General features: G+C 55.4%; 81 protein-coding genes and 5 pseudogenes (1 of these 86 only partly in view). 30 read left to right on the top strand and 56 right to left on the bottom strand.

Annotated elements, in window-relative coordinates; genetic code table 11:
* The first annotated feature begins 108 nt into the window (after window positions 1-108).
* The 4 genes from RBB82_RS23905 (at window position 109) to RBB82_RS23890 (ending at window position 9340) form a co-directional block, all read left to right on the top strand.
* Window positions 109-273, top strand: a complete 165-nt coding sequence (locus RBB82_RS23905; protein ID WP_433975611.1) for a helix-turn-helix domain-containing protein — start codon at window positions 109-111, stop codon at window positions 271-273.
* Window positions 274-2088: 1815 nt separating this feature from the next.
* Window positions 2089-2502, top strand: a complete 414-nt coding sequence (locus RBB82_RS23900) for a phospholipase D-like domain-containing protein (protein ID WP_433975610.1) — start codon at window positions 2089-2091, stop codon at window positions 2500-2502.
* 451 nt (window positions 2503-2953) lie between these two features.
* The gene (locus RBB82_RS23895; protein WP_433975609.1) at window positions 2954-7486 is read left to right on the top strand and encodes a malectin domain-containing carbohydrate-binding protein; all 4533 of its coding nucleotides are present in this window, start codon (window positions 2954-2956) and stop codon (window positions 7484-7486) included.
* Between the two features lie 258 nt (window positions 7487-7744).
* Window positions 7745-9340: a WD40 repeat domain-containing protein gene (locus RBB82_RS23890; protein ID WP_433975608.1), complete on the top strand. Its 1596-nt coding sequence runs from the start codon at window positions 7745-7747 to the stop codon at window positions 9338-9340.
* A gap of 143 nt (window positions 9341-9483) precedes the next feature.
* Here RBB82_RS23890 and RBB82_RS23885 read toward each other — a convergent pair whose 3' ends face one another.
* The 3 genes from RBB82_RS23885 to RBB82_RS23875 form a co-directional block, all read right to left on the bottom strand.
* Window positions 9484-9711, bottom strand: coding sequence for a hypothetical protein (locus tag RBB82_RS23885; protein WP_433975607.1), 228 nt, complete (start codon window positions 9709-9711; stop codon window positions 9484-9486).
* Between the two features lie 623 nt (window positions 9712-10334).
* Window positions 10335-11285 carry a S1/P1 nuclease gene (locus RBB82_RS23880; protein ID WP_433975606.1) on the bottom strand — a complete coding sequence of 317 codons (951 nt, stop codon included), beginning with the start codon at window positions 11283-11285 and terminating at the stop codon, window positions 10335-10337.
* Window positions 11286-11398: 113 nt separating this feature from the next.
* A complete protein-coding gene (locus RBB82_RS23875; RefSeq protein WP_433975605.1) occupies window positions 11399-12151 on the bottom strand; it encodes an IS6 family transposase in 753 nt (250 codons plus the stop codon).
* A gap of 222 nt (window positions 12152-12373) precedes the next feature.
* On the opposite strand from RBB82_RS23875, the gene RBB82_RS23870 reads away from it, so the two are divergent.
* Window positions 12374-13408, top strand: a complete 1035-nt coding sequence (locus RBB82_RS23870; RefSeq protein ID WP_433975604.1) for a ThuA domain-containing protein — start codon at window positions 12374-12376, stop codon at window positions 13406-13408.
* A 293-nt stretch (window positions 13409-13701) separates the two neighbouring features.
* Window positions 13702-14244 (top strand): annotated as a pseudogene (locus RBB82_RS23865) (transposase); the annotation flags it as partial.
* Window positions 14245-14314: 70 nt separating this feature from the next.
* On the opposite strand, the gene RBB82_RS23860 reads toward RBB82_RS23865, so the two are convergent.
* Entirely contained in the window at window positions 14315-14668 is a 354-nt protein-coding gene (locus tag RBB82_RS23860) for a site-specific integrase (protein WP_433975603.1), read from the bottom strand.
* A 189-nt stretch (window positions 14669-14857) separates the two neighbouring features.
* Here RBB82_RS23860 and RBB82_RS23855 point away from each other — a divergent pair, with 189 nt between their 5' ends.
* A complete protein-coding gene (locus RBB82_RS23855) occupies window positions 14858-15463 on the top strand; it encodes a Uma2 family endonuclease (RefSeq protein WP_433975602.1) in 606 nt (201 codons plus the stop codon).
* Window positions 15464-15578: 115 nt separating this feature from the next.
* Here RBB82_RS23855 and RBB82_RS23850 read toward each other — a convergent pair.
* Window positions 15579-16013: pseudogene (locus RBB82_RS23850) on the bottom strand (IS6 family transposase); the annotation flags it as partial.
* Between the two features lie 89 nt (window positions 16014-16102).
* On the opposite strand from RBB82_RS23850, the gene RBB82_RS23845 reads away from it, so the two are divergent.
* Window positions 16103-16732, top strand: a complete 630-nt coding sequence (locus RBB82_RS23845) for a hypothetical protein (protein WP_433975601.1) — start codon at window positions 16103-16105, stop codon at window positions 16730-16732.
* 256 nt (window positions 16733-16988) lie between these two features.
* On the opposite strand, the gene RBB82_RS23840 is transcribed toward RBB82_RS23845, so the two are convergent.
* The 4 genes from RBB82_RS23840 to RBB82_RS23825 all read right to left on the bottom strand — a co-directional run bounded on the left by RBB82_RS23840 (window position 16989) and on the right by RBB82_RS23825 (window position 22159).
* A complete protein-coding gene (locus RBB82_RS23840; RefSeq protein ID WP_433975600.1) occupies window positions 16989-18575 on the bottom strand; it encodes an acido-empty-quinoprotein group A in 1587 nt (528 codons plus the stop codon).
* Window positions 18576-18639: 64 nt separating this feature from the next.
* Complete coding sequence (locus RBB82_RS23835; RefSeq protein ID WP_433976008.1) at window positions 18640-19662, bottom strand: c-type cytochrome; 1023 nt, start codon at window positions 19660-19662, stop codon at window positions 18640-18642.
* 132 nt (window positions 19663-19794) lie between these two features.
* Entirely contained in the window at window positions 19795-21165 is a 1371-nt protein-coding gene (locus tag RBB82_RS23830; protein ID WP_433975599.1) for a multicopper oxidase family protein, read from the bottom strand.
* Window positions 21166-21334: 169 nt separating this feature from the next.
* A complete protein-coding gene (locus RBB82_RS23825; RefSeq protein ID WP_433975598.1) occupies window positions 21335-22159 on the bottom strand; it encodes an FG-GAP repeat domain-containing protein in 825 nt (274 codons plus the stop codon).
* 1279 nt (window positions 22160-23438) lie between these two features.
* Here RBB82_RS23825 and RBB82_RS23820 point away from each other — a divergent pair.
* From RBB82_RS23820 to RBB82_RS23810, 3 genes are all read left to right on the top strand, one after another.
* Entirely contained in the window at window positions 23439-25064 is a 1626-nt protein-coding gene (locus RBB82_RS23820) for a multicopper oxidase family protein (protein WP_433976007.1), read from the top strand.
* Window positions 25065-25302: 238 nt separating this feature from the next.
* Window positions 25303-27246 carry an alkaline phosphatase family protein gene (locus RBB82_RS23815; protein ID WP_433975597.1) on the top strand — a complete coding sequence of 648 codons (1944 nt, stop codon included), beginning with the start codon at window positions 25303-25305 and terminating at the stop codon, window positions 27244-27246.
* Between the two features lie 76 nt (window positions 27247-27322).
* Window positions 27323-28408, top strand: coding sequence for a YncE family protein (locus RBB82_RS23810; protein WP_433975596.1), 1086 nt, complete (start codon window positions 27323-27325; stop codon window positions 28406-28408).
* 108 nt (window positions 28409-28516) lie between these two features.
* Here the strand turns inward: RBB82_RS23810 and RBB82_RS23805 are convergent, their stop codons facing one another.
* Complete coding sequence (locus RBB82_RS23805; RefSeq protein ID WP_433975595.1) at window positions 28517-28681, bottom strand: hypothetical protein; 165 nt, start codon at window positions 28679-28681, stop codon at window positions 28517-28519.
* 174 nt (window positions 28682-28855) lie between these two features.
* Between RBB82_RS23805 and parS the strand changes: the two genes are divergently transcribed.
* The 3 genes and pseudogenes from parS to RBB82_RS23790 all read left to right on the top strand — a co-directional run.
* A complete protein-coding gene (gene parS, locus RBB82_RS23800; RefSeq protein WP_433975594.1) occupies window positions 28856-29326 on the top strand; it encodes a type II RES/Xre toxin-antitoxin system antitoxin in 471 nt (156 codons plus the stop codon).
* Window positions 29323-29790, top strand: a complete 468-nt coding sequence (locus RBB82_RS23795; RefSeq protein WP_433975593.1) for an RES family NAD+ phosphorylase — start codon at window positions 29323-29325, stop codon at window positions 29788-29790. The genes parS and RBB82_RS23795 overlap by 4 nt, the downstream gene beginning before the upstream one ends.
* A 237-nt stretch (window positions 29791-30027) precedes the next feature.
* A pseudogene (locus tag RBB82_RS23790) lies at window positions 30028-30240 on the top strand (IS6 family transposase); the annotation flags it as partial.
* Between the two features lie 129 nt (window positions 30241-30369).
* Here RBB82_RS23790 and RBB82_RS23785 read toward each other — a convergent pair.
* Complete coding sequence (locus tag RBB82_RS23785; protein WP_433975592.1) at window positions 30370-32784, bottom strand: hypothetical protein; 2415 nt, start codon at window positions 32782-32784, stop codon at window positions 30370-30372.
* Window positions 32785-33265: 481 nt separating this feature from the next.
* On the opposite strand from RBB82_RS23785, the gene RBB82_RS23780 reads away from it, so the two are divergent.
* From RBB82_RS23780 to RBB82_RS23760, 5 genes and pseudogenes are all read left to right on the top strand, one after another.
* Complete coding sequence (locus RBB82_RS23780; RefSeq protein ID WP_433975591.1) at window positions 33266-33544, top strand: hypothetical protein; 279 nt, start codon at window positions 33266-33268, stop codon at window positions 33542-33544.
* A gap of 507 nt (window positions 33545-34051) precedes the next feature.
* Window positions 34052-34273: pseudogene (locus tag RBB82_RS23775) on the top strand (hypothetical protein); the annotation flags it as partial.
* A 141-nt stretch (window positions 34274-34414) separates the two neighbouring features.
* Window positions 34415-34819, top strand: a complete 405-nt coding sequence (locus RBB82_RS23770) for a hypothetical protein (RefSeq protein ID WP_433976006.1) — start codon at window positions 34415-34417, stop codon at window positions 34817-34819.
* A gap of 49 nt (window positions 34820-34868) precedes the next feature.
* Window positions 34869-36947 carry a M13 family metallopeptidase gene (locus RBB82_RS23765; RefSeq protein WP_433975590.1) on the top strand — a complete coding sequence of 693 codons (2079 nt, stop codon included), beginning with the start codon at window positions 34869-34871 and terminating at the stop codon, window positions 36945-36947.
* Between the two features lie 713 nt (window positions 36948-37660).
* Window positions 37661-37798, top strand: coding sequence for a hypothetical protein (locus RBB82_RS23760; protein ID WP_433975589.1), 138 nt, complete (start codon window positions 37661-37663; stop codon window positions 37796-37798).
* Window positions 37799-37965: 167 nt separating this feature from the next.
* Here RBB82_RS23760 and RBB82_RS23755 read toward each other — a convergent pair whose 3' ends face one another.
* The 11 genes from RBB82_RS23755 to RBB82_RS23705 form a co-directional block, all read right to left on the bottom strand.
* Window positions 37966-39090 carry a hypothetical protein gene (locus tag RBB82_RS23755; RefSeq protein ID WP_433975588.1) on the bottom strand — a complete coding sequence of 375 codons (1125 nt, stop codon included), beginning with the start codon at window positions 39088-39090 and terminating at the stop codon, window positions 37966-37968.
* A 2031-nt stretch (window positions 39091-41121) separates the two neighbouring features.
* A complete protein-coding gene (locus RBB82_RS23750; protein ID WP_433975587.1) occupies window positions 41122-41298 on the bottom strand; it encodes a hypothetical protein in 177 nt (58 codons plus the stop codon).
* The gene (locus RBB82_RS23745; protein WP_433975586.1) at window positions 41298-41561 is read right to left on the bottom strand and encodes a helix-turn-helix domain-containing protein; all 264 of its coding nucleotides are present in this window, start codon (window positions 41559-41561) and stop codon (window positions 41298-41300) included. Before RBB82_RS23745 ends, RBB82_RS23750 begins: the two co-directional genes overlap by 1 nt.
* Window positions 41536-41763: a type II toxin-antitoxin system HigB family toxin gene (locus tag RBB82_RS23740; RefSeq protein WP_433975585.1), complete on the bottom strand. Its 228-nt coding sequence runs from the start codon at window positions 41761-41763 to the stop codon at window positions 41536-41538. Before RBB82_RS23740 ends, RBB82_RS23745 begins: the two co-directional genes overlap by 26 nt.
* 332 nt (window positions 41764-42095) lie before the next feature.
* Window positions 42096-42938 carry an outer membrane beta-barrel protein gene (locus tag RBB82_RS23735; RefSeq protein WP_433975584.1) on the bottom strand — a complete coding sequence of 281 codons (843 nt, stop codon included), beginning with the start codon at window positions 42936-42938 and terminating at the stop codon, window positions 42096-42098.
* Between the two features lie 1333 nt (window positions 42939-44271).
* Window positions 44272-44883 carry a PEP-CTERM sorting domain-containing protein gene (locus tag RBB82_RS23730; protein ID WP_433975583.1) on the bottom strand — a complete coding sequence of 204 codons (612 nt, stop codon included), beginning with the start codon at window positions 44881-44883 and terminating at the stop codon, window positions 44272-44274.
* A gap of 56 nt (window positions 44884-44939) precedes the next feature.
* Window positions 44940-45950 carry a LacI family DNA-binding transcriptional regulator gene (locus tag RBB82_RS23725; protein WP_433976005.1) on the bottom strand — a complete coding sequence of 337 codons (1011 nt, stop codon included), beginning with the start codon at window positions 45948-45950 and terminating at the stop codon, window positions 44940-44942.
* Window positions 45951-46043: 93 nt separating this feature from the next.
* Window positions 46044-47594 (bottom strand): sialate O-acetylesterase, encoded by a 1551-nt coding sequence (locus tag RBB82_RS23720; RefSeq protein WP_433975582.1) that lies wholly within the window; start codon window positions 47592-47594, stop codon window positions 46044-46046.
* Between the two features lie 226 nt (window positions 47595-47820).
* Window positions 47821-51111, bottom strand: coding sequence for a carboxypeptidase regulatory-like domain-containing protein (locus RBB82_RS23715; RefSeq protein WP_433975581.1), 3291 nt, complete (start codon window positions 51109-51111; stop codon window positions 47821-47823).
* A 903-nt stretch (window positions 51112-52014) separates the two neighbouring features.
* Window positions 52015-53184, bottom strand: a complete 1170-nt coding sequence (locus RBB82_RS23710) for a glycoside hydrolase family 5 protein (protein ID WP_433975580.1) — start codon at window positions 53182-53184, stop codon at window positions 52015-52017.
* A 13-nt stretch (window positions 53185-53197) separates the two neighbouring features.
* Complete coding sequence (locus RBB82_RS23705) at window positions 53198-56752, bottom strand: glycosyl hydrolase 2 galactose-binding domain-containing protein (protein WP_433975579.1); 3555 nt, start codon at window positions 56750-56752, stop codon at window positions 53198-53200.
* Window positions 56753-57297: 545 nt separating this feature from the next.
* Here RBB82_RS23705 and RBB82_RS23700 point away from each other — a divergent pair.
* Window positions 57298-58356: an ROK family protein gene (locus tag RBB82_RS23700; RefSeq protein WP_433975578.1), complete on the top strand. Its 1059-nt coding sequence runs from the start codon at window positions 57298-57300 to the stop codon at window positions 58354-58356.
* A gap of 143 nt (window positions 58357-58499) precedes the next feature.
* Complete coding sequence (locus RBB82_RS23695) at window positions 58500-59522, top strand: LacI family DNA-binding transcriptional regulator (RefSeq protein ID WP_433975577.1); 1023 nt, start codon at window positions 58500-58502, stop codon at window positions 59520-59522.
* Window positions 59523-59525: 3 nt separating this feature from the next.
* On the opposite strand, the gene RBB82_RS23690 is transcribed toward RBB82_RS23695, so the two are convergent.
* The 7 genes and pseudogenes from RBB82_RS23690 to RBB82_RS23660 form a co-directional block, all read right to left on the bottom strand.
* A complete protein-coding gene (locus RBB82_RS23690) occupies window positions 59526-62471 on the bottom strand; it encodes a glycoside hydrolase family 44 protein (RefSeq protein ID WP_433975576.1) in 2946 nt (981 codons plus the stop codon).
* A gap of 86 nt (window positions 62472-62557) precedes the next feature.
* The gene (locus tag RBB82_RS23685; protein WP_433975575.1) at window positions 62558-66325 is read right to left on the bottom strand and encodes a hypothetical protein; all 3768 of its coding nucleotides are present in this window, start codon (window positions 66323-66325) and stop codon (window positions 62558-62560) included.
* 131 nt (window positions 66326-66456) lie between these two features.
* On the bottom strand, window positions 66457-70254 hold the full coding sequence (locus RBB82_RS23680; protein ID WP_433975574.1) for an Ig-like domain repeat protein: 3798 nt from the start codon (window positions 70252-70254) through the stop codon (window positions 66457-66459).
* Window positions 70255-70404: 150 nt separating this feature from the next.
* On the bottom strand, window positions 70405-74358 hold the full coding sequence (locus tag RBB82_RS23675) for a carboxypeptidase regulatory-like domain-containing protein (protein WP_433975573.1): 3954 nt from the start codon (window positions 74356-74358) through the stop codon (window positions 70405-70407).
* Window positions 74359-74794: 436 nt separating this feature from the next.
* A pseudogene (locus tag RBB82_RS23670) lies at window positions 74795-75052 on the bottom strand (hypothetical protein); the annotation flags it as partial.
* Window positions 75053-75103: 51 nt separating this feature from the next.
* Window positions 75104-75379: a hypothetical protein gene (locus RBB82_RS23665; protein ID WP_433975572.1), complete on the bottom strand. Its 276-nt coding sequence runs from the start codon at window positions 75377-75379 to the stop codon at window positions 75104-75106.
* Between the two features lie 1493 nt (window positions 75380-76872).
* Window positions 76873-77064 (bottom strand): hypothetical protein, encoded by a 192-nt coding sequence (locus tag RBB82_RS23660; RefSeq protein WP_433975571.1) that lies wholly within the window; start codon window positions 77062-77064, stop codon window positions 76873-76875.
* 876 nt (window positions 77065-77940) lie between these two features.
* On the opposite strand from RBB82_RS23660, the gene RBB82_RS23655 reads away from it, so the two are divergent.
* Together RBB82_RS23655 and RBB82_RS23650 are read left to right on the top strand one after the other, a co-directional pair.
* Complete coding sequence (locus tag RBB82_RS23655) at window positions 77941-78771, top strand: response regulator (protein ID WP_433975570.1); 831 nt, start codon at window positions 77941-77943, stop codon at window positions 78769-78771.
* A gap of 328 nt (window positions 78772-79099) precedes the next feature.
* Window positions 79100-79360 (top strand): hypothetical protein, encoded by a 261-nt coding sequence (locus RBB82_RS23650; RefSeq protein WP_433975569.1) that lies wholly within the window; start codon window positions 79100-79102, stop codon window positions 79358-79360.
* A gap of 672 nt (window positions 79361-80032) precedes the next feature.
* On the opposite strand, the gene RBB82_RS23645 is transcribed toward RBB82_RS23650, so the two are convergent.
* The 3 genes from RBB82_RS23645 to RBB82_RS23635 all read right to left on the bottom strand — a co-directional run bounded on the left by RBB82_RS23645 (window position 80033) and on the right by RBB82_RS23635 (window position 83749).
* Window positions 80033-82504: a protease pro-enzyme activation domain-containing protein gene (locus tag RBB82_RS23645; RefSeq protein ID WP_433975568.1), complete on the bottom strand. Its 2472-nt coding sequence runs from the start codon at window positions 82502-82504 to the stop codon at window positions 80033-80035.
* Between the two features lie 365 nt (window positions 82505-82869).
* Window positions 82870-83637, bottom strand: a complete 768-nt coding sequence (locus RBB82_RS23640) for a Crp/Fnr family transcriptional regulator (protein WP_433975567.1) — start codon at window positions 83635-83637, stop codon at window positions 82870-82872.
* Complete coding sequence (locus tag RBB82_RS23635; RefSeq protein ID WP_433976004.1) at window positions 83531-83749, bottom strand: BON domain-containing protein; 219 nt, start codon at window positions 83747-83749, stop codon at window positions 83531-83533. Before RBB82_RS23635 ends, RBB82_RS23640 begins: the two co-directional genes overlap by 107 nt.
* A 1268-nt stretch (window positions 83750-85017) precedes the next feature.
* On the opposite strand from RBB82_RS23635, the gene RBB82_RS23630 reads away from it, so the two are divergent.
* On the top strand, window positions 85018-85389 hold the full coding sequence (locus RBB82_RS23630; protein WP_433975566.1) for a hypothetical protein: 372 nt from the start codon (window positions 85018-85020) through the stop codon (window positions 85387-85389).
* Window positions 85390-85905: 516 nt separating this feature from the next.
* On the opposite strand, the gene RBB82_RS23625 is transcribed toward RBB82_RS23630, so the two are convergent.
* A complete protein-coding gene (locus RBB82_RS23625; RefSeq protein WP_433975565.1) occupies window positions 85906-88242 on the bottom strand; it encodes a winged helix-turn-helix domain-containing protein in 2337 nt (778 codons plus the stop codon).
* Between the two features lie 245 nt (window positions 88243-88487).
* Between RBB82_RS23625 and RBB82_RS23620 the strand changes: the two genes are divergently transcribed.
* The 3 genes from RBB82_RS23620 to RBB82_RS23610 all read left to right on the top strand — a co-directional run bounded on the left by RBB82_RS23620 (window position 88488) and on the right by RBB82_RS23610 (window position 90805).
* Window positions 88488-88757, top strand: coding sequence for a hypothetical protein (locus tag RBB82_RS23620; RefSeq protein WP_433975564.1), 270 nt, complete (start codon window positions 88488-88490; stop codon window positions 88755-88757).
* Window positions 88758-88797: 40 nt separating this feature from the next.
* Window positions 88798-90024 carry a hypothetical protein gene (locus RBB82_RS23615; RefSeq protein ID WP_433975563.1) on the top strand — a complete coding sequence of 409 codons (1227 nt, stop codon included), beginning with the start codon at window positions 88798-88800 and terminating at the stop codon, window positions 90022-90024.
* A gap of 232 nt (window positions 90025-90256) precedes the next feature.
* Window positions 90257-90805 carry an IS110 family transposase gene (locus RBB82_RS23610; protein WP_433975562.1) on the top strand — a complete coding sequence of 183 codons (549 nt, stop codon included), beginning with the start codon at window positions 90257-90259 and terminating at the stop codon, window positions 90803-90805.
* Between the two features lie 246 nt (window positions 90806-91051).
* On the opposite strand, the gene RBB82_RS23605 is transcribed toward RBB82_RS23610, so the two are convergent.
* The 3 genes from RBB82_RS23605 to RBB82_RS23595 form a co-directional block, all read right to left on the bottom strand.
* Window positions 91052-91840 (bottom strand): hypothetical protein, encoded by a 789-nt coding sequence (locus RBB82_RS23605; protein WP_433975561.1) that lies wholly within the window; start codon window positions 91838-91840, stop codon window positions 91052-91054.
* 153 nt (window positions 91841-91993) lie between these two features.
* Complete coding sequence (locus RBB82_RS23600; RefSeq protein ID WP_433975560.1) at window positions 91994-93349, bottom strand: MFS transporter; 1356 nt, start codon at window positions 93347-93349, stop codon at window positions 91994-91996.
* A 14-nt stretch (window positions 93350-93363) separates the two neighbouring features.
* Window positions 93364-94200: a methyltransferase domain-containing protein gene (locus RBB82_RS23595; RefSeq protein ID WP_433975559.1), complete on the bottom strand. Its 837-nt coding sequence runs from the start codon at window positions 94198-94200 to the stop codon at window positions 93364-93366.
* Window positions 94201-94408: 208 nt separating this feature from the next.
* Between RBB82_RS23595 and RBB82_RS23590 the strand changes: the two genes are divergently transcribed.
* Window positions 94409-94714, top strand: a complete 306-nt coding sequence (locus tag RBB82_RS23590) for a methyltransferase (RefSeq protein ID WP_433975558.1) — start codon at window positions 94409-94411, stop codon at window positions 94712-94714.
* Window positions 94715-94743: 29 nt separating this feature from the next.
* Here the strand turns inward: RBB82_RS23590 and RBB82_RS23585 are convergent, their stop codons facing one another.
* Both RBB82_RS23585 and RBB82_RS23580 read right to left on the bottom strand, forming a co-directional pair.
* The gene (locus RBB82_RS23585; protein ID WP_433975557.1) at window positions 94744-95349 is read right to left on the bottom strand and encodes a transposase; all 606 of its coding nucleotides are present in this window, start codon (window positions 95347-95349) and stop codon (window positions 94744-94746) included.
* A gap of 25 nt (window positions 95350-95374) precedes the next feature.
* Window positions 95375-96118 carry an IS110 family transposase gene (locus RBB82_RS23580; protein ID WP_433975556.1) on the bottom strand — a complete coding sequence of 248 codons (744 nt, stop codon included), beginning with the start codon at window positions 96116-96118 and terminating at the stop codon, window positions 95375-95377.
* A gap of 304 nt (window positions 96119-96422) precedes the next feature.
* On the opposite strand from RBB82_RS23580, the gene RBB82_RS23575 reads away from it, so the two are divergent.
* Entirely contained in the window at window positions 96423-96674 is a 252-nt protein-coding gene (locus RBB82_RS23575; protein ID WP_433975555.1) for a hypothetical protein, read from the top strand.
* A gap of 210 nt (window positions 96675-96884) precedes the next feature.
* The gene (locus RBB82_RS23570; RefSeq protein ID WP_433975554.1) at window positions 96885-97952 is read left to right on the top strand and encodes an IS110 family transposase; all 1068 of its coding nucleotides are present in this window, start codon (window positions 96885-96887) and stop codon (window positions 97950-97952) included.
* Window positions 97953-98545: 593 nt separating this feature from the next.
* On the opposite strand, the gene RBB82_RS23565 is transcribed toward RBB82_RS23570, so the two are convergent.
* From RBB82_RS23565 to RBB82_RS23480, 18 genes are all read right to left on the bottom strand, one after another.
* The gene (locus tag RBB82_RS23565) at window positions 98546-99289 is read right to left on the bottom strand and encodes a hypothetical protein (protein ID WP_433975553.1); all 744 of its coding nucleotides are present in this window, start codon (window positions 99287-99289) and stop codon (window positions 98546-98548) included.
* The gene (gene hypB / locus RBB82_RS23560; protein WP_433975552.1) at window positions 99286-99984 is read right to left on the bottom strand and encodes a hydrogenase nickel incorporation protein HypB; all 699 of its coding nucleotides are present in this window, start codon (window positions 99982-99984) and stop codon (window positions 99286-99288) included. The genes RBB82_RS23565 and hypB overlap by 4 nt, the downstream gene beginning before the upstream one ends.
* Window positions 99981-100328, bottom strand: coding sequence for a hydrogenase maturation nickel metallochaperone HypA (gene hypA / locus RBB82_RS23555; protein ID WP_433975551.1), 348 nt, complete (start codon window positions 100326-100328; stop codon window positions 99981-99983). The genes hypB and hypA overlap by 4 nt, the downstream gene beginning before the upstream one ends.
* Window positions 100329-100367: 39 nt before the next feature.
* Window positions 100368-100472, bottom strand: a complete 105-nt coding sequence (locus tag RBB82_RS23550; protein ID WP_433975550.1) for a DUF6893 family small protein — start codon at window positions 100470-100472, stop codon at window positions 100368-100370.
* Window positions 100469-101029, bottom strand: a complete 561-nt coding sequence (locus RBB82_RS23545) for a hydrogenase maturation protease (RefSeq protein WP_433975549.1) — start codon at window positions 101027-101029, stop codon at window positions 100469-100471. Before RBB82_RS23545 ends, RBB82_RS23550 begins: the two co-directional genes overlap by 4 nt.
* Window positions 101026-101388 (bottom strand): hypothetical protein, encoded by a 363-nt coding sequence (locus RBB82_RS23540; RefSeq protein WP_433975548.1) that lies wholly within the window; start codon window positions 101386-101388, stop codon window positions 101026-101028. Before RBB82_RS23540 ends, RBB82_RS23545 begins: the two co-directional genes overlap by 4 nt.
* Window positions 101385-102314 (bottom strand): hypothetical protein, encoded by a 930-nt coding sequence (locus tag RBB82_RS23535; RefSeq protein WP_433975547.1) that lies wholly within the window; start codon window positions 102312-102314, stop codon window positions 101385-101387. The genes RBB82_RS23540 and RBB82_RS23535 overlap by 4 nt, the downstream gene beginning before the upstream one ends.
* Window positions 102311-102979: a DUF6084 family protein gene (locus RBB82_RS23530; RefSeq protein WP_433975546.1), complete on the bottom strand. Its 669-nt coding sequence runs from the start codon at window positions 102977-102979 to the stop codon at window positions 102311-102313. Before RBB82_RS23530 ends, RBB82_RS23535 begins: the two co-directional genes overlap by 4 nt.
* A complete protein-coding gene (locus RBB82_RS23525; protein WP_433975545.1) occupies window positions 102972-103655 on the bottom strand; it encodes a DUF5947 family protein in 684 nt (227 codons plus the stop codon). The genes RBB82_RS23530 and RBB82_RS23525 overlap by 8 nt, the downstream gene beginning before the upstream one ends.
* 15 nt (window positions 103656-103670) lie before the next feature.
* Complete coding sequence (locus RBB82_RS23520) at window positions 103671-103853, bottom strand: hypothetical protein (RefSeq protein ID WP_433975544.1); 183 nt, start codon at window positions 103851-103853, stop codon at window positions 103671-103673.
* Between the two features lie 11 nt (window positions 103854-103864).
* Window positions 103865-104446 carry a NifU family protein gene (locus RBB82_RS23515; protein WP_433975543.1) on the bottom strand — a complete coding sequence of 194 codons (582 nt, stop codon included), beginning with the start codon at window positions 104444-104446 and terminating at the stop codon, window positions 103865-103867.
* Entirely contained in the window at window positions 104446-106248 is a 1803-nt protein-coding gene (locus RBB82_RS23510) for a nickel-dependent hydrogenase large subunit (protein WP_433975542.1), read from the bottom strand. Before RBB82_RS23510 ends, RBB82_RS23515 begins: the two co-directional genes overlap by 1 nt.
* 25 nt (window positions 106249-106273) lie before the next feature.
* A complete protein-coding gene (locus tag RBB82_RS23505) occupies window positions 106274-107332 on the bottom strand; it encodes a hydrogenase expression protein HypE (RefSeq protein ID WP_433975541.1) in 1059 nt (352 codons plus the stop codon).
* A 359-nt stretch (window positions 107333-107691) separates the two neighbouring features.
* Complete coding sequence (gene hypE / locus RBB82_RS23500; protein ID WP_433975540.1) at window positions 107692-108801, bottom strand: hydrogenase expression/formation protein HypE; 1110 nt, start codon at window positions 108799-108801, stop codon at window positions 107692-107694.
* A complete protein-coding gene (hypD, locus tag RBB82_RS23495; RefSeq protein ID WP_433975539.1) occupies window positions 108788-109981 on the bottom strand; it encodes a hydrogenase formation protein HypD in 1194 nt (397 codons plus the stop codon). The genes hypE and hypD overlap by 14 nt, the downstream gene beginning before the upstream one ends.
* On the bottom strand, window positions 109978-110295 hold the full coding sequence (locus RBB82_RS23490; protein ID WP_433975538.1) for a HypC/HybG/HupF family hydrogenase formation chaperone: 318 nt from the start codon (window positions 110293-110295) through the stop codon (window positions 109978-109980). Before RBB82_RS23490 ends, hypD begins: the two co-directional genes overlap by 4 nt.
* Before the next feature lies 1 nt (window position 110296).
* Complete coding sequence (gene hypF / locus RBB82_RS23485) at window positions 110297-112645, bottom strand: carbamoyltransferase HypF (RefSeq protein ID WP_433975537.1); 2349 nt, start codon at window positions 112643-112645, stop codon at window positions 110297-110299.
* A gap of 507 nt (window positions 112646-113152) precedes the next feature.
* On the bottom strand, window positions 113153-115343 hold the 3' portion of the coding sequence (locus RBB82_RS23480) for a carboxypeptidase regulatory-like domain-containing protein (protein WP_433975536.1). It continues 1271 nt past the right edge of the window; only the last 2191 of its 3462 coding nucleotides appear in the window; its start codon lies beyond the right edge, outside the window; the stop codon is at window positions 113153-113155.

Below are 115343 nucleotides of genomic sequence, written 5' to 3'. Positions count from 1 at the left end.
ACTGGGATCGAACGCTAGAATCGCACCATCGCTGTTAGTAACAGCACCTGACTGCTCGTTCACACAGCCCGTCCGCTAGAATGAACGTTCTAGAGGTGTGGCAGAAGGATGACTTCTTACAAGCGGACAGCGATGCGGGACCTCGTGGTGGAGCGGGGAGTTCCACGCGGCTCCGATGTCAACGCTGGCGAAGAAGTTAGGTGCCAGCGCGGGGTGATCTACCATTACTTTCCCAGCAAAGAAGACATCATCCACGCCTCCATGCAAAGGTGAAGTCCGAGAAACGCCACTTCATGCTGAAAGGGCTACTCGCAGGATCTGGATTCTGCTGTCGGTTTCCAAATGTGCGCCAGAAACGCCTGTATCAAGCGCCTGCATTCTGACTGATGTGCGTCACACTTAAGGGCAACATGCAGACCGGTCAAAATTGAGGCTGTGAATGCAAGAGCGGCGCTAATCACTTTCCCCTGGGGGAGTGAATTCCATAGAATGGAGAATCCGGCAGTCTGCCGAAAGAGCGACGCCACCGGCAACAGATATCCATCTCATTGGACTTAACCAGCGGGGACCATTGGCATCAGCCTTGAGCGCTGCTTCATCTCGCGCGTTCCGCGCTATCAGGTCAGCATTCTGCTGGATGACCTGACCCACATGCTCTTCTGTTTCTGCTGGATCTCCGGCGAACGCCGAGCCATGCACGGAACAGGTCGATGAGCCACGAGAGCCACGTCATGGCTGAAAATCCTATGAGTTAAGGTCTGCCTGAACGTCAGGAGCCGGAATCGCATCCTAGTCTGGGTATGCCAATACGTACGTAAAACGTAAAAAGAGGTGTGAAATGAGCGATACCAAGAAATGCGATAATCCGGCTTGTAGTTGCATTCCTGCCAAAGGCGATAAATTCTGTAGCCCTCACTGTGAAGCCACAAAGGGAAGTACGGAAATACTGTGCCAGTGCGGACACTCAGGCTGTGCAGGAGATGTAGTCACTCGTTAGATTGCTCAGTGGGGCGCTACATGCGCCCCATCAGTTTCAAGGTGCGCAATCATCATCGGCGTGAATATGCTACAGATGATGACGCCGAGCCCGACAGCGACAGAAGCGCTAAACAGGCCACGACCATGAGGAGGATACCTGGAGCTGCACGGAGCTTTTTCCATCACCTTGCGCGCGCCAGGAGCGGAGCTTCTCAGCAAGGTTTGGTCTCCTTGCTTTGCGCTAAGCGCAGGGAAGATGCTTTGGTTTAGTTTTGAGAATTGCGGGCGCGAAGGGCCTGCAGAGGTTGGGCAGGAAGACGGTCGGTCCATCACCGGCTGCAGGTCGGGAGAAGACCTCCTCCCGCTAATGAGAGAATTCAGGAAACGAATCTGCTACTCAGCCATGAAGAGACAAATCTGCTCTTACGACATGCTTGCCGTACCATCACATTGCTACACCGTCAGCGATGACATAGGGGAGATGTACTTCTGCAACTCTCGATGTCTCTGTCTGTGGTCCATGATGCTTGTGACTAAGCCGAACCTGCCAACGGACGATCGTGAGCAACGGGTCGTGATGACCTTGCTGGATGGTAGCCAGCGCTCTTTCGACACCCTCGGTTGAGCTTGCTCAATGGTCTGCCGCTAACGCGCTCGGAAAGCCTGAAAGCGAGTGGGTGAAGAACGGACGTAAAGTCTCATAGCAATCTTTCGTTGTGGTAAATCGCTCGCTACGCAAGTAAAGTAAGCTCAGTCGGCGTAGGAATCATGCTTCATCGGAAATCACCCATCCTTTTACCCTTTTTCCTCGTCGATATTCTTACCTGTGTCGCGACGAGGGAGTTTGGAACAGCGCGATGCCCGGGCGGAACACTCCAAAGTGGGACTAGAAAGCAAGGCCGATTTGCGAAACGATTCTCGAGGCTGCGCTTTCTTCGTAAACTTACAGGCATGCCTTCCCTCCATCTTTTCGCATCTTTGATGCTGCCTATAACGCTGTTCGTCAGCTCATCATCTGCTCAGGTTGAACAGGTTCCCGCGTGTCCTGCCAGACATGCGGCGGTTTTGTATGCATCGGAAACGAACCTGGAGCAAAGCGAGGAGGACAGCTTGCGCTCTGCGAAGCGGTCGATTGACGTGGCTATGTACAGTTTCACAGACCTGCGGCTAGCTGAGGAGTTGGTGAAGCTTGCTCGCGCCGGCGTGGCGGTTCGGGTCCATCGCGATGCCAAAGAGTATGAACAGGAGATGCGGCGTGGGCACTCGACCACAGAAGTCCTCGTACGGGGCGGGGTAGCTGTTCGGGTAAAGTCGTCGCAAGACCTGATGCACTTCAAGAGCTATGTCATCGGCGGCATGTTCCTGCGAACTGGCCCAGCAAACTGGTCACAATCGGGTCTACGAAGGCAGGATAACGATATTCACTACGAGTTAGGTCCGGCGGTTGCGGAATTATTTGAAGCCCGATTCTCTGCAATGTGGGAGAGACCGAACAATCTGATTGCCAGTCCGGAGAGAAAATAATTCCACCTAGCAACTCAGACGCTTGATGTTCAGCGTATTTTTCAGGCTCATGAGAGAACTGAGCCTGGCGAGGAGGATGCTGCAGGCAGTTACTTGATTTCTACTGCATTCACTAAAGCGCTGTTTTTGGTACTTACGAATTCGATGGTGATGACGCCGTTAGGATCGGCCACTATGGACCTTGACCGCAAATTACGTTGACTAACATTGTGGACGACTGTAGCGTTGTCCTGAGTTGTCAAGCCTCCGGCTGCAACCGATTCGCGTTGACATTGGATTACTCGACAACCATTGCGGTCATAGCATAGTTCTCAAGACTCCAACGTACATCGCCCAGATGGTTACTGATCCTGTGGTTGCCTGAAGATTCACGAGTTCCTCGCTCTCCCCGATCTTCTTTCGCTTCCAAACCGCCGCCACTAGAACTGTTGTTCCGAAAGGAAGCACCTCTGTGAATCAAGGAATAAGGAGTTTTGCGCTCCCGCTCTCCCTCGTGTGCTTACTTGCCGCCATCACGCCTGCGCACGCGCAAGATATTACGATGTGGAAGGCTGACCCACAACACACTGGCCTAAACTCCAACGAGACGGTTCTGACACCGGCCATTGTTAACGATTCGACCAAGTTTGCGCCGCTATTCTTCCAGAAGCTGGACGGCCAGGTGTATGGGGCTCCTTTGTTCATGAGCGCCGCGACGTTGAGCCGTCTTCCGGGCAGTTTTGCTGACAACAAAAGCCACAACGTGGTCTACGTAGTCACCCAACACGACAGCGTGTACGCGTTTGACGCGGATGCGGATCCTCTGGGCGCAAATACCTCGGGGAACGACTCGGCTCCTCTCTGGCATACGAGCCTTCTCGAACCGAATGCGCAGTTTGGCACACCCACCACCGTGCCTTCTTCCGATGCAGCGGGCAACGACATAAGCCCCGAGTTCGGCATCACCACCACGCCGGTCATCGATCCGGCATCCGGCACACTGTTCGTCGTCTCGCTCATTAAGTTTCCGGGCCAGTCGCTAAACAATCTATACCGCCAGGAACTGCACGCGCTCGATCTCAAGACAGGTAAAGACAAGGTCGCGCCGTTTGTTCTTGACGCCAACCTGACCTTCAAGGGTTTCGCGGTCTCCAACTCGAGCGCGAGCGACCACGATCCAGTGGTGGCTCCAACCGGCGAGATTCCTTTTGCTCCGCTGCATGAGCATCTGCGCGGTGCGATGACGTTCGACGCCAAGAACAATATCGTCTACCTGGTCTATGCCTCGCACAGCGACGAACAGCGCTACTACGGCATGGTGCTCGGCTTTGACGGCTCGACCCTGAATCTGACACATAGCTTCGTCACTACGCCCAACGGCGCCACCAAACTTGACCCATCAACCCATAATGGCCTGAACAATGGCGGCGGCGAGGGTGGCATCTGGCAAGGCGGCGCATCGGCCGCGCTCGACGAGAATCAGAACATTATCTTTGTCACCGGCAATGGCCCCTTTGATCAGGACCCGAGCAGCGGCTCGATGGACTGGGGGGAGACGGCGCTGAAGCTGCCGGCGGCCATGGCGGGTCAACAGCAATACCAGTTGGCGATGAGCGACACCAGCTCGTACTTTACCCCCTCCAACTGGTTCACGCTGAACTCCGGCGGAGGCTCTATACCTGGCGATTCGGACCTTGGCGCGGGCGGCCCCCTGCTACTGCCCGCACAACAAGGCGACCACCCCCACATGATGATGTTTGGCGGCAAGGCGGGTGTGTGGTACCTGATCGATCGTGATGTGCTGGGCGGCATCCTTCAGAACGATGCACAAGCACTGCAGGAGTTAGCCGAACCGCGCGCCCCGCAGCTGACCATTACTCCCAGCTACTTCAACGGCGCAGTTTATTACGCACCATCTGGCAGCCCGATGGTCAAACGACTGCTTGTGTATGACAACGTCAACAACGTGACCACGATCTCTACTACACCTATCGTTGGCACCGGCGGCAACGTCAATGCAAAGGGCTCCTCGCCGTTTATTACGTCGAGCGGCACCAGCAACGGCATTGTCTGGGGGCTCGATGGCAACGTTCATGCCTATGACGCCAACACCATGCAGCGGCTCGGCACGGCGTTTAACAACGACATCACTGCTCCCGATGGCAGCGGCCGTTGCCAGACCACTAAATTCAGCACCATGATCGTTGCCAACGCTCACGCTTACTATACGTGCTACTCAGGAACAACCGAAGGCTTTCTGGTCGTGGCTGGGCTCAAGAGCGCGGCAGCGGCCACACCTGCGGCACCCACCGGCCTTTCTGCGCAAACCATCTCGTCGACGGTTATCAATCTGAACTGGACCAACAACGCAGCGACCGACCCCTCGCTCGCCGGTTTCCACATCTTCCGCGCGACCAGCGGGAGCGGACCCTTCATCCAGCTCTCCCTCACAGCGCAGGGCAATTCTTTCTCTGACTCCACCGCTGTGCCGAATACCCAGTACTTCTACCGCGTGACGGCGTTCAACAGTGTGGGAGACTCCGGGCCGAGCAACACTGTGCAAGCCACCACTTACCCCACCTATGCGCAAAGCGGTCTGGTGGGTTACTGGCCGATGGAGGACGCCACTGGAAACACGGTGAGCGACGCAACTGGCAACGGCCATACCGGTTCGCTCGCGTCGGATGGGGAGGCGCTCTACACCCCGGCTGGTTACATCAATGGCGGGTGGAACTTTCATGGCACCAAGATCCCCGACAGCATCACTGTGCAGGATAGTCCGAGCCTCGACTTCACGGCGACACAAAGCTTCACGCTCGCAACCTGGGTTCAGGTTGACGCCGTGACCGGCATCGAGCAGCCCATTGTCCTGAAGTCTGCCAACAACGGGAACGTGTACGGCCTGCTGGTCAACGCCAACAACCACTTCGCCATGCGTGGACCTTCAGGCGATGTCGCCGGCCCGGTGGTCAACGCGGCGAAGTGGACTCATGTCGCCATGGTGCAGAATGGCCCCGCGGGTACGCGCACGCTCTACGTGAACGGGCAGGCCATCGTTCAGGGAGTGGCGCAGGCTGCCAATGGCGCCGGCGCCCTGGAATGGGGCGAGGAAGATCTGCCCGCTGGCAGCAACCAGGTCCAGTTCGGCTTCCAGGGCACGATCGATGAGACCCGACTGTACAACACGGCGCTCTCTGCATCGCAGATCGCCGACCTGCTGCCGGTAACGCTGCTTGATGCAAACTCATTGCTGTCCTCTGGCTCTCAAGATCAACTCGGCACAACGTTGTTCCCGATCACGGCCCCGGTCTCCGAGGCTCGTGTCAGTCAGACGCCAGGCAGTTACACTGTCGTCGCGCACTTCGCCAAGGCCGTGACCGGCTTCGCTGCGTCGCTGACACAGCAGAGCGGCGCGGCGGCAACGGGTACGGTCGGCGCAATCACCTACGATGGAACTCGGACCGTTGTGTCAATTGCGCTGAGCAATGTTGCCGATGGGCAGAAGCTGAATCTGCATCTGTCCGGCATCGTGGCAGCTGACAACTCCTCTGTTGTCCCGGGCTCGGCTGACGTCGCGCTGACTGTGCTTGAAGGCGATGTAACCGGCGACGGAGTAGTCAACGGCGCTGACGTTTCGCTGGAAAGCAGCAACATCACCAATGCCGCTGTGGCTCCGGGCAACGCGCGCTTTGACATCAACGGCGACGGAAGCTTAACCAGCGCCGACACGGCTCTGGTGTCCGGCCGCATTGTTGGAGGACAGACGCCGCCTGCTCCACCTACCCTGTCGCAGACAACCGGCTCATCCAGTGTTGCGTTGAGTTGGACAGCGAGCGCCACTGCAACCTCGTACACGGTCTTGCGGGGGACATCCTCTGGCGGTGAAACGCAGCTTATATCGAACCTGACGGGAACAAGCTATACGGATAACGGCGTTACCGCAGGCTCGACCTACTTCTATACAGTGGAGGCGGTCGCCGGATCCGTTGCGTCGAAAGCGTCTAACGAGGTGCAGGCTACTATCCCAGGTCAGGCGCCGACACAAACCGCCATTGTTCAGATCGACTCAGGCAGCACGGCTGCGGTGAATCCGTTTGCCGCCGATGAGTTCTTCCAGGGCGGCTCGGTGACGGGGACCGTCGGGGTGAGCATCGACATGTCGAAGGTGAAGAACGCAGCTCCGATGGCTGTCTATCAATCCAACCGGTACGGTAACTTCACTTACATCATTCCGAATCTCACCACGGGTACGGCTTATGCGGTTCGGCTGCACTTCGCAGAGACGTATTGGTCCGCGTCCAACTCGCGTGTCTTCGACGTGATCGCCAATCAAGGAATTAGTAGCCAACAGACCTTGCTGTCGAACTTCGATATCTATCAGACAGCCGGTGGCAAAGATGTAGCCTACTCGCAGGACTTCCTGGTAACGGCAACAAATGGCCAGATCGTGCTGACCTTCAAGACCGACAAGGACAACGCGCTGGTCAGCGGTATCGAAGTGTTGACCACTACCGCTGTGCCTCCTCCCCCCCCGACGACAGATGATCTGGTCGCGATCGACTCAGGCAGCACGGCCGCGGTGAATACGTTTGCCGCCGATGAGTTCTTCCAGGGCGGCTCAGTGACGGGAGTCGGTGTAAGCATCGACATGTCGAAGGTGAAGAACGCAGCTCCGATTGCTGTTTATCAATCCAACCGGCACGGTAACTTTACTTACACCATTCCCAATCTCACCACGGGCACGGCTTATACGGTTCGGCTGCACTTCGCAGAGACCTATTGGTCCGCGTTCAACTCGCGTATCTTCGACGTGATCGCCAATCAAGGGCTTAGTAGCCAACAGACCTTGCTGTCGAACTTCGATATCTATCAGACAGCAGGTGGCAAGGATGTAGCCTACTCGCAGGACTTTCTGGTGACGGCAACAAATGGCCAGATCGTGCTGACCTTCAAGACCGACAAGGACAACGCGCTGGTCAGCGGCATTGAAGTATTAAAGCCGTAAACGCTAGAGTCAGGCAGGGATCTGTAGGCTGCGTTCCCCTCTTGCAGGAAGGCGTGTGTTGTCCGGAAAATCTCTGATATGCGCGCCGATTTATTATCCGCAGAACGATACCAATCAAGGGAGCCGTCTTAGGACGGCCCCGCTAACCAGACCTCCAGGATCTTCGTGAAGCGACACCATCTCGCAGCTCCTTGTTCTTCGTGGCGACGTCTCTCTCTTCCAGCCATAGCGGCCCTTGGAGGGATCATTGGCGGAACAGTGCTTTCCTCGCAAGCACAACAGGCCCCACTCGCCGGTCCATCTACTGCTGACAGGCCAGGAGTGCCCACACCTCCCGTCGGCGCCTCTGGACTGGCGCCCGCGGCCTACATTCACTATCTGCTCGCACTCCAGTTCGCCAATGACGGCATCAAGCATGAGGCCCTGCGTGAGTTGGCCGAAAGCCTGCGCGTGCAAAGAGACGGCAACCCAGCAGCAGGGCTTGCCTTTCAGCTTATCGCGGAGCAACGTCAAGACATTCACATCACGTTGTGCTGCAACGTTGGGAACATCCTGATCGCAAGTTTTAGCCCGGATGGCTCGCGCATTCTGACGGTCTTTGACGACAAGACGGCGCGTATCTGGGATGCACATACCGGCCAACCGCTCTTAGGGCCACTGCGTCACAACGCGGATATACTAGCCGCTGCGTGGAGCCTTGACGGCCGCTACATCGCGACGAGCTCGCGTGATGAGATCGTGCATCTTTGGGATGCGTCCACTGGCACCGCGTCGAGGCCGCCCTTCCATGTTGAGCAAGCGCTGACGGTCCTTGCTCTCAGTCCTGAAGGTCAGCGCGTGCTGGGCAGCGCGGAAAATACGGCCTACCTTTGGAACGCGCTTACAGGTGAGCGACTCTCATCAAACCTCGAGTATCACGAAGATGTAAATGCTGCTGCCTTCAGCGCGGATGGCAAGTATGCTCTGCTTGGGACCAGCGACTCGGTAGCGGACCTTATCGATCCCCTCACCGGCAAGCGTGTGATGCGCCTGAAGCAAGACAATGCTATCTTCAGCGCGAAGTTCAGTCGCGACGGTCGTCTGGTGCTCACGGGCTCGGAGGACCACACTGCGCGGATATGGGATGCCAACACCGGAGTGCCACTCGGACCGCCCCTTGAGCATACGGCGCCTATTAGCGATGCGGAGTTCAGCGCGGATGCGGACCGTGTGCTCACTACATCGTACGATCACACGGCACGAGTATGGGATGCGCACACAGGACAACCGCTCACGCCGCTTCTGCAGCACAACGCTCCCTTGATCGAGGGCGGCTTCAGCCCGGATGCTTCGCTGGTATTTACCCACGGGCGGGATATGTCGATTCGTGTGTGGAGCGTGAGGACAGGCCAACTGATGCTCTTGCCGATCCTCTCCACCGCGCCGGTGAGAAGCGCTTGCTTCAGCCCCACGGATTCCAGGCTGCTTGTTATTCTAGGCCGCACTGCACAGGTCCTGGACATGCCTCCTGCGGAGACGCCACCGGTCTGGCTCGCTGATCTCGCAGAGTTTGCCGCAAGCCGCTCCCGATTCTCGCAGGCCCCAGTTCCGGACCGTGCCATTATCGAAAAGCTCCGAACGGAGATGCTTGCCTCCGCGGCTACCGACCCGTGGACCAAATTCGGAAAGTGGTACTTCATCAAATCCAGCGACCGGGCGGTGTCGCCCTGGAGCACCGTATCACTCGAACACTATGTCAACCAGCTGCTGAGTCTCAATACCATGCAGTCTCTCGACTACGCCAGGAAGATCGCCTTCGATCATCCTAACTGGATGCTCAAAATCGATGCGGCGCGGAAGGCTCTCTCACATTAACTCCTCAGGTTGAGAAAAATATCCATCGCCTAGAGGAAGACAACACAACGACTTATCCAGTACGTTCATCCGTGTAGTCCGCCAAGCAATTTCTTTCCCTTGAACATAAGTGACCCTACCATTGGGATTTCCGCAAGGACTCTCTAACGTCCAAACTCGTGGATGAAGGTGGCGAAGGTCGCTCTCCCACTTACCTCAGTGTGCGGCTCCCCGATCTGGACATAGCCTAGGTCAAAGCGTGCAGGTGGAAGTACATTCATGGCCCAGTCGACAAATGCCTCATCGACGGCATCGCCGGGTGAAAGAAAGGGGGTGAGAGGCTGTTGGCTTTGGCACCATGCAGCGTAGGTCTTGATGGTCTTCTCGCTCATAGGGTGTTCCTCCTGTGTTGGTTTGTTTCTTTGTGGCCGTGGCATGTGACATACACGCCGAACGCCTCCTGGCGACGGCGGGGCGGCAAGGCGCAAAGGGGAAGGGAATTGCCCACCTCTCGTCAGAGGGCGAAGCGAAGCGGCGGTCTGCACAAGCGAAGCGCGGAAGACTGAGGAGACTCCTTGTGCCGCGCCAGGGCGGAGACTTCAGGGAAGGTCTGGTTACCTTGCTTTGTGCGCATCAAGGCGCACCGGGATAGTTCTTACGTTCTTGCAACGTGCGAGGCGCCTCTTCTCACGCACGTTGTGTCACACCGCCTGGGTGACATCCGCCTCATCGAGCTGTCCGGCAATCCGTTATATCGGTCTTCGCGGCGGCTCGGCGCATCCGTCAAGTAATTCGTTCCCTGCGGTTTTGTCAGCCCAAATCTCCCGAGGCGGTAACCGGCGGGGCCTCGCTGGCCGCAAGGTCTGTCAGTTTGTAGCCAGCAAAGGTCTTGTCGGGCTTCCTCCAGCCACACGCGTCATGCGGCGGTTGAGGCCATTGCCCAGTATGTCACTTCAATTCGCAAGTAAGCCCGAGTGAACATATTGAATGGGTGATCTATGTCCCACACCAACTTCTACTTGAGCTTTGTATTGAGCAGGTTCGCCAGGCGGTATCCAGCCAGAATGACCTGTTCATTGGCGACCCGATTGGCCTGGGAACGGTAGGGCGCGTTCGGACGTGGAGAAAGCTTCACAGACGGATCGTTGTCCTGGCTGATAGGTGCGATGTAGACAGCAGACTTGGCAAAGTCGAAGCTGCCGGTGACCCATGCCTGAACATCGAGAGACTCGGTTCCGGCGGGCTTAGGATGGCGAAGCAGAGCTGTGGCGTTCTCTGAGATCTGCTCCTGGGTGGGCGTATCGCCGAATAATCCATCCCAGTAGGCGTGCAGCTCGTCGGTACACGGCAAGTTACAGAAGAAGACCAGGTTTCCGCCAGCGTCGCCCTGCGGATGGTCTATAGTGAAGCGCGACGTGGCGTGGAGCGGCTGGTGAATGTCTCCCACGAGATGCTCCAGCCAGACAACATCGTACGACTTGATGTCGTCGGACTCATCCGTGGCGATGGCGGCAGAAAGCTTCGCTATCTCGGTCAACGCATTGGGGGTCTTCGGCGGCTGGCCCGACGCTCCGGCCGAGTATGGCGTATCGACGAAATGCCAATACTGGTGCATGAGCTTGTCGGCATACCCTATGTTCTGATCGTCGGTGGGCTGGCCTGGAGGCGTGTTGCCGCCGTCGCTGGTGTAGCCCGGCTCGCAGCTCGCCTGTTTGATACAGTCCGGCCAGGTTGCGGCCATCATAAAGGCAAAGAGCGGTTTCCTGCTGTTTTCCACGTCTACAGTCCACCGCGCATACATGGGATTAAGCTTGAGTAGCCCGTCCACGCGCGCTCGCGTAGCAGGGTTGAGCCTCTGATAAGCGATGTAGGCGACGATCTCGTGCCCGCCATTAAACCAGGCGAAGGCAGGCTGCGACGCGACAAGACTGAGCATGACAACCACTGCCAAAATTCGTTGCTTCATTGCGGGAGTCTCCAGAATCGCGATTCATTTACACAAGCCAGTCCCGTCGGCGCAGTTGCAAAAATTTGAAGGGAAAATAAGAGTGAGAGAGTCTGGCATAGAGATGGCGGAATCTAAGCGAATGCGGTTTGCAACTGCAGCATGGCCTCAGTCATGATGGATGGCCCGAGTCCAAAGGCGCGCTCGACCAGGCGAACCTCTCCTCGTATTCCTGCCGATAGCATCCAGAGTTTTGCTTGTCCTTTACGCAAGGCATGCATCAGCTCAAATCCTTTGATGGTTGCGTAAGCCGTCTTCATCGACTTAAACCCAAGCGTGGGCTTGATCCGGCGTTTTAGTTTGCCGTGATCGGCCTCAATCACATTGTTGTGGTATTTGATCTGACGATGCTCTGTTTCGCCGGGAAGTTTGCCTTCGCGTTTGAGGGAAGCGATGGCCTTTCCGTAAGCGGGGGCTCTGTCGGTGTGGATCACAGAAGGTCTCTCCCATGCCGGAAAGCCCTTCAACGCCTTGCTGAGAAACCGGCTTGCTGCTTTTGTATTCCGTGTCTGGGAAAGATAGAAATCGATTGTTTGCCCGTGCTCATCCACAGCCCGATAGAGATAAACCCATCGGCCACGCACTTTGATATAGGTCTCGTCGACATGCCAACGACCTGTTGGGCGCCAAGCCCAGCGCAGGCGTTTCTCGATTTCAGGAGCGTAGCGTTGAACCCAGCGATACAGCGTGGTGTGATCCAGATCAACGCCACGCTCTTCCATCATCTCTTCCAGATCGCGATAGCTGACCCCGTATTTGCAATACCACCGCACCGCCCACAGGATAATCTCGCCCACAAAATGCCGCCATTTGAAATCACCGCTCATCCCGTTTGCCTCTCACCCGGAAATCCCTGCCCACCGACTCCATCATCGCATTTCATGTATCGTTTTTTGCAACAGCACCGCGGAATCTGCTCAAGAGGCAAACCGGTTGCCACGGTCGGTATACATGCAGCAATGTTCGAGTTCGGTCAGTCGGTGTTCGCCTAAGGCCCTTTCGCTTTTGCTCGCTTGCGCTCAATATTGACGTAGATGAATTGGGGGACTATGCAGATTATTGAACAGAACAAGAAACGCTTCGTTGCTTTCTCGATGGCAGCCTTCTGTCTTCTCAGCCTTCCCTGCTTGGCCCAAGGGACACCTTCCGCAACCTCGCCATCACGACCTGAACCCCTTCCCTACAGCGGCAACCGACCGCAGAGTATCAAGGATGGAGTACAGATCCAGACTGCCTATCGCGAGGACATGGTCGCGATGGAGGATGCAATTCCGACTAAGGCTACTGAAAAGCCGAAGCAGCCGCGCAAGGTTCTGGTGCTGTGCAAGGCGGCAGGATACGTCCACTCCTCAATTCCTTTGGCGGCGGAGACGGTCAAGGCCATGGGGGAGAAAACAGGGGCATATACGGCAACGATCAGTTACGACTCCGCCGACGTTACAGCGACGAACCTGGCACAATACGACGCGATCTTCCTGGATAGCACGACGCTTGCATTTCTGGATGACCCGAAAGATGCGGCTGCGACCGAGGCTCGCAAGAAGGCATTGATGGATTTTGTGCGTGGGGGAAAAGGCCTGGTCGGGATCCATGCTGCGGTGGATACGTACCACACGGCCGAGCATGCGACCGATGCGCCACCCACGGGAACCTGGCCGGAGTTCAATACGATGATCGGGGGATACTTCAAGTTTCACTGGATATATCCGCAGGTTTTGACGGTGAAGATTGACGATCCGAAGAGTCCGCTGACATCGATGTTCCACGGCCAGGAATTTCAGATTCACGACGAGACATACACGATGGCGCAGGACTCGTTTTCCAGGAAAAACGTGCATGTGCTAACCAGCATTGACTACACAAAGATGAGCGATGAGGACAAGGCGAAAGAAAAGTACAAGCGGACCGACGGAGACTATGCCCTGAGTTGGATTCGGCGGGAGGGCAAGGGCCGGGTCTTCGTTGAAGTCCTTGGGCATAGTGAACATATCTATTCGAATACGCCGATGATGGAACATGTATTGGCTGGGATCCAATATGCTTTGGGAGATTTGAAAGCCGATGATTCACCAAGTGTGAAATAGCCAAACTACTTCGCTCGTGCCTTTAGAAAATCTGAGTACTCGTTAACATCGTTTTATTCAAAAACGCTCTTCCTATTTGATAATTCTGCCGAACGGTCCGTCGGCCGCAGAGGCAAAGAAGGCTCTCAAACGTTTGCCGAGTCCATGAAGTTCCGGGCCATAGAAAAGAGGGCTGGAAGCGTCATCGATCGATGCGCAACCGCATCTCCATGAACTGCCCGAAAAAGTCAGGCGGTCTCAACCGGTCGGTGCAACACCATCTGATATGAATTCGATTTCAAAAGGTGGTGTTTATGGAACAAGGAAAACGGAACAGGCTTTCCACTGGGCAGAGGATCGAGATGTGGCGGCGCTGGAAGGCGGGCGAGTCGTTGCATGACATTGGGCGAGCCTTTGGTAAGGGGCATGGTTCCATTCGGTTCCTGTTGACGCAGCGCGGCGGGATAGTTCCTGCTGCTCGTCGGCGTTCACCGCGGACTCTGACGCTGGCCGAGCGGGAAGACATCTCACGAGGAATTGCTTCCGGTTTGTCGATCCGTGAGATAGCCAGCGGGTTGCAACGGCCTGTGTCGACAGTGAGCCGGGAGGTGGCGCGTCACGGTGGCCGTCCACTCTATCGAGCCAGTGAAGCCGATCGTCAGGCCTGGGAGTCAGCTCTGCGACCCAAGGTCTGTCTTCTTGCCAACCACGAGGAACTGCGGATGATCGTGGCCAGTAAACTGATCCTGGACTGGTCGCCGCAACAGGTTTCGAAACGGCTGAAGGTCCACTATCCCAGCAACGAGAGCATGCGTGTGTCCCACGAGACCATCTACCGCAGCTTATTCATCCAGGCCGTGGATCCTTCATAATGGACGATTGTACTAACTTCAACCCGCTCAAGGAATTCACTAGGAAGCTGTGGAATTAGAAAAGCTCAATATTTCCAACGTCACGATGTCTCCCGACCTTCTCGGCCTCTACCTTATCTGAAGATCGCGATCCAATCGCGCCTTGCAACTCGCTCTGACTGAAGCCTGTAATGTAGCGGCAAATGACCTGGCGGCTTGCATGTTCCAGCCTCTCGCCCGCATCGTGCAGCCAGGACAGGAAATGGGCCAAGCCGATGGCGTAGGTTCGCTGCGTGTAAACAGAACAATCTCGCAGCCTGAGGTGGAAAAGGAAATCGTCGCATGACGGAATCGACTTTCCGTCACCCTCGACAACGAGAAACCACACAGTGTTCGCGGCAGAAACTCTCTTCGCAGTGAAAATCGCCATAGCAGTTCAAGTGTCCATGATCTGCCGTGGCGCAGTACACCGGGGTTGCCCGGCTCACGTAGCGGATCCGGGCCGGGCGCAAATCACGAGATAAGATGTGAGCCAGACCGAAGGCGCACCGCTTCCAGACTTTACCGGGCAACGATGAAGATACTGCAATTTGACCCTGCCGAGCATAGAATGATGAACATGAGCACAGGTCTCGAAATTCCGAAGATGCCTAGCACGCTGGTCATCCGTCCGGTGTTGAGCGATGAGGATTTCGAGCAGCTGTGTGCCACTAACGCGGACGTTGCACTCGAACGAACCAGAGAAGGAGAGATCGTAGTGAACGCACCCGCAGGATTCGGTACAAGCGACGCAAACCGTGAGATCATCACGCAGTTGAGTGTCTGGTGGAAGACTCATCGGCGAGGAAGAGTCACCGAATCGAGCGCGGGTTTCTTCCTTCCTGACGGATCAGCTTTGAGTCCGGACGCAGCCTATATTACCGCAGAACAAGCGGGTGGTCTTACCCGAGACGACATCGACCATTTCCTTCGCTTCGCACCGGCTTTCGTCATTGAGCTGCGTTCAAAATCAGACGAGTTGAACAAAGTCTTCGAAAAGATGGAGCGTTGGCTAGCCAACGGCGTTCAACTCGCCTGGTTGGTTGATCCCTATACGCACACCGTTTACGTCTATGAAGCCGGCAACGAACCCCGTAAAGAGACTGGTGAAAGGATATCGGGCTCCGGTCCGGTGGAAGGCTTTGTGCTTGACCTCAACGAGGTTTGGTCTAGCTACAGCGTCTAAAACGGGCAGCTTTACCCACTCTTTATAGTTCAATTTTTACTCGTGCCCAAACGGGCCTTAAATCCGTTTGGGTTTTTTCTGCTTTAAATCGAACGAATGCTTCGCGCGATCCTTGATTGCTAGACCTTGATAAGTGTCGGCCCACACGGAACAGATTTCGGACGGCATCATGGAGGGAGAGAAAACGTTGTGGATGCTTGGCAGATTTGAATCGGCGCATTTGTCGTTCCCGTTGGCGCGTCGGCTGATGCGAGGTTTCGACGCGATTGTTAGAGTACCGCTCCACCCTGTGAGTCACGTTGCTGAAGATGCTTCGCATGGCAGCGGAGTAGCTTCTCAATTTGTCGGTAATGATCTGCAGTGGTTCGGAACTCTGGCCACGCAAGAGTTTTCGAAAAAAGCACTCTGCGGCGCGCTGATCACGATGCGGCTGGACCAGAATGTCGATTACGTCGCCGTCCTGATCCACGGCGCGCCATAAATATGGCTGTTGGCCGTTGATTCGAATGAAGACTTCATCCAAATGCCAGTGGTCGCCCATTTCGCTGCGTCAAAGCTCTGATCTGCTGTCATGACGAGGCTCTGCTATCTATTGTCTTCCAAACACGTGGAATGAGTCGCCCTGAGACGACGCCTGCCATGATCCGACGGCCGCAGACATTCCATGTTCGGTTCTTCGTGGGTCTGGCTACAGAGAAGGTTTTGAAGGAGAGGGTAAAGCCAACTCCGGGGGTCTATATTATGACGGCCCACCTCGACGCGACCTTTCTAAACGTGCTGGATCTCCCCCCGCTACCGGAGCGCTTTCGTAACCTGCCCCTCGTGATGCAAATCGAGAGCGCCACGGGAGCCAAGCAAGGCGGCAGCCACCCAATCCACATCTCCACCAATGAGGGCAACGTACTCGACACTGATTTGCTTGAACGGCATCGGAAAGTCGAGGATGAGGCTGAGGAACCACACTCACGAGACACTCTGGAATGGAGGCAGCAGTTCATGCGTTCCAATCCGTCCTGGACTTCCGCTCAAGTGGTCGCTGAGAGCACAAGCACGGCCAGAAACCGCGCCGCTATTGCGTCACGCTGGCTGCGAGAGAAAAAGATCTTCGCGATCCGTTACGAAGGGCAACAGTGTTTTCCTCGATTCCAGTTTCAGGACGGAGTTCCCTCGCCGGTGATTGCTCAGATCATAAAGATATTTCCTGAGCATGCGACCGGATGGACTTGGCGTATTTTCTTGCTACCCAAATCCGAATATTGGGGGGCGTAAGCCAATCGAGTTGTTGAAATCAAATCCAGCCCGTGTGGTATTTCCAGCTGGGACTTTTGCCCATCCTGCCGATGCCTTTTAGTTGCCCCGTTGCTCCCGCCGATCCCGATCCGTCGCTTGTCCTCCAGACGGCAACCGTATTTGCGGACACTGAATTGATCCGCTTCTATAGCAAGAGCAAGAAATACCCGGCAGATTCCTTCAATCCCAACACAGGCAAAAGAATCGGTGATTCGACATCATCGCCCCTCACTAGTTAACGGTGTTGGGGCGATGCTCCTTTTTGATGAAGCCCATCGGGAAGCTTCCATGCAAACAGTACGCTACCACCGCTAGTCACAAGATATTGCTTGCCATCCAGTTCGTATGTGATGGGAGAGCTGGCTATAGTCGCTCCCGAACCTGCATGCCAGAGTGTCTTGCCATTGGTCGTATCGAGCGCCAGAAAGTTTCCGTGCACGTCGCCGGTGAAGGTCAACCCGGAATCTGTCGTCAGGACTCCGGCGCCGGATCCGCCCTGGCCGAGTTCGTGGGTCCACCTGATTTTGCCTGTCTGGTAGTCGATGGCATCGATAACGCCCTTGCCCCATAGACCGTAATCCGCCCCCGCCCATCCATAGGTGCCATCTGCCGGCTTAGCAAAGTAGATGCTCCAGCTGGGATGGGCATCGACGATGAAGAGGCCAGTGCGAGGGTCAAAGCTTGGGGAGCGGAAGTTCGTCAGGCCGCTCTCGTCCGGTGCGATCAATCGGCCATCCGGTGCTGGCTCTTTCTCCGGATTAGGAATGGGGCGCCCATCCTTGTCAATGCCGAGCGTCCAATTCACTGGACCGAACGGGACGGTCAATAGATTCTTCCCGTTGGTTCGATCCAGTACAAAGAAGTAGCCGTTGCGAGAGGACTGCATCAACATCTTTCTCTGCTGGCCATGGAAGATTCCGTCCACCAATACGGGGGTTTCGACGGCGTCCCAGTCGTGCGTATCGTGTGGTGAAGGCTGAAAGGCCCAAACCAATTTACCCGTGTCAGGATTCAGCGCGACGATACAGCCGGTGTAGAGATTATCTCCGGGGCGGGTGGAGCCGTTGAGAACAGGCGTAGGATTGCCAGTTCCCCAGTAGATAAGGTTCAAGTCGGGATCATATGTTCCAGCCATCCAGGTTGTCCCTCCGGTGGCGGTATTTGGAGTGCCCGCAGGCGGAGTGACATCCCATTGCCATTGCGTCTTGCCAGTCTCCGGATCAACCGACCGGATGAAGGTGGCGAGATTGTCCAGGTCACCACCAACCCCAATGATGACGTGATTGCCCACCACGAGTGGTGCCATCGTCGCCCAATAGCCCTTCTCGACATCCGCGATTTGTACAATCCATCGCACAGTACCATCTTTAGCGTTTAGCGAAACGAGATGTGCGTCGGGCGAGGTAAAGAATATCCAATCTTTGTAGATGCCTACGCCTCGTTGGCCGATGTGATCGCCCTTATTCGGCGGATATGTATAGTGCCAGAGTTGTTGCCCCGAACGAGCATCCACTGCCCATACGTTGTCCGGGATGGTGAAGTACAACACACCATTTACTAACAATGGAGAGGATTTGATGGTAGCTGTATGCTGGGTTTGGAATGCCCAAGCAAGTGTCATTTCGTTCACGTTTTGCGGCGTGATCTGCGTCAAAGCGCTATGACGTCTCCCCGAATAGTCGCCATGATAGCCGGGCCAACTGTCAGCCGGCGGCTTGAGTAACATCGTCGAATCTACATTTTGCGCGACAAGCCAATTAGAAGAGCAAACCAGCGCCAATGCGCTTCCTACTACGACAATTGCAGTCTTCAGGAACTTCATATGGTTCGTGATCCTTCCAGAACGTTGAAATGGCATCGGGTATAGGCGCAATTCACGCAGCCAATCAACGCAGTGTTTGCAAATAAGCCATCAAATTGTGGATGTCGGCGTCGGTGTACTTGCTGAAGAGATCGACGTGTCCGTCAACCGGTGAATCAACCACATACTTCACGTTACCAACGGACCAGGAATGATAGACGCCATTACTGTCACGAAGGCCAACGACAAATTCATCGAGATATGCCAGTGTTCCCGTCATCTTTTGTGTGGAAGGGAGAGTAACGGTTACGTGGCTATTAACGCCGCGGGGGTATAGCATACGCTGCTCCAGTTGGAGTCCCTCGTAGCGCTTTGCGATGTCGCTCAAATCACCTGTGGCCGAGTGGCACTTCGTACAACCACCCGCGCCGTTAAAATATCGCTTCCCTGCCTCCGCGTTTCCGGTTTGCAGATCAGCGACATCAACGCCTCGGCGCCCTCCTTTTTGTGAGGTAGCCTTCTTTTCCTGTGCATGGATAAAGGCCGATAGACTGAGCAACTCCTGATCAGAAAAATTGAAGGCGGGCATCTTTTTTTCGGGGCGTCCATTACGCACAACTTCCGAAATCTTGTCTCCCTTCTCATCCGTCAGAACCAGCTTTGAGCGAGTCAGGTCAGGGCCGGTCTCTCCGCCCATCGTGTCTCTTCCATGACAGAAGGCGCAGTTCTGATGGAAGAGTCCATTTCCAGCGTCAACCATGCTCGAAGAACCAGCCCCTCCAGAACTATCAGTTGCGGCTGATGTCGTGGGTATTACCAAAGGTGGGCTGGCAAGATAGTTCAGTAGCGCCGTCAACTCATCGTTCCGCAATTTGGGAAACGCAGGCATACGCCCTTTCCCGGTGTGGATGAGTTGGGTGATCTGCTGATCGGTCATCTGACGTTTAATGCTGAGGAGAGGCGGAAATGAGGGCAAGATGCCTTCACGCTGTTCACCATGACATATCGCACAGTGATTCACGTAGGAACCGGCACCTTGCTGGTCTGACCCAGCTTCGTTGGATGACTGAATTGCATCAGATTCTGATGATGAATAGCCAGAAGCCACATAAGCGTGCGCCAGACGAGCTTGAAAAAGAAGTAACCCGACTCCTACCAGTAGGAGTATTGCATCCCTGATTCTTTGCATTCGTAAGGCTCTCATCAAAAAGTAAGTAGAGCGGAAGCTCTGTGAATTTAGCTAACTGGAGTACTTGATCAACTGCATGAAGCCATAATCCATATGCAGTTGCTGATGACAGTGCATCAAAGTGTCTCCCGGGTTATTGGCGATAAAATCGACCTCTACTGTTTCGAGTGGCATTACGTTGATAACATCCTTCATTAATCCGCTGAACTGTTTCTTGCCGATGCGGGCCACTTCAAATGTATGTCGATGGAGATGTATTGGATGTTGATCTCCACTGCCATTTCTGAAGACCAGTCTATATCTCTTGCCCGGCTGCACTATCAGCGGATCTACATCAGGCCAAGACTTATTGTTGATTGTCCAGGTATCGAACTTGGCTCCATGTTTCGGGCCGTTATCTCGAAAGGTGAGAACGAACGTTTCATCAGGCTTCACGGATGGTGCGGCCGCATTGGCAAATTGAGTGTAATCCCAGTCGATTGGCTCAGGGTCTCTCCATACGGGCGCGCCGCCCTTTCCCGCATATTCGACAACGATGCCGAGTCCCATCTCACGCTCTTTGGAAAGTACCGAACCAAGGACCCATACGCCTGGCGAGTTCATCTCTACGATTGCGTCCACACGCTCTGCCACTGCCAAGGAGAGTACTTCAACTGTTTTTGGGTTCGGAACTGGATTGCCATCCATTGCTACAACTTTGAACGTGTGGCCCGGCAATGCCAGAACCACGTTTTCTGTTGCGCTGGCATTCAATAGGCGCATCAGCACGCGTTGCCCACGTTTCACGCGGATAGGCTCACCTGCGCCCAACATATGTCCCTGGATCGTTGCGTACTTATATCCCACATCGGAGCCTGTCGTGAGGGGCATGTTCGATGACTGATCCCGCATCGTCTCGACCATGGGGACGAAGGACGGGCCCCAGTGATGAATGGCAAGGTTGATCTCCTGGTCATAACGAGCAGGTTGTTCCCTCCCATCAATCAACAAAAAACCAAATTGTCCGGTGTATGTTCCCTTCGAAAGGTCGTCGTAGGCGGTCGCGTGCGTGTGGTACCAACGGGTGCCTGAGGGCTTAGGCGTGAAGGCATAACGCTGGGTCTTACCAGCGGCGATCATTGGCGAACCTTCTTCCATGGCGCCGTCGTTCAAGGAATCGATGGCGAGTCCATGCCAGTGAACCAGGTCTGGACTTTCGCTGGCATTCGTCACATCGATAGTGGCCGGAACGCCTTCGCGCAGTCTTAGCAACGGCCCTGGAACCTGCCCATTGTACGCAAGTGTTTTGATCGTTACGCCTGGACCTATTTCTACGGTACACGGCTCGATATGTATCGTGTAGTCCGCGTTACCGGATGGAAGAACGTTTCTCGGTTTCAGCGAGGAAGGAAATGCGGCATCAAACGATTTACTCGCCAGCAAAGCACCGGCCGAGAAGAGGAGACTTCTACGATTCATTTAGGCCCCAATTACTTTGTAAAGGAAATTGTAACTGAGCATCGTGGGGAGTGACGGATGATGCGTTCAGAGAAACAAACAGCCCCACGTTTTCCTATTGCAAGAGATAGCCCGGCTGCTTTCAAACCCGCAGTTAGGTGGCGCAATGAGAGTTAGGGTCTCTGACAAAACTCAGCTCAGGCGAATAGGTGAACGTACCGTTGCCACTTCCCAGCATGACCTCGAACGTGCCACCTTTATCGTCCTCGTATACGACCGCCAGATCGAGAATGCCATCTCCGTTAAAGTCGGCGGCGGCGACGTGAGGAACGGTGCCCGGCATAAGCAATGGAGAAGACCACGCGTGGTGGAATAAACCATTGCCAGTGCCAAGAAACACTGTCACCAAACTCGCGCGCCAGTCTGTGACAGCTATGTCCAGAATATTGTCGTGGTTGAAATCAGCGACCACGATCGACACGACCGAGTCGAGGTGGGCTATGTCGCCGGCAGGAGCCATTCTGCCCGTCCCGTCGCCAAGGAACAACAGCAATGAACCGTCGTCGGCTCCGACGATCAGGTCGGGAAGCCTGTCTCCGTTGAAATCTCCAATGACGATTGATCGGGGGGCGTGGTTCAGCACCAGATTGGAAGGGACCTGCTTGAAGATGCCACTTGCTTGGCCGAGTAACACGGTTAGAACGGCAGGTCCGGAGCGGTTTCTGGCCGGCAAGATAGCCACTGCTTTATCGGCGATGCCGTCTCGGTTGAAGTCGCCCATCACCATAAGACTGAAATTTTCGTCGGGAGTCTCTTCGGACGATTCGCTTGATGTGGAGGTCCCCGATGCAATCACTTGCAAAGCACCAGGATCGGTAGCCCATGCGCGCCCAGCCGCAAAGGCAGCAATTGCAAAAAACGCGAATACTGGCACGAAGAAAGAAGACATTGAGTAGAGCCTGGAGGCAGCGCGGATCATTAGGTCCCTTCTTCAAGAAAGACTAACCCCAGGCCAGGAATCTTGCCATCTTTTCGCAAATCAGCAATGGAATGAGTTGCTAAATGTTCAGCACAGCGATGGCCGGGGTCGGCGGAAGGTCAGTTGGTAAAACCACGCTTCACAAGCTGTGCTAAGTTCGTTTCGAAGACCCGTGCGCTTGTGTCCGAGATTGAGGATAACCTCCAGCTTCTGATTCGCAAGAGTCCCGATATCGATGTTTCTTCCTTGCCGCTGCGCGCAAAATGCGGCACTTAAAGGTAACGCGAAGCTGATTCTTGTGTTCACACAGGAGCGCCTGCATCTACTAGCGAATGTTATTGGCGATGCGGTCGGAATTGATCTCCTATTGGAATCGTCGGTGCCGACTTTAGGTCATCCAAAGCCTTAGCTCCAAGTCCAAATCGCGAAAATGTCGACTGGGTTGCCCAAGTCCTCTCGCACATGAACGGGATCACGCCGGGCATGGCAAGGGCTGATCTTTTGAAAGTTTTTACTGTTGAGGGTGGTCTGTCGACAGGCCTGCAGCGCACCTTCGTGAGCCAGCAGTGCCCCTGTTTTAAAGTAGACGTAACTTTTTGAGCAGTCGGACGGCCTGAAAAGGACCAGGATGGTCGAGTCACACTGATCGAAGGATCCCGATGCGACCCAAGGCTTAATCACGTCCATTACCCTCAAGGCTTGAAGTGTAGCGTCTCTATAACCAGAAAACGGCCGTTCGCAGATCGCGATGCAGCCACACCTGGGAAGAGCGGGCTTGCTTCGAGTTGCCGTGCATGCGTGCAGCATAGGAAACAAATGCCAAAAGCAAAGAGGTTTGTACAATAACGACGTCTCATAGATGTTCTCGACCTGATCCTTAGACTCGCTCCAACTCTACGCGTACCGGATCGTAAGACTGATCGGCTTGTACTCTCTGAAACGACCGTTCAGTCGCCTATGCTGTTCCCTGCCCCTTTGGGTTATGAAACCAAAGGGCGACCCTGCTTCTGGGAACCGCTCTCCGTAAGCGCTTTCTTGCAGGATGGCCTGTTCATCCTCTATCGGAGCGCGCCGTCCTTCATGCTGCCGTAACAAACTCGAATTAGTCTTCTCTCTGCATAGACGTCGCACAATCAGGCTTAATGAATCCCCTCCCGGCAAAAATCAAATCCATACATAGCTGCGGCCAATGCTGACGAGACGTCGCCTTCTTCAACGCGGTCTCACCACCGCCGCAGGCCTCACGCTCAGCAAGTCTGTGCCTGCGATGCAGCAGGCCATGGCGTCCCCTGCGCAGGTACGAAGCGGCATCAAACTCACTCGCTACGTCGATCCTCTGCCCATCCCCCCAGTCATTCGCCCAACAGGGAATCCCGGCGAAGTCATTAACATCGAGATGCAACAGTTCCAGCAGAAGGTCCATCGCGACCTTCCTCCCACCACCGTCTGGGGCTATAACGGGACCTGGCCCGGCCCCACCATCGAAGCGCAAAGCGGCGAGCCGCTCTCCATCAACTGGATCAGCAAACTCCCCACAACCCATCTCCTCCCCATCGATCACTCCATCCACGGCGCCGAAGCCTCCCTCCCCGCCGTACGCAACGTCGCTCACCTTCACGGCGCCTGTGCCATGCCCGACGACGACGGCTACCCGGAAGCATGGTTCACCGCTCAAGGCGAGCACGGCCCCCACGGGCCAAAGTTCAACCCTTTGCCATCGTCTTATCCCAACTGCCAGCCCTCCACCTCGCTCTGGTATCACGACCACTGCCTCGGCATCACGCGTCTCAACGTCTACGCTGGCCTCTCAGGCTTCTATCTCATTCGCGACGAAGCAGAAAAATCCTTCAACCTCCCACAAGGCGAATACGAGATCCCCCTCATGCTGCAGGACCGTCTCTTCCACCACGACGGCTCCCTCTATTACCCCAAGGTCGTCAATGGCCCCAAAGAACATCCCATCTGGATTCAGGAGTTCTACGGCGACATGAACTGCGTCAACGGCAAGGTCACGCCGTTCCTCGAGGTAGAGCCGCGCAAATACCGTTTCCGCATCCTCAACGCGTGCAACTCACGCTTCTATCACCTGCGCCTCTTCAACTCCGACGCCACCGGAAAAGCCATCGACAACTCCTTCGATGTCCCGGCCTTCCAGCAGATCGGCACTGACGGCGGCTTCCTCCCTGCCCCCCTCGAACTCCGCTACCTTCTCATCGCCCCCGCCGAACGCTTCGACATCGTCATCGACTTCACCGGTTCCGAAGGCAAGTCATTTTCACTGAACAACGATGCACCCGCTCCCTACAACATGGGCGGCCAGTATGTCCCTGAAGACGTCATGCTCTTCAAGATCACCAAGTCTCTCTCCGGCAAAGACACCAGCACCCTGCCGGAGACGCTTGTCCCCTTCGAACCTCTGAACCCGACCTACACCACACGCGACCGCCAACTCCTCGTCTCGGAGAAAGAGCGCCCCTCCGACGGCTACGTCATTACTGGCCTCCTCGGCAACGCACGCTGGCACGAGCCCATCACCGAAGATCCAAAGGCCGGCAGCACAGAGATCTGGTCCTTCATTAATACCACCGCCGATGTCCATCCTCTGCACGTCCACCTCGTGCAGTTTCAAGTGTTGAATCGTCAGACCTTCGACGTCCAGACCTACCAACAGACCGGAAAACTCGTTCTCACCGGTCGCCCCATGGCACCCGAGAGCAACGAACGCCCCGCCCATAAAGACACCATCAAATCCTACCCCGGCATGGTCACCCGCATCATCGCCCGCTTCGATCTTCCCCACGGAGCGAAGGTCTCACCCGGCGATGAACTCCTCTATGTCTGGCACTGCCATATCCTCGAGCACGAAGACAACGAGATGATGCGCCCGTACAAAGTCATCGTCTAGTTACACAACGCATACGATTTCATCGCGCGCGGTCAGATGCTGAGACACATTCGAAAAGTTGTCCCAGTTACAAATATTTTTCCTGCGACGAAATTACCCCGATAACGTAATCGTAATTATTGATCATTTCATTTTCACGTGACACACCAGGTGAGCTTCTACAACTACGGTTATCGCAGTGAGGGTTACCCCCAACGGCCTAAGACCGCCCCTCAGTTTCCGGAGGATGCACTTGAAAATGAATCGTAAGGTCACTGCCCCTAACGGGACATTGAAGTGTGGCGCGATGATGATGATTGCGCTACAAGTGTTGGCGGGATTGCCTCAATCCGCTTACGCCCAAACAGCTCTGCCCGAAACAAAGACCCCCATCAAGCACGTCATCATCATCATCGGTGAGAACCGCACCTTCGATCACGTCTACGCCACCTACAAGCCCAAGGAAGGCGAGACCGTCTCCAACCTTCTCTCCAAGGGAATCGTCAAAGCCAACGGTAAGCCCGGCCCCAACTACTCCCTCTCCGCGCAGTTCTCAGCGCTCGACAACACCGCCTCCGGTGGAACCTTCTCCATCAGCCCCCAGTCCAAGAGCATCTACAGCACACTTCCTCCAGCGCTGGCCGGTGGCCCCGAAAAGCCAACCGTCGCCGGACCTGCTCCCTTCACCACTCTGAAAGTTGCCAAGCTCGCCGACACCAGTCTCGCCAAGGACTATGACCAGTTCCTCGTCACTGGCGCAACCGGCATCCCTGGCGGCCAGATCGATACTCGCATCGACAACGCAACCAACCTGCGCGAAGGCGTCTATCAGCTTAGCGGCAACAAGATGCCCTACGACGCCTACACCGCCAGCCCCGTGCACCGCTTCTTCCAGATGTGGCAGCAGACCGACTGCAACGTCGACTACGCCACCAAGGACAACCCCAGCGGCTGCTTGAACGATCTCTTCCCATTCGTCGAAACCTCAGTCGGCACCGGCAGCAACGGAGCTCCGCTTCCTGCGAACTTCAACGACACAACCACCGGTGAAGGCTCAGCTTCCATGGGCTTCTACAACATGGCGCAGGGCGACGCTCCCTACTTCAAGCAACTCGCCGATGAGTACACCATCAGCGACAACTTCCACCAGTCCGTCATGGGCGGCACCGGTGCAAACCACATCATGTTTGGCTTCGGCGACTCCATCTACTACACCAACGCCAAGGGCGCGCCCGCTGTTCCTCCAGTCAACGAGATTGAAAACCCCAACCCACAAGCCTCCACCAACAACTTCTACGACCAGGACGGCTACGGTGGTGGCAGCTACGTCAACTGCGGCGACATCAGCCAGCCCGGCGTTCCTGCGGTCACCAACTACCTCCAGTCGCTCAAGCGCCCAGTGAAGTCCAACTGCGTCAAGGGTGACTACTATCTCGTCAACAACTACAACCCTGGCTACGCCGGTGATGGTTCCCTCTATTCGGCGCTCTCGCCCTTCACCATTCCTCCCACGAGCCAGAAGAGCATCGGCGACGACCTCGTCGCTCACAACGTGCCCTTCAAGTACTTCGGCGAAGATTGGGATCTGTTCGTAACAGATCCCACCGAGTCGAACTCCTTCAACGAATACTGCAACATCTGCAACCCGTTCGAGTATCAGACGCAGTTCTTCGCGACTCAAGCGAACCGCGAAAAGTACAACGGTGACACAACAGAGCTGTATGAAGACATCGACACCGGCAACCTGCCGCCAGTCTCCATCGTCAAGCCCAGCGGCTTCAACGATGGTCACCCGGCATCTTCTAAACTCGATCTCTTTGAAGGCTTCGTCAAAAAGATTGTGAATGGTGTCAAAGCCAACCCAACTCTCTGGGCCGACACTGCGATCTTCGTCACCTGGGATGAAGGCGGCGGTTACTATGACTCCGGCTACATCCAGCCCGTCGACTTCTTCGGCGACGGTACCCGCATTCCCCTCATCGTTGTCTCGAAGTACTCCAAGGGTGGTCACGTATCGCACGAGTATGGCGATCACGTCTCCCTCATGAAGTTCATCGAAGCCAACTGGGGCCTGCCAACCATCTCCGACCGCAGCCGCGACAACCTGCCCAACCCGGTCCAGAAGGCCGGCAACCCCTACGTCCCGACGAACAGCCCAGCTATCGGCGATCTGACGGACGATTTCAACTTCTCAACCAAATAACCAGAAACATAACGGTAACTTCGACGGCCAGTCTCCCTGGCCGTCGAAGTACTTTTTTCAGAAGAAGAATTGAACGATGACAAAAGTAGAAAACTTCCTCAGACATCTCACAAAATCCACATCCACCGCCGCCCTCATCACCCTCATAGCAGCATGTGTCCTCACGGCCACATCTCTTGCGTCTACCCCAACGGCGCTCCCCCAATTCCACGTGCAAGACCAGTGGAACCTCGGCGGCAAAGGCGGCTGGGGCTTCCTCGTCCTCGATCCATCGACGCATCGTCTCTATATTCCGCGCACCAATCGAGTCATGGTCGTAGACACTCAAACTGGAAAGATCATTGGCGAAGTCAACGAGATGAAGAACATTCGCAACATTGCTCTCGACGACTCCGGCAAATACGGCTACGTCACCGATGTCACCGACGGCACTGTCAGCTTCGTTCGCGTCTTTGACCGAACCACCCTCAAGATCGTCACCTCAATTCCCACCGGTGCCGTCCCAGCAGCGATCGTCTTTGATCCTGCCTCAAAATCCGTCGTTACCTTCAACTCGCGCGACCGTAACGCAACTGTCATCGACAGCACCACCAACCAGGTCGTCGCGACCATCCCACTGGCTGGCCGTCCCAGCTCTGCCATCGGCGATGACAACGGCGCCATCTTCGTCGTTCTGCCTGCGCTCGGCGAGATTACACGCATCGATGCAGTTGCAAAGAAGGTCACTTCCTCCTGGCAGCTTGCGCCCTACTCCGGACCAAGCGGCCTCGCCATCGACACTACTCGTCATCAACTCTTTACCACCTGCGAAGATCAAAAACTCGTCGCTGTCAGCACAGACACCGGCCATGTCACAGCGATCGCGGACGCTCCTGCCAACGCTGGAGACATCGACTTCGACGCCAGACACAATCTGCTCTTCCTTGCCGACCCCGCTGGCTCACTGCTCATCTTTCGCCGCGAATCACCGCTGAAATACTCCAGACTTCAACAGGTGAAAACTCAAACCGGCGCTCGAACCATGGTCGTAAGTCAGAACGACTCCAAAGCCTACCTCGTCACTTCGAAGTTCGGCCAGAACACCGGCGCAACCTCCGAAGAACTGCAATATCGGCCAACCCCGATTCCCGGCACTTTCTCAGTCATCATCGTCGGGAGGTAAACGAAAAGCCTTTCCATCGGGTCCACTCTGAAGGAAAGGCTCACATTTCAAAACGAAGCCGAATTAGTGAGAAGCACTCCAGGGCGGCTGTCCAAGCGACACATGCCGTTACTCCGGCGTGAATCCAAGCTCCCTCGCATAGTTCAAAATCCGTTCAAAGCCGAGACTGATCGTCGCCCCAGCCTTCTGCGTCACCTCGTCTTCAATCGGCAAATCAAAATCAGCTGCGCCATAGTTCAACCCGACCAACGCCTGTTGATTGTGAGTGAGCACCGAAGTTCGAATCCGCGGAATACTGTCGAGATCGATTCGGCACAGAGCAAGATGCCTAAATATTCAGCGGTCGAGATCTAATCCGCGTGAAGTAAGGTTTGAACGCAGTCTACATTCTGCCATTTTGCCAATAACAATCTGCCATTGTGGCAGATTCCGGCATACACTATGAGTATGGCAGCCCCTAATACCAAATCCATCGCCAGGTTTGTCCCGTCAGCGACCCACATGCCGGCATCCCGCATCGGCAAAGCGCTCGGTCTGAAAAGCATGGAGACTCCTTCCCTCATGCAGACCGTCCAATCCGGCTTGAGTTGGAACGCTGTACGCAAGTTTCTCGATATCACTGGGCTCTCTCAGCAGGACCTCGCCAAGTATCTTGCCATCCCAGATCGAACCTTCGCCCGCCGCCGAGAGACCGGAACCTTCGACAGTAGAGAGTCCGAACAAGTGCTGCGCTTAGCCGAAATCTCTCAGGCCGCACTCGACCTGTTCGACGGCGATACCGCCGCCACCCGAACTTGGCTCACCTCTCCAGTCCGTGGACTCGGTAACGCACGCCCTATTGACTTCGCGCAAAGCGAGTTCGGTGCTCGCGAAGTGCGCGACCTGATTGGACGACTGGTCGATGGAGTCTTTTCTTGATCAAAGTCTGGCGAATCACTAAGACGACAGATATAAGGAAGGCGTTTTCAGGCGAGGGATCCAGGCTCTACGGTGGGCGATGGAATAGCAAAGGCACCGCCGTCGTTTACGCTGCCGCCACCCGCTCTCTGGCCATGCTCGAAATCCTTGTTCATATAAGGAACACTCAGCAAACGGTTCCTCCTATTCCATACATGTTGTTCCCCGCTTCGTTTGACGAACGCCTGATCGAAGAACTTCCGCCTTCGAGCCTGCCGTCGGACTGGGACCTCGAACCGCCCGCTAACTCAACCAAGTTCATTGGAGACGCTTGGGTCTCCGCAGGCAGCAGCCCGGTCCTCTCGGTGCATAGCGTCGTCGTTCCCGAGGAACGCAACTACATCCTTAATCCAGGCCACGACCTGTTCGCCCAGATTAAGTTCGGATTACCCACTCCGTGCAAGTTCGACCCGCGACTGCTCTGAATATCGCCGCGCCAGTTCTCACAGCAGAAGCTTTCGATGCTGCTTGCCCGCTGTCACTGTTTGGTTGCGCAAACGCATCTGAATTGAACCGACTCTTGTAGCTCGCAGCGACATCTCATCATATGAAACGACTTGCTATGCCACCAAGACAAAAACTGGATCCAGTCGGCGACCAGTTGGCCGACCCGGTACGCAGTAGAGCGCCGTCGATGACATAGCTCTTGAAGTGCATCAGGTCACGGCAAACTAAACCGCCGGATCAAGCCCACGATTGGATTTAAGTCGATGAAGACGGCGTACGCAACCCTCAAAGGATTTGAGCTGATGCATGCCTTGCGCAAAGGGCAAGCAAAACTCGGGATGCTATCGGCAGGAATACGAGGAGAGGTTCGCTTGGCCGAGCGCGCCTTTGGACTCGGGCCATCCATCATGACGGAGGCCATGCTGTAGTCGCAAGCCGCATTCGCTTAAATTCCGCCACCTCTATAGCGACTCTCTCACTCTCAGTCTCCCGTCAATTTTTCGCAACAGCGCCTGATACACCATGCGGAGGACGGACGACGTTCAGAAAAACATCGCTTAGTGGAACATCAGTACCGTGACACTCCACGGAGCCAACGTCGGTGTGTACATTCCGCTCCACGCAACATTAGTGGTGACGGTTGGATCGACCTCCCAGTTGCCGAGTCCCGACGGTCCCGTAGGTTGCGTTGGATCATATTGCGTTCCGCGGTTATAGCTGTAGACATCCACATGCCCCGAGGTGCGGTTCTTCAAGTACACGGGGACGTTACGGCTGTTGTTCGAATCACGGTTGATAAGAATGACAGCGTAGTTGACACCGTGAGTCGCCGCATAAGTCAGCAGCCAGGGAGCATTGACCGCGTCGGGCTGCGTGCGCAGCATCCTTTCGTTCTCTCTAACGAACCCGCTCTCGGAGAGCAACTGGAAGCCTCTCGCCGCCGGCATCAGATCACCGAGGTTGAAACCTACGTTGACAGTGTCCCCGGAAAACCCTTGGCCAACCTCATCGGTGTAGATCAGCGACGGACTGCCACAGCCATCCCACCAGTTATAGGCGGTCTCGCCGCCGGTATCGTAGAAGTCCTTGGTACAGAGGCCGGGCGGTGTTACCCCAAGCCACGTGGCATACGGAACGCCCGCCATCATATATTGTGCGAGTTGGGAGACGACGAAGATAGGCTCGGCCGCACCCAGCGTCTGCCTCGACCATTTCGCGCCAGATGGATCGCCGTCCCACTCGGTTACCCAAATGGCGCCGGCAGATTTGCCGAAATTGAGCATCGCCGTTTGCATCGTCTTCAACTGGCCAAGTGTACGAGTCAGGTTGGACGAAACATAATCGGGATAGAGCGTGTCGCCATCGGTAGTGGGATCATGGATGGGATAGTTGTGGTAAACGACAGCGTCGTATTGGGCTCCAGCCATAGCCGGAAGGGTAAACTTCTCGGCCCAGGCGGTGTCAGCCATGGAAATTGCCGCAGGTATGGCAATCTGGATAGGGGAATCTGGATTCGCTGCAGCCGCCGCCTTCATCCCGGTGTAGAACGCAGGCTCATTCGCCACATAGCTGGAACCGGTATTTGGATTAGGCGTATGAAGATCCAGCTCTGACCCGCCAGAGAATTGTTCATTCCCTATTTCCCAGTACTTGATATTGTACTTGTGCGTCACATTTGTATAAGTGACAAGCGCCGAGCCGTTGGCCGTCGGATCGCCTCCTCCATTACATGTTGGGGGATTTGAGCCGTAGTTCACGGTGAAACCAATATCCAGGTTGAGCGGTTGGGCAACATTCGGAAGGTAGTTGTCGATGTTGTTCGCATTGGCAATGTTGACTCCTGTCTTAGGGGTGCCCACGCCCTGCGATGAATAATCGCAATAATTCATGGGGTTTGTGGCGCTTGATTGCCATTTCTCTTGATCAGCCCCGATGCCGGCGTAACCATTGGCGTAACGCAAAGACGTAGCTCCCATCTTTGTGAGACTCGTCTTTAGAGTGTTGATCTTTGCGCTCGTCGAGATGTCCTCACCATTGTCCGCATAGCCGAGGACGTCTTTGTGAATCTTCCCCAATGTGGTCCAGTCAACATAAACACCGCCTGTTGGGATCGTCGCAAACGCACCGGGAGAGTAGTCGGTGCCTACCTCGGTCGACGTCCATGCAGCGTTCGCGATGAGCGACTTTGCCATGCTCATCGGAATCGGAAACGAGCTGCAGCATTCATCGAAAAGGATGTAGAAAAAATCAAACGAGTCCAGCGAACCGGTGTAAGTGCTTGAGCCAGTCACCGTCGCGGCTGCCCCATCGACGAAGAGCGCCAGGGTCCCGGCATTCCAGGTAAATACGACGCGATGCCAGGCACTTCCCGAGTAACAACTGCTTGTCTGAATCGTGTAAGACGTGCCCGTTGAATTTGCGAATGTTCCGTTGTAACAGATGCTGCTGCCGGCCCGGATGGCGCCAAGTTTAACTTTCGACAGGTGCAAACCATCGATATTCTGGATAGTCATTACGGTCGTCGTATATCCTGTCGGCAATGCCGTCGTTCCCGATGCACCGGCGTTGACCCAGGTCGCGAGTGATCCCGACCTCGTGTTCATGACGATACCCTGATTGACCAGGGCCGAGCCTTGATCGGCCACAGAGGCACCTGTCTCTCCGTCACTCACCGGACCTGTGGCTCCGCCCGAAACGCCTTTCGCGTATCTGGCGTATTCGTTACCAGGAAGATCGTAAGGCCCCACATAGTCGAACGCTTTATACGCCGCAGGGCTTCCACCCGGTTCACACAGCGCCCAGAATGCATAGACGCCGGGCTCATTCTCATAAAACTTATCCCACTGGGACTGACATTGGTTGGCAGCGGGAGGAGTGAAGCTGAAGCCCGACGGGCTCTGCGCGGTCGCGGAACGGAATGCAGCGAATAAAAGGCTTCCGAAAACCATCGCTCTGACGATTGCTTTATACATAAAGCTCTCCTTGAGACTGCGTGATTGTTGCACTGTCCGAACACCCTTGAATCGGCATGCATTCGGATCTAACGGCGCGGCCTGAAGAGCTGCGGTATAACTACCACGGTTTCAAAGAACTGAGATCTGTGCTGGAGCTGGCCGAGGTACATTCTCTCCAATCGTGCTCAGGTCCTTGGCATTTCGTTGCTGTCGTGGAGACCATGGAAGGAAGATGAGTTGGCTTCCCTGCGCGAGTTGGTCGGTAACCGCGGGAGTGGGTCAGACTCAATCCCAGGACACTCAGTACCTATATCGGGCGCCAGTATCTTCGATCACGCTTACCGGATCACTTGGTCTGGATATCGAGATTAGCCAGTCATGGGGAGTAAGAGCGATTGAGTTCGGAAGTGAGAACCTTCCGTATGGTTCCAATTCGTCTGTTTATCACACACTTACGGAACTGGACTTTTTATCGTTTTGGCCACTAGGCAGGAGCACCATGCGTAATGCTGTAGCTTCACTCGTCCTATTATTTGGTGCGACTGCAGTACCGTCGGCCTCCGCTCCAACTGATCGAAATGACAATTTCATTGATCGACTCATTGCCAATGAACATCAGACAATCAAGAGTCTTGCTAAGGACAAGCCTTTGGTCGAGACTTACCTTCAATTTGTTCCGGCAAGTATCACTCTCCTTTCTTCTTCTCGTTCTTCAAATCATCCCGAGACAGAAGCGCTTGCTGCTGGACTATACATAGGCTCAATATCAACTAAGTGATTAGGCCACTCTGCTAGTGCTGTTGATAGGTGGGATTCGAACTGACGCTGAGGTCCGTGTTTACCGCTTTTATTGTGGGCAGGTGACCCAGGTGTTGTGTTTGACGTGATGGAATTGCCCGTTCTCTGTTACGAATTTGGAATACTCGAACTCGCAGATGCGGGAAGCACCAAAACCTTTGCAGTTCCAGCTGTTGTGCATCGAGTCACCGTCGTAGGGATAGGCAACTGAAGAGGGGCAAGCGCCGTATGCGGCGATAGATAGAAACAGGAAGATCGCAATAAGTTTCATGCGTCAGACGCTACAGGGCTAGCTGCAGCAACTCAATACAACGTTTGGGCGGCTCCGTGAGAGGGCCGCCATTCACGTTAGCGTCTCAGCGGAACCTTCAGGAGCTAGACATCCGGCAGCCTCGAGCAGGCAACGCAGATCGGCCTGCGGGGAATCGTGAGGCGATGCAGATTGGGCGGTTACTTGTACTGAGTATTCAGGAGTGGACGCCACCAGTTAGTGGCAACCTGCACGCGGTGTCGCAGCCTCTCAGAAGCTGGACGCCTTCTCTTTCACAACTCAAGAAGCCGCAAGTCATCTCCGAATGACGCGGATCGTCTACGCAAATATCTGGCTAGGTTCGGTCTCGATTGGGGTTATGCCCAGCCCCGCTGCCAGACTGATGACTGCGACGCATCCACCTCGCGCCGTCAAGCCCATCCGCAATATAGTCTCTAAAAATGGCGCCAGGCGCGTAGAGATTGCCGCGTACCGCCCCGATAGCCCGATGACCACCCTATATCTCGGAATTTTCATCTATAACTGACCGAGCGGCCACCCAAGGGTGGCCATTACTATTTCCGCGGTCAGTACTAACCGATAAGTCGGAAGGAGGACTCTCTTGTCTCGAACTGTATTCTTGATAGTTCGTCCTTCGGATCAGGTAAAACGTCTTTGACCCAATCCATCGTTGATCGCGTTCCGCAACTCGCAAAAGGCATCACGGTCACAACCCGTGTTCCCCGCCACGGTGAAGTGTCAGGAAAGGACTACCACTTCGTTACGCCTCATAAGTTTTTGTTGAAGAAACAGGCTGGTGCGTTCCTTAAAACAGATGATGCTACAACGAGAGCTATAGCGTACCCCGCTCAGCTCTCGAGGTTGAGGGCGACAACCCGCTTTCTGCTTCAGGGCAGAAGGGAGACTTTAGCCGGCTGCATTTCGTCTTCAGAAAGTACAGCGGGATATTTGCGTTTCGCCGGAGCTGGAGTAGGGTTGTTCTGAATTTCCGAAAATCTACGCTTTCCAATTACAGGTTTTTCCATGGAGAATCATGAATCTGAAGCTACTTGCTAGTTGTTTTGTGCTGTCTTTGGGCGTATGTCTGGGGCAGTCGATCGTCAGATCGGATATGGCGCCTGGGCCGACATTGGAGCCGAAGCAGCCGATCATCTTCGACCTCTCCGCCATCGATAAGACGGCGGACCCATGCACGGACTTTTACAAATACGCCTGCGGCAACTGGGTGGCGAAGAATCCGGTTCCCGCTGACCAGGTCCGTTGGGGACGGTTCAATGAGCTCGCGGAACGAAACACCTGGCTGTTGTATTCGGAACTGAAGGCCGCGGCCGAAAGCCCGAAGACGCCGCTGCAGAAGAAGTATGGAGACTACTTTGCGGCATGCATGAATGTGGACCTCGCGGACCGGTTTGGTGCAAAGCCGGTGCAGCCAGTGATGGCCGCGATTGACGGCCTGAAGGACAAGAAGCAGCTTGGAGCTCTGGTGGCGGAGTTGCAGAAGAAGTATGCCGTAGGAGTGTTCTACGGATTGAGCGTGCAACAGGACCAGAAAGATTCGAGCCAGCAGATTGCTACCGTGATGCAGGGCGGATTATCCCTGCCTGATCGTTCGTACTATCTGGCCGATGATGCCCGGAGCGAGGAGCTGCGCGGCCAGTATGTGGATCACGTCACGAAGATGTTTGTGCTGCTTGGAGATTCACGGGAGAAGGCCGGGGCGGAAGCGCACAGCGTGATGACGATTGAGACGGCGCTGGCAAAGGGATCGACCGATCGGGTCGAACTCAGAGATCCGGCGAAGCGATATCACATCATGACAAAGGCCGAGTTGCAGGCTCTCTCTCCGGAGTATGACTGGAGGGCCTATCTGGCAGGGGTCGGGATTGGCGAATTCAGCACACTGAATGTGGCTACGCCGGACTACTACAAGGCGATGAATGCGGAGATCGACTCTTCGAGCCTGGATGCGATCAGGAGCTATCTGCGGTGGCACGCGCTGCGAACAGCCGCTCCGGCTTTGTCGAAGCCGTTTGTGGACGAGAACTTCAACTTCTTCTCGGCCACGCTGCAGGGACAGAAGGAGCAGACCCCGCGGTGGAAGCGATGCACGCGATCGACCGATATGGCGATGGGCGAAGCTGTGGGGCAGGACTGGGTGAAGCAGAACTTCCCACCCAACGCGAAGGCGAATATGGAGAAGCTGGTGGCAGCACTGGAGCGGGCGCTGGGGCAGGACATCCAGAGCCTGCCGTGGATGAGCGATGAGACGAAGGTGCAGGCCAAAGAGAAGCTGGACGCAATCCGAAACAAGATCGGCTACCCGGAGAACTGGCGCGACTACAGCGCGTTGACGGTAAAGCGCGATGACTATCTGGGGGACCTGGAGCGGAGTTCGGACTTTGAGCGTGCGCATACCTTCGACAAGCTGGGAAAGCCGGTGGATGAGAAAGAATGGGGCATGACTCCGCCGACAGTGAATGCTTATTACAGCCAGTCACAGAACGACATAAACTTTCCTGCCGGGATTCTTCAGCCTCCGTTCTTCGATAACAGCAAAGACCCGGCAGTGAACTTTGGCGGAATCGGCGCGGTCATCGGGCATGAGATGACGCACGGGTTCGACGACCAGGGATCGAAGTTCGATGCGAAAGGGAACCTGCGGCCGTGGTTCACGGCGGAAGACCGAGCGAAGTTTACCGAGCGAACAGACTGCGAGGTGAAAGAGTATGACGGCTTCCAGGTGGCGGAGGGGCAGAACCTGAACGGCAAACTGACGTTGGGGGAAAACACCGCGGATAATGGCGGCATTCGGATCGCGTTTCAGGCGCTCGAGGAGGTGCTCGCCAGTCAGGGAGCGGCAGCTGAACCTGTATATGTCGATGGGAAGCGCGATGGATATACGCCGCAACAGCGCTTCTTTATCTCATTCGGTCAACTGTGGTGCCAGAATCAGACAGAGCAGAGCGCCCGTGTTATGGTGAAGACGGACCCGCACAGTTCAGGCGAGTGGAGAGCGAAGGGAACCGTGCAGAACTTCGATGAGTTCGGCAAGGCCTTTGGCTGTAAAGCGGGCCAGCCGATGATGCCTGTGAACGCATGCCGCGTCTGGTAGACAGCTCAGAGGTTGTAAAGAGGTCCAGGCTGCGGCCTGGACCTCTGCGTCTGCATAGCCGCGGTTAGGCGACTGGCCATAGAGAGGGTAAACCCAAACATTGACACTGGTGGCGACTTCACGCCGGCAAAGAATCAAACTGGATACCTGGTCGATTTTCGGGTGAGGTACGAGGGTGTCTCCTATCTTGGCCAAGGCGTAGACGCAGAACACTAGTGAGAGCAGACAACCCGCCGTGAACAATCCTGTGTATCGACTGAGTTCAGTTAGATCGTGCATTGCGGGAGTTTACCAGCTCACTTCCGTAGCTTTCTTTTAACCCGACGGCGGCTCATTGTTCAGATAGTTATTGACAGTAATAGTGGGCGTTCTAAACACTCCTACTACTGTAGCCACTACTCCGATACAGGTCACAATCTCTATCACCGTGATTAGCCTCTCCTCAGGCTGCCGAGTACCCGCGAAGTCATCTGAGGACAAAGTCTAACTACTGTATGAACAAAACCAGAGTTCGCCCATCCTCAAGATATATAAGGCAGCGGCAGAGGAGGGTTTGCCTATCATGGCCAGAGCCCCAGAACCCAACAACAGTGTGGACTCCTAACCAGGGTAGTGCGTTTCTTCTCTTCAAAGCATGGCACACGCTGATGGACCACAACAAACTACTAGCTCTATGGAACACTGACGACTCTCTAACATGTGCAGAGGGCATCATGCTGGCAAAGGCACCTCTGAAGGAGTTAGTCGCTTTAGGCACTGAGGAATCCTTAGACCGCCTGAACGACATCAAAGCCCACTACATGGCCCTCGTCGAGCATGGTGAGGACTGCGATAAGTGCAACGAGGCTTGAGATGAAATTGACACGATGCAACCGTGATTGGCTAGCGAATTCAAACTGACGCACTTGGCAAAGCCGCTGCCGCTTTCGGAAAAAAGGAGCTCCAAGCTCTGTGAAGAGAATTACTTCAGAAGCCTCAGAGCTCCGTTGGTTTGAGCACTCAAAAAATCAGCTGAAGATTAGAAACGACTTGCAGCCTCAGCTTGATCGGCAAGAATCTCGAGCGTAGCGAAGAACCCATTGCTCTGCCCGGTAAACAGCCCAGAACCAGTCAAAGCAGCAACCGCAGCCCTTGGTCCGGCAAACTTGTCGGTCAAAGGTCGAATGGTCGCGCACTTGGGAAGGTTCGGGCTGATGAACTCGGCAGGCACCGGGAAGATCAGGTTCGGCTGAAATTCGGGAGTGCCTGGATTCGCGAACAAGTTAGGAAACGTCAGCCCATTGTCCGTCACAGGAGCAACCGTCGGTTGGCATCCATTGCCCGCGAAGTCGACCCACTCCAGAAAGTGCGCAATCTCATCGCCGCCAATGCCCAGCGTGATCTCCAGCACCTCTGCGCTCGAGACCTTCTGCGACATGCTCGCGTAGAGGCTCGAACCGCCGGCTTCGATCGAACCAAAGTGAAACGCCGCAATATTGGCGATCACCTGAATATGATTCGGATTGTTGAAGTCGGCATTCGTCACAGGAATCGCACTGCGGTTGGTGATCGTAACAGCCTGCGGAAACGTCGCACCGGCATCAGGGTTCGTCGTGCTCCGATAGCGCGTAAACCAGCTCGTGTCGACGTTCAGGTGCATCAGGTTCGTAAGCCGGCCGATGTTCTTCGCGCCTGTCGCCTTACTTCCCTGAAGCGTACGGAACTGATCGAGATTAACCGGATCCGCTCCCTTCGATACAAGATACGCATTCAAAAAGTCTGCGTGACTGACCTCATCCAGAGTGTTGCTGGTAATGTACTGCGGACCATCACTATCAAGCGCCATCAATGACCCCTGATAGGTATTCATCGGTGTGAAGTTTGGGGTGTCCTCTACGGGCTTCTGGCCTGGCGTTAGGCCGCCCAACTCCGCATACTGCGTCCAAAGATCCGATTCGATCAGCTCCGCGGCGGCCAGAAACCGAAGAATCGCTGCATCTCCTCTGCTGAGACCACGTCCATTGTTATAGTCCTGCGCCACAGCCTCTCTGCTGCTGCTCAATAATCCGGCGCCCACTACTGCTGCGCCCCCTGCCACCAGCCCGCCCCTCATAAACGAGCGGCGATCCAGCGGATTCGACATCATACTGCTCTGCTTTTTCATAACGGTGGTTCTCCTTGACGAGCCGACTTCAGCCCGCTGGAAAGCCACACTATCCCTTCGCATCACAACATTTGTCGCTTGTTTGTCGAAGTACTGTCTTCTTCCCGTCTCATAAATTGAGTTGCCTTCAACAGAACATTTTCACCATAATTTAGCGCTCGCACTCTGAAGCGTCCTCACCGTACATTGAACCGGAGTATCTGCCGGACCGGCGCATCTACCGCACCCCAGTTCGAAATATAAAGTGCTCCGTCCGGACCAAAGGTCATTCCGGTCAGCATGGACAGCCCGTGATCACATCCTCGGCCATGCCACCATCCTGGACGCCAATACCTTCGCCAGCGCAGGAACGAGCGTTCGGACTGTGCTGCTTACTGTCAATGCTCTAGACGCATAACCAGCAGAGCAAGGCCGGTTTTTTTGCCCGGCCTTTACTTTCTTCGGAAAATTTATGAAGGTAATAAAGCACACGTTTCAGGTGCGGCAATCGAGGCGGTTTCAGTGGCGAGCCGTGGTTTTGCGACGAATGTAAGACCCTTCACAAACACACCTGCTTTAGTAACGGCACTCTAGACGGACGCTCTCTCTGTGAACGCAGATACAAACCCGGAGACAGAAGCAAAGCCGCCCCTTATAACGGGCGCAAGGGTACATACACCTTCGGGTTTTCCCCCTGACCGCTTTTCCCGCGTAGCTTCATCGGGACCGCACGCTGGCAGGAGGCGTGGCCTCATCTTCAACTTTTCTTGGTATTGCACTACCTCTTCTTAAGAAGAGTGTGCGAACGGGGAAATAAGTCGACTTTGTCAATAGCTAATTAATTTTCTTGTATTATTTTTTAATTCATAAATATCGGTGAGTCAAATAGTACTTCAAGTACGTAATTAAACTCAGGTGGTCACGCGCAGAGCTGTAAGTCCTCCGTTAACCGGGGTCCGTGGCCACACTGGTTACTTTTGAAAAACCCTCACAGTTGAGGTCCGGCTATCGCCAGCTCGTATCTAGATTGAAACGTGACTCAGACTTTTCACCCATCGCATTAGCAACCACTCTGAGAGATCGCATGGTCCTCCTCTATCCCGGACACTCTCTCAATTTCATCTTGAGGTACGGAGAATCTAATCGTATACGCTCCGACGTTGTCAGGAATCACGGTTGCGGAGACGGAATCATGCACCATCATCTTGAGAAGCACAACCAATCTATCTACGATCTCTAAAGCATCAGTCATAGGGCACCTTGGGGGCTCCGTCAGACTGCTCATGGACGTGGAAGTTGTGATGATAAGGTTTTGCAGTTCTTCCTCAAACGCAAGAGGTCCTATCACTCAGTCGCCAGAGAGGTGGGAAGAGACTCGTTTGGCTCAAGGTCGCCGAGTGGTGAAGGCGAAGTGTGAACGGCATCCACGCTACAACTCGGAGAGAGAAGGACGCGGAGGGATCAAGCGTGGATGCTCCACTTGCTTCTTCCTCTTCGACCTGCTCAAGAGAGGCTTTCGCTTGACGTTGCACACCGGGAGTTTCTAAGAAGAGCAATGCCCTGGATGCGGATTCGTCAGCCCCTACTAACCCGCAGTCACAGCAGGTGCGCCACACATGCAAGATCCAACCGTCTGAGCCGGGTCTGTATTTACAGCCCTTCTTTTGGCGAAAAATTCGAGCAACGGTGTCAAAAAGCGCCCCTCTCATCTCGCTTAACTAGTTAGTAGATGCCAGGACTCGCCCACTCAAAGGCGAGCGGCGGGGCCAGTTCCCTGCCCTGCATCCCTCCTTCTTGGAAACCCCCAACGGGGACACGACGCCGGCAATGAAACCCGCCCTCGTCCTCTTCCCTGCCTTCGCCAGCAGGTCAGGCGCTTACGTCCGAATTCGTCGCATGGCTCAGACAGAGGGAATCGTCCAGTAACCCAAGATTTTCTTCTATCGCCCCTGAGGTAGGGTGCGATAGGACGAAGTCGTCCGGTTTAGCTCGCCCTGTCACCTGCACTCCTCAGCAGCGACGTTATCGCTTTGCACCAACAGGAATTTTGGGCTAAGCGATAGCCCGCTTCTTCATCCCTGAAGGCTTTGGATTTGCCTTCGCCTTGCCTCGGCGAGAGTTCGCCACCGCCCTGCTCTTCGAGGTGCTGATCCGAAGATCGGCGGAGATGCCGAGTTCGGATCGTACCCGACGGATCATCGCGACGGTGAGTGAACGCTTCCGTGTCATCACTCCGAGACACGAGCCCGGCTGCCAATGATCGGCTCAAGGCCTGCTCTCGTCATCCCTTGCTGCTCCATCCGGCATTCGATGGCCGCAATCGGATCGGGCGCATCGATCACGTGATGCTTCGATTCATACGCTTCGACCAACGTCGCAAGGATATCGAACTCCTCGCCCGCCTGAGTATCCGGCTCGGCGCCCATGAGTGCAGCGATACGGGCTACCGCCGCCGCGTGGTCGTCCTCATTTCGAATCGGCTGGATCTGCATATCGCTCCTTTTCATAGGTCACTTTCGCCACATCGATCTTGTCGTACTGGGCATGGGCACTCAGCCAAATGATGGGCAATACCCGGTAGTGATAGTTGATCGCCACCACCAACCGATAATCATTGCCCTTGATATTGAAGACAACCCGTTCAGCGGAGACGATGCTGGCCGACCGAAAGCGGAAGTACCCTCTCCTTCCCACCTCTATCTCCCGCTCCCCCAGAGAAGTGAGCACCCTCTGCACAGGGCGAAAGGGCGTAGCTCTGCAGTCGGATCATGTATAGCCATCGATACGAATGAGGAGGGCACCTGATCGAACTGAACGTACACTACTGCGAAGATCATCGTCGATGTTGTAGTACTGAAGAACCTTAGCGGTAAGTGGCACCGGAGCAGAATCCAACGTAAGCGCTACAGTTTGCACCAGATCATAGGAATATTGGTTCCCCGTTTTTTCACGCAAGGGATGAAGAAATCCATTTTCCCATCGTTCACAACATACAATCCAGTGAAAGTCTCCGCAGATGTCACCGATTAGCGCAAGACATAAGCGACGCCGAAGTTGTAGACAATCGGGGAAAGTCCATTTGGCGGAAAATTGGGCCACCTCTGAAACTCGACATCGAATGCACGAACGTTGATATGACGCGATGCTTGGAAGTCCAGTCCGCCACCAAGAGCAAACTGCCCGAAAGTAGAGGTAGAAGCAGACGGATGATAGCCTTGCTGTAATCCGAAGCGGCCGATACCAAAAAGTGCCTTGGCATACGGATGGAAACGCTTGTAGTGCCAGCTGTAGCGCGGTCCTAGGAGGTAGGAATTTTCGCTGATGTCGTCCGGAGTGATAAGCGCAAAATGTATATCACCTTCGATCCCGACGTTATGGAAAAAATCGTAGTCGCCGTATACCGAGAAGCCCTTCTGATTTTTACCATAGTCAGAGTTGATGAATGTTCCAGCGGCACCGATCTGTATCTCACTTGTACTGGAGGCTGTTGGGACTGCTTGAGCGTGCGACCAAGTTGCCAGACTGAGGACGCAGGCGACGCAACAGATGAAAGCATGCCGCTTCAACAGGGACCCTCCTAAAGAATTGGTTATGCCTAAGCTGTTCTGAGGCGGTATAACCCTGGGCAGCGGAAGAGGGTGGCCAGCTTCAAACCCGGTTCTTTCCCTTAGCTCTGTCTCGATTTCATCATGAGTCCAACCTTGCTCCATCCGATCCAAAGCAGTCTTATATGGATAGGTTCCGGTAACCATTCGTTTCTGAACTTTCGGCCAATCCAGTCCAGGCTCTTCAACTCGTTTAGCTTTTGTTTGGAAGCGGGTATTCAACTCAGCAATGTATTCGGCTGTGACGCTCTGGTGTTGTGCCATTTGATAAATCTCCGACTATCAGACTGTGAGCAGCAAAAAATGAGGATTGTAGGAATAGTGCATGATCCCTAGTCCTTTGGGCAAAGACCGCTTTCTTGTCTCTGCCGGGTTTGTGCCAGCTTTGTGAAACGCCAAGCCGAATTCATCGTCTTCCTGTAGAAAATCCCCGTTGTCTCGTAGATCGGGGAATCGGGCCTAGGCAATGTATTCGTTTACAACGGGGTGGACGTAACCTCCCTAATATCCTGAAGATTCACTCGCTTAAATTTTAGGCCAGCGAGCGATGCTGTCCGCTTGAGCCAGACAAAGTGTTAGTCTTCGGAAAAATCTGCTCAAATCTTTTGCATGAAGAAGACGCTTTTCTGTGGAGAGGATTATTGCCGTATTGCATAGGTAAAGCTGCAAGTGCCAGCATGGACAATAACGCGGATAATTGTCACTGCGAAGCGTAATTACTGCGCTCGATAAACCTCGATTCCACTCCGGTAACCAAGAGCCATCTGAAGTCAAATACGTGAGGGGAGACTAGCACACTACTTACATATGTTGCACTTATCGGTAAGAGAAATAACTTAGTTGTGGTTACTTTCGCTTATGAGTAGGTAAATAGCGTTAATCCAGCTATTCAGCACTTGAGACCTATTATTTGTAGACAATATACCTGCGACCTGTTTGAGCGGTTATGCCGGGCTTTAATGAATTAAAATAATTCCTTGCGTCGGCTAACTCACATTAGCATATACTGGCCCGCAGTTCGACCGAGGCGTTCTTAGAGCGCCTATTAGTGAAGATGCGATGGCCTCAATCAAGATTCTGCTGGTTGATGACGCTGAAATTACACGTCTAACCCATGAGTGCACTGTTGAAAGATCGTGGATTCGATGTAACAGATGTGCTTAGGTAAGCCACCAAAACACGGACGCAAACTTCAGCTTATGCGCAAATCCACTTTCTATTTGGTAACCGCAGCTCCGAGTCGCGACAAGGTTTTTGGCACTTGCGTATGACGACAAACGATATCCATAGTTGTCCACGCTCGGACCACTAGGAAAGACCGTCGCTGGAGCCTCATTTGATAACTCATATCCTCTTCGATACGCTCACTTCTTTTCGAGGCTTACGAATTGTCCCAATGACATCCTATCCACGATGATGCCGCGTGTTTCGGGTTTCATGAGTGCGTTTTAAAGTCGTTCGGTCAGAAAACGGACAATAGAGCACGCTAAGAATGGATTGAGGATGGAATCCATCTGTAAAGGGTCGGGACGGAGGTTCCTAAGTTCCCAGCAACATCGCGTGGCGGCACTCCGCTCGCCAGCAGCATACCGAAGTTCTATTGTTTTCGCACCCTGCCCGACCTTTGAGCACCTATGCTCACCATACCGAGGGCACCCGTAATGAATAATACAAGTGTGGATGGCTCGGGCGTATTGACGAACGTCTCAAAAATTGCTCCATCACTTCCGTCAACAATGAGAGAATCACCAACATCGTTAACAAACAAAATGTCTACATCATTGCCAGAGACCAGATCTCCCGAGGGGCTGGAGCCAGGATAAAACTCAAGTACTTCGCGAGTGGGGCCGAGAAGTCCCACGATTTGATAGCCTTGATTACATCTAGATTTAGTTACTGCAAACCCTGAAGGCTGAGAAAAGGGACATGGTGTTCCGTTGTCGGCGACAAACGAAGTTGGAAGCGTATCTGACCTTGATAACAGTTTCCCCTGACTGAATAGTTCGAAGCAATGCCCGCTGCCGCTAGGAACGCTACAGTTGCTGGTTGTATCAATTAAAACGTTGCCGAAGTCGTCGATGCCCACGGGTAAATAGCTATCGGTTGTGAGATTGTAAATCGTGTAAGTATCCGCGGAGGCGGGAACACCAGCGAGTAATGTGGTGAAGCAAATTGCCAAGGCGAATGGTCTAAGGAACGCTCTGATCATATAGCTCCATTGGATGCTGCGTTGGGAACCAATGATGATCTCAGCTAGATTGCATGTCAACGGGCAAATAAAGGTTTGTGAGGGTTACAACCGCACGACTGACGAACGACAAACTCGCACGCAAGAACGATCTGTTGCCCGACGAGGGATACGTTCTTATTTTCCAGCCTAGAAAATAATAGCTCCGCGGCGACGCGGCCTAGCTCCAGGGTAGGTTGTCGGACGACCGTGATCGATGGATTGAAAATGTCGGCCATCTCAAAATCGTCGAAGCCGACAACAGCTACATCTTTCGGAATTGTGATGTTCAGCTTGGAAAATGCATGCAACGCATTTCGCATCACCAGATTATTGCCTATAAAAACCGCGGTAGGGGGTCGACGATCGGAAAGTGCCTGTTCGATGAGAGCGCATGTCTCTTCTTCGGTGCTGCAGGTGAGGTGTTGATCAGGGCTAAGGCCGGCTTGCTGCATCGCCTTCTTATAACCCTCATACCGTTCGTTGAGTGTATAGAGCTTCTCGGAGAGACCTAGATAACAGATCCTTGTGTGCCCGTGCCATATAAGGTGCTTTACTGCTACATTCGCCCCCTCTCGATTTTCTACCAATACGCTGTTGAAGCGATGGCCGTGAATGGGCCGGTCGAGTGTGACGATATGCGTCGAATGAAACTCTGGGCGATCAAAGCGCGACTTGCCGAGAGCCGCAGGAATCACAGCCAATCCATCGACGTGATTGAGCACCATAAGATTGGCTTCCGTAAATTCGGCTCCAGCGTCCTCGTCCGAAGTGGTGACGCTGACGGAGTATTGGTGCTTCTTCGCTACCAGGCCGATGGCGTGGGCACAAGTGGCGAAAAAGGGATCATAAAAGTTGGGGACGATGATGCCGATGGAACGCGACCTCGCCTGCCGAAGCGAGCGGGCAACGGGATCGGGCGTGTAGTTCAACTGCCTGACCGCCTGATGTACGCGATTCCGGGTTTCTTCAGTGACCGGCGCGCTGCTGTTGAGAACGCGGGAGACCGTCATGGTTCCCACTCCTGCCAACTTTGCGACGTCTCGCATCCTTACTTTATGTGGCTTCAAATGCACCGTCCTCAGAGCAGACTAAGCATATCGCCTGTGCGACAGGACGTAGGTAAGAAAATGCAGTGCGTCTTACTCCGAGGTAAAGGTAGCGGCCGGCAGGTCGGACTGATTGTACAAACCGCCGCTCGATTCATTCTTCCAGGCGTAGCGGACATAACGTGGACTGCGCACTGCGGGACTGGTGACAAGTACTGTCTCGCCTTCCACCGTGGCATGAGCGGGAAAGAATTTGTGGTCGTCTCCCGCAAGTTCGAAGGCTGACTGGGAGTTGTTCGATGGAGCCGTACCCTCCGGTGACGGGCCACCGATGTGAAGTCCGCCTGAGGCGTCATCGAACCAAACTCGCATGCCTGCGGGCTCCGTTGTGGCTTGGCGGAAGAGCGGGCCCGCGTAGGTGGAGGCGTCGTGGTAGACCATTCCGTTCGCAGCCAGTGCTAGACGCGCCCCTACTGTCTGCTTATCCGGTGGATGCACATTGGCAGGATCGCCTACGTCGAGCGAGACGGCCATGGCTGTATTGGCAACGGCAAGCGTGCGTCGCTGGGCATCGCGGATCACGCCCCAGATCTCCCCATCCGAATGAAAACTAGAGATTTGAACGTAGAGAAAAGGTAGATTGCTCTGCTGCCATTGCTCGCGCCAGTCGGCGATCATTGCCGGAAACAGCCTAGCATAGAGTGGCGCCCGCTCGGGAGCGCTGTTAGTCTCACCTTGATACCAAAGGAATCCTTTGAGGGAGTAGGGCGTCAGTGGTGCGATCATGCCGTTATAGAGAGCCGCTGGCAACCACGAGCCTTCAAAGGGATGCCAAGGGTGTTTTGGTTTCGGTTGATGTGCCTGTAAAGCAGCTTCGTCCTCTCGTTTTTCGGCAGCTTCAACTTGCGCCAGACGGGCTTGTTCGTTGGCAAAGCGGGCGCGTGTCGCAAAGACGGGCATGAACGAGGCGTCGCTGCCAAAGGCATCGAGGCTCATCCAGGACTCGATCGGCGTACCGCCCCATGTGGAATCTATGAGTCCAATGGGGACGTGCTCCTTGCGGTTGATCTCTCGTCCGAAGAAATAGGCGACTGCGGAAAAGTCCGCTGCGGTCTGCGGCGTGCAAAGCGTCCAGTGGCTGCTGATGTCGTTGACTGGTGTGTCAGAGACCTTGTGCTCGACCCGCAGTAGCCGGATCTGCGGCTGATTCGCGGATGCTATCTCGGTGTCGGCGTTTTTGACGACAGCGGAGCCAGGAAAGCCACGCAGCGGCATCTCCATATTCGATTGACCAGACGCAAGCCACACGTCTCCTATGAGGATATCGGAGAAGCTGAGCGGATGATCGCTTGGCGCTGTGCCATTGACTGTAAGGGTGTAGGGGCCGCCGGCCGCCTCTGGCTGAAGCCACATGCTCCACTCGCCATAGATATTTGCATCGGCAGATTGCGATTGCGCATGAAGGGTTACGCTAACGCGCTCTTCAGGAGCTGCCCAGCCCCAGATGTGAATTGGAACCTGCCGCTGCAGCACGGCGTGTTCGCTGATGATTCGAGGCAGACGAACTTCTGCGGAGACTTGGCAAGCGCCACCGACTGCGAAGAACATCCACGCGAAGATGGAGGATCGAAAGTACTTGCCCATAGGAATGAATCCTCTCTTTCTGTCTGGCATTTCGCTTGAACCGGCACTCTTTCTATTGAACGGGAGTGACAGCGGACGCGCATTGGTGCTGTGCGTGCGCCACTAATGATGGTTGATGTGTCACGGGATTTCGCAAGTAACCTTATCAGGGATTGAAGGATCGCAACTCTGCACCCTTGCTCGCTGACAAGGGTGCAGAGTTGCAGTGCCGAGCGTAACCCGTTCTTTAGAACAGCAGCTTGAGGGCGAACTGTATCTCTCGAGGGGTGTAGTACGGTGCGTCGCCACTGATCGAACCTACGCCGTTCGTACCGAGAGCGGAGTTAGGGACGGAAAAACTAGCTGTGTTCGTTAGATTGAAGATCTCTGTTCGGAACTCGAGATGGAGATTTTCACGCACGGGAAACTGCTTGAATGCAGAGAAATCGAAGTGGCGGTAGTGTGGTCCATGTAACGGATTGCGCGGCGCGCTACCGGCAGTCCCGAACGCCTGTGGCTGGAAGGCCGCGACGTTGAAGTACTGCGTGTTGGTAGGGTGACTCAGTGTTGGATTACCTACCAGATTGGGCCGGTCATCCCCCGCACCAGTATTAATCTGCGGCACATTGTTTTGCACGGTGAAGGGCAGACCCGATTGCCAGACGAGAATACCGTTTGTGCTCCATCCGCCTGCAATCACCTTCTTATAGCCAGTCAGGCTCTTGCCGAAGGGTAGCTCGTAGTTGAATGAGCCAGCGAGACGGTTGCGTATATCTGCGTCGCTGTTGCCGTAGTCGTAGGTGGAGATCTGCGTGGGAATCAGGCCATAACCAGCCTGATTGTCCTGGTTCAGATCAGCGGCATTGTCCAGCATATGGGCGAGGGTGTAGTTCACATTGAAGGTAAGACCTCGGTTAATGCGGCGCTGAAAGGCGACCTCGGCGGCATTGTAATATGAGACGCCGTGGCTGTAGGTCTGCGTGATGCTGGTGATGTTAGGTAACGTGTTGTTGAAGGGGCGGACTGCCTGGAGTGTCGGCAGCGTGAGGCAGGCAGCGCTAGCCGCCGGAGCACAGTTATCCTGATACGCCTGCGCTGACGGTAGCGGCACGTCGATGTTTGGAATGAACTGCGCCAGATGGCGTCCGATATCGCTGACGTACGTTATGGTGAGCACATTCGAACCGATCTGCTGTTCGTATGTCAGACTGGTCTGGTACATGTAGGCATTGCGGAAGTTCGGGTCCATGGCATTTGCGATGGCGCCCTGCGGGTTTGTGATTTGTCCGTTGTCGAGGATCGGCACCGGCAGGCCCTGCGAGATGTTGTACTCGGGAGCTGGCTGAAAGTTATAGACGAAGGGCTGATTCTGCCGATCGCCCGAGGTGCCATAGTTGTCTGGAAAGAAGCTCATTCCGAAACCACCGCGCAGGACGGCCTTATGAGGCAGCGTAGCCGCAAAACCGAAACGAGGAGCTAGGTTGTTGTAGTCGGTTTCAACACCTGCTGCGTCGTTCACACCGTTTACGCCCGCCAGAATCAGCGTTCCTGTCACTGGATCAAGGTTGGAGAGCCTATTGTGCTTTTCTGTATAGGGCGTGAAGACATCGTAACGAACGCCCAGGTTGAGTGTCAGCCATGGCAGAGCATGCCAGTTGTCCTGAAAGTAAACGCTCGGCTCCCACGTGCGATAGGAGATGGGAAAGAGTTGGTTGCTTCGTTGAGCCGAAAAGGCTGTTCCTTCAAGCATCGAGATGAGGGTGCAGGTATCCGCCTGTTGATTGTTGCATGCACCTAATAGCCCCGCGCTAACCTGGTTCGCCGCAAAGTTATCGTTGAAGGTGAAAGCACCTGCAGCAAATGCGCTCTGAATGTTGGTCGCCTGGCGGCGGATCAGTGTAGCGCCCATTTTCATGCTGTGGTTGCCTTTGTTGACCGAGAGCGAACCGTTGTATTGGAAGGTGTTATCAAGATCCTGCAGCGGCAGATACTCGCCATCGCCCACTGATCCATATCCGCTCGGCACAAATGGCGTCAGGAAATGAGACGTCGGATCGGCGTAGTTTGCCCCGGTCAATCCGAACTGGGAAGAAACGGAGTTGCCAAAGTTCAGCGGCAACGATGCGTTGTTGATACGGGTGTAACCCGCCTTCAATTCGAGAAGAACAGACGGTGTAAAGACGTGCACATAGTTGAGGGCGACGTTCTGTTCCTGCTGGTTCGAGGTTCCGTCTTCGCCGTACACATTGCCGCCCGGTTGGATGCCATTGACAGCAGGAAAGGGTCCTGGGGTGTTAGTGTTGGTTCTGTTTATGGAGTAGCGAGCGAAAAAGAGATTGTTCTGATTGAAGTGTTCGTCGAAGCGCGCATCGGCGAGTTCCGCGTTTTGGGTGTTGTTGGGAGAGCTTACAAAGTTGTTTGAGAAACCTGCTTTACTCGGCGCCGGGTAGAGTTTGTAGTAGTTGAGCGCAATAGGATCAAGCTGGTCTGGCGTCAAGACCGGGCCACCTGCATCGGAAAAGTTTCCCGGATTTTGTTCTTCAAAGAGTGTGGGAACAGTCACAGTACTGGTAGTGCCCTGCACACGGCGCAGCCCTTCAAAGTCAGCGAAAAAGAAGCTCTTGTCGCGGATGATCGGGCCACCGATGGAGCCACCAAACTGGTTCTGACGAAACTCCGGCTTAGAACCTGTGGTGGCAAAGTAATCGCGCGCATCAAGCTTGTCGTTACGCAGGAATTCGTACACCGAGCCGTGGAAACTATTTGTGCCCGACTTTGTCAGAATATTGACGACTGCGGCGGCCGTGCGACCCACCTCGGCGGTGTACTGGTTCGTCTCGACGCGGAACTCTTGAATCGCGTCTATCGATGGCCGGATGCCAATGGTTCCGATGATGCGCTCATTGTTGTCGAGTCCGTCGATCTGCTCCGTGTTGACCATCGTGCTCTGGCCGTTCACGGAGACTGCAGAGGTTTCGCGCCGATCGTCAGGGCGCGAGCCGCTGGCGATGGAGTTAGCTGTACCCGAATTGGCACCCGGTACGAGCTGTGCGAGGTTGATAAAGTTGCGACCGTTTGTCGGCAGATTCTGAACAGCGTGCTCGCCGATGGTAGTGCCAATTGTTGAATCATCGGTCTGGAGCGCGGGTGGTGCGTCTGTTACGACGATGCGTTCATTCAAAGAGCCTAGCTGCAATTTTGCATCGATGCGTCTGCGATCTCCTGCCGAGACCGGTATGGGCGACTCGCTAAAGATGGAAAAGCCCGATGCCGAAACTCGTAGCGTGTAGGTACCAATCGGCAGCAGAGTGAAGGTATATTCACCCGTAGAGTTAGTAAGTGTCTTTCGCGTTTCGTGTGTCCCCAAATTTTCGATCGCGACTTCCGCATTTGGGACGATGGCACCAGTATTGTCCATGACCGTACCGAGAACGTCAGCGGTGATGTTCTGTGCCGTGGCTAGGCTAGGTTTTAGAAGAAGCAGAATGGCGATGAAGCTGAAAAGTGCGAAAAAGTTCCTTGATGGTATCGTTATCATTTCCGGGCCCCAATATCTCAAGATGCCATGCAAATTTGCTGGTATCTTCAGTTGTGATTTCGTTTTCTAAGTAGGCTAAAGAATACAAATGATCCACCCGAAGCGTTCAGCTAAGCCGAAAAGAATGGTGGCAATCGCGCGCCATCCGGTATTTGGATCAGAAGATGCACCATTGAAAATACGCGATTATCAAGTCTTCGTACGTTCGTTAAATCGAAGACGATAGCTCGTCAAAATCTGCTCCAACCGATCTCGACACGACATGTGGGCTACGACTTGAGCAATCGGGAACTGGAGTCGAGGGCTATATCGATGAGTGATCATGAATCTCTCGTTTCTCTGATTTTGCATTCAATACTTGTGATATCGATACCATGTCATCGATGACAATATAGATATGCAAAACAAGCGTTGTCAACTAAAGCCCTTTAGATTCGCATGCGGTAAGTGCGACTACGAGCAATTGATGGAAGCCGTCCGATACTGCGTCGATGAGTCCTGTTGCAAATAGCTAGGAGATTCCGTCGGATACTGTGGGCCTTTGCGATCGAGGACTGACGATAGACCGCCGAAAAACATTTGCGCCCATTACGATGGACGCACCATTCAACATTCCCAGCGTGAGATCTCTCTCGGCAATCCTTCCAAGAAGGCGCCCACGTCAGCCATGATTCGGCAGTTCAACTGCCCTGCGATAGGGATTGCGTCCGAGACCACAAGAGGGTTCGGGACATGGAGTCAGTGATCCCGGAGATGATGAGATCGAAGGGCGCGCGGCCTATGAAGCTCTGCCAACTATTGGCGGAGCTGTGGGCGAAAAACATATCTGTCTTCTCGTGGAATCCCACCCGCCGGACCGCCGCTCTAAAGCTGGAAGCGTGGCGAGAGGAGGTCATAGTGGCTTCAGGGTATTTTTAGCCCGAGCGCCTCCACGTTCTCACGATCGAGTGAAACAATGCCATTGCTGTGCGTGACGAGTCCGAAGTTGCCGCTCCAATCCCACATGGCCCAGCCGATCCCCTGCTGTTCCAGCCCAGTTCTCACATCGTGCAGGTAAAGTGTGCGTGAAGCCGGGGGTGTGGTATCGCGGAAGGCACCAAACTCGTTGCAAATGATGGGAACACCACGCTCGCGGCCCCAAGCCGCCGCAAATGCGAGCCGCTGCGAGATGCCTTTCGCATTCCAACCACCTTGCCCGTACAGATAAAGCTGGTAGCGAGCACTATCGCCAGGGATTGAGCCTTCGAGCGTCGCAATCTGCTCCGATGTCGCTGGATAGGGGATGTCCTTGTAGTAATTCCATTCCACTGAGCCCCATGGTGCGCCCTGATGGGTGAACGGATATGGCTCATAGAAATGGAAGGTGTAAATTACGTTCGCGTCTGGCAGCGGTTGGGTCTCGATCAGGTCAGGCAGGCTATCGTAATGAGCGCCGGAGGCCAGGATTGTATGCTGCGGAGCGATTCGCCGGATGGCTTGAGTGACGGCGCTTTGAACTCCGATCCAGCGATATGGGTCTTGAACCTCTGACTCGTTCATCAACTCGAAGAAGAAGCGGTCCGGGTCTCGTGAGACGAGATGTTTCGCGAGCACCTGCCAGAGTATGAGAAACTGGTCGACTCCATTCTGCGTGGCGAGTTGCTGCTTGTAATCGTCTCTGGGGAACACAACGAAGTCGACGGAGAGGCCGGCGTTCATGGCAAGATCCAAGGCGTCGTCGATGCGCTTCCAAAGCTCGTCTTTTTTTGGTGAGAGCAGGCCACCTTTGGTCAACAGTGTCGGGTCGAGGGGAAACCGCACGTAGCGGATACCCATCGTTTGCATCGCCGTAAAGTCGGCCGCCGTGATGTAGGTCGAGGTGTGTTCTTGAGAGTAATCACCCCATCCACCAAACCAGCCGGAGAGGTTGATTCCTCTGGTCAGTGTGGCCGCTCGACGGATGGCGGCACCGCGGCCCTGCTCTGGTGAAAGCGATGAGCCAGCGCCAGGAGTCTGGGCAGGACTCGAAATACCAGCAGTGACTAGAGTGGTGAAACACATGGCGAAGACGCTTGCTTTCATGCGACGATTCATAGGAGTGCTGTACTCATTTCTGGTCATTTCTGGTCAACGGGGTTGTCGTTATGTAGGCCACACTCTCGGGAACGTTCCATCCTCGCACGGCCACTGCAGGTGCAAGTTTTCTTGATCCGGCGCCGGCCGAAGGATAGCGGATGGTGAGATGCAGGGTCTCTCCGGGAAGGAGCGATACGTAGTTATCCGAATAGTAGGCCGGAAGAATACGCTCGTGCGTGGCCGCGTTTTGCAGAGTCAATTTTGTAGCGAGCGCAGGGACCGTTCCGCTGTTGCGAAGCACCACTTCGATAGCGGATTCACCTTCTATCTCGTGAGTACTCGCATTCAACGACAGCTGCGCGGTGGGCATCGAGGTGAGCTTACGGTAGTCGCTCTCCTTTCCAGCAAGCCAGTACACATTGCGCGAAATAACCACACCTGCGCTGTCAGTCATCTGCAGCCGAACCAGCACGGCTTGCTCCTGCATGAATAGCGGGCCAAGTGCAAGCGCAAAAAGCGGCATCGCTTTGTTAGGGGAAAGTTCGAGTGGCTCCTCGCGTAAGAATAGTTCTTTCCCGGACAAGTCGTAGACCGTTGCTTTCACATGCAGGCCATGCGCCGACTCGCCGGTCGTATTGACCGCGGTCACTGTATAGTCGGACAGATCGAGTTGAAGGTGCAGTGGCTCACAAGCCTTCTTTACGCCATAGAAAGAAGCTTGTGTGTCGTAATCGGAGCTGAAAATCTGCCAATTGTTGCTGGGCCACGCAGGTTGCGTCATCCAGAGCATGCGGCCACTGTTCGGCGAGAACAGATGCTGATTGAAGCCCTCAAATATGGCGCGGTGATCCACATAGTTGAACATCTGTGCCTTGCGTTCGAAGTCGGGAAGGCTCGTCGACCCGCCGAACTCCTGTTCCATGTGCTGCACCAACGAGTGGACGTCGCCGTTTCCCGACTGGTGCCAGTCGTGATAAGCCCAGGCATCACTGACTGGCCATTGATCCGGAGCCGCGATGGAGGCTTGCAAACTTTCCAGTGTCGACAGCGAAGCGATTCCAAGTTCGACCGAAAATCCCTTATCCAGAGTCGTGTAGTAAAGCGTCGGATCTTGATAGAGATACGGTCCACTATTGCGTAGATCGATCCGGTTAGAGCCTGGTGTGTAGTAGCGTGTGCCATCTTCTTCGCCGAGCATATCGATCAAACCTTCATTGAGTACTGGCTGCGGCACACCTTCATTGCGCCCGCACCAAATTACGATCGACGGGTGATTGCGAAAACGGCGAACGACATCACGCGCATTGGCAAGGAAGAGTTGAACATCCTGAGGTTCAACGTTATAGTCCTGCGTGGAAGCCCAGAAATCGTTCCAAACCATGAGGCCGTATTCGTCGGCAAGTTCATAAAAAGTCTCTTCCGTATTTTGACCCACCCAGTTGCGAATGATGTTGAGGTTAGCTTCACGATGCAATCTGAAGAAAGGTTCGAGATGTTCACGGCTCACGCGCTTACGAGAGTCGTCCATGCCCCAGTTGCCGCCGCGCGCTGCAATACGCACCCCGTTGACCTTGATCACGAGGTCCGTGAAGCCCGGCTCGTCGCTGACTGGAGTGACGGCGCTCGACCTCTCGCCCGCTGGGGTTAGCGACGGAGCCCAGTACTCCTCTGTCTGGCGCATCGCCTGGTGACGAACATCGACGACTTCTACTTTATTCTGTCTCGCGACAGTCGGAAACACTTCCTCCCGCCGCAGATGACCTGTGTCATCGAAGAGGCTGAGTTCATAGGTAATTTCGCGCACGCCGAAGGTGACATCCTTGTGATCGGATACCGTCGCTCCCTCGGTAAGCGAGAGCTTCAGATGATAGAGGTCCGGCCGACCATAGCCATTGGGCCACCAGAGACGTGGCTTCAGAAGGTGTAAGTTCGGGTACTCGGCGGGGCTGAGGCTCACCAGAGAATCACCCGGCGCAATGGTAAGTGATTTGTCGAGTGAGACGCCCTCGAAGGTCGCGTGGAGCTTTCCCTGTACCGGTTGCGTGGACGAGTTATGGATGGGAACGTCGATACTCACGTCGGCTGAAGAGGTCTCAGGCAGCGGCAGGTGTGTCACCACCCTGGCGTCACCCAGCTGCAATGCACCGTTGACTGACAGCAAGACGTCTTGCCAGATCCCGCTGTTTCGATCCCGAATGGCCGGAATCCAATCCCATCCTTCGGTCGCTACGAAGGTCGGCCCATCCAGGCACATGGCACCACCGTTCTCCCCGGGACCAGCCTTGATCGACTGCTCCATGGGTATGCCAGGATGCGGCGGAGGCGATATGCGCACGCCCAGAGCGTTCTTTCCTGCTCGCCGCAATAGATCCGTTACATCAAAGCTGCCGCGGATGAAGGCGCCCCGCACATTCCCGACACGCTTGCCATTCAACCAAACCTCGGCGGCGTAGTTGATCCCAAGGAAGGTAAGCACGACGCGATGTCCGGTCACCTCACGAGGCGTAGCGAATTCGATCCGATACCAGTAGTCCTGCTTGTTGAGCGATTCGGGAATGACAAGATTATTGATGCCAAAGTCGGGATCTGGATAGATGCCGCGATCCACCATGCTGGTCAGGACCGTACCCGGAACGGTCGCATGCATCCATAATCTGTCCTCGAATCCGACGGAGGAGATCTGGCTTCCATCAGCCGCCACGTCCGGGGCTGCCGTGAGCTTCCAATGTGAGCGGAGTGCCCACTGTTGCTGTCCGACAGGTTCGAGAGCTAGGGCGGTCGACGGGGGAAGCGGCTTTGCCGAAGGCTTTCCGAAAGGTGCCAAAGTCGTCGGCATCAGTGAGGGATCTTGTGGCGCAATATATCCTGCCTGCCCGCGGGTCTGCACCGGCCACGAAAGCGAGGCGTCCTGCCAATGGAGCAACAGCGAGTCGGGTGAATGACTGGCATTCTCGCTCAAGGCTTGTTGCGTTACGCTTTCCGGACGCAGCATGACCTGCGCAAGATTGCCTCCAAAGTGCATCACAGGAAGGTCGGTAATGACCGCCGTTGGAGCGATCACGAGGCGGGAAACTACGGCTCCGGAAAGCATGGAGCCCCGCGCGGCCTCCTTGCCGTCCACACTAAGCGAAACAGTTGTACCGTCTGACGTGGCAGCAAGGAAGTGCCACCCGCCTGAAGGCAGAGCAGAGTTAGCGACCAGCGTGTTTCCAACTCCGTAGCGCATCATCGGGCGTCCACTGTCAAGACCCAGGAAGCGCGAATTCTCGGCGAGAGGATCACCGAACCCTGCAAGAAGCACGTCGCGCGGTGTGTCGGAAGACAATTCCACCCATAGCGAAATGGTGTAAGCGCCTGTCGAGGTAAGGGCCCGGCTTGTCGGGGGAATAGGTTCGTTCAGAGCTGGGCCATCGGCAAGTACTCGAACATCGTAAGGTCCCACTACCCGTTCTTCGATCGCGGGTGCGGCGACCTCCGGTACCCGTCTCGCCTGCGCTAGAGCGCATACTGCTGACACAAAGACGAGAATCAAGAATAAGGCAAAAAAACTGAAGTGCTCACGACCGCGAGGTACAGCTGCGTTCATTCGGTTCCCTCTTCGAGCATAAGAAACGTCCGTATCGGTTGTAGTCGCGGATCCTTCGTGGGATACCGAAGAACGCAGTCAAAATAGAGCCGGTCCGGGTTAGTTATCGATAACAGAGATGCACTTGCCACTTTATACGAATAGCTCAAAAGCTTTGTCAATCCCGTTTCCTCAGGCAAGTCGTCGGGCGGATGTCCTTGCGCCAATAAATCTCAAATCCTACCTGTACCGCTTACTTCGGCTGATATTGACATTTAGTTGACAGACTTTGCCCCTCCTAACTATTAAAGCGTCCTAAATCATTTGTGATATCGTTCACAAGAAACGCACAAGACTGCCCAACGTTCACAATCCCAAATGAGTTCGCGATGACCTTTTATTTTCTTTCTCTTCCGATTGCATCCATAGCGTTGAGTTATGGACCTCTTCATGAGCAGGCAGTTCCAGCATCGTCATCGGCGGCTTCCCAGCAGTCGCGCTCGACTGCCGGAGACGCTTTCAGGCTCATGTCCACCCAGCCATGGGCAGGAACAGGACTGTAGCCTATGGTCGACCACCAGCAGTTGACGTTCGGCATCGATCTTGGGGGCACTAGCACTCGTGTAGGCCTGTATGACGCATCCATGCAGTTGATTGATTGCCGTTCCATGATCACGCGTGTGTCCGCAGGTCCACAGTCCTGCGTGGAAGAGATCGCCGAGGGCATCGATTCCATGAACCGCGAGTATTCCGCGGGAGGAGCTCCCATTGAGGTTCTTGGAATCGGCATCGGCAGCCCTGGGCCAATCAATTTGCGCACAGGTGTACTAGGTCTGCTCCCAAATCTCCCGGGCTGGAACAACTTCCCGCTCCGCGACGCACTCGCTACTGTGACCAAAATGCCTGTGCTGCTGGAATCGGACGCCAATGCCGCCGCGATCGCCGAATGGAAACTTGGTGCCGGGCAGTCGACCAATCTCGATTCCATGGCAATGATCACACTCGGCACCGGCGTCGGCAGTGGGCTCATCTTTGGCGGACGAGTCTGGCATGGCATGTTTGGCATGGGCGGCGAAGTCGGACATGCCACAGTAGTTCCAGAGGGACTCCTCTGCGGCTGCGGCAGCCGTGGATGCCTGGAGATGTACGCCTCAGCCAACGGTCTGCTGCGTCTAGCGGCCGCTGCTGCGGACTCCAACGATGCTACGCCCGAGCTAAAGGCCCTGGTAACACGATCCCAGGGCTTCACGTCGCTCGATGTTGCGGAACTGGCGTGGAACGATCCGTCAGCGCAGCGGGTATTCCATTGCCTCGGTCACTTTCTCGGTATCGGCATCGCCAACCTAATCAACATACTCGATCTGCCCTTGATTGTGGTGGGCGGCGGTATGGCCTGCAGTTGGAATCTGTTTGCACCTGCCATGTTCCGCGCCGTCCGCGACTACAGCCTCGTCTATCGTCTCGCAACGCCCACGCAAGTCGACGTCCGGGAACAAGACCGGACGTTTATCTGCCCTGCCGTGCTAGGACCTTCTGCGGGCCTGCTCGGTGCTGCGCTGCTGCCGCGCCTTGCAGTGTTGAACGTCCAATCTGTCAACGCCTCCCTCATACCGGAGATCATTTGATGTTTGTTTTTCTCGCGCTCACAGCGCATTCAGTCCGTACAAATGCGGCCTGTCTAGCCGCATCCGTCTTTAGTTTCGTGCGGAATCCAGTACACTAGGCCGCATGCAGCGATTGCTTCTACTGCCACAGGAGCTTCCATCCCATGGCTAAATCGGCACGAATGATCGATGTCGCGAAGTTGGCAGGCGTCAGCATTATGACGGTATCGCGTGTGCTCAATGGGAGTGCTAACGTCACCGACGGTCTTCGAGACAAGGTCTTCGCTGCCATCGAGCATCTGAGTTACCAGCGCAATGAAGTCGCCCGTTCCCTGCGTGAACAGCGCTCCCGCCAGATTGGCATCCTGGTTCCCTACCTCTTCGATCCGTTCTTCGCGAGCTGCGCCCATGTCATCAGCACGGTCGCAAGGCAGCACGCTTATTCCGTTGTTCTTTCCACCTCCAACGAAGATCCTCAGACGGAGTATGAAGAAGCCAGCCGCATGCTGCGTCGCAACGTTGAGGGACTGATCGTTATTCCGTCGCACCCCCAAACCGGCCAATCACCTTTGCTTGCAGATAAGTTCAAAAGCATGCCCATCGTGGCACTCGATAGGCCGATTGAAGGCAGCGGCTTTGATAGCCTGTTGGTGGAAAACCAGCGGGGGGCAGCGCTCGGAACCGAACATCTGCTCTCCCTTGGACACAAGCGCATCGCCTACATCGGTTTGTCCGACGATCTATATACCATGTGCATGCGTCACCGAGGATACAACCTGGCTATGGAGGCGGTGGGCCTCAAACCAGTCGCGGCGATCTGCTCAAGCGCGCTCGATGACGCACTCGTCAAAGTCCGCGAACTTCTTTCCTCGAAACGGAAACCCACAGCCCTGTTTTGCGCCAACAACCTCACCACCCGCCACGTGCTCCACAGCTTGCAAACTTTGGGCATCTACCCGCCGAACGGTGTCGCGTTGGTGGGCTTCGATGATTTCGAGACTGCCGACTTGTTGCGGCCGGGCATCACCGTCGTCAGACAACCGAGTGAGTTGCTGGGCCGTACTGCGGCGGACGTGCTCTTCAAGCGTCTGGGCGATTCCCGCAAAACTAAAACAGGCAAGTCCACCGTCCTTCCGGTGGAACTCATCGTTCGCGGTTCCTGCGGCGCCCGCATACGGCACAAGTAAGTGCTAAGTCGTCGGAATGACCAGCAGAGTGATGGACTGCGCTGGATACGTCATGGTCAGGGTGTCTGCAATTGCGCCTTGGCTTGGAGGCGTTAGAGGCTGCGCCGGCTGAACGACAATGCTGGCAAGGTTTGTGCTGCTGTAGAGGAACACCTGTGCTGTGCCGGTCGGCATGAGATTTGGAAGCGTGAGAGTGCTGGTGAGCGCGCCATAGGTCTTGTTGATTACGACAATAGTGACGGCGCCGTCAGAGGTGCGCTGCGCGCCGTAGACTGAGAGTTGGCCTTGATTCCCGCTCGTAGAAGTCAGCGCCATATTGCCGAAGCCCGAGTCAACGCCATCGTAGTTCCGGTAGATCTCGAACGCAATCGTGCCTGGCACCTGCGCGGAGTAGTTGGTCGTGGGCCAGAGCATCCCTTTATCCAGCCCGTACTTGCCGAAGATCCCTAGGATGTCCGCCTCAGCCAAGGCACCGTTGATCGATTCCATGCCGCCGAAGTTGTATTCATCGATGGAAGTCTTCGTTCCCGGGTAATCTTTCACGACCCAGGACTGCAGCGTGGGAATGAGCTGCGGCGCAAGTGCCGGCGGATTGCAACTTGTCGTGTAATTAGAATCCGTTGGATAGTTCGGTTGCGTATAGTTCGGATCGGTATAAGTTGGATCCCAGAAAACGCGGGTCGAGTTCAGCCGGACAATCTGCTCTGCCGTATCTCCGGCAGCAGTCAGGCCTGTCCCGCTACCGTTGTAATTCGCAGCGAAGTACGTATGGATATCCACGTAGTCCAGAAGACGCATGCCGTACGCGGTTTGGGCATGTTGCATCTGCTGCAGGTAGTACTCGATTAAGGGAATGCCCCCATGTGCCTCCCGGTCGACTGGGTTGCTCCACGGCTTATAGCAGGGCGCTGTACCGTATCCGCCGTTAACATCCTCGGTAGAGTAGAAGTAGTTATACCAACCTGAGATTACGGGTCCGCTGACCAGCGCGGTAGGATCAGCGGTTTTAATAGCCAGCGCGGTTCCGATCCCCCCGTTGGTCACCTCGTCATAGGTCATGGGCGAAGGATGCACATCACGGTGTACGGCGGACCAGTACTCCGGCTCGTTATCCAGATCCCAGTGTGCGACGCCTTTGCCGAGTCCAGTAGTGGGATTACCAAAACCAAATTCAGTCACAAGGCTGGTCACCCAGTTACCGACCCACGAAGAGCCAACCGAGGTCCCGGCAGCTGGTGCAGCAGGTGGCGGTTCCGGCATGCTGGTAATCGCGGCGATCGTGCTATTGCCCACCAGGTTTGTTCCATCGGTATCAATGCCATTACCGCAGGCGCCATTGTAACTCTGCTGGTTAGGGTATGTTGTCTTCTGGAAACTACACGCCGAGTTGTTGGTTGAGCTGTTGGTGATCCAACCGATCACGGGTGCGTTTCCTACCACCTCCGCGTTGGCGGCACTGCCGCTGGTCACCAGGTCTTTGAAGTTGCCGGTCGGCCATTGACCGCCAGCGCCGGTAAAGCTTTCAAAGTAGTAATCCGATGCAGAATTGGAGGTGTTCGCCAAGTAGTTGTATCGAGAAGTATCGTCGCCTCCCCAGCGAATAATACTTGGATTAGCGTTATTGACCGTGGTCGAATCAAGCGCGTAAGCATTCATGCCATAGATTTCTGGGCTGATCGGGCGAGTCTGACTCCCGGCGTCAACCATGAGTGCCGGTCCCGGCGTAGCCGCGGGCGGCGTGAGTGCCACAGTGATGCTCGCCGATTGCGCCGGTGTCGTAATGCTCGTGGCAGTGATGGTAACGCTCTCGGGAGCGGGGTAGGGGGTCGTGTAAAGACCGGCAGAAGTGATGTTGCCGACACTTGCGCTGAAACTAGCAGGGCCGGCCACTGACCACATGACGGCCGTGCTGAACTTGCCGGCACCCTTGACGGTTGATAGAAATTGAACCGTCGTGCCTACGACAACAGATCCAGGGTCAGGCGTGATGCTGACGCTCGTTACAGCGTTTCCGAGGTAGTTTGCGGTCACGGTAGTGTTAGCATCGATGTTCACCGTACAAATCAGCTGCGAGGTTGAGCTACATCCACTCCAGCTTGCGAACGCATTTGTGCCCGAAGTGGCCGGTGCTGTCAGCGTCACGCTCGTGCCGCTGTTGTACGTTCGAGTAAAGCTGCTGCTGCCCGCAGCACTGCCGTTGTCGTCGACCGGAGAAACTCCGATCGCGACACCACTTGCTGGATTGGTCGAGTTCACAGTAAGCGTATATGTGAGCGGGAGAGTAGTAGTGTAGTTCGCCGTGACTGTCGCGTTAGCACTCATCATGACAGTGCAGATGGTTCCCGTAGTTGAAGTGCATCCAGCCCAAGAGGAGAAAGTATTTGTGCCTGAAGTGGCCGGGGCTGTCAGCGTCACGCTCGTGCCGCTGTTGTACGTTCGAGTAAAGCTGCTGCTGCCCGCAGCACTGCCGTTGTCGTCGACCGGAGAAACTCCGATCGCGACACCACTTGCTGGATTGGTCGAGTTCACAGTAAGCGTATATGTGAGCGGGAGAGTAGTAGTGTAGTTCGCCGTGACTGTCGCGTTAGCACTCATCATGACAGTGCAGATGGTTCCCGTAGTTGAAGTGCATCCAGCCCAAGAGGAGAAAGTATTTGTGCCTGAAGTGGCCGGGGCTGTCAGCGTCACACTCGTGCCGCTGTTGTACGTTCGAGTAAAGCTGCTGCTGCCCGCAGCACTGCCGTTGTCGTCGACCGGAGAAACTCCGATCGCGACACCACTTGCTGGATTGGTCGAGCTCACGGTAAGCGTATAAACCAACGGAGATTGCTGCGGAGACGACGGCGGATTCGGACTCGATCTCGAGGAACCGCCACAACCAACCATCCATAGTACGAGGCAACCTGCACCCAAACGCATCGAGCGCCAGAGAAGAGAATCAGTTCTCATTCGAAATTCCTTCTGATATCGATATCAAATGGTGTCGCGCAATTTCCATCGTTATATAAACTCGACACGGTATGGAGTACCAATCCTTACTGGACTGTCACATTCATGGTGAAGGGAATCGACATCTGGTTCCCATTGCCGTACACCGGTAAAGGGGCTCCGCCTGTCGTGGGGTTGGGAACTGTTATGCTGCCCGTCTGCTTGGCCGTAACCGTAATGGTGTATGTTCCCTTTGGAGTTGTGAGGACGGGGTTAGGAGTAATGTTTGCGGTGCTGCAGGAGGAGAGGCAAACGACCGCTGCGCAGAAGAGCGGCAGACAAATGACTCTCGAGAGAGATGCCCGCAAGGTCCTCTTTCTCCCGAATGCTAATCCCAGCAAACTCAACCCGAACATCGCTGCGAATGCTGTTGGGCTCCGACGCAAGGCGGCAGTCGTTGTTCCTACTGGCACATTTGTGTTTATGGTCATGACGACCTGACCTGGCGCAGTTGGGGTGACATCAACTGAGTTTGCGTCCGACGGATCGGGGTTCGAATAACTGAAACTACACGTGGCATGTGCTGGCAGGGCGTCGCATCCCAACTCCACCGGGAGCGAGTAGTTGTTCAGGGTCCCGCTGATACCAGTAACTCCGTAGCCAAGCAGAGAAGTCAGCGTGAGTGTTGCTGTCGTGGCAGAACCAGCAGCGACGATGAGTGAGCTTGGGTTGGAGCTGATCATCACCGACGGATTACGGATCGCTATTACCGTGAAGGGAGTACCCATTACGGCGCCATAGTTCGGATCGGTGTTGCCAGTGTACATAGGTGTGATCGTGTAACTGGTGCTGACATTAGGTATCTGATTGTTGCTGGTATTGATATTCAAGCAGTTTGTTGGGAGCGGTGCGGTCCCATCGGCGTTCACGCTGATAACGGAACTGCTTCCCGTACACGCAACACCCCCTCCGGATACCTGGTAGGTAACATTTCCATAATCCGTGCCCGTTTGCACCTTGCCGTTGAATATGGGAACACCCAGCAAGGGAGCACCATTAGCTGTTTTTACCACGGCGGGGTAATTGTAGTAGTACGCCTGTTGGCTGCCATCGAACGGCGGTTGAGAACCTGTTCCACTCGAAAGAACATAGGGAGGCACAGAGGAAGCTGGAGGCTGGATAAGCACGACCGCACCGGCTCCAAGCGTTGCATTCGTAGAAGCAGTCGATGTCCCATACACGCTGTCTCCGCCATAACTTACCGTAAAGGTGTATGAGCCGGCGGAAATTGTAGTTTCATTGAACGCAACTGTACCGTTCACAAGCGGCTGTGTGAGCGTGACAGGTTTGATCCCATTGCCAGTCACCGTGACCGTCGCGTTGCCGGTAGGCACTGGCCCAGTACCAGAGGTCGAAACGACCTTGACGACCACAGGAACGTTCGTGACGGTCGGGGTTGTGACGGTGATGGTGGAAGTGGTAGCTGCTAGAGCTGCACCCGTTCCGATGACATTAACGCCAATCGGAGCGTTTGACGTATCGCTCTGGACGAGCAACTGGCCGGACAAGTTACCCTGATCGCCTGGTCCGGGACTAAATGTAACGATTGCGGAGCATTCGGCACCGACGGCTACCGGCGCGCCCACGCAGGTGCTGGATGCGGCGTTGAAATCAGCAGTGCTGGAAAAGCCCGTGATATTGAGCGACGCGTTCCCCTCGTTGAATATCGTGAAACTCCCGGTCGAGGTGACGGTGGCACTGGCTAGCGTCCCGAGGTTGAGGAAACCGTTTGCATTGATATAGTCCACATCCTCGGTCTTCGCATCCGTCACATAGACATTTCCCATTGAATCCACGGCTACGGACGTCGGCTGGGCCGCACTCATCGCAAGAGTGGTCTGGTTTGCCGTGTTCAGTGTGCCGCCCTGGTTCGGAATACGAACTGTTCCATTACTGGACGTGATGTAGACAGCGCCAGAGGCATCGACGGCCAAACCATTGGCCCCGGCCAAAGTGTTCAGGACGGTCGTCTGCACGCCAAAAGGTGAGGTCGCAATCAAATTCTGCCCATTCGCCGCGAACAGGTCACCACCGCCGTCTGCAGCGATTGCGGACAGCTGGTTGAAACCGCCAATATCGGTTTCTGTCACTCCAATGATTCCAAAAGATGGAATATTGCTGAGCTTCACAACACGTTGGTTATCGGGATCCGCGATAAACACATCGCCTGTCTCGTCGACGGAGAGTTTGAGATTAGTGCCCAGACCACTCTTGAGAAGGACTTGACCAGCCGCGTTCAAGCCACCCTGGCCATAGGGCACTTCAACGACTTTGCCGCTGTCGGCAATGAATACATCCCCCGTCCCATCCGCTGCCACACCGGTAGGCGCGGTCAAGCCTGTTCCGATGCTGACGGCTGACGTCGTTGACCCCGAACCCTTGGCATACACGAGAACCTTTCCAAGCCCGCTGTCTGCGACGTAGACGTTGCCTGAAACATCGGTCGCGACTTGGCTGGGATTTTGTAGCCCCGATCCGATCGCGGACTCAATACCCGGTGCTATGACGATAGACGATCCTTGGCCTACTCCATGGAGAATGGTTGTGGCGAGAACATTGCCTTTAGCATCCAGCATGGCCAGTGTCGCCGAGACATCCCCTACCGTGTGAGGGCCCAGATTTACATTCAATGTACAAGAGCTGTTGGCAACATAAGCGGTATCAGCTACGCAGGTACCGCCAGTGGTCACAGTGAAGTCGCCTGTCGATCCAGCTTCTTCAATCACGAAACTATGAGGAGTAGTTGTGCCGCTAAACGAGTAATAAACAGTTCCGGCTGTAGCGCTCGTGGCACCCACCGCCGCTGACCCCAGTTCTACACGGTTGAGGTAAATCTTGACGACGTCCATGAACCCGTTCCAACCCGCTGTGGGGACGTAGAGAATTCCTCGTGCCTGGTCCAGACTAGGCGTTCCTTGCGCCTGTGCCGGGGTAAGCAGGACCGAATGAGCCGGATTAGGTGTACCTGACTCGTTAGGAACGAGAAATACGCCTGCCGATTGGTCTGCGACGTAAACATTCCCTGTAGCATCGACGGTCACGCCCTGAATGTTGTTGAGGTTTGGATCGACGCGAATGAGCGCACTCTCACTTGTCAACCCAGTGGTGCCTGCAGGTATGCGCAGAACGCCCGGGGCGCCCCCATCTTCATAGAAGTAGATGTTGCCAGCAGCATCAACTGCAATGCTGCGCGCGCGTTTCTTCATCCCCGTAAGGACGTACTGAGGTGTCGTAAACTTGAGCGTCACGGGATCATAGGTAACGGTGAAAATACCAGTTGTGCCATCTTCGTCTCCGATGACTAAGGTCGTTGCGTTGGGAACGGCGGCAATGGCAGCGGATTGGAAGAAGCTTTGATTCACCGCATCTTCCGCCGTCTCCGTGTACGTCGAAAGATCCCATGTACCCGTTGCCTGGTCATATGGTGCGCTGAAGAGTCCCTCCTGGCTAAGATAGTTGGCGCCCGTAAAGATTCGATCGTTTTTGTCGATTCCGATTCCCAAGTCCCAGTAATTTCCGGTGCTCCCTGCAACCAACTGACCTGGCGCTGCTACAGTGATGGCCGGACCGCCATTCGCCGGAAACTCGTAGATGCCATAGTTCACCCAATCCAAAACAACAAAGTCGCCCTCGCTGTCGATTGCGCTATTCCATATCTGCCCCCATCCACTGGGGTGAGGCAAAGCTGCAGCGGAACTGGAGATCACCGACGGTGTCTGTGCAGCGACATCCGCGCATAGACAGACCGAGGAGAGCAGAAGAGTAAGCACATGCGCCGAGAGCCTGCGCAGCGATGTGAAAGACGTCGTGAACATGTCATTTCTCCCTAGAAATTTCAGACCCAGCTTGCCCGGTACCGGCAATAGGATCTGCATTTGTCTCGCGGCTTTCGGAGACTGTTTGCTTTGCTACCCGAAAGCCCCGTTTCTTCTGCGATTTCATGCGCCTATTTCACCGTGACCGACAGAGTGAAGGGCAACGTCTTGACTGAACCGTCGTGAGGATCCGTAGCGTAGATTCGAACGTTATAAGGACCGGCTGGCGTGACAACGTGAGGCGCAGGAGGTGTGGTGGTGTAGCCCGCATTGGTGCATCCGCTGATTCCCATGCATAGTCCGATAAGCATTAACATCAGGCACAACGTGTTAAGTGCTATGCGATGGAGGGTTGCCCTGCGGCGGAATGCAAATCCAAGGAAACCAAGCCCAAAGATGCCCGCAAAGGCAATCGGAGACGTCTTGCTTTGCGAGGTGGCGACATTCACCGGCAGGTTGGTGCTGAGCGTAAGGGTGCTTGTTCCGCTTCCACCTGCGGCGACTTGAATCTGAGGAATATCAAACGTACACTCCGAATACTTAGGCACTGTGGTGTTGTCGCAAGCGATAAACACGCCGCCGTACAGTGAGTTCTGGGCAGCGTACCCTACCAACGACTGCAGAGTGAATGTCGCTTGCACCGGGGTACCGGCTGTGACGGTAACGCTGGCAGGCTTGGCAGTTATGAGGACGCTTGGTGGGATCACCTGGAAGGTAATCACAGGAGACGTAACGGAAGAGAAGTTCTGATCACCGTTGTAGACCGCCGTCAGAGTGTAGGTCCCTGCCGTCAAATTCGCCGTGGAGAAGGTAGCGCTTCCATCCGCATCGAGCGTCACGGGATTCTGCTTTGAATCCGCAATCGCCGATCCGTTCATGAAAGTGAAGTTTCCTGTTGGTTCTCCCTTTGTCGAGGTGACCGAAGCATGCAGTGTGGTGTTCGATCCGACCGGCACATAATAGACACCCAAGATCGGTGTAATGTTGCTTGGCTCGCTGAGCATGATGGTTGGAGTTGCCTGGGCGACTGTCAGGGTCGTTGTAACAAGACCTCCGCTAAAATTCGCATCACCGTGGTATACGGCTTGGACCGTGTAGGTTCCTCCTAGTATCCCGGGCAGGTTGAAGGTAACAATCCCCGCGGAGAGCGTACCCGCCGGCAACACAGTAGTCTGGTGGAGTTTGGCGTTCTGGTTGATTAAGGTCAGAATCACCTGTCCTGTAGGCATCGTGGTGCTTACGGTAGGTGCAACTGTCACGGTTGCGGTTGTGGTGCCGGGATATGTCACGCCGGTTGACGGATTCACAGCGAGAGTAACCGTGGACCTTTCCAGGTTGTCCACTGCCGTACCGGCCAGAGACGCAGTCGCTGAAGGTGTATTGATTGCATTCGACGTAACGGTCATCGTTCCGCTGCGTATAGCTGGAGTCGAACTGGCAGCGGTAAGGACCACATCCACAATGCAGGAGGAGCCGGGAGCGACGGGGGTCGCTCCCGTCGTGTCGCAAGAATTCTGAATCGCCGGCGTCACGGAAAATTCGGCCGCGTTCGTACCGGCGAAGGTCGGGTCCGGCATAATGGACAGAGGCAGGTTTCCGATGTTGAAGGCGTCGACGTCAACCGGATTGCTTGGTACAAAGGGACTAACCTCTCCAAGGTCCACAGATGCATTTAAGCCCAGAAGTAACAGGTTTGGTTTGCCGCCGGTGAGGTCAGCGACATAAAGGTTTCCGGAGGAATCGATCGCCAAACCATTGGGCGCGGTCACAACTCCGCTGTCGATAGCAACGGCGCTATTCGCGTCGAGGATTCCACCTGTCGCTGGAATGCGAATGATGCCTCCGGTCTGGGCGACATCTGCCGACCCGGAGGGATCAATTGCAAGACCAGTCACGGGAGCGGACAGGCTTTTCGTAATGGCCACCGGTGGACCATCGAATGTCGCAGTGATCTCTGACAGAGTAGTGCCATCGGCGACGAAGATGTTTCCGGAGTTGTCAGTCGCGATCGCGGAGGGCTTGCTGAAACCCGAACCCACCGTGACAATGCCGTTCACCACGGAGGTGGTCAAGGCGTTCGAGATTTTGACGACGCGAGAGTTGTCCGGGTCAGTCACAAATGCATTCCCTACCCCGTCAACAGCGAGTCTGAGATTTTTACCCAGTCCCGTTTGGAGAGTTGTCTGGCCGGCGGCGTTCAACGCACCGTTTACGAACGGAACTTCGATGACCTTGCCGGAGTCGGCGATGTATACGTCGCCTGAGCCGTCAACCGCTACTCCCGTCGGAGCTGAGAGACCGGTTCCAATTGATACACCAGCCGAGGACGATGTAGATCCAGGAGTGAATTCCAGTACCTTCCCTAAGCTGGAATCCGCCACATATGAGTTGCCAGACGCGTCGGCAGCAACCTGCTGAGGCGAAACAAGACCGCTTCCTAACGCAGTCTGGCTCGTGGGAACCATCAGTGAAATATCCGGGCCCTGTCCAATTCCGCTTAGATATGTATTCGTTTGAGAGATGATCTTGTTGCTAGAATCCAGCATCATCAGTTCACCGGAGATAGCTCCCGGGAGACGTGGATTGAGCGACACCCAGTAAGGACAGGTGGTATATGCCGTATATTGTTTGCCACCCGTGCAGGGCAGCTGCGGCGTCGTCGCGCTGGAATCCGCGATGGGATTTGTCGGTGAAGCAATAAAATCAGACCCGGTGCCCGGCTGTGCGAAGACGATATTACCCGGGGTCACTGCCTGACTGAAATTGAAGAAGACAGTGCCGGGAGCGCCTGCGGTCCCGACCGGCGACGTACCCGCGTTGGCAGCTCCCATCTGCCACAGCACTATGTTGTCGGTTCCCGGGTATGCCAACGATCCTGGGGGCGTCCACCCGCTCGTACTTGTTGGAATCCAAAGATAGCCTCGAGGGTCAATCGCGAGGGGAGCACTGCTCTGGACAGGTGCCAGAAAGCTGGCCTGATTGAAATCGAAGCTGGTAGCGCTGACTCCGATGGGGCTCCCGCTCACATTGGGCACCATAAGGACGCCGTTGAAGGCGCCACCATTCGAATCGGATTGGCTTGTGAGGTAAATATTGCCGGCGGTATCAAGGGTGATTCCGTCAAACTGATCGTTGTTAGTCGTGGGATCTATACGCAAGATTTGGGCCTCGGCGGACCCATCTCCAGCTCCAGAAATATTGTTTGTGCCGACTGGAATAAAGAAGACTCCCGTGACGCGGGACGACGCGCCAACGGTTTCGTCTTCCAAAAAATAGATATTTCCATTCACATCCGCAGTAATCTGTACTGCTCTTGCCTTCAGGCCTTTAACGATGATCGTGGGCATGCCTGGGTTTCCCTGATTGTCAACCGGTACCGTCCAAATGGAAGGACTTGTCTCCGTGGAGACGACCAAGGTTCCACTCCCATCCATGGCACTGCTGTTCACAAAAGCTACGTCATAGGTATTCAAAGGGACGCTGCCGTTACCGATCGTGGCACCGTAGGCGTTGGCCGAAGTGAAATCCCAGGTCCCGTCTGCGGGATTGTAAGGAATACGGAAGAAGTGGGCTGTGCCATAACGATCCGCAATGTAGATGGTGTCTTTCGCATCCATGGTCATGCCTGAATTCCAGAAGGAGCCAGACGCTTCGAGAGGTGCACCGGAGGCGATCGTGGTGAACGTGCTGGCACCAGGCCGTAGCTGGTACAGGCCGCTGGTCGACCAATCCAGGAACACGATACTACCGTTTTTCGCGACCTGGACTTTCATGATCTGTCCCCATGTGGGGTGTGTCGTTGGGATGGGCGAGCCAGTGGTAATCGGCGTCTGCGCAATGGCGGAACCGCATCCTATCAACATCCCGATGAATCCCAATAAACCGGTGCGCACAAGCCGGCGGAAGTACACTGCAGACCCGATGGCCATAAAACTCCTCCAGAACGATCTCGATCTAAACCGCTGTGAGTGGCGTTTCAGCCGGCTCACAGTTAGCTGCCTGAGAACTGCAGCCCAATCTTTTTCTGCACAAACAAATCGCTCGCGCCACTTCGCGCGATAGACTGTCGAACAATTACTCTAAAACTGGAACTTGGCGCTCAACTCTAAAAGACGCGATCCATATTTGATATTGGCGGTTCCAAAGTTTTGGTGAGTTAGGTCGTTGACGGAGAGCGCCTTCCCCACAGTCGCACCCTGAAACGCAAGCTGTAGATTGCTTGTGTCATTGTTGTTGAATGAAGTAAGTGGTTGATTGAGGAAGTTGAACGCCGCCAACCGAAGTTGAAGGTTCTTCTTATCTCCGGTTTGAAAATTCTTCAAGACCGTCAAGTCGTGGCGGGCATAAGCAGGCCCATGGATGTAAGGCAAACGGTACTGCCCTTGACCGGTGGGATTGGACGACAGCGCTTCGGAACCAGTGGATGGGCCACCTGGCTGCGGAAGTCCAAAGCACGTTGGATTGATGAACTGTTTCTTTTTGAGCCCACTAGTCGGACTGCAGAGGACAGTCGGCATCAACTGGTAGTCAGGTGATCCCAGCCATACTGTTGGGTTCATGTTCGTGACACAGTAGTGGTTGCCATTCTTGTCGGGAGGGATCCCGTAAATTTGTTCGCACGACATCTCCGCCGTTTGCGACTCCTGCTGCGAAGTGGAAACCTGCACTGGTTGAATCTGACCAAATCCAAAGCCGAAATTTTCGCCTTGCAGCGAAGCAAGGGGCGGACCACTCTGGAGGCTTGAGATACCGGATATTTGCCATCCATTAATAGTCTGCGAAAGAAAATGGCTGTCGCCGTGATATCGCTTACCAAGATCGACCAAATAATGAATGTTGAAGACATGAGTACGGTCAAACGGTACAGGGTTATATTCATTCCGCAAGTTGAGCGGATCCGGAATCACATTGTTGTAAGAAGCAGCAGTGGCAAGATCCTTGGAAAACGTGTAGTTTGCCCCGAACTGAACAGGACCCCTCGTTCCGTTCCAACTCACTTGGAGGCTGTTGTAGCTAGAGTAGTAGTTGTGCTTCAAAGCGTAGACGTGTTGGTAGAAGGGATATGGCCGGAAGAAATCGTTCTGGGCGGTGGTCAGACTGGCGAGAGAATCAGGCTGAGGAGGGACCGCTGAAGGCCCGCTCGTGAGATTTTCGAGGTTTCCCGCAGGATTATTGAAGAAGAAGCCCGCAGGGATCAGGTTCATATCCGACGCGCCGTTATAGCCGCTCGCCTGATTGTTGTACGTGCTCAGGTTTCGGCTACTACTTCCGACGTATGCAATCTCAACGAGAGATTGCAGCTTAGAACGGGGGGAGTCTAGACGCTGGGAGATAGCCCCGTTGTACTCGTAATAGACCGGCCGCACAGTATCATTTGACGAAATAGTATAAACGCTGAAGTCGGAGGGATTGACCGGCGACTGCCTGTCGATAGCGTCGAAGCTCTCCTGTCCCTGCTGAAAAGTTGTCTTGTAGCCCTGTGCTGTGGCGGCCGCCAGAGCGTAGGGATTGAACTCCTCTTCGTGGCGATAGATGCCCCACCCGCCGCGAAGTACCGTATTACCTTTGCCGAAGATGTCCCAGGCCATGCCGACACGAGGCGAAACATACACGGTCGCGGGACTATTGGCGGAGTTCGCAACCGAACTATCGATCCCATGCCACGTGATCCCAGGATCGTTCTGACTTCCGCAGACACGGCCATTACACTGGCTGCCATACAGACTGGGAGAGAAGACCGCAAGGCCATTGTCATGACGATCGATCCAAGGACCAAGATGCTCGATACGAACTCCAAGCTGCAGGGTGAGGAGGTGGTGAACCTTCCATGAGTCGTTCACGAATCCGGCCAACGTCGTGTATTGCATGTCGACGATGGGCGAGAAATTCGTCTGGGTAAAAGTATCCGCATAACCCAGATACATGAGCGCGTTTGGATTCATGCAGGCACCGAGATAAGCGGCACCCGAGTTGCGGCCATTTCCTAACGGGTTTGGATTCTCGCAGCCGGTGAACTGGGCATTTTGGCCCACGGTAGGGCTGAAGTCGTAATAGTTGTTTTGCGGGTTGAAGGTGTACTCCCCTTGCGGAAAGGCGCCAGGGTCGGCAAGCCCATTGAAGATGCCCTTTTCGTAATAAACCCCAAACTTGAAGACGTGGGCCGCTTTCACCCAGGTAACTGCATCCTGGATGTCTGGGACTTCCTTCTTTATGTGTACCTCGTTGTTGTAGAAGCCGCCGGGCATCAAAAGGTTCGGATAACCGAGCTGGCTAAAGTCCGACAGAGCCGGCACTGAATAGTCACCCGCGTTCTTGAATTCGCCGAGATAGTTGAAGTTTCCGTTACCGCTGGAGCCGCAGCTTCCCGTGGCACGCAGACCTGCATCATTGCAATTGTAGCCATTCATACTGAAGCGGCTGACCGCGGCAGGATTGCCTTCGTTGCCTGGATCGCTGATCAGAGACAGTGCTACATTTGCCTCGTTGGTGAGGCTTGCACTGAAGATGTGAGTGTACGTAAGCGACACAATGTTGGAGATGTCGCCACTCGTCACCTGACCGGGAAAGAGTACAGAATTCTGTGGCGCAGAACCGAACGCGACCGGATTCTGAGTAACCTGCCTCTGAAGACCATAGGTTGCGGAGAGCCTGTTGTTATCATTCAGCGTAAAATCGACACGAGCGTGAAACATCGAGCCGTTCTGCTGCTGTAAGACCTCTTGGACGTAGTTGTAGCCGCTGATGTTGGTAAATGGGTCTGCATTTGGCAACGGCAACCAGTTCAGCAGCGCGATTCCGCTTCCATTACCCTGCCCAGTCAGATTTCCGTTCGCGACCGGGTTCCCGTTTGGGAGGAAGTTTTCACCGTTGCACATGGGAAGGATGGCGTTGGGATTAACAGCACCATCCGGGCGCGCACCGCAGAGCTGAGCATTCAGCGAAGCTACGCTGAAGTCGCCGGAGCGCTCTGCCTTCGTAGGAACCCATGAGCCCAGCGTCTCGGGCGAGAAGAGCTGATTGACATACTCGTAGCCTGCGAAGAAGTAGAGTTTGGTATTGTCGCGGCGAAACCTGGTGTGCGGAATCCAGAGCGGCCCACCTATCGTACCGCCCGGGTAGAAATAGCGGCCCTCTGGTCGCGATTGTCCAAGGAAGTTGTTATACCAGTCATTGGCATTAAGGACCGTATCGCGAGCGTATAGATACGCCGAACCATGGTAAGCCGTCCCACCGGATTTTGTGACCGCATTGATCACTGTGGGACCATGCGCAAATTCTGAGCTGAAGTTGGACGTCGAGACTTTGACTTCTGAAACCATCTCGGCGTTCACGGTTTGCGTTGTTCCAGCGTTGCTACTGATGTCAGTCAGAGAGACACCGTCCAGGATGGTGGCGATTCCGGTCACGCCAGTGCCGTTTGACGAATAGCTGCCTGTGGTAGCACCACTTACACCCACGACCGCATTGTTAGGAGACTGATTATTCAGACCCGGACTGACCAACGCAAAACCCGGGAGCATGCGGATGAGCTCGGTCGCGTCACGGCCTTGAATCGCAAGCGTCTCAAGGTCCTTCGCTGTAATCACATCGCTACGCTCAGGGGTATCCAGAGGCTTCACAGCCTGGCTCGCCGTCGATTCTACCGTCACCTGTTCCGAGAGGGCGCCTACGTTCAATTTGACGTCGGTGAAACTCACCTGGTCCCCGGGACGCAACGGAAACGGCTGCGACTCCCAGCCCTCGAAGCCATTCATTGAAATGGTGATCTGATATTGGAGCCCGGAGGGCACCGACGCGATGGTGAAATTTCCCGAAGCATTGCTTGTCGTTCTACGCTCAGATTTGTTTTCCAGATTCATGAGGACTACCGCCGCATGCGGAATCAGAGCACCGGTGGAGTCTTTCACTACTCCGGTCACGGTCCCGGTAGTCTCCTGAGCCTGAGCGGGCAATTGCCACAACAGGAACACAGACATGAGAAGCCCAACCAATGCGGCTACCCGTCTGGTCTTAGTCTTAGGAAATAACGTCATCGTACAACCCCCTAGCTTGACTTCCAATTACCTGGGTGAAACAGTTCCTGATAACGATCACAAAAGTACACAAAAGCAATCCACCTTAGAAATGGGCTTTTTATAATGAATTGAATGCGACGAGAATTATGGAGGGCTGAATCTAAGGTCGTCAAGTAAAGAAATAGTAATTTTGCCAATTGTTATGGATATCAATGGAACAAGGGCCGCGGACGCAGGCCACTCGGACCGATGGACCAATGCACTTTTTATACAGTCGCTGATCGGCGTAGTAAGCCGCTCTATACCCTCGGTTGACCGGCCCGATCAATTCGCTCGTAAGCCGACACTCCGAAGAGATTTGCGGTTGGCACTTCCCCATTGCAAATGGGTAACAGGACAAGCTGCATCTGTCAGACAAAGATTTGCTAGAACTCCTTCCTGTTATCACGGATGTCTACGAGTTGAGCGAAGCAGAACCGGCTTGCCCTTCTGTGGTCTGGCGCGCAAGAAGATCGGCGCCAATCGGCTTGCCATTCTCCCAGACGAATGGATGGAGCGGCGGCACTTCAGTGTTGGGATCAGGGGTCGAGCTGGTAAGCGAGCTGCCAACGACTAGTCCCTGGTTTACACAGCCAGCGGTGACCCAAGCATCGGGACCGCCGAACGTGCCGAGATCAATTATTTTTCCATCTTTCCAAATGAATGGGTGGGTCGCTGAAGGCCAGGCGGCCCGAAAATACTTGCGAACCGATCGGGAATGTCGTCAATCGTAGCCATTCCAACTACTAACCCCGTCATTCGTGATATTTGTCGCGAGGCTCCACGCTCCGCCAAGCGTCCCCACGTCCTCAATCTCTCTCCCCTTCCAGAAGACGGCTGTACTAACGGGTACGCCGATGAGCGGATCAAACAAACTATTTTGTGAAAATCCGACTCTCCAGCCGCGGGCAGTAATTGCGCGTGCGGTGCTACTGTTATCGCCGCGAAGCGCTCCCAAGTCCGTAAGAAGGCTGTGCTTCCATCGGACGGCGTGAGTCACAAAGCGCTTCCGCGTTCTCTAAAAACATTCGCTCGAGAGCACTCAGTGCACCAAACGTCTTTAAGCAATTTGGATTTGCGGACCTGCGGAATTCGAGTGTGAGCCTTATATTGGGTGAATCCTGGCAGACTCGGATTTTCTTCTAAATAGTTCGACTGAGAGTGCATCGGCCCGAACCTCTGGATATGTGATGCTCTTTATAGATAGCAGAAGACTATATAAGACCGCTCCGAAATGAATACAAAGCCCCTATCACCAGGCACACGAGTGTGAATTGATTGCGTGAGTTAACCGTTCGACATAAGTAGAAAGACCTCGAAGTTGATCTGTCCGAGGACGATGCCGATTCGGTCGGAGCGACTCACATTCTACGACTGGCCCTCCTCCAACCCGAGACGCGAACAACTGGCACGTCTAAGAAATCCCGATATCGAATGACGAAAGGCGCCCATTATCGGCCACTTCTTTTCGTTGGCCTCCGTTGGTCTACTCGTTGCTCAGACGTCGCAGGCGCAACTCACGTCCGAGTTTCTTCCACAGAGAAGCAGCCGAACCAAACGATTCCCATCCCCGTTTTACGAGTCTCGTCGAGACTTCGCAGCAAAATGCCCGGTTGACAATTGCAGCTTTGCGACGTTGTCGGTGTTGCCTTCCCCTTCCTTAGGGTTGTCAAGATTGTCAGATACAACAATTATCTTGGGTGGACGAACGGCGTCAGCATCATTCTGATGCTTACATCATAAGGCCGACGCGGCGGGACATCAGAGGAAGGCAAAATGGAGGGGCGGCCGAAAAATCCAATCGAGCGTTGTCACGACTGGTGGTGGTTGACCAAATTGTCATCCTATAAGTAATGTAAGAGTGATAATCTAGTACTTCGTCGTTCGATTGTCAGGTGTTTCTCCCTATCCCACTGATCAGTCCATTGAAGCCCCATTTTTAATCGAGAGGGCAACAAGAATTTACAGACAACTCATTAACCACGAGGAGGGCTCCATGCCTAGAAGAGACTATTCCGTCGCTCCTGTGCTCCGTCTGCACGAACTGAGCAAGTACCGGCAGTTATCGGACATCTCCACGCGCAGAAGACTAAGGTACCAAGATCAGGCCGACATAGACCTCGCGCCTAAACTTCCAGCGGACGCCGCATCTTATGAACTGGATGATAGGTCAGAACCTTCAGTGTCGAGCTTCTGATTGTTTCGGCGCCGGTATTTCCGGATTGTTACCGCGCCGTCGAAGGTTCGAGTGTTAGGGTTGAAAACCAAGCGGGACGCCTCTTGCCAGATCGAGGAGATGATGGTCGGCAGTGACCCCATGATATGCACCGGAATGATCTGCCCAACTGCTCCTTGTCAGCGGGCTCCACCAATCACCGTTTGAAGCGGCCGCCGGCTGCTGCGGTTGAATCGCTGTATCCGGTCCAGCTCCGGACGTAGCAAGCACCAAACCGCTCGACTTGTGCATGATCATGTAGTAGTTTTCGGTCGCCATCAGGCGTGGCGCGCGGTGCAATTTGTCGGTATGTCACCGCAGTTTCCGGCCGTCACTACGTCCCATTCCTGATTGGCATTCGTTCCTGCAATCGCCGTCACCTGAGCGGTTTGAAGATGCGGGACCACAAGACTGCCGGTAGTAGTGTCGCCGTTCGTATCAAGGACGTTGGTTCCCCGTCTTCGGTCCATATTGATGCGGTCGCCCTGTAAATCGGGAGTGACAGTAACTTCTTAGAAGCCGACTGTCCTTCTAATGAACATTTTGTCCCTCGCCACTGATTGATCATCTCCGTGTAGCCCGTTACTCGGGAGCAACACGAAAGTTTTGAGCTTGTGCAAAGCTCAAGTGCGTTGGCGAATATACATCAAATGACGCCGAGTGGCCCGCGTAGGCTGAACTCAGCGGTGAAGCTGATTCAGAGAACAACCACGGAGGCTCCTCGATGGCGACTATGAACTATATCGGATTGAACGTTCACAAGAAGTGGATCAGCTGCTGCGTAAAGGACGTGAGTGGCCGGATACAGCAGGAAGGCAAGGTCAGGTCAACCCGACGCGAGCTGGATTGTTAGATCTGCCGAGCGCAGTAACCGATGCCGACAGCCACATTGTTGCGTTTAGAACATCCTCAAACTGTTGATTTGCACGCTCTCCCACCTGCGCGTTAACTTGGAGCCAGACAGATTGTCAGTCTTCGTCAAATATCTGACCAGAGATCTCGCATGAAGAAGAAGCTTTTCTGTGGAGAGGATTGTCGCCGTATTGCGTACGGTAGAGCTGGAAGTGCCCAACATGGACAATAACGCGGATGTATAGGGCTGAAATAGTAATGCGAAGCGTAATGGCTGCGTTCGATAACTTTCCATTCAACTCCGATAACTAAGGCCCATTCTGAAGTCAATTACGTGAGGGGAGACTAGGACACTAGTCACCTGTTATCTGTATTGGGCCAGTTATGACGGGCTTTCGTAAATACATTTAATTTATTGTGTCGGCTAGCTTACATAAGCATATACTGGCCCACAGTTCGGCCGAGGCACTTTTAGAGTGCTGAGTGGAGATGTGATGGCCTTAATAAGGATTCTGTTGGTTGATGACGATGAGCTTACGCGCCTAACCATGGACGCACTACTGAAAGATCACGGATTCGAAGTAACAAATGTCTCAAGTGTTTCTGAGGCTTTGAAGCGTATAAGCTCAGAAACGTATGACGTGCTTCTCAGCGACCTCCACATGCCGGGAGCAGGAGATGGGCTTACCGTCGTGAGCGCGATGCGCCATGCGAATCCAAGAGCTATCACCATGTTGTTAAGTGCCTTTCCGGAGATGGACGCCGCCGCCCAGGCCATATTGTTACAGGCCGATCAGATCATGGTGAAGCCTATGGATATCAAGGCTATAGTTGCAGCCATCGAGCAAAGATTGACAAGCGGCACTCCCTCCGTTCGTGTTGTAGAGACTGTGGCAGAAATTATCGAACGCTCAACCGAAATAGCTATTCAAGCATGGTTTGAACTTGTCGAAACCGACGATATTGTGATGGCAGTTCCACTAAGTCGCGAAGACCGTTGCGGTCATCTGCCCCTGGTATTTCGCGACCTAACAGCTCGTCTCCTATCTTGCAGGCCGATTGGCAGCAGAGAGGTGTTATCACCAGCGGCTTCTCAGCATGGCATCATACGGCGTAAGCAAGGGTATACGGCTGCAATGATGGTAGAAGAGTCGCGCATGTTACAAGTTACGATCTTTGATACATTGCAAAGAAATCTAGCCAGCATTGATTTCAGTGTGGTGTTACTAGGGGTGATGATCATTGCGGATGAGATCGACTCACAACTTAGCCAAGCGATGCAGGCCTATATTGGAGAGTCGGTCAGTGATTCGCTGCCTGCTTGAGTACAGACTTCTGATTGCGCCTGAAAGCCAGCCGGCAAAGCCGTCCGGAGCGGGAGCAAATTCCTGTTTTGTGAGGTGTCCCTAATATGGGAATTTCTAGGATCAGAATTTCTATTAGTTAAGGACGTGCTTTCAGTAGAAAGCTATTTTTATCGGCAATAAAAATGACAATTGAACCAATAAACTCCATGTCCCAGATGAATAGGGTGGTTCCGTGACCCAAACGGGGGGTACTTCTCACAAGATAACTGTGGCATCGTGAGTTAGTACTTAACCGTGTTGCTGATGAAAGTTGGCACCCAGCAGAGCAGTTCGGGAGCGTCTCACCATGAATCATGGCACCTATTTCATCTTTTCCATTCCAGTCATATCAATTGTCGTCATCGCGATTTATCAAGTTTTCGATGAAATTAGGGAAAAGAATTTCATCCTTGAACGCCGGACTAAAATGTCTGCTGATCAGCCTTCGGCAGAATCCCTAAGCCGCCGGTATTCCGATGCAGTACCGCCGGGGACTCTTCGCAACCCTGAAACATCCACTTCTGGTCCCACCACTGAAGTGTTGGCGCCGCGGGCTCACGAGGTTTAGCGGTCTCTTGTTCGTGCATCTGATCGACCACGTTAGGGCCGGAGCCGATGGTCGGTGCAGCCGTTTCATGATGGTTATGAACAGCCAGGTAGTCAGGAGACCGACAACGCTGGCTATCCGATCGACCATCGCCGGGTGGCCTTCACCGCAATTGCAATGCACGGTATCCAGCGAATACATCGTAGACGCTGAGCACCGTAACGACCGCCAGGAACGCGTAGATAAAGATTTCAGATTGCCCATATAGGGAAGATGACAAGGCCAATGGCATCACCGATGCTTATCGCTCGGCTCGGCCTCATCTCCTCGCCTTCTCCATAGTTACCGGAGCACAGCATCGCTTTCGAACTTTGCGATAAACTTTATCGCAAGAAGATTGCATCCCGATCGATGTCATAATCCCAAATTGTCATTCACCGCAACGGCGATCTCCTGCTCAGAGCAGACTACTCATGTCACATCAAGCTAGATATATGACATTTAGCCTGAACAGAATACGACGGAGATAGTGAAAAGCAACAGTCGAGTCCCTGTGACAATCCAACACGATCCTTTCCCGTGGGTGACAACCGGATGGAGGCGCCCAAAGCAGCCCCGTGGGCTTCTCCGAACACCTCCGATCCTTCATTCCTCACAGCAACCGCGCAGTGGCTACAATGGCAACAGCGTTCCCTACACGGCGACCGGGATACTCTTGGCCGGCGTCGCGGCCGCCGTCTTCATATGTGGCGCCGTGCCCGCCGCCACCGAGATATATCCTGCCCCGGTTTCCCATCCACTTGCCCCGAATGCAGCTTCGTTGATGGCTCCGTTGGCCTCGTAGTAGACGCGCAGCTGCTGCTGGCCGCTGCTATCGGTCCACGCCAGACTGTCGAGGGGTGTGTTCGGGATGGCGGGCGGCAGGGTCGCCCCCTTGGTCCACTGGCTGCCGGTCCAGCAGTATTCCTGAACCACATTGTCTGCGTCCTGATAGTAGAGACGGATCTCGACATTGCCCCAGGCCACTGCAGTCAGTGCGGTTCCCGGCAGGGCGGTGGGCAGGGTTGCGCCCTGCGTCCAGCCATTTCCAGTCCAGCAATACTCCTGGATGGCGTTACTTGCGTCCTGGTAGTAGACGCGAAGCTGCGCATCTCCCCACGTGACCGCCGCCAACGCGCTTCCCGCGGCAGCGGTGGGCAGCGTGGCACCTGTCGACCAGCCGTTTCCGGTCCAGCGGTACTCCTGGATGACGTTGTTCGCATCTTGATAGTAGACGCGAATCTGAACGTTGGCCCAGCAGACTGCGGCCAGCGCGCTTCCCGCGGCGGCAGTGGGCAGGGTGGTACCCTGCGCCCAGCTGTTGCCGGTCCAGCAATACTCCTGGATGACGTTGTTCGCATCCTGGTAGTAGACGCGAATCTGAACATCGGTCCAACACACCGCCGCCAGCGCGCTTTCCGGGACGGCGGCTACGGGCAAGGTCGCTCCCGGCGTCCAGGTGGAACCGGTCCAACGGTTCTCGAGGATCTCGTTACCGACACCCTGATAATAGATCCGCAGCTGCGGCTGCTGGGTCCACTGCACGCCTCCGATCTTAGTCCCGGACTGGGCCGGACGGGCCAGCATCGTCACTACTGCCGCACCGTTGGGCACGCCCAGACCGCTGCAGGCATTCCAGATGGGACCAGCGTTGTAGCCGATGCCGGAGTAAATGTTATTGCCCTGCAGAATCTCCCGGAACGGCTGTCGGTTGGCGTAGAGCTGGGGCATGTAGAAGCCGACCCGCTGGGCGGCCGCCTGGTTGACCAGGGCGGTAAGTCCGGACCAGAGCGGAGCCACGGCGCTGGTACCTCCATAGACCAGGGTGCTCCCGTTGACGACCACGTTGTAACCGCTGGCCGGGTCGGCATCGCCCGCCACATCGGGCACGCCGCGGCGCACTTGGCCATCGTTGTAGCTGGGGGGAATGGGAACGGGGAGCTGGAAGGCGGGCTCGGGGAAGTAGTCGCTGATGCCCCCGCCGGTGCCATTGGTGCCCGAGTTCCATACCACCTCGCTGGTGATGGTGCTGCCATCGGTGGTGATGGTGGTGCCACCGCACCCGATGGCCCAGGGACTGGAGGCCGGGAAGTCGACGTTGGCCTTGCCGTTGTTGACGCCGTCGGTGGCAAGTTGGTCACCGGAGGCCGCGAAACAGGAGACCAACATGGTCGCCGCATCCTGGAAAGCGGTGTTCATGGTCTGCATGGCTTGGGAACCTTCCGCGGCCCAGTCGACCTCCGCCGCTCCCCAGCTGATGGAAATGACGCTGGGGTTGTTGGCGGTGTCGTTGGCCGCCTGGGTGATGGCGTCGGCGAAGCCCTGTGTGGTGTTGGGCGCGAAGTAGACGGCGATTCGGGCGCCGGGCGCGTTGCCTCCGGCGACCTGGATGTCGAGGGCGACCTCGGGATTGGCGCCTGAACCGTCGTCAGGGTTGTTGATGGCTCCGTCGACCGAGACGGCTACGACAGTAGGCACAGGCAGACTCATCTGGGAGAACGCGGAGGTTATGTCGTTGGGATAGTAGCCGCCGGCGAGCTCGATCAGGGCGATGCACTGGCCGCTGCCGTTGGCGTCGGTGGGGAAGTTGTAGAGTGCTCCCACCTGGTTGGGCCAGTAGGCGGCGTTCTGGGCGTGGGGCGCCGCGATGGCAGGAACGAGGCGGGGCTGAGCGATGGGATGGTCGTCGAGACCGAGGACCGACTCGACCGACTCGACGAGATTGTCGGGGAGGTGGAGTGTGCCCTGGTAACGGCGCGACTCCCGCTTGCCATCCGTGTAGACGCCTAGGTTGACCTGGAAAGCGGCCTGAATCTGGGTGACGGTGCCGGAGAGCTTGACCAGGCGGCGCTCGGTCTCGACCGAGGTGACAGTCAAGCCATGCAACTCGGCGAACTCGCGCAGGAACAGGACATCGCCTTCATGCTCGGTGACGCGGCGGGCATGGACGGCGGATTTGCGGGCGACCGCTTCGTGCGGCAACGCGGCTGCGTCCAGCTCGGTGCGGGGTTTGAAGTAGACGCTGATCTCCACGCGTTGCTGTGGATCGGCATCGCGTACGCGGCTGAACTCGGAGGACAATACATGGTTACTCGATGGAAATTCCTTCATCTGTCTGCCCGGCATAATTATCTCCATGGTTACTCTGGATCGATCGCATGGTATTGCTTAGGCCGGCGGGATGTGGTGGCCCGTCTGGGCACACAGACGCCCTCGCCTGGCTTCAGCGTGGAGTGATGAGGTTCAGGTGCGCGTTGTGAGTTCGACGCTCGCTAATCAGGGAGTTGAAAGAAAGGCCAGGAGAGATGAGGCGGTGCAACAAAGGACCCATGTGCACCACGAAGAATTGCACGCATCAATAAACTACCCTATGGCCAGCGATGTCAATAGGCTCTCGCTGAATATTTCGACTGGACGCTCACGAGGGGGAGTGTCTGGTGGAAGACATAAGCCTGTTGCCCTTAACACAATTACGCATGTTGCTAGCGTTCTCAGTTCTGCTGAACTTCCAAATAATTGTTGAGATGGTCTCTAACGACCCGGTAGCATTCGCACGACCGTGCCTCCAGCCCTCTTCGGTCGGTAATTGTGACCTTGCCTCTGGAATATTCGATAAGATGCTCGCTTTGCAGTCGCGCAGCTGCCGAACTGACCGTAGAGCGATTGGTGCCCAGCATATCCCCAAGGTATTCATGTGTCAGTTGGAGAACGCTGGACTCTGACCGATCCGCACACAACAGCAGCCACCGTGAAAGGCGTTGAGCGACTACATGATGGGCGATGCAACCTACCGACTGACACGCCTGGATTAGCAACGCCTGCTGGTAACGAAGGACAACATCATGGAAAAGGCCAAAGCGCGAGAACTCTGCCACGGCTGACTCAGTTCGGCAGGAGAAGCCATGGCCGCCCATCTGCATGTACACCTTATTGAGGCTTAGCTTCGTTCCAATGAGAGCTGAGCCACCCATAATGGACTCGTAGCCGAACAATCCGACTTCGACCTGAAAGCTGTCGTCGAAAGTGGTGGTCATTGAGCCGATGCCTTCCTCAATGAAGATCAAGTTGTCGATGGGGTGACCTGGGTTCTCAATCTCCTGACCAATTGGCAGTTTCAGCGGTCTGAGTTGCAGTCGGGCGGTTATTTCGGGGTCAAGTGCGCCGAGTAATTTGTTCTTGAAAACGATAGGATTCATATACCACTCCTGCGAGGACTCTAGCAGGTATGTTGCATAGGCAACATATTCCAGCCGGGGCATTAGTTACCTTTTTCGCCGAGAGAATGTTTGCCGTCATGGCGGCAATCTTTTCCTTCTCCTCGTCGGATTTAACCGGGCCCTTGAGGGCTACGGCTCCATTAAGAGTGACGATCTTGATATTGTGTCCTAAGTTGAAAGAGTCTTATCGGCGGTGATCGTCTTGGCATCTTGGCAGTCGTAATCCGGTCAGACTGGGCATTTGCCTGATTATCGGCAGTTGGTATCTGACTCTTGTTCTGATTCAAGTTGTCCGGTACCGTTTGCGCAGTTCCGGTTTGGGATGTAGGTCAAAACGCGTTGATGCTATTGGTGCAGCAGCAAAGCGCTACCGCGGCAGACGCAATTGCGGAATTACGAAGAAGTGTCACGGATCAGTGCCTTTCGAGTGACCTGAGCTTCCAACCGCAGTAATGAGATGCGCAACTAGTTTCTGTCTCATCTTGAGTAAACCGAATCTGATGAAAGCCACGACAGGTTAGTTGTCCTGCCGAAAATCAAGGCTTGCCTGCGAAGATAAGAGACCGCTTTGGTATTGAAAGAGATGGGAAACACCAGAGACGAAACGAAAAGACCGCAGAGCTAATCGACTGTCTCTAAGGGATATCCGCGCATCGAAGACCTCTACCTTATATGCAAATGCGCGGGGCCTCAGCCCTCCTGACCCCAGGAAAGACTAGAACACTACCCTTTGGGGCTTGCTAAACGAATAAGCAAGAAACCACCAGCTTCTGGTACCCTCTCTGAACCATGGTCAAAGCCCGCTAGTCGAAAGGCCAGGAGCCTAACATCACTCCATGAATGATCCAAGAGTATGCTCCATCAACAAAGAAACGGGGCTTCCGAGCAACCAGTCCGACAGGGACCCTAGAAACGCTGGCGCTCTCCTTGCAGCTGAATGCGGGAACCCCGCTCACTTCAAGGTAATTGCTGCCGGGACAGATACCGTCGTATACGTCTGCTTCGAGCACATGAAGGAACTGCATAATATGGGATTAGAGGTAACTGAGCTAGAGAACTAGGATGCGAAATGTTGGTTCATATTTACTAGACAACACCGTGAAGCGCAGGCAGAGCGCGTAGCGCGATATTCAAAGCCTTTATACGCAGCTCCGTTGACACACATCAGATTCCTCTCAGGTGTTCCCGATCAGCCTCTTTAGAGGCTCGCGCAAACCTAAGGAACCGAAAGCGTTAGATATGACAGGCATCCGATTCAACTGGTAGAGGACTTCGTTAGCAAACAATTGAAAGATTTTGGGTAGCTAGCCTCGACCTTGATGCAGGGTCGATCACACTAAATCGTAGCCACTTATCGTACTGGAAGCATCCTATGGCCTATCGATTAGTTTTATGGCGCTGTAGGAAGCTATGGAGAGTGTGATGAGTACCCAACCGGATGTATTGCGAATAGATCGCGACGAATTGACATTGTTAGAGTTACTTCCACGTGAGCACGCAGATCGCACGGAACGCGGCGCCTCGTATGCGATGTGGAAAGCGGAGGAGGGAAAATCCCTCAATCCATGTCCTCGGCAAGCGGCATTGCGAGCTGAGTGGCAAGCTGTGATCGACAAGGGAGTCGGGTACAACGCAAATGGCGCTCCACTCTCGCCTGACGTCACTATGAACGACGCCGCGAACCGTACGGATGCTCGACAGATTCGCGAATGTCTCATAGCGCATTCCCTCAATTGCCCCCAATGCGCTGTCTTTCCTATGCCGGTGCCGGACACAGTAGATGAGCAGGGGTGAGCAAGGGACTCAAGTCCAGATTCCCCTGTGTTAAGTACCGGGGTCGACCTTACTTAAGAAGCTCGACGGTTCGATCTAAAACCAAACTTGTTCCCGGCCAGATGTTCGCATATTAGCACCCTCTATGTCACGATTCCGCACGCAGAACAAAGATCGAATTGATGCTAATTACTGAGTACACAATTTCCGCACGAAGGTATGCATACCTTCGTTCCGTAGCGAGTGCGGGATCGTTTAGACAAATTGAACACTTGTAGGTTGCCAAGATAGTTATAGAAAGAGGGCTAAGCTCTGCTTCATACAAGGAATGCACACAAGCTCCGGTACGGCGTGCAGTAGTTGGATGTATTTGACCGTGATATAGGAGACTTATCGTGCACTATTGGATTGGCAAGCTATAACAGATTCATAGTCACACTTGTCCGAATAGCCGGTTTGTCGGTTACTCGGCGATTGACAACTTATCGATCGAAAAGGTTATGCATAATCAGGTTCGCTACGTGACCGTAGCAAGTTTCATTTACTCACAAGCTTCATGTACTCAGCATGCGCTCGCTTCAGGACCGGTATCGAAGCATCCGCTCCTGCCCACTCCGCAAGAAAGTCCTCATAAGCCTGCTTCGCCTTATCCGTTTCACCCGCCAGTGCCAATGCCCTTCCCATCTGCAAGTGCGCCAGCGCTCCGATCGGCTCGCTTCCCACAACCCCACGATGATCCAAAATCTTCTGAAACTCCGTCGCCGCCTCCGCCCCTTTGCCCGCAGCCAGATAGGCCTCTCCCCTTACATACACCGGATGCAGCGCTCCGCAGAAATCACGTGCCGCGCCTACTTCAAAAGGAGCAGCCACCTGCAGCTCTTCAATTGCCTTAGCCGCATCACCGTGATTCAGCGCAAGTTGTGCTCGAATCACCGGCAGATAGCTGAACCGCACCACCGTATTCTCCGGAAAATGTCTCGCAAGGTCATCCGCCATTCCCTGAGCCTGCGACGTTTCTCCCGACAGCGCCATCGCATACGCAGCGCAATACTCCACCTCGCGATCCTTCGAAAGCGCGAACGCTGCCAGCGCTCTAGTGAGCGCTTCCGCCGAGTTCCCGAACACCGCCTCCCGCATCGATGCTGCCGCCTCCCACGCGCCTGCTCTCTCCGGCATCGCCTGCTGTCTCGCATAGTCCACCGCCCGCCGCGACATCAACCTTGCACGTTGCAGATGACCCGAGTACGCCAGCGCCAAGGCCTCTTTGTTCGAAATCCACGTCTCGCCTCCCGACCTCTGTCGAGCCCGCGCGGCCACTTGCTCCATTCCCGCCCGGTCGCCTCTCAGAAAGGCGATGTCGTAATCGAGCATCAGAAACTCGTCGATCTCCAATCCCCGCCCGGCCGCGCGCCGAAGAACATTTCCCGCCTCATCCAGCCGATTCAGATAGACGTTGTTCACTGCGATATTGAAATACGCAATCGCAAAATCCGGATCAAGCTCAATCGTTTTTCGGCCTTCCGCAATCGCCTCTTCGAATCGACCCGCAGCTTTGTTCGGATAGCCCGACAACATCACATGTGGCGCCGCGTCGCGCGGATACATCTGCGACCAGGCCTCCAGCGTCTGGCGCGCCGCTTCCAGATTTCCCGTCGCAAGAATCGCATAGTTAGCATCAATAACGAACTTCTCTCGATCGCTCGCATGGTCCCGCAACTGCCACGCCCTCGTTGAACTCACTACCGAGAGATCGCCCTCTTCCACGTCGGCATAGGCGCGCCCAAGCGTCGAATAGGCCAGCGCAAAATTTGGATCAGTCTCTACCGCCCGCTGCAGGAACGGCAAACCAGTCCCGCTTGTCGTATGAAGCTTCCAGCCCATACTGAAAGCCTCCAACGCTTCCAGCGAAGGTGTCGTTGCCTCAGCCAAAGGAGTGTTGTGTTCCTGAATCGTGGTAAGCGACTCACCCAGCCGCTCTCTGAACCGTCTCGAAATCTGACCGAGCGCATTCAAAACATCTTCTTTCTTCGCTACCTGCACCTGCTCCTGGTCGAGCACTTCGCCAGTGCGGCAGCTCTTCGCTCGCAACTCCAGTACATATTGACTCCCCAGCGGTGCAATCGAGCCCCCCAGGATGGCAGCGCTCCCCGTTCTTTCGCACACTCCCCGAGCGATCTCCGGAGTAATCCTCGCGTCGGCAGCGTGGCCCATCAGTGCCAGCATGTGCCGGATACGCTGGTCCGAGACAACGCTCAGGAAAGGCGATTGCTCCAACTCGATCGCCAGTCCCTCACGAAGCGTCTCGTCAAACACGGGGTCGCCGGTGGAGTTCGCAAAATCGGCAAGCACCACTGTATCTCTTGACCCCAGAACCGTCCGCCGATGCGCGAGAAACCGCCACAACATCCCTAGGCCGACGACCAGCAGGATGACCACTCCCACCGCGAGCCATCTCCAGGGCCACGACCTGCTCTCCTTCACATCGACGTGCACTATGGAGTGCGTCGCTGCGACAATCTTCACCTCCTGCTCCGGAATTACTTGAACATTCTCCGCCAGCCGGTAACCCCGCCCCGGCACCGTAACGATGTACCTGTGATCCTGTGCCGTCTCACCCAGCGCCTTCCGCAACATAAAGATGTTGCGGCTCAGGTTGGCCTCCTCCACAAAAGTGTCGGGCCACACCGCTCTCATTAGCTCGTCTTTGGTCACCACCTCCTCGTTGTGGCGAATCAGCACCAGAAGGATTTGAAAAGTCTTCGGCGTCAACGCGACAGGCTCACCCTCCCGCAGCAAAGTCTCTCTCTCTGGATCGACGCGGAACGGTCCGAACTCGTAGAGTTCCTTCGCCCTCTGGCCTGGGTTCGTGATCATTGGCGCACACTCACCTCACTCACAACCCGACGTCTGAAGATCAAATCCTAGCACGCACCCTGCGGAAAAGGCACTGTGAACGCGCTTAGCAAGTGCCTCTATTTACGCCATTTATGTCCGCTGCGAGAAATTATCAGAAGTTTTCAGAACGATTGTAAGGACTTATCGAGCCCTCTTCCCGCAAGCTCCACTCGTTTCCATCATTCGGGATTACCCCGGAAAGGGGAGAAGGGAAGACAGATCGCATGTCCAAACAAACCAGGATCACCATCGAAACCGAATCCCTTCTGATCCTGCGCGGCAGGACCTCTCGCCATATCTGGTGCCCTCACTGCGTCGCCGAAGTAGAAGTCATCGCGCTCGAAGAGGTCGGAGTCATCTCCAACCTCGATCAGTCTGCTTTCGAGCAGTGGGTCAACTCACCAGAACTGCACCGGTCAGAAACCCCCAGCGGTTCCACCCTTATTTGCCTGAATTCCCTGCTCGCTCGTGTGCAGAAAACAAAAACAATTTAACTCAGCATTTTCCGTTGCTGCCCAGACACAAGGAGACCAAATGAATCGCAAATTTTTCACAGCCAACTCAACCAAAGCCCTGCCGATCCTGATAGTGATGGCGTCAGTGTTCGCCGCTCAGGCTCAGCCACGACACCCCCTGCAATACAAACTCACCGACCTCGGCCCATCCGGCAATCCCTTCGGCCAGGCCGCCGGCGTAGGCGATAACGGCTTGGTCGCCGGCTTTGATACCGCCCCCGACGGTACATCTCATTCGATCCTCTGGTACAAAGGCAAGCCAATCGACATCAGCGCACCAGGACTCGGAGGCCCGAACAGCGGAGCCGGTGGCGTTAATCTCAGAGATCAGGTCATGGGCCAGGCCGAAACCTCCAAAAAAGATCCCAACAACGAAAACTTCTGTGCCTACTTTACCGGTCTCCAATGTCTGCCCTACGTGTGGCAATTTGGTGTCTTCACACCGCTCCCTACTCTCGGAGGCACCAACGCCAGTTTCGGAGCGATCAACAATCTTGGCGCCGTCTCTGGCTACGCGGAGAACAAACAGCGCGACCCCGATTGCCGTCCCGGTGTGGCAATCAACGGCACCGGCCCTCAGGTCCTCGACTTTGAACCCGTCATATGGGGACCACGGCCAGGGCACATCCGCCAACTTCCTCTCCTCCCCGGCGATACAGTCGGAATGGCCCTCGGACTTAATGATCTCGGACAAGCCGTAGGTACAACCGGCACATGCGCCAATACCATAATCGCTCCCTTCTTAGCCGGCCCTCATGCAGTTCTATGGGACATAGACGGCTCCGTTCACAACCTCGGCAACCTCGGCGGAACAATCAATAACGCCTTGCTCGGCTCAGGAACCGTGGCCCTTTCAATCAACAATCGAGGGCAGGTAACGGGGGTAGCGGATCTACCCGGCGACCAGATCTTTCATCCCTTCCTGTGGACCAGACAGACCGGCATGGTGGACCTCGGCGTACTGGACGGCGATGCCGTCGCCGGCGGGCTTGGCCTAAACAATTGGGGTGATGTCGTCGGCGCCTCGGTCACAGCGCCCGGTCCGGCGGGTGGCAACGCACGAGCATTTCTATGGCACAGAGGCCACATGAGCGATCTCAATGCGCTCATCCCGGCAAACTCATCCATGTATCTGATCACCGCCTTCAGCGTCAACGATGAAGGTCAGATCGCAGGCTTCGGCGTCGTCACCTCCGGCCCCGACGCCGGCGAAGTCCACGGCTTCCTCGCAACCCCAAAGTATTAACCCCGTTCACAAGTGCCCCATTCATGCGGGTCTCATCGGATGAATGGGGTACGCGGATCCAATCGGGTTCATTTGATGCATAATCGCCAATGCACTCATTGAGCCCTGAACAGGAACCTTGTGGTGTTCTGGATGAGTTGATTGAATGTTAAGTGATCGAGGAGCACGTGGTGTTGCATCGGCTGAACTCAGCGGTGAAGCTGATTCAGAGAACGACCACGGAGGCTCCTCGATGACGACTATGAACTATATCGGATTGGACGTTCACAAGAAGACGATCAGCTACTGCGTGAAGGACGTGAGTGGCCGGATACAGCAGCAAAGCATGGTCGGGTCAACCCGACGCGAGTTGGATTGTTGGATGAAGACTCTGCCCCAGCCGTGGACCGTTGCGATGGAGGCGACGATCTTCAGCGGCTGGATCTACGATCACCTGCTGCCGCAAGCCACCCAGATCAAGGTGGCACATCCATTGATGCTGCGCGCGATTGCTGCAGCCAAGAAGAAGAACGACCAGATCGATGCCAGCAAGCTTGCCGACTGCCTGCGATGCGACTTCCTCCCGGCGTGTCACATGATCCCTCGAGCGATACGGGATCGAAGGCGCACGTTGAGGTACCGGTATCTGCTGGTGCGGCAGATGGTGCAGATGAAAAACCGTGTCTCTGGCCTGCTGATGCTGCCAGGTCCTGCACGTTGCCGACTGAGCGAAGGAGATCTCCCGAGGCTCTCTACGAATCGTTTCGGGACTGGCAGAGAACACAAACTCAATCTTCGGTGATGGCCCTTCAAGGCCATAGACTGCAAATGGATGTCTGGTTCTGCTGAGCGCAGGAACCGATGCCGAGAGGCACATTGTTGCGCGTAGAACATCCTGAAACTGTTGACTGGCACGCTCTCCAGAGCGTGCCCCGGACACCCGTGCCTTAACTTGACAGATGACTTACATGGAGGTCGGCAACACGGAAGTTGGATTGCCACGTTAGCGATAAGTTTCCGGTTAGCCCGTCACTCGCCCGCGATCCTGTTAAGTGGCGATAACCTGCGGTGCCCAACCTTTAGTACCGAGAAGAATTCCATGGTTCTGCCTCGGCGCATTCAGCTGGAACATTCGTAGTGTCGACCAATCGAAACGAGCTCTCAACTCAGCCATGGAGACAGGAAGAACAACTTCATAGACTTGGATGGCGCAAAGTAGGTGGTTCTGGGGGAACCTGTAAAGCAGGAAGTCCACAATTTCGGTGATCGGCGGAGAGGTGCGGCGTAGGTCGACGCCGGAGGTCCTGTCGAACGCATCGCCCCAGGGCGGCGCGATGAACAGAATCAGCAGTTCATCCAGTCCTGCCGAGATGCCCGCCATTCCGGTGAGATAGTCCGTGTTCAGGATGTCGATGGGCAACGTCAGAGCTGCGATATTGTGTTGAGCGATCCGGAAAACTGCAGCATCCGACTCGAACCCGACACCCCTCAAGCCCGGGAGGTGCTGCAACAGCCAGTACAGCGTGTTGCCGGAGCCAGCGAAGAGATCGACCACTTGCGCCCGGACGCCGAGTAGTCGCGGGGCAGCAATAGTGGCAACCTCTTTGCCGATTGCATCGCCCAATCGATCGCGCGTGCATTCAACGGCCGTCCGTCCCAAAAGCCGGACACCCTTCGCATGCCAGTCATCTGGCCGCATCCCGTAGATGGAGATATAGTCGGCATCGCCATAGCTGTCGCTGCCGTAGCGCTGCACCTCCCACAGGTCCAGCACTGCATTACGCTTCGCGCCCAACAACAGCAGTTCACGGTCATACACGGGGAGCTCATCGCTCATGATCTGTCTCCAGCCTCAAACTGGGTACACATGCGTACGGTGGCGCGTTGAAATTCTATGTTCTCTCCGCAACAAAATGAAACCGGGACGCCGGTGCTCCGACTGCCTTCCTGATGGCCCGTCAACCACGCAGAGATTCTCCGACAGCATCGACTATGCCTCTTGAAGCGGTTTTCCGCGAGTTGGTGGACCAACGCAGAGAACCACAATTGAGGCAGTGATGAGAATCGGGTCGATGATCACAAACAACATCGATTTGCCGTGGATCGCGAATAGATGTCCAAAAACTAAAAGCATTGTCACGGCACCTACTCGTCCCCACGCAGACGCGATCCCCATCGCGGTCGCGCGAATCTCCGTGGGATACAGTTCGGGAGTGTAAGTGTAGATTGCTGTGGATCCAAGGGAGAGAAAGAAGACTGTTGATCCAGCGAACGTCATTATCTGGACAGGTGATTGCGAGTGTCCAAACAGTGTTCCAAACGCAGCGACCGAAGCAAATGAGAGCAGGATCGCGTATTTGCGATCGAGCCATTCGACCACATACCCTCCCAGTACATAACCGGGAATTGCCGCAGAATAGATGATGACAGAGTATCGGAAGGAGTTCACGATGGAATGCCCTTCTGCCGACAGTATGGTCGGGAGAAAAATCTGATACGTGTAGAGCACTCCGTATTCCGCGAACCAGGCAGCCCAGAGCATGAGTGTGAGGCTCCGATATGCTGTGCCGAGCAGTTCACTGGGGTGCACCCGACTTGGGGACACTTGTGGTCCTCTGGGGCGGGGGGCGACTGGTGGTAGGGCGCGACCTGTGGACTTCGCGACTTCATCCTCGACTTGCCTCAGGACGGCTTCCGCGTCGGCCATGCGACCGATTCGGATCAACCACCTGGGTGATTCAGGCAGCACCGATCGCATGACGCCTCCAATAAGAGCAAACGGAGCCGTCAGAAACAGCGCCCAGCGCCAGCCCAGGGTCGGAATGATCAGCAGAGCCCAGATCGATGAGAGTGCAATGCCGGCTCCGAAGAAAGCCATCATCCAACCAACTAATTTTCCTCGTGTTTGTGAGGGCCACAATTCCGCCAGGTAGGGAGGAACGGTCGAACTCTCAGCTCCGACGAAGAACCATGTGAAAAAGTTTAAGAAGGCAAATGCGCCGACCGTGTCAGTCAGCCCTCGGGACGCAGAGAAGACAGAGTACAAAATCAGTGTGAACAAGATCGTCTTCTTTCTACCCAGATGATCGGCAATAAAGCCACAAATGGCAGAACCCACAAGATAGCCGGACAGCCCGATGGCCGAGACGACGCCAATCGTCTTCGCATCGAAATGCCAGACGCTGCGAAGTGATGCGAGAACGAAACCAGTGACAGCCGTATCCAATGTGTCGAACAGCAGTGACAGGGCAGCGACGATAAGGATCTTCGCGTGGAACCGTGACGCGGGGAGACGATCAAGGCGATCAGAAGCTTCTCCAAGCGTCAATTGTTCCGTCTGTGCCATGAGTTAAGGTGCTTTCAGCTCGATTGCGATGCGAGGACTGTGTAGTAAGTGCGAGAAGAGAAATAGTGCCCCCGACCTGCACGTGCCCTAAGGTCGGTAAGGAACGCGTCAGCGTCCGCTTCAGAGAATGCCCCTATTCCCTTGAAGTGCTTAAGGGACGGCTCCACAAACCATGTATAAAACGCATCCAGATCCTGCGCGACCTCAACTTCGGGCACGATGAGAATTTGATTGAATCCAAGCTCGCGAAGTTGGCCTGGAAGCTCTCGTATGATGAGTCCATTTCGCAGTTCCCTGCACGCGAGATCGCTGAATCGGCGCCCTAGTTGGTTGTCCGACGATTGCACGACCAGCGTTCCCCAGTCGATTTCTGTGATGGAGACTAGCCCGGATGGAGCGAGGACTCGTTTTATCTCCACTAAGGCTTTCAGGGGATCGGGAACATGCAGGAGTAATTGCGTTGCAAGGACACGATCAAAGCTCGCAACCGGGAACGGAAGTTCCAGGACGCTCCCCACTCGAAACGAGAGGTTGTCGAAGTTCTCAGCAGAACGTTGGCGTGCCTCGGCAATCATGGTTTCGCTGAGATCTACGCCAACGGCTGTCCCCGGAGAAACAATCGGAGCTAGGAGGCGAAGAAAGTCCCCGGTACCGCAGCCAACGTCAAGTACGTTAAGTCCGGAGCGGAGAGCCAGCGGCGCAAAGAATTCCCTGGGTGACGTGCGAGCACGCTCAAGAAGGCGAGCGCGGGTAGCATCCAGAAGGTTCACAAAGAAGCGTGGGTCTTCAGTTCGATCGACCTGAATCCATGCGTCTGCGAACGCAGTCGAGGGCATCAAGGGCTGAGCCAAAGCAATCCTCCTGGATGCAAGATAGATGGGCGATTATCCACCCGCACAGCTAATCAAGGCAACCGATTCGTTTGCAGCATTGTTGCGCTGCGGGTGGACTGTCGGCAATTCGGAAGTAATTCTCCGTAAGAATACTTGACGCATAATCGCCGAGTGATCAAATCCATCGGAATCGTCAGGGAACGAGTTCGTCGGAACCCTGGGACCGGTGGCAAGTAGATCTGCGCTACCTAAGCGTTGTCTTCGACGCATACGACTTTTCCATCGGCACAAGCTTGTCGACATCGGCGGAGGCCACGGGCGAATCTTTACCGAAATCCTGAAGCGGAATCCGCAGATGCACGGCATCCTGTTCAACCTGCCGCATGCTTTGGAAGGTGCCCGCAAGGCCATTGCACAGGCTGAATTGGCTGATCGCTGCGAAGTCATTTCCGGCGACTTCTTCGTCTCCGTTCCCGCTGGCGGTGGCACCTGCATGCTCTTTTTCGCCCAAGGTGAAGCGACGCATTCGTAAACACTGGCCGACTCCTGGAGAACAACACTCTAAGAGTCGAGTTCTGAAACCGGTGTTAGCTGGAAGCCGAGGTTAGCAGCCTGCCTGCGTAGGCGTATTTCCGCTCGTGTGCTGGCCTGCCGATCGCACTGCACCAAGACGCTTTCAGAGTAGGGATCCTTGGTGGATAGCATGTGATATACGATGCGGGCAAGTTTATGAGCAGTTGCTGTCACCGCTGCTGGTGCGCCCAGTCTCCACTTCATCTTCCGGTGAAACTCGCCGAGGTAATTCTTGGCCCTATACAGGCAGTGTGCGCCGAGGCGCAGTGCAATGGCCGCACGGTTCTTCACCTTTCGCGAGCGCGTGGAGAGGACCTTTCCTTCGCTGACTTGTTTCTCAGGGCAGAGCCCAAGCCAGGATGCGAAAGCAGAGGCATTGCGGAACCGCGACATGTCTGGCCCAACCTCCATAAGGATGGTGTGCGCAGCGATCGTGCTGATGCCGGGAACATCCGTCAGGTCTACGCCTGCGATTCGAAACAGCTCAGCCTTTAGATCAAATGTCGGTTCGTTGCCTGCACGTTGATAGATACATGTTTTAGTCCGCGGCGGCATCTGCACAGGCGCTCCGACGGCGCGGGGAAGGTCTCGCATGCTGCGTTCAAGTTCCTGGTCGACTTCAAAGAGGAGCTTCTGATAGGAGCGATAGCCAACAAGGGACTGCCGCAGCGCAAACAAGTGCTCTGGGCGATAGTCGCCTTCCAATGACTTTTGCTACCGTCTCACGCGAGCTTCTCACACGCCAGTTGCACAGGCTTGCGAGCTTCGCCGGATCTCGTTCGCCAGCTAGAATTGCATCCAGAATCGCAAGACCGCTGACGCTCGTAATCTCGCTGAGTACGTGGTGCAGTTGTAGATTCATCTGGCTTAGCGCCTTCTGCATGTGCATCGTGTGTTCGGCTGCCATTTGTACAAGGTTCTCCCGATGCCTCCATAGCGAGCGGATCACACAGATCTCGTCAGGCGGCCAAAAGCTAGCTTTTAGCAATCCAACTGAATGTAGGTACTGAATCCACTGACAGTCTGAGACGTCGCTTTTCCGGCCCGGCACATTCTTTATGTGCTGCGCGTTCACCAGAAACACTTGAAAACCTATCGTCTCGAGGATTTGATAGAGAGGAATCCAGTACACGCCGGTTGACTCCATCGCGACCGTTCGTACCCTGCACGACTGCAGCCAGTCAGCTAATAGGTGTAAGTCCCGAGTGAACGTGTCGAACGATCTCACCGATTCCACATCACGATTCGCAGGGACAGCAACGAAGATTTCTTCAGCGCCTATATCCACGCCTGCTGCATCAGGATGCATCACCGGCAGCATCCGACAACTAACTTTTGCCTTGCTCTTGGTCTTTTTGGCCATGACAGGCTCCCTTCTGCCAGAACCTGCGGCCCGAGGTTACGAAATAAACAAACTCCTGAACGAGATCGCCGCCGTGGCGGACGTCATCACTGACCTGTGCGTGACCTCACACCCATGCTTTTCGACGGGCTTCTCATCGAGCACCAATGTCGGCCGCAGGCTGCAGCTGCCGCAGGTACCAGCAGTACCATTGTCTACCGAAACCTGTTCCTCTCGTCCCTGTTGGGTCGCCCCATCCAGTGCTTCTCATTACTAATCCTGGACTTCATTAAGGTGAAGTAAAGCTGAGCAAAGGTTCGGCATTGTGCTGTGGTTACTCACCTTGCTGGCGGCCACGACTACACCCACGTTCAAGACGTTATTCGGTGTACTTCTGGCCTGGGTGATGCTCAATATCGTGCCACCGACGTCCATGGATCCGAGACTTGCCTCGGCGATTATCCTGCTGCCTCAGATGGTCATCGTGATCCTCATAGTGCTTGCGTTGCGGAGGCGAGGGCACTTATCGGGTCAGGTGCCTGCGTCGATCGGCTTCGCGGCGCCATTCGCGGAGTGACAGGGCTTCCCTGCGGGACGGGCCGATCTGTACCGAAAAACGCCGTAGGGTTACTGATTTCCAGTGGGTGATTTTCCACTTGGACGAAAAGTCGGACAAGTGCCCTTTAGCTCAACTCCTGCCAACAAGCCGAGTCACGCAATATAAAGGCGCCCACTTTGCTGTAGGTTGTGGTTATTCGCATCATCACCTACCGAAAGGAGCGCCGTTATGAGCCAAGAGAAATATATCGGCATGGACGTCCACCAAGCAACGATCTCGGTTGCAGTCTTGGATTTTCGGGGCAAGTTGATCATGGAAAGTATTCTGGAGACGAAAGCGGCCACGATCCTTGAGTTCCTCCAGGGGCTGCACGGAAGTTTATCGGTGACCTTCGAAGAAGGGACCTCTGCGGCCTGGTTACATGACCTGCTGAAACCTCACGTCACCCGTCTCGTGGTCTGCGATCCGCGCAAGAACGCCCTGTTGAAAGACGGCAGCAAGAGTGACCGGATCGATGCGCGAAAGCTGGCGGAGCTGCTGCGTGGCAACCAGCTCACGTCGGTCTACCACGGCGAGCACGGGATGCGCACCTTAAAGGAATTAGGTCGCAGCTACGTGACCATTACGCAGGATCTCGTCCGGGTCATGAGTCGAATCAAAGCACTCTACCGAAGCTGGGCCATTGCCTGCAGCGGTACCAGCGTCTATGCACCGCGGCATCGCGCAGAATGGTTAGGCAAGATCCCGGAACCCGGAGTTCGTCTCCGGGCCGAACGGCTCTATCAGCAACTGGATCTGCTGCAGCCGGTGCGTCAGCAAGCGCGACGCGACTTGCTGACCGAGAGCCGCAAGCATCATGCCGTGAAATTGCTTCGCCAGGTTCCTTCGATCGGTCCGATTCGTGCAGCCTTGCTGGTTGCGCAGCTGCAGACGCCACACCGTTTCCGTACCAAGCGTCAGCTGTGGGCTTACAGTGGTTTCGCGCTGAAAACCCACGACAGCGGCGAGTACCGCTATGTCAGAGGAAAACTGCAACGAAACCGGGAGCGCATGACCGTGCGTGGCCTGAGTAACAACCATAATCCCGAGGTGAAGAATCTCTTCAAAGGGGCTGCAATCTCCGCTAGCACTCACCCTGGCCCGCTGTACGATTTCTATGTTGCTCTTCTTGAGAAAGGGATGCGACCGACGATGGCGCGTCTCACCCTGGCACGAAAGATTGCCAGCATCACTCTAACGATTTGGAAGAAAGGAGCGGACTTCGACGCCACACAATTGCATCGGCAAGAAGCTTGAGCGTCTGTGATGAAGAGGCCTTTCCATCTCCGGCGATTCTCTCTGGTGGTGGTCGCTCGGGTTCTCGAGACGCTCGGTTCGAGGTGAGTATCAGTCAATGAGTTCGGCCCTGTGTGCTTCGGCACCGAGTCACTGAGTCACGCTATGCCTCCTCGGATAACCAGAAATAGCGATAGGCCACGAGCCTCGAATAGAACCATGGTTGACACCCAAATACCAAGGCCCGCTTGCGAAGTCTAAGACTCGATCGGCGTCGTCACCACTGGAAGATGAAAGCCACGGATATGCAAACAAGCCACAAAGGAACCTCTCGAGCGAATCGAGGGGCACACTCACAGGCAGTGGGCTGGATCTCGAGACAAAAATCTTCTCGCTGTCCGGTCGAGGGGGAAACTTTTTTCTTGACATCCCTTTTTATAGAACTCATTGAGGGATCGGCCAATGTATTTGTCTGAGAGCAATGCCTCGGCGGAGACAGCAGAGATATCGTCGGAGTGAATGAGAACGCGTCTCCCTTCTCCGGTCGATGAGCGCACAACCCTGCAACCTAAGTCTAAGAAATCGATCGGACAACCTACCCTTGAGGTCAGCGCTTACCCTAGAGGCGGGAGGCGGCCGGAGGAGCCCAGCAGAAAAACACATCCGATGACGAAACTGTAGACCGCAGTCAAACCGACGAAGACTCGCATGGCTCGCGGATGGGGCGCGGCACTGCGGAACAGGCCGCAGGCAGAGGCAGTCGTGAGCGTGTTCATTACGAGGAGACCAGCAAGAAACACGGCCATGCCTCCGATTCCTTTCGCAATGCCGCCTAGGTTCGCTGCGAGCAGGAAGAGTGCAAGCTGGCTTGGCGTTTCAGCGCCCAGCCCGTGGATGACGCCTACCCCAAAGGCAAGCGGTCCAGTGTAGTTCAGATTCTCATCGTGGTCTGAAGTCATGGGGGCGCCTGAAACCGCTGAAGAAAAGTTCCTGCGGAGCTTGCGGAAGCCGCGAATGATGAGAGCTGCGCGCGAGGGTGGGATGGCTCTAGGACTTCCCCATACGAGGCTGCCCAACACGTAGATTGCCAAAACGATAAGTGTCAACCCGACGAGCCGCTCGGCCCATGAATCCAGCCTGGGTGGAAGAGAGAGTTGAAACATGATGACGATCCCACCCAGCAAGGCGATCATTGCGGCGTGGCCGAGCGCATAGAGCAGGCCAAGTCGCATAGCGGTCGACGCCTTCTGCTGGACGCTCGTGATGTCCGAGATCGCAGCGATGTGATCGTAATCCAAGCCGTGGCGGAAGCCGAGCACCGCGCAGGAGATCAGCGTGATTTCGAGCGGAGCGTTCATTGGGTCGCCTCGATCTGCAATGCCGGGCGGGTCTCGCGAGAATGGGTGAGTTGATCGCGCAGGAGTTGGAAGACGTCCTGCATGCCAGATCCGGTCTTGGCGGAGACCTCAAAGATTTGCATGCCAGGGTGTACATCTTCGATGTTTCGACGAGCGGCCGTCACATCGAACTCGGCAGCCTCGGCCATATCCATCTTGGTGATGATCGCCACATCGGAGCTGTTGAAGATGGTGGGATACTTCAGAGGCTTGTCTTCACCTTCGGTGGCGGAGAGCATGACGAAGCGGAGATCTTCGCCGAGGTCGTAGCTGGAGGGGCAGACGAGATTGCCGACGTTTTCAATAAAGAGAAAGTCCAGGGCGTCAAGCTGCCATCCTTCCAGTGCTTTTCCGATCATCTGGGCATCGAGATGGCAGATGGTTCCGGTAGTGATCTGGCGGACGTTGGGTGTGGCTCGCTTGAGGCGCGCGGCGTCGTTTTCGGTTGCGAGATCTCCGACCAACGCGGCGACGCGGAAATCGCGTGCTAGGCCGCTAAGGAGCTTTTCGAGGAACGCGGTCTTACCTGAGCCGGGGCTTGAGACCAGGCCGACGACACTGACGCCAGAGGTCTCAAATCGCTCACGAAGCGCGTGGGCGAGAAGGTCGTTCTGCTTGAGAACTTTGGCGCGTACTTCTACGATTCGTGTGCTCACGCGGCGACCTCCAGAGAGACGACTTCGAGTTCGCGGCCGCTGACGATCGTCTCGCTCGGCGTCTCGCACTCCGGACAGCAAAGTTGATAGAGCGACGGAGGTGTAACGTTTTGGAGGCAGTTTGCACAGTAGATGACGAGCGGAACCGTCTCGATATCCAGGTGCGAACGTTCGAGTGGCGTGCCTTCGCAGGCGAGCTCCCAAGCGAAGAGGAGCGCGTCGCGGTCTACACCCGAGAAGACACCGACTTTCAGGTGCACGACCTCGACATCGTGAAGACCGCGCGCTTCGGATTCGTCGCCGATCGCGTCGATGATGCTGAGAACGATCGATAGCTCGTGCATGAGCCGCCTTTCATATTTGCCTCGTCAGATTGTGAGCGGCTACATTGTGCTGATTTTGACGTAGCGTTTGATGTCGGGCGCAACCATAATTCCTACGACGATAATGGTCAGCCCCAGTATTCCGAGGATAATTTTTCCTGTCATGATGTCACCTCTCTATTGCCCGTAATCAGGACGGGTGTCTGCAATGGCATCGGCTGATCCTTGATTTCGGCGAGGATTCTTCCGACCAACTCTTCGATCATGTTCGATGCTTCGCCGACCGCGGCTTGCACCTGCGGCGACAGCCCCATTCGACCTTCGAGTTCATCGCCGAAGTCCCTAGGTTCGCAGCCAATGACAAGGATTCGGGCGGCGACGGGGCCGAGCGCAGCAGCGAGATTGAGGACACGCATGGGGTCCATGCCATGAGGATTCAAGTCCATGCCCATCGCACCTGGATCGCCGAGGCCGGTGAGATCGGGTTCGAGGACGAACAGCGTGCCGGGTGCTTCCTTGCGGGGAAGTGCGTCGACGAGGACAACTGTGTGCCATGGGTCGAGAAGCGTGTAAGCGAGGTCGAAGCCGCGTATGCCGAAGTCTTTCATCAGGACCTCGCCGGGAAGTGTACGGCGTGATAGCGAGCGGACGACCTCCACGCCAAACGCGTCATCCCCAAGGAAGATGTTACCGATGCCGGCGATGAGGATGGTCTTCGTCACGCCGAGGCATCCTCTCTCAAAGCATCGTGTTCCTTGTCTATATATGGCTCGACCTCTTCGGTGCCGAAGAAGAAGCGGTGGCCGGGCTGGCGCATCATGCCAAACTCGCGTCCGGGGTCGTCATCGATTACCACAGCGAACTGGATCTGATCTTCAAAGTCCTGCTCGATGGCTTCGATTACGCCGACCTTGCCGGTGAGGGCAATGTCCATGATGTCGGCGGTCTTCTGCGGCCAGATGCGGACGCGATCGCCGACGCGGAGAGCAATCCCGAAGACGGTAACCGACTCAGGTGGTGCTTTCTCTTCGGCGAAGGGATTCCACTCGACGATGACGCCATCTGGAGCGTCGGGATTCATGAGGCATCTCCTCGGATTTCACGTGTCGGACGGACGATGCCATGGGCTTTCAGCATATCTTCGCCGGTGAGAGCTTCAGTGCGCTCAAGGATGCGGCGAGCGCGAGAATCGCCTGTACGCATCTGCTGCTTTTCGTCTTCGGTGAGGGTAAGAACACGTAGTGTAAGCATCTCGTCCATCTCTGTGCCGTCGAAAAAGTCGCCGGCGCTCTCGGGCGAGGTTTTGGGATAGTCGTACATGATGATGGGCGAGAGAAGCAGGATGGAGCGGTCGGGTTCGTCGCCGGCCAGGACAGGAAAAACTCCGATATTAGCGCAGGCTTTGGCATCGGCACTGTAGAGATCGGAGGGCTCTAGGAGCGAGATGAACTCTCCGCCGGTCAGGCCGAACAGGAGGTGCGCGGAGACCAGCGACTGGGGCAATGCTTCGTCGCGGCGGCCTTCGGCGTCGTTCGAAAGGGGGCTAATGTTTTCAAGTTCGAGATGCAGCTTGCAGGCGCCGCTGGGCAACATCTGGGCACTGACGGTGAGGCTCGCAGCGAGTTCTGCCGTAGGATTGATGTGCAGCCTAAGAGGTTCGGTGAGGAGCGCCCTAAGACTCAGGTCGCAGTGGTCCGACGTACGTTCGATTGCTTCATCCCAGTCGAGCGATGGATCGGCGAGGTCTGAGCCTGTTCGCGGCTGCGGCAACAGTTGGAGAAAGCTGACCTTGATATCGAGTGAGACGCTGTGGCCGGGTACAAGAAGGCATTCGGAGACAAGGCTGAACGGTTCCTGGGGCCGCTGGGCCTCGGCATAGACGCGAGGGTAAAGCGTGCCGAAATTCCACCGTTGACGATTCTTGATGGCCGTGGACCGGTATGGATAAAGAATGTATCCCTCGTAAAGTACAGCTGCGGCGATTTTTTCGACGGAGGTAAAGTTCATGCTTCGACCTCCTCTGAGATTTCTACTGAGGCGTTTTCGCTGGCCAGAGCCCTGGCGATGGCTTGTTCCCAGGTTGGCAGACCGTGGCGAACCTTGTAGTCGTAGAGCTGCTCGAAGGTATCGCGACGAAGGCAGAGCCAGGCAGAGTTAGGATGGTGCATCTCCATCATGTCTTTCCAGACGGCGACGGGGAGACGATAGATGCACTCACGGTCCCAGGGGACTTGCGAGATCTGCAGAGCGCCATTGGAGCCTTCATAAAAAAGCGTGCCGCTGAACATGACGGCGACCGGGATGTCGCCTGAATTGAGGGCGTGGAAGTACTTTGTGGCAGCGACGTTGAAGTCGAAGGTACAAGAAAGTTCAAGGTCGACAAGCAGTTCGCCGGTGAAGCGCGGGACGGCAATGCTGGTGTTCATCCAAAGCAGCGGTTTGACGGTACGTGCCCACCGCTCGGATGTGCCGAAAAGGTCAAGCAGTTTCTCTTGTTCGTTGGGGACGTAGCGGCGCTTGGCGGGTTCGATCTGAACTTGGCAGCGAAGAGTGATGGCGTGAATCGTCTCGGTGGCGGGAACGTTGGTGATGCGCAGCTTGAGTGCAATCAATGGTGTGGCCGCATGAGGCACCGCTTCAGCGCCTTCGATCTGGAGGTGGAGCTCAGGCATGGGTGGGCTCCGGCTGCTGATTCGCAACAGACTCTCTCACTTCAGTGCTACGCGCTTGTAGACTCGCGAAGAACTTGTGGATGTGCTTCCAGACTTCGGCCCCACCAGAAAGGCCGCGCCAATGCATGCGAATGAGGCCGACGAGATGGAAGCATTCGTCGATGGGAACGATGTAGTACTCGTGGATTGTGCCGACGCGGTTGACGAGGAAAGTCTCTACGTCGGACTCCATCTTCTGAAGAGAGGGATGCTGAGCGGCAATTTCGGCCCAGGATTCGAGGCTTAAAAGCGATTCGATGGCGCCGGCGGGGCTGGGATACATCGCGATCATCCTGCCACCAGCGGTATCGTAGTAAAAGAAAGCCAGATTGATGGGGATCATGAGAGATTCCCATTGCAGATTCGGCATCTGGAAGTCGGCGAGAGCGCGAATGCGACGCGGAATACGCAGGTAATGGGCTCCGGGCTGGCCGGAGAAGAGCACGGCGCAACCATCGCAGGAGCAGGCAATCTCGTGCTTGTGGGGGGCGAGCAAATGCTGATGGACCGGTGTCAGTTCGGCGCTGCAGAGCTCGCAGCGTTCGGCGCCGTCGGAGATCGGGCGACGGCGGGCAACCTGCCTCAGGAATGACGGGACCGGAGTTCGTTCCTGCTCTTCTTCGGAGAGTTCGTTCATGCTGGGCTCCCAGGGTTAGGCAGGCGGCAACTGAGGCATCTTGGGACTAATCGGGCCGCGCTGCTCAAGGTTGATGCCGGTGGCGTCCTTCGCGGTTCGGGTGGGACCGTGCTGGGCGAGCTGGTCAACGCGGCTCTCGCCTTTGCGGATTCCGATGGCACGGGCCGGAGTATCAGTGCGTGCATCTTGTTTGGCCATGGCGGTTCTCCCTACTTGATTGTTACGAGTTGAGGTCCGCTCTGCTCAGTAGCGGCGGCATTCTCGGAGACGATTTCGACGATGTCGGGTGCGACCTCGAAGAGCGCGTCTTCGACTGCACTCTTAAGAGTGATGGAGGAACTAGGGCAGCTACCGCAGGTTCCGTGGAGGCGTAGGTGAACAATGCCGTCGCGGACGCCAGCAAGGTCCACGTCGCCTCCGTGGGATTTGAGATAAGGACGAGCTTTCTCGATGCCGCGAAGCACGCGAGTCTCAATGTCGTCCGGGTGAAGGTTGTGCAGAAGAAGCATGCTTGAGACCAAGTCGTTTTCCAACGCTTCGTTTAGAGCCCGCTCACCCGCCGGCGTCTGTAGGAGTGAGTCGACAAGACGTTGAAGAGCCGCGCCGTGCAGTTCAACGACAGACTGCACGAGGTCGAGCGCGGTCGCCCGTATCTCCGGGTCACCTGCGCTTTCAAGGCGGGCAGCGAGTTTTTCAACTCGCTCCGTCTGCAAACGGAACTCGCCGCGCCGCGGAGGTGCGATGGTACCAACAACCTCCGGTTGAGTATCCGACTGGGGCGCAGCAGCCATTATTCGTGCCCCGCTACGCCGAACATAGGAGAGTGGCGAGTTTCGAGGATCTTGCCGTCACCGAGATACATGTGAACGCCGCAGGGCAGGCAGGGATCGAAGCTACGGACGGTGCGCATGATGTCGATACCTTTGAACTTGTCAGGACCGTTCTCCTCGAAGAGCGGTGTATTCTGCACCGCGTCTTCATAGGGTCCGGGAGTTCCGTACATGTCGCGGGGATTAGCGTTCCAAGGAGTGGGGGGATAGGGATGGTAATTGGCGATCTTACCCTCGCGGATCACGACATGGTGCGAGAGAACGCCACGAACGGCCTCGTGAAAGCCGCAGCCGATAGCTTCTTCCGGAACCTTGAATTCGGTCCAGGTGGAGGTGCGACCGGCATTCAATTCGGCGAGTGCTTTCTCGACGAAGTGCAGAGCGGTAGCAGCGGCGTAGGCCTGAAAGTATGTGCGGGCACGGTCGCGTTCGAGTGTGTTCGACCACTTCGGGATGTGCCACTCAAATTCAGTCTCTGGCAGCATGGCCGTTTTGGGAAGATTGATCTTGACGCTGTGCCCGGTGGCCTTAACGTAGCCGATGTCTACCAGTCCGGAGAGTGCAGTCGACCAAAGACGTGCGATTGGGCCGCCACCGGTATCGAGGGCGAGGTGGTCTCCAGTGCGCTTATCGAGCCAGCGCGGCGACATAACCCAAGTGTAGTTGCCCTTAAAGTCGCGCTTCTGCGGGCGTGGGATTGTGGTCTGGTTCCAGGGATGGCGTTTGTCGACGGGGTTGCCGAGCGGGTCGCGGGCTACGAAGGTTTCAGAGCCCTGCCAATCGTCATAGTAAGAGCTTCCGAGTAGTATCCGGATGTTGAGATTGATGTCAACAAGCGAGTTGGTGACCAGTTCGCCGTCGACGACCACGCCAGGAGTCACGAACATCTTGCGTCCCCATTCGGCCATGTTCTTGTACTGGTAGTCGCAGTGGTCTGGATCGTTGTAGGAGCCCCAGCAGGCAAGCAGGACGCGGCGGCGGCCGACCTCTTCATAGCCCGGCAGCGCATCGTAGAAAAAGTCGAAGAGATCGTCGTGCAGTGGTACGACTTTCTTCATGAATTCGACGTACTTCATCAGCCTGACTAAATAGTCGGTGAAAAGTTGGATAGTAGCGACGGTGCCGACGCCGCCGGGATAGAGAGTCGACGGGTGGACGTGCCGTCCCTCCATGAGACAAAACATCTCGCGGGTCAGGCGACTCATGGCGAGTGTCTCGCGGTAGAAGGTGCCAGTGAAGGGATTGAGCGCAGTCATGATGTCGGAGATCATGCGGTATCCGTGCTTACCGGCGTTCGGCGAAGGTGTATGTTGCGCCTTCTCCCAGACATTCGGATTGGTCTCCTTGACCATCTGCTCGCAGAAGTCGACACCGACGAGGTTGTCTTGGAAGATATTGTGATCGAACATGTACTCGGCTGCTTCGCCAAGGTTGATGATCCATTCGGCAAGCGCAGGGGGACGAACGTCAAAAGCCATGTTCTGTGCGTAACAGGCGCAGGTCGCGTGATTATCACCGCAGATGCCGCAGATGCGGCTGGTGATGAAATGAGCGTCGCGCGGGTCTTTGCCCTTCATGAAGATGCTGTAGCCGCGAAAGATGGACGACGTGCTGTGGCACTCGGCAACGGTCTTGTTACCGAAGTCAATCTTAGTGAAGATACCGAGACTGCCGACGATACGGGTAATGGGATCCCAATTCATCTCGACGAGATTGCGCTTCTTATCCTCGAGTTCAGGGATAGTATCGGGAAACGTTGCCATAGCGTAATCCTCTCTCAAGTGATTATTAGGCGTTGGGGGGAGCTGGACGATAGCCAGTGGTGAGCTCCGGACGATTGTGACGCCACTTCGGTTCCTTGTTGACTGTAGCGTTGGTAATGCTGCGAAGCGCACGGATCATGCGCCCGTAGCCGCTGACAAGAGTAGCCGAGAGCATGCCTCCGGGTGGCTCATCCATAAATGGCATGAACTTATCGGGGAAGCCGGGCATTGTGCATCCGATGCAGATGCCGCCGACGTTAGGACATCCGCCGATACCACGCATCCAGCCGCGCTTGGTGACGTTGCAATCGACGACCGGACCCCAGCAACCGAGCTTGACGAGGCATTTTGAAGAACCGTATTCGGTGGCGAAGTCTCCCTGCTCGTAGTAGGAGCCGCGATCGCATCCCTCGTGGACCGTCTTGCCAAAGAGCCAGGTGGGGCGGAGCTGCTTGTCGAGGGGGATCATGGGAGCGAGACCAGCTACCTGGTAGAGCAGGTAGAGAACGGTCTCCATGAAATTGTCGGGCTGAACGGGACAGCCGGGGACGTTGACGATGGGAAGACCGGCTTTCGAACGCCAGTCCCAGCCCAGGTAGTCGGCCAATCCCATGGCGCCGGTTGGGTTGCCGGCCATGGCGTGGATACCGCCGTAAGTTGCGCAGGTGCCGGCACCGATAACGGCAAGGGCCTTGGGAGCGAGGCGGTCGATCCACTCGCATGTGGTGATGGGCTGGCCAGTGTCATGGTTGGTCCCCATGGCTGCCCAGTAACCCTCTTTCTTAATCTTCTCATTAGGAATGGACCCTTCAATTACGAGGACGAAAGGATCGAGCAGACCCTTTTCGGCGTCGTAAAAGAACTGCATAAACTCGTCGCCGTTCTCGTACGCAAGCACCGGGTTGTGAAGATGAACCTTGGGCAGGCCGGGTATCGCACCCAGTAAAACGTCTTCGATCGAGGGTTGTTCGGCGGCAGTCACCGAGACGCTGTCGCCGTCGCAACTGAGGCCAGCAGTGATCCAGAGAATGTGTACGTCGGATACGGGTGACGGCTTGGTGATACCGCTTGGCGAGTCAACCATGAAATTCTCCTTGGGACTACATTGTGACCTGCTCCGCGAACTTGCTCGAAGATGAGTTCTGGGAGTTAGCGTGACGGCTTTTCGACCGAAGGGCGGAGGAGTCGTAGCACATGGGCTGTGATTTTGGATTCGGGAAAGCGGAATGGTAGAAGCAGGACAAGCCTGTCACCTTCGCAAAGCAATGCGTCAGCTCTAACTTTTAGAGCCCGCGAGCGAAACAGGCTCGCTCGAATGCCAGAGACACTACGCCTATCCGAAGCTGGCTGTCAATCGCATATACTTGCATATTTATTGGACTTAATACAACTTTCACGCTGCTAACGTAATAGCTTCAGGTCAGTGAAGCGACTGATCCGGAACTAGCAGATGCGTGGGAGCTGCTCACCGAACATCACGTCGAGCACCCTCGTCCCACCGATCTCAGTCTTCATTAGCACCATGCCAGGATGGCTTTCGACCACCTCGCCGATGATTACGGCGTCCTGGCCTAGACGATGCTGCCGCATCTGCTCGAGAACCGCACCCGCCATCTCCGGGACAACTAGAGCGAGCAACTTGCCCTCATTCGCGACATAGAGCGGATCGAGGCCAAGCACCTCACAGGCGCCCTTGACCGACTCGCGCACAGGGATCGTGCGCTCGTCCAGCACCATGCCAACGTTGGCGTGTTTGGCTATCTCGTTGAGCGTGGTTGCGACGCCTCCGCGGGTCGGATCGCGCAGCGTATGGATGAAATCGTTCGCGGGGAAGGTGGTCGCAAGCATGGCCGAGACGAGGCCGTTAAGCGGTGCGCAGTCGCTCTCAATAGCGCCCTCGAACTCGAGACCCTCGCGCTGGCTCATGATGGTCATGCCGTGGTCGCCGATGTAGCCACTGAGGATAATCTTGTCGCCGGGGCGGGCGCGATCTGCAGAGATGCTGATGTCGTGCTCGATCACGCCGATGCCGGTCGTAGTGATGAAGATCTGGTCGCCTTTGCCGCGGTTGACGACCTTGGTATCGCCGGTGACGAGCTGTACACCAGCCTCACTTGCGGCGCCCCGCATGGACTCGACCACTCGGCGCAAATCGTCTACGGCCAAGCCTTCTTCGAGGATGAACGCTGCCGACAGATAGAGCGGACGGGCACCGCTCATCGCAAGGTCGTTCACCGTGCCGTGAATCGCGAGCCGACCGATATCTCCGCCGGGGAAGAAGATAGGCGTGACAACAAAGGAGTCAGTAGAGAACGCTAGTCGCGCCCCCCCGATGGCGAGCACGGCCTGATCGTCGAGTTTATCGAGCGTCGGATTGCGAAAGGCCGGAAGGAAGATGTTGTCGATCAGATCGGCGGTGAGCTTGCCGCCGCTGCCGTGGCCAAGAACGATCCGTTTGTGGTCGAAGATCGGGATCGGGCACGAACCGAACGGCGTCAGACTCTCGCCGACGATTGTCTTCTCCGTCTTCAAATCATCTTCAGCGGCTGGCATGAGTGTATTCGCGCTCTTCGCGGGGCTTGACACTGACGTCGTCCAGTACAGGTCCGGGAACGATCTGATGAAGCTTATCCGCTCCCTGCGGATTCAGGTGACGGCCATACGCGTAGTACGCGGCGCACGCTCCCTCAGCCGAGACCATGGTCGCACCGAGTGGATGCTGGGGAGTGCAAAGCGCTCCGAAAGCAGGGCAATCGTGTGGCTTTTTCAGTCCACGAAGGATCTCCCCGCTGATGCATATCTCGGGTTCCAGAGTGGCGATCTCCTCCACGTCGAAGAGCTTTTCGGCGTCGTGCCGAGAGAACACATCGCGCAGATGGTAACCGCTCATCGGAATACTGCCAATGCCGCGCCACTTGCGATCTCCGACCTCGAACACTTTGCCGATCAACTGTTGCGCCGGCAGATTGCCTTGGCGAGTCAGTACGCGCGAGTACTGATTCTCAACCGTGGCACGGCCCTCTTCCAACTGCTTGATAGTCATCAGCGTACCCTCGAGGATATCGATCGGCTCGAACCCGGTGATGACGATGGGGACGTGGTGGCGGGTGCTGATAGGGTCATACTCGCTGTACCCCATCACAGCGCAGACGTGGCCCGGACCGAGAAAGCCTTGTACGCGATTTCCGGAGGCGCTGAGAATGGCTTCGAGTGCCGGCGGCACCAGGACATGGGAGACCAGTAGAGAAAGATTGTTAACCTGCTCTTCACGGGCTCGCCACGCCAGCATGGCATTCGCCGGGGCCGTAGTCTCAAAGCCGATGGCGAAGAAGACAATTTGCTTTTCCGGATTGGCGCGGGCGATCTTCAGGCAGTCGAGCGGCGAGTACACGATACGGACATCGCCGCCCAGAGATTTGATCGAGAACAGGTCGCCGTCGGAGCCGGGTACGCGCAACATATCGCCGAAAGAGCAGAAGATCACATTAGGCGAGCGAGCTATGGCGTGCGCTTTGTCAATCATTTCAAGCGGCGTGACGCAGACCGGGCAGCCTGGTCCGTGCACGAGTTCGACGCCCTCCGGCAGCAGATGGTCAAGTCCATTCTTGACGATTGAGTGGGTCTGGCCCCCGCAGACCTCCATTAAAACCCACGGCCGGGTCTGGACCCGGCGCATCTCGGCAACAATCTTCGCCGCTATGTCCCCATTGCGATATTCATCAAGATACTTCATCGGCGAAGATCTCCAGAGTTCATCCAGGCTGGGTAGGACGGCTCGTCCGTCTTAGCGGTCTCTTCGACAACCGGGGATTCCAGCTCGGTGAGCTGATCAAGATCCTTCAGCGCCTGGTAGGTACGTTCTGCTTCTGCTTCATCGATTCGGCTGATAGCGAAGCCGACGTGGACCAAGACGTATTCGCCCACCTGAGTCTCTGGCACATATTCCAGGCATGCTTCGCGGACGATGCCGCCGAACTGGACCTTGGCCATGCGCAGACCGCGTTGATCGTAGGTGTCTACCACTTTGCCGGGAATGGCTAGGCACATGTCAGTGTCCTTGACGCAATAGCTCGTTCGCGATCACCGCCTGCCCCAACGAAATACCGCCGTCGTTCGCAGGCACCATCGCGTGCAAGAATACTCCAAATCCCAAACGCCGCAACTTCAATGCCGTGACTCCCAGCAAAAGGTGATTCTGAAATACGCCGCCGCTTAGGCATACCCGGGCCAGTCCGTCGCTCTTGCGCATACGGCAGCAAACCTCCACGATGGCGGCACTTAGCGTGTTGTGAAAGCAGGCGGAGATCTCGGCTACAGACCTTTCAGCAATGGCATCCCTGACGATAGTGGCGATGGTTTGACGAAGATCTATCACCGTCGATTCACCTTGCTCCAGATCGAACCCGTACCGATCCGCGACGCTTGGCTCCGCCGCCATCTCCAGCGCAATGGCCGCTTGGCCTTCGAAGGTGATCTCGGAGCCCAGTCCCAACATCGCCGCTACTGCGTCGAACAGGCGCCCGCACGAAGAGGTCTGCACCGTCTGAATGTGGCGCGAAAGCATCGTGTCCACAAGCCTGAACTGAGTGGCGGGAACTACTCGGAAACACGCAAGATCGTCAGGCATTTGAGAGCCGAGAGAATCCCGAAGGTAGCTCAGGGCCATTCGCCAGGGCTGACGTATCGCCGCATCGCCACCGGGCATCGGTACAGCGCGGAGGTGGGCACGACGCTCGAAGCCAACGCGATCTGCGACCAGGAATTCGCCGCCCCAGATGGTGCCATCGGAGCCAAGTCCAGTGCCGTCCATGGCGACACCGATGACCTTTCCGCTGAGCTGGTTTTCCGCCATGCAGCTGGCGATATGTGCGTGATGATGCTGCACCGCAAACCTTCGCTCGATGCCGGAGACGAGCGCCATGCGCGTGCTTCGATAGCCGGGATGTAGATCGTGCGCGATGGCCTTGGGGGAAACCTTGAAGAGATGCTTCATCTTATCCAGTGTCTCTTCGAAGAAGCGCATGGTTTCATAGTTTTCGAGGTCGCCGATGTGCTGGCTCAGGATGGCGTGGCTACCCTGGGTCAGGCAAAATGTATTTTTGAGCTCGGCTCCGACACCCAGAACTTGTTCCATCTCGATGCCCAAATCGAGAGTTTGCGGCACGAAGCCGCGTGAGCGACGCAGCACCGTTTCCTTTCGTTCAAAGGTGCGAACCACCGAATCGTCCACTCGTGTGGCGATGTCGCGATTATGCAACAGGAACCAGTCGGCGATGCCCGACAAACGCAGGAGCGCCTCTGTATTCGAGACCACGATTGGCTCCTCACTGAGATTGCCGCTCGTCATAACAAGAGCGACAAACTCCGACGCCGATTCCGGTGAGTCGCTGAAGAGTAGATAGTGCAGCGGCGTATAGGGGAGCATGATGCCGAGTGTGTTGTTTCCTGGAGCAATGGCTTTCGGCAGGTCGCCCGTTGCCATGCCCTCGGATGAGGCGCGGGGTAGAATTACGATCGGTTTGCGCGGATGCTGCAGCGCGGCTTCGTCGTTAGGTGACACCGCGCAAATTCTCCGGATTCCTTTCATATCCCGCACCATCAGAGCGAATGGCTTCATGGGCCGACGCTTGCGTCTGCGCAACTCGGCGACGGCGTCGTCGTTCTCCGCATCACAGGCAAGCAGGAAGCCACCCAGCCCTTTGATCGCCACGATCTTGCCCTCCCGCAGGAGTTGCCTTGCTGTGCGAATCGCTGGAAGCGAATCCTTCTCGGCAAAGGAAAAGTCGTCCGATGACGACCCGCGTGGGACAAGGCACAACGCTGGGCCGCAGACCGCGCAGGCATTTGGCTGGGCATGGAAGCGCCGATCGGCCGGATCGACGTACTCCGCCTTGCAGGCGTCGCACATAATGAAGCCCGACATAGTTGTCTTCGCGCGATCGTATGGTATTTCCTGGACGATGGTGTAGCGCGGACCACAATGTGAGCAATTTGTGAATGGATAGCCGAAACGGCGGTTTAGCGGATCTCCGAAGTCACGCCAGCAGGCATCGCAGGTGCCGGCGTCCGGAGAGACCAGAGCGAACACACCGATCTCCTCCCGGCTCTGGAGAATGTCGAAGCCTGCGCTACCCACGACATCCATTTCGGATACGGTAAGTTCGAGAATCTTGGCGAGCCGTGGAAGATCGAGGTCCAGGCTTTCGATAAAGGTCCGAATTGCTGCGGCGTGCCCCTCGGCTTCTATCGTCACGCCCGACGAAGAATTGAAGACGAAGCCGGTCAGCCCGAGTGATATGGCAAGTTTATAAACGAATGGGCGAAACCCAACTCCCTGCACGATTCCTCGAATCTGAATTTGACGCCGTATCTTCGAGTCTGGCGGAGAAAAGGGCATTATCGATAAGTCAGAATAGCCGAGTTTCGGTTCGGCTTCTTACGGGTGCGACCTGGCGCCATGACAATCTCCCGAAACGTTTTGGTTCCTCAGGTTTACGCGCAATTCAGAAGCAATCCAACTCGGCGAAAATGCTCTCGTTATTTTCTGGAGCTTACATGTTTGCCAGACCTTTGGCGAAGAGCCAAAAAGGCCAATAACAGAATTCAAATGAGCAGGTAAATGACATATCAGTGATCACTGGTGAACAGAGAGTAGACATTTGTTCGAGAGGCGACGATACAGACAAGTGGAATGTTCTCACGTATCAATGAGTGCATTGGCGATTTATCAACCATTTGAAAAAACAACTGCCAACTAATGGGATGATCCCCCGCCGTTACCCAGCCAGCAACTCCATCCCCCTGGATTATCTGACTTTACAAAACGGGTACTTCAGCGTGCAGATCACATGATGAAAGGGAGGCGATAAGGAAATCTCTTCGCCTCCCTAAACGGGCAATCTAATTAGAAGTCGACCCTGAGCGCCGCCTGTCCTGTCCGATTTCCCGCGTTCTCCGCCGTTTGCGGTCCAGTCAGCTGCCCGAAGAGCGAGTTGTCGATCGCCGTCACGGGTGGCGCAAAGTTGGTGTGGTTCAGAACGTTCGTGAAGGTCGTCTCGAACCGCGCATGGACCTTCTCGGTGATAGCGAACCGCTTTGCGACACCGAAGCTCACCGTGGTCGTGCCAGGACCCTGAATGATCCCAACTCCTGCATTCCCGAAGCGACCTGCTCCTGCGGGGGTCGCCAGGAATGACAGATTGTTGTAGGTCACAGATCCGGCTGTACCCTTCGGCACACTATCCGGACGCAGCACAGCGCTACGATTAACAACGTTCGTGTTCGACTGATCGGCAGAACCGCTGATGCTGGGAGTAAGCCAGGGGCCCGTCTCAAGCAGCGTGACCGTTGTCAGATCCCAACCGCCGAGAAAAAGGTCCTTGGCTGTGCTGCTACTCATGTACTGTCGGCCGTTACCAAAAGGCAGCTGATATACCCCTGTGAGCAGCATGCGGTTGCGGCGCGTGCCGGAAACGTTGCCGAGGTTCTGTTTGATATGAAACCGATCGGCAACGGGAAGTCCGTAGTTGACCTCACCGGCGAACGCACTCGGTGCATCACCCTGATTGTCAGCCTCATTTTTTGCGTAGGTGTAGTTTGCATCCACGTAGAGCCCACGCTCCAGACGATGCGTCGCCTGCAGCTCGAACGCGTGATAGTTTGCCTCGCCTGCATTGAACGTACTGAGCAGCGTCGTCCAATTCTGATATGGCGCGCGGGAATCCACAAAAGCCCCAGCCGTCGCTCCTGTGTTGTACGGGGTTGTGCTGGCGGGAATCTGGTTAAGATCCTCGGTAATGTTTAACCGGTAGGTGTGCATCCCGACGTAGCTTGCACGAAGCGATGTAGCATTTGACAGTTGCCGCTCTACGGTCACATTCCATTGGTTCGACTGGGGATCGCGGTATGTGGGATCGACCCCTTGATCCAGCCCGCCACCGCCAAAGGTCGGGCCGCCAGAAGTGGCAGGCGCAGTATTTGGGAAAACAATCTGTGGAGTGTTCGGGCCTGCCGTGTTGGAGTTGGAATAGATGTGCAGATTCGAGGTTGGGTTTCCGCTGTTGTTGAACGAAAGCGGTCCCAGGTTGGTCATCGTATAGATGCCAAATCCAGCGCGCACCACCGTCTTGGTGTCATTGAACGGACGATAGGCAATCGCAATGCGCGGCTGAAAGTCTCCTTTATAAGTCTGGCGCAGACTCTGCGGCAATCCATCCTGACTGGCCGTGATATATCCAGTGCACGGCATCCCCTGAACGGTTGACCCCGCAGCCGTGCCGGACGGGCACGCATTGAAAGACTGCTGGAAAGCAACATTGGAAGAGGTGATGTTCTGGCTGGTCAGGTATCCAGCCAAAGCATCAGGAACGACAATCGAGTTAATCCGTTGATCGAAGTTTGCCAGATTACCGCCGTCCTCCTGAAAGCCGGGAAGAACCTGCCAGCGAAGACCATAGCTGAGCGTCAAGCGATCGTTTACCTGGAACTCATCCTGTGCGAAAAAACTATATTGCGTGGCGGTTCCTCCGACATCAGGGCTGGAAACAGCGAAGTAAAGTGTCGTTGGCGCGCCTTCGAGGAAGTCGCCAAAAGCATTCCCCGTAAACTGATCGCCTTGGGCGTTCCCGTACGACGGTTGAAAGATGAAGGCCCCAAAATCATCTGAGGCGAACTGTGGGGCAAAACTCTCCAGATCGAAGTACCGAACGCGACGGATATCGATCCCACCCTTTACCGTGTGCTTGCCGAAGCTGTAAGTCAAGTTATCGCTGAACTGCGTCGTCTTCGATTGCGTGACTCCTGCCTTATCTCTTCCAATCATTGGAAACGGAGTTCCCGCGCTGAAATTGAAGGTGGGGAATGCATGGGTTAGCGGGTGTTGACTGATATCCACTCCAGTAAGATCCAACTGACTTAGCGCAGTGGAACCTTGAATCGGGAAGTCGACGCTGGTCGTAACATTCGTGAAGCCGTAGCGAAACTCATTCAATAGCTTCGGGGTAATCGTGTAGGTATGCGAAATCAACAGGCTCCGATTGTGAACAGAATCCGAATCATCCGGCAGAAAGAGGTTCGCGAAGTCCGTGGTGATGTTC

Source organism: Tunturiibacter lichenicola (assembly GCF_051013355.1).
Classification (GTDB): domain Bacteria; phylum Acidobacteriota; class Terriglobia; order Terriglobales; family Acidobacteriaceae; genus Edaphobacter; species Edaphobacter lichenicola_F.
This window is presented reverse-complemented; position numbering and strand designations above follow the sequence as displayed.

What these genes read in the sequence shown, in the direction of transcription:
- RBB82_RS23820 (WP_433976007.1), top strand. Translation starts at nt 23,439, where the DNA reads ATGGCGTCCCCTGCGCAGGTACGAAGCGGCATCAAACTCACTCGCTAC.
- RBB82_RS23765 (WP_433975590.1), top strand. Translation starts at nt 34,869, where the DNA reads ATGAATCTGAAGCTACTTGCTAGTTGTTTTGTGCTGTCTTTGGGCGTA.
- RBB82_RS23705 (WP_433975579.1), bottom strand. Translation starts at nt 56,752, where the DNA reads ATGAACGCAGCTGTACCTCGCGGTCGTGAGCACTTCAGTTTTTTTGCC.
- RBB82_RS23815 (WP_433975597.1), top strand. Translation starts at nt 25,303, where the DNA reads ATGAATCGTAAGGTCACTGCCCCTAACGGGACATTGAAGTGTGGCGCG.
- RBB82_RS23735 (WP_433975584.1), bottom strand. Translation starts at nt 42,938, where the DNA reads ATGGCACAACACCAGAGCGTCACAGCCGAATACATTGCTGAGTTGAAT.
- RBB82_RS23825 (WP_433975598.1), bottom strand. Translation starts at nt 22,159, where the DNA reads ATGATCCGCGCTGCCTCCAGGCTCTACTCAATGTCTTCTTTCTTCGTG.
- RBB82_RS23730 (WP_433975583.1), bottom strand. Translation starts at nt 44,883, where the DNA reads ATGATCAGAGCGTTCCTTAGACCATTCGCCTTGGCAATTTGCTTCACC.
- RBB82_RS23580 (WP_433975556.1), bottom strand. Translation starts at nt 96,118, where the DNA reads ATGGCCAAAAAGACCAAGAGCAAGGCAAAAGTTAGTTGTCGGATGCTG.
- RBB82_RS23720 (WP_433975582.1), bottom strand. Translation starts at nt 47,594, where the DNA reads ATGGGCAAGTACTTTCGATCCTCCATCTTCGCGTGGATGTTCTTCGCA.
- RBB82_RS23885 (WP_433975607.1), bottom strand. Translation starts at nt 9,711, where the DNA reads ATGAGCGAGAAGACCATCAAGACCTACGCTGCATGGTGCCAAAGCCAA.
- RBB82_RS23785 (WP_433975592.1), bottom strand. Translation starts at nt 32,784, where the DNA reads ATGTATAAAGCAATCGTCAGAGCGATGGTTTTCGGAAGCCTTTTATTC.
- RBB82_RS23585 (WP_433975557.1), bottom strand. Translation starts at nt 95,349, where the DNA reads ATGCGAGACCTTCCCCGCGCCGTCGGAGCGCCTGTGCAGATGCCGCCG.
- RBB82_RS23515 (WP_433975543.1), bottom strand. Translation starts at nt 104,446, where the DNA reads ATGGCTGCTGCGCCCCAGTCGGATACTCAACCGGAGGTTGTTGGTACC.
- RBB82_RS23610 (WP_433975562.1), top strand. Translation starts at nt 90,257, where the DNA reads ATGACGACTATGAACTATATCGGATTGGACGTTCACAAGAAGACGATC.
- RBB82_RS23715 (WP_433975581.1), bottom strand. Translation starts at nt 51,111, where the DNA reads ATGATAACGATACCATCAAGGAACTTTTTCGCACTTTTCAGCTTCATC.
- RBB82_RS23745 (WP_433975586.1), bottom strand. Translation starts at nt 41,561, where the DNA reads ATGCAGATCCAGCCGATTCGAAATGAGGACGACCACGCGGCGGCGGTA.
- RBB82_RS23630 (WP_433975566.1), top strand. Translation starts at nt 85,018, where the DNA reads ATGAGTACCCAACCGGATGTATTGCGAATAGATCGCGACGAATTGACA.
- RBB82_RS23525 (WP_433975545.1), bottom strand. Translation starts at nt 103,655, where the DNA reads ATGAACGAACTCTCCGAAGAAGAGCAGGAACGAACTCCGGTCCCGTCA.
- RBB82_RS23510 (WP_433975542.1), bottom strand. Translation starts at nt 106,248, where the DNA reads ATGGCAACGTTTCCCGATACTATCCCTGAACTCGAGGATAAGAAGCGC.
- RBB82_RS23565 (WP_433975553.1), bottom strand. Translation starts at nt 99,289, where the DNA reads ATGAACGCTCCGCTCGAAATCACGCTGATCTCCTGCGCGGTGCTCGGC.
- RBB82_RS23540 (WP_433975548.1), bottom strand. Translation starts at nt 101,388, where the DNA reads ATGAATCCCGACGCTCCAGATGGCGTCATCGTCGAGTGGAATCCCTTC.
- RBB82_RS23490 (WP_433975538.1), bottom strand. Translation starts at nt 110,295, where the DNA reads ATGTGCCTAGCCATTCCCGGCAAAGTGGTAGACACCTACGATCAACGC.
- RBB82_RS23505 (WP_433975541.1), bottom strand. Translation starts at nt 107,332, where the DNA reads ATGGTTGACTCGCCAAGCGGTATCACCAAGCCGTCACCCGTATCCGAC.
- RBB82_RS23905 (WP_433975611.1), top strand. Translation starts at nt 109, where the DNA reads ATGACTTCTTACAAGCGGACAGCGATGCGGGACCTCGTGGTGGAGCGG.
- hypF (WP_433975537.1), bottom strand. Translation starts at nt 112,645, where the DNA reads ATGCCCTTTTCTCCGCCAGACTCGAAGATACGGCGTCAAATTCAGATT.
- RBB82_RS23840 (WP_433975600.1), bottom strand. Translation starts at nt 18,575, where the DNA reads ATGAAGTTCCTGAAGACTGCAATTGTCGTAGTAGGAAGCGCATTGGCG.
- RBB82_RS23680 (WP_433975574.1), bottom strand. Translation starts at nt 70,254, where the DNA reads ATGGCCATCGGGTCTGCAGTGTACTTCCGCCGGCTTGTGCGCACCGGT.
- parS (WP_433975594.1), top strand. Translation starts at nt 28,856, where the DNA reads ATGGCAGCCCCTAATACCAAATCCATCGCCAGGTTTGTCCCGTCAGCG.
- RBB82_RS23645 (WP_433975568.1), bottom strand. Translation starts at nt 82,504, where the DNA reads ATGCCGGGCAGACAGATGAAGGAATTTCCATCGAGTAACCATGTATTG.
- RBB82_RS23870 (WP_433975604.1), top strand. Translation starts at nt 12,374, where the DNA reads ATGCAGATTATTGAACAGAACAAGAAACGCTTCGTTGCTTTCTCGATG.
- RBB82_RS23695 (WP_433975577.1), top strand. Translation starts at nt 58,500, where the DNA reads ATGGCTAAATCGGCACGAATGATCGATGTCGCGAAGTTGGCAGGCGTC.
- RBB82_RS23600 (WP_433975560.1), bottom strand. Translation starts at nt 93,349, where the DNA reads ATGGCACAGACGGAACAATTGACGCTTGGAGAAGCTTCTGATCGCCTT.
- RBB82_RS23725 (WP_433976005.1), bottom strand. Translation starts at nt 45,950, where the DNA reads ATGCGAGACGTCGCAAAGTTGGCAGGAGTGGGAACCATGACGGTCTCC.
- RBB82_RS23845 (WP_433975601.1), top strand. Translation starts at nt 16,103, where the DNA reads ATGATCCGACGGCCGCAGACATTCCATGTTCGGTTCTTCGTGGGTCTG.
- RBB82_RS23690 (WP_433975576.1), bottom strand. Translation starts at nt 62,471, where the DNA reads ATGAGAACTGATTCTCTTCTCTGGCGCTCGATGCGTTTGGGTGCAGGT.
- RBB82_RS23620 (WP_433975564.1), top strand. Translation starts at nt 88,488, where the DNA reads ATGTCCAAACAAACCAGGATCACCATCGAAACCGAATCCCTTCTGATC.
- RBB82_RS23880 (WP_433975606.1), bottom strand. Translation starts at nt 11,285, where the DNA reads ATGAAGCAACGAATTTTGGCAGTGGTTGTCATGCTCAGTCTTGTCGCG.
- RBB82_RS23755 (WP_433975588.1), bottom strand. Translation starts at nt 39,090, where the DNA reads ATGAAAAAGCAGAGCAGTATGATGTCGAATCCGCTGGATCGCCGCTCG.
- RBB82_RS23780 (WP_433975591.1), top strand. Translation starts at nt 33,266, where the DNA reads ATGCGTAATGCTGTAGCTTCACTCGTCCTATTATTTGGTGCGACTGCA.
- RBB82_RS23550 (WP_433975550.1), bottom strand. Translation starts at nt 100,472, where the DNA reads ATGACAGGAAAAATTATCCTCGGAATACTGGGGCTGACCATTATCGTC.
- RBB82_RS23860 (WP_433975603.1), bottom strand. Translation starts at nt 14,668, where the DNA reads ATGGCGATTTTCACTGCGAAGAGAGTTTCTGCCGCGAACACTGTGTGG.
- RBB82_RS23810 (WP_433975596.1), top strand. Translation starts at nt 27,323, where the DNA reads ATGACAAAAGTAGAAAACTTCCTCAGACATCTCACAAAATCCACATCC.
- hypE (WP_433975540.1), bottom strand. Translation starts at nt 108,801, where the DNA reads ATGCCAGCCGCTGAAGATGATTTGAAGACGGAGAAGACAATCGTCGGC.
- RBB82_RS23655 (WP_433975570.1), top strand. Translation starts at nt 77,941, where the DNA reads ATGGCCTTAATAAGGATTCTGTTGGTTGATGACGATGAGCTTACGCGC.
- RBB82_RS23535 (WP_433975547.1), bottom strand. Translation starts at nt 102,314, where the DNA reads ATGAACTTTACCTCCGTCGAAAAAATCGCCGCAGCTGTACTTTACGAG.
- hypD (WP_433975539.1), bottom strand. Translation starts at nt 109,981, where the DNA reads ATGAAGTATCTTGATGAATATCGCAATGGGGACATAGCGGCGAAGATT.
- RBB82_RS23875 (WP_433975605.1), bottom strand. Translation starts at nt 12,151, where the DNA reads ATGAGCGGTGATTTCAAATGGCGGCATTTTGTGGGCGAGATTATCCTG.
- RBB82_RS23640 (WP_433975567.1), bottom strand. Translation starts at nt 83,637, where the DNA reads ATGCCCCGGCTGGAATATGTTGCCTATGCAACATACCTGCTAGAGTCC.
- hypA (WP_433975551.1), bottom strand. Translation starts at nt 100,328, where the DNA reads ATGCACGAGCTATCGATCGTTCTCAGCATCATCGACGCGATCGGCGAC.
- RBB82_RS23570 (WP_433975554.1), top strand. Translation starts at nt 96,885, where the DNA reads ATGAGCCAAGAGAAATATATCGGCATGGACGTCCACCAAGCAACGATC.
- RBB82_RS23700 (WP_433975578.1), top strand. Translation starts at nt 57,298, where the DNA reads ATGGTCGACCACCAGCAGTTGACGTTCGGCATCGATCTTGGGGGCACT.
- RBB82_RS23605 (WP_433975561.1), bottom strand. Translation starts at nt 91,840, where the DNA reads ATGAGCGATGAGCTCCCCGTGTATGACCGTGAACTGCTGTTGTTGGGC.
- RBB82_RS23760 (WP_433975589.1), top strand. Translation starts at nt 37,661, where the DNA reads ATGCTGGCAAAGGCACCTCTGAAGGAGTTAGTCGCTTTAGGCACTGAG.
- RBB82_RS23625 (WP_433975565.1), bottom strand. Translation starts at nt 88,242, where the DNA reads ATGATCACGAACCCAGGCCAGAGGGCGAAGGAACTCTACGAGTTCGGA.
- RBB82_RS23855 (WP_433975602.1), top strand. Translation starts at nt 14,858, where the DNA reads ATGAGCACAGGTCTCGAAATTCCGAAGATGCCTAGCACGCTGGTCATC.
- RBB82_RS23675 (WP_433975573.1), bottom strand. Translation starts at nt 74,358, where the DNA reads ATGACGTTATTTCCTAAGACTAAGACCAGACGGGTAGCCGCATTGGTT.
- RBB82_RS23685 (WP_433975575.1), bottom strand. Translation starts at nt 66,325, where the DNA reads ATGTTCACGACGTCTTTCACATCGCTGCGCAGGCTCTCGGCGCATGTG.
- RBB82_RS23615 (WP_433975563.1), top strand. Translation starts at nt 88,798, where the DNA reads ATGAATCGCAAATTTTTCACAGCCAACTCAACCAAAGCCCTGCCGATC.
- RBB82_RS23750 (WP_433975587.1), bottom strand. Translation starts at nt 41,298, where the DNA reads ATGACACGGAAGCGTTCACTCACCGTCGCGATGATCCGTCGGGTACGA.
- RBB82_RS23650 (WP_433975569.1), top strand. Translation starts at nt 79,100, where the DNA reads ATGAATCATGGCACCTATTTCATCTTTTCCATTCCAGTCATATCAATT.
- RBB82_RS23710 (WP_433975580.1), bottom strand. Translation starts at nt 53,184, where the DNA reads ATGAATCGTCGCATGAAAGCAAGCGTCTTCGCCATGTGTTTCACCACT.
- RBB82_RS23660 (WP_433975571.1), bottom strand. Translation starts at nt 77,064, where the DNA reads ATGGACCGAAGACGGGGAACCAACGTCCTTGATACGAACGGCGACACT.
- RBB82_RS23530 (WP_433975546.1), bottom strand. Translation starts at nt 102,979, where the DNA reads ATGCCTGAGCTCCACCTCCAGATCGAAGGCGCTGAAGCGGTGCCTCAT.
- RBB82_RS23520 (WP_433975544.1), bottom strand. Translation starts at nt 103,853, where the DNA reads ATGGCCAAACAAGATGCACGCACTGATACTCCGGCCCGTGCCATCGGA.